This is a genomic window from Enterobacter sp. MGH 24, from assembly GCF_000493015.1.
GTDB lineage: Bacteria > Pseudomonadota > Gammaproteobacteria > Enterobacterales > Enterobacteriaceae > Enterobacter.
In genome coordinates this window covers 3,714,889-3,829,176 of the sequence record NZ_KI535657.1, presented here as the reverse complement: position 1 = coordinate 3,829,176, position 114,288 = coordinate 3,714,889, and the positions used below count along the sequence as shown (strand labels likewise).

Below are 114,288 nucleotides of genomic sequence, written 5' to 3'. Positions count from 1 at the left end.
GACAATAACGTTCAGAACTATATCCTCACCATGAACCATTTCGCCGGACCGTTCCAGCTGATGGTGAGCGGCCTGCGGGCGAAAGATAACGACGACCGTAAAGACACTAACGGCGATCTCATCAAAACCGATGCCGCTAATACCGGCGTTCATGCGCTGGTCGGCTTGCACAACGAGAGCTTCTACGGCCTGCGGGAAGGGACCGCTAAAACGGCGCTGCTGTACGGTCACGGGCTGGGGGCGGAAGTGAAAAGCATCGGCTCCGATGGCGCGCTGCTGTCTGAGGCGGATACCTGGCGCTTCGCAAGTTACGGTGTCACGCCAATCGGCGGCGGCTGGAGCGTTGCGCCCGCCGTACTGGCGCAGAGCAGTAAAGATCGCTACGTGAAGGGCGATAGCTATGAGTGGGTGACGCTCAACACCCGCCTGATTAAAGAGGTGACGCAGAACTTCGCTCTGGCCTTTGAGGGAAGCTATCAGTACATGGATTTAAATCCGGAAGGCTATAAGGACCGCAACGCCGTTAACGGCAGTTTCTACAAGCTGACCTTTGCGCCGACGTTAAAAGCGAGCAAAATCGGCGATTTCTTCAGCCGTCCGGAGCTGCGTCTGTTTGCCACCTGGATGGACTGGAGCAGCAAACTGGATCATTACGCCAGCGATGATGCCTTTGGCAGCAGCGGCTTCAACGCCGGCGGGGAATGGAACTTTGGGGTCCAGATGGAAACCTGGTTTTAACCCATCACGCTCCCGCCCGGCGGGAGCGTTTCGCACATCATAAAAAGAAGTCAGGCAGAGGTATCTATGGATTTTAATCAAATCGCCCGCGAGCTTATTCCGCTGCTCGGTGGCAAGGAAAATATCGCCAGCGCGGCGCACTGCGCAACGCGTCTTCGTCTGGTGCTGGTTGATGACGCGCTTGCCGATCAGCAGGCTATCGGCAAGGTCGACGGCGTAAAAGGCTGTTTCCGCAACGCCGGGCAGATGCAGGTGATTTTTGGCACGGGCGTGGTCAACAAGGTTTACGCCGCGTTTATTCAGGCGGCAGGGATTAGCGAGTCCAGTAAATCGGAAGCCGCGGATCTGGCGGCGCGCAAGCTGAACCCGTTCCAGCGTATTGCCCGTCTGCTCTCCAACATCTTTGTCCCGATCATTCCCGCGATTGTGGCATCCGGCCTGCTGATGGGCCTGCTCGGCATGGTGAAAACCTACGGCTGGGTCAATGCGGATAACGCCATCTACATCATGCTGGACATGTGCAGCTCCGCGGCGTTTATCATTTTGCCTATTCTGATTGGCTTTACCGCCGCGCGGGAATTTGGCGGCAACCCGTATCTCGGCGCGACGCTGGGTGGCATTCTGACGCACCCGGCGCTGACCAACGCCTGGGGCGTGGCCTCCGGCTTCCACACTATGAACTTCTTCGGCATTGAGATCGCGATGATTGGCTATCAGGGCACGGTATTCCCGGTGCTGCTGGCCGTCTGGTTTATGAGCATCGTGGAGAAAAACCTGCGCCGCGCGATCCCGGACGCGTTAGACCTGATCCTGACGCCGTTCCTCACCGTCGTGATCTCCGGCTTTATCGCGTTGCTGATTATCGGCCCGGCGGGGCGCGCGCTGGGCGACGGCATCTCCTTTATCCTGAGTACACTGATTGCCCACGCGGGCTGGCTGGCCGGGCTGCTGTTCGGCGGGCTTTACTCGGTGATTGTGATCACCGGTATTCACCACAGCTTCCACGCGATTGAAGCCGGGCTGCTGGGTAACCCGTCGATTGGCGTTAATTTCCTGCTGCCTATCTGGGCCATGGCGAACGTGGCGCAGGGCGGTGCCTGTCTGGCGGTGTGGTTCAAAACCAAAGATGCCAAAATCAAAGCCATTACCTTACCGTCGGCGTTTTCTGCGATGCTGGGCATCACCGAAGCGGCCATTTTTGGTATCAACCTGCGCTTCGTGAAGCCGTTTATCGCCGCGCTGATTGGCGGCGCGGTAGGCGGGGCCTGGGTGGTCTCAGTCCATGTCTACATGACCGCCGTGGGGTTGACCGCCATTCCGGGCATGGCCATCGTGCAGGCCAGCTCGCTGCTCAACTATATTATCGGTATGGTGATTGCCTTCGGCGTGGCGTTTACCGTCTCACTGCTGCTGAAATATAAAACGGACTCTGAATAATGACGTTACCTTCCCGCTGGCCTGCGATCCTGCAGGCCGTTATGCAAGGCCAGCCGCGGGCGCTGGCGGATAGCCACTACCCGCAGTGGCACCCCGCGCCGGTGACGGGGCTGATGAACGATCCCAACGGGTTTATCTGGTTTGCCGGCCGCTACCACCTGTTCTATCAGTGGAACCCGCTGGACTGCGGGCATCGGTTTAAATGCTGGGGGCACTGGAGCTCTGCGGATCTGGTGCACTGGCAGCACGAGCCGCTGGCGCTGATGCCCGACGAAGCGTATGACCGCAACGGCTGCTACTCCGGTAGCGCCGTGGATAACCAGGGCGTTCTGACCCTGTGCTACACCGGCAACGTCAAGTTTGATGACGGTAGCCGCACGGCCTGGCAGTGCCTGGCCGTGGAGCAGCCGGACGGAACCTTTACGAAGCTGGGGCCGGTGCTGGCGCTGCCGGAAGGCTACACCGGCCACGTGCGCGACCCGAAGGTGTGGCAGCACGACGGAGAGTGGTACATGGTGCTCGGCGCGCAGGATGTGCAAAAGCGCGGCAAGGTGCTGCTGTTTAAATCCGCCGATCTGCACGCCTGGACATCCTGCGGGGAGATCGCCGGTCACGGGGTCAACGGCCTGACGGACGCGGGTTATATGTGGGAGTGTCCGGACCTGTTCGCGCTCGACGGAACGCACGTCCTGATCTGCTGCCCGCAGGGGCTGGCGCGCGAGCCGCATCGCTATCTCAATACCTATCCGGCGACCTGGATGAGCGGGGCGTTTGACTATGCCAGCGCCGCATTCGATCACGGCGATCTGCACGAGCTGGACGCGGGCTTTGAGTTTTACGCGCCGCAAACGACGCTGGCGGAAGACGGTCGACGCATTCTGATCGGCTGGATGGGCGTACCGGACGGGGAAGAGATGCTTCAGCCAACCCGGGCGCACGGCTGGATGCACCAGATGACCTGCCCGCGCGAATTACGCTATCGCGACGGCAGGCTCTGGCAGACCCCGGCGCGCGAGCTGGCGGCGCTGCGTGAAGATGAGCAGCGCTGGCAGGGGCGCGCCAGCGAGGCGCCGGACCTGGACGCGACGCGCCTGGAGTTTGAGCTGAGCGCATCGCAGGTGAATGTCGATTTTGGCGGCGCGCTGCGACTCACGCTCGATGAGCAGGGCATACGCCTGGAACGCGCGAGCCTGAAAACCGGTGAAACGTTGACCCGCTACTGGCAGGGCGACGTCACTCATTTGCGCGTTCTGTGCGACCGCTCCAGCGTTGAAATTTTCATCAATCACGGTGAAGGGGTGATGAGCAGCCGCTATTTTCCTGACCATCCAGCCCGGGTGCGATTCGAAGGTGCGTCCGATATCACATTACGCTACTGGTCGCTGCGCGCCTGCATGATAGAATGAGGGTTTTGGCAGCCGGATCTAAGTCGTTGTGAGAAAAACAAAACGCGTCACCATTAAAGACATCGCGGAGCTGGCGGGCGTGTCAAAAGCCACCGCCAGCCTGGTCCTCAACGGGCGCAGCAAAGAGCTTCGCGTGGCGGAGGAGACGCGCGAGCGCGTGCTGGCGATTGCAAAAGAGCACCACTATCAGCCCAGCATTCACGCCCGGTCGCTGCGCGATAACCGCAGCCACACCGTTGGTCTGGTGGTTCCGGAGATCACCAACTACGGTTTTGCCGTCTTTTCTCACGAGCTGGAAACGCTGTGCCGCGAGGCGGGCGTTCAGCTGCTGATCTCCTGTAGCGATGAAAACCCGGGGCAGGAGACGGTGGTGGTGAACAACATGGTGGCGCGCCAGGTGGACGGGCTGATTGTGGCCTCCAGCATGCTTAACGATGCGGACTACCACAAGCTGAGCGAACAGCTGCCCGTTGTCCTGTTTGACCGCCACATCAACGACAGCTCGCTGCCGCTGGTGATCACCGATTCGATTACCCCAACGGCGGAACTGGTGGCCGACATTGCGCGCCAGCATCCCGATGAGTTCTACTTCCTCGGCGGACAGCCCCGTCTATCCCCGACGCGCGACCGTCTGGAAGGATTTAAGCAAGGGCTGCGTGATGCCGGCGTGGAGCTGCGCCCCGAGTGGATAATTCACGGCAACTATCACCCGAGCTCCGGGTACGAGATGTTTGCTGAACTCTGCGCCCGCCTGGGGCGTCCGCCGAAAGCGCTGTTCGCCGCCGCCTGCGGGCTGCTGGAAGGGGTACTGCGCTATATGGGCCAACATAACCTGCTGCAAAGTGATATCAGGTTAGCCAGCTTTGACGATCACTATCTCTACGATTCGCTGACGATTCCCGTGGATACCATTCGCCAGGATAACCGTCAGCTGGCGTGGCACTGCTTTGATTTGATTAGCAAATTGATTGAGGGCGAGACTCCCGAGCCGCTGCAACGGAAACTGGATGCTACCCTGCAGCGACGCTATAAGTCAGCGAAATAGCCCAACTTGATACTTCAATAACTTTAATTAATTTAAGTTTTGGAAGCGCCGATAACCATAAGGAATAATTTTCCTTGAGGTATTGGTTTATGTCGTTGAAAAAGTCGTCTCTGATCGTCCTGTTCTCACTGCTTTTCTTCTTTGTTGTCAGCACTGTGACCAGCGTTGGCCTCATCATTAAAAGTAATAATTCCCTGGATAACGTCAACAAAGAGATCCAGGTTGTGCTGTCCATTATTGACCCGATCAACCATAGCCGTACGCTGCGCGTCAGGGTGATGGAGTATGTGAAGATGGTGGAAGCGGGCAACGCGGCGGACGGGGCTGCAAAGCTCACCGCCGTGAAAGAGGCCTTGACCAAAGCGGACCACGCCTTTGCGGCCTTCATGGCTTCGCCGCGTCTGACGGATGAAGCGCCGCTGGTAAGTGCCTATCAGGATGCCTGGCAAAACTACCGCAACCAGGGGCTGGCGCCGCTGATCGATGCCGCCGAGGCGCACGATGTCACCAAATTCAACGCGCTGATCCCGGAAGTCTCCCGTCTCGACCGCCAGTACGAGATCGTTCTCGACCAGGTCCTTTCCGTCCACCAGAAATACGCCAAAACCCTGAACGAGGATGCAAGCAGCAATTTCGTCTCTGGCCTGGCGATCATTGCCGCTATCGCCAGCCTGTTTGTGGTGGTGATTATCGCCGTCAGCCTGCTGATTAAGCGCTTTGTGTTTGCGCCGGTCAACCTGGCGCGCGAGCACTGTAGCCAGATTGCGGCAGGCAAGCTGGATATTCCGGTGCCGGTTAAGGGGAGTGCACATAACGAAATCGACCATCTGATGAGCTCGATGGAGCAGATGCGTCAGGCGCTGCTGGCGACCATCGCCCAGGTGCGCGATGCGAGCCATACCGTGACGCACGCGGCCCAGGAGATTGCCTCCGGAAATATCGACCTGGCGTCACGTACCGAGCAGCAGGCTTCCGCCTTGACCCAGACGGCGGCGAGCATGGAAGAGCTGAGCGCGACGGTGGCGAACAATACCGACAACGTTTACCAGGCCGGAAAACTGGTGCAGGACGCGGTGAAAAATGCCCACACCGGTGAAGCGGTAACCCGCGAAGTCATCGACACGATGAATACCATCGCGGCGAACTCGAAGCGCATCGAGGACATTACCAGCGTCATCAACAGCATCGCTTTCCAGACTAACATTCTGGCGCTGAACGCGGCGGTTGAAGCGGCGCGCGCCGGTACGCAAGGACGCGGCTTTGCGGTCGTAGCCAGCGAAGTGCGGACCCTGGCGCAGAAAAGCGCGGTGGCGGCGAAAGACATCGAGAGCCTGATTGCCCAGTCGGTTTCCAGCGTGAAAAACGGTGCGGAGCTGGTGAGCCGCTCGGGCGAAGTGATTGACTCAATTATTTCGTCGGTGAATAAAGTGAATACGCTGATGGAGCAGATCTCCGTCGCCTCCGAAGAGCAGAGCCGCGGGATTAGCCAGGTCGGCCAGGCGGTGACCGAGATGGATGGCGTGACCCAGCAGAACGCCGCGCTGGTACAGCAGTCCGCTGCGGCAGCGGCCTCGCTGGAAGAGCAGGCGCAGCAGCTTTCGCGGAGTATTTCGAGTTTTAGTTTGCCGGTGCAGGCGTAAGCCTTTGACATGTGCCGGGTGGCGCTGACGCTTACCCGGCCTACGAAACCTGTAGGCCCGCGCAAGCGTTAGCGCCGCCGGGCAATAACCGCGAATGTGCGGCCCGAGTAATTATTTCATTCATCCCAGCAATATTTCCCTTCCTCATCCGTCTACCTCATCACACGCCATAATCAGTTACTGTAAACGAGGTAAACACCATGAGAGATTTTGAACTGCACGGCAGAGGTCACGGACGCGGATTTGGTCGCCACCGTATGGGCAAAGGTTTAGTCATCGGCGCGGTGATTTTCATCGTGCTCGGCCTGCTGGTGATGACCCTGTGGAACGCCTTGCTCCCGGCGATCCTCGGCGTGAAGGCCATCGGATTCTGGCAGGCGTTGGGCATTCTGGTGCTGAGCCGCATTCTGTTTGGCGGGTTAGGTTTCCGTCCGGGAATGTTTGGCGCGCACCGCCGGATGCACGAGCGCTGGATGAACATGACGCCCGAGCAGCGCGAGGCGTTTATTCAGCAGCGCCGCGAAGGGTTTGGTCGCCACGGCCGCGGCCACTGCGGCTGGCACGGTCATCGTGACGATAAGCGCGACGACGCCACGCCAAAAGCGCCGGAAGCAGAGTGAGCGAAATGAAAGCCGGGGAGGCGGGCGGAACCATGCTGATGTCGGCGCTCAATGCCTGCCGCGCCCGGCTGAAAGCCTTCATTCGCGGGCGGACGTCCGTTCGCGATGATGCCGACGACATTTTGCAGGAAGTGACCTATCAGCTGATGAAAGTGGAACAGCCGGTCGAAAACGTCGCCGCCTGGCTGTTCCGCGCGGCGCGTAACGAGATGACCGACCGGGCGCGTAAAAAGCGCGAGGTCTCACTCTCCGGCTATTTTACGGGCGAAGACGAAGAGGGTTTCCCGGAGGACGAGCTGGCCGAAACCCTGTTCGGCGTACCGCACACGCCGGAAGAGGAGTACCTCAAAACGCTGCTGTGGGAAGAGCTGGGGCAGGCGCTGTCTGAACTGCCAGCGCCGCAGAGGGAGGTGTTTGAAAAGACCGAACTCCACGGCTACAGCATTAAAATGCTGGCAGAGGAGACCGGTGCCAGCGAGCAGGCGCTGCTATCCCGCAAGCACAAGGCGGTGCTGTTTCTGCGCACGCGGCTGCGGGACGTCTACGACGCGCTGACGGGCGAATAGCGGCGACAGACAAAACCTTACACTTCCGGCACTTGTAGATTCATCACTATCGTTTATGATCGGGGCGTCTTGTTACTCTGGAACGTTATGCGCAACCGTCAGCTCCTCGGAAAATGGCTTTTGATCGTTACCTGTCTCGCGATGGCGCTTTGCCTCGTGCAGCGTGCGGTGATGCTCAACCATTTTTTACAGGGACTGGATCCGCAGATTTCTCTGAGTGCAGATGCCCCGGCTCAAAGCAGTAGCACCGAACAGCCCGGCCCGTCGCCATGTCAGCTGGGCGCACACTCGCTGCTTTGCGCGCAGCCGCTGTTCTTCGACGGCGCGCTACCGGCCATTATTATCTTCTTCGCGCTGCTGCAGCTGTTTACGCAAGGGCGGGCATTGGCTCCCGTCGAACAGCCCGTTCAGGCACCGCCTCCCCGAATACACCTTAAAAACTGCGTTTTCCGTGAATGAAAATCATCGTCCTCACACGATAATTTTCACTGTTCACGGAGTAATACATGGTTAACCTCTTCAGGGGATTCGTCTTCCTGTGGCTGTCCTGCATCGGCATTGTCCATGCGGCAGACACCGGCTGGCTGGTCTCCCCACAAAACGATCACGCCCGCATCCGCTTTCAGGCGGAGAGGGAGCAAACGCACGTTAAAGGCCTGCTCACCGTTGAGCTGAAGCCCGGCTGGAAAACCTACTGGCGATCGCCGGGCGAGGGCGGCGTCGCGCCAAAAATCGTCTGGCCGGAAGGCGTAACGGACAGCTGGTCCTGGCCGGTCCCGTCGCGCTTCGATATCTCCGGCATGACCACGCAGGGCTATCACGATAAGGTCACTATCCCGATTACGCTCGACGGGGTGAAGGGCGACACGCTCGACGGAACGCTCACGCTCTCCACGTGCAGTAACGTCTGCCTGCTGACGGACTACCCGCTGCGTCTCGATTTTACCCAGCCGGTGGATGAGGGCTTCCGTCGCGAGTTCGAGCAGGCGATGCGCGCCGTGCCCGGTACGTCAGGCGTATCCGCGGATCTCTCCGCCTGGCTCTCTGGCGACAAGCTGGTGATTACCGGCACGACGGACGGGAAGTGGGATAATCCGGGGATCTACTTTGACCCGCTGGAGGGTGACATTCTTCCCGGCGAGCCGGTCATCAAACACGACGGCAATACCCTTCGGGTGACGGTACCCGTGACCGACGAATGGGGCGAAAAACCCGCCTCGCTGGAAGGCAAGAGGCTGTCGTTTGTGCTGACCAGCGGCGGTCACGCGCAGCAAACCACCATGACCGTTGGCGCGACGCCTGCTGCACCTTCTGCGCCAGAAGGGACGGGCAAAATGGTGCTCTTTGCGCTGCTGGGCGGGCTGATCCTCAACCTGATGCCCTGCGTGCTGCCGGTCATGGGCATGAAGCTTAACAGCATCCTGCAGGCGGGATCGGACAGGCGCGCGATCAGGCTGCGTTTTCTGGCCACCAGCGCCGGGATCCTCACCTCCTTTATGCTGCTGGCCGCGATGGTGACCGCGCTGAAGCTGGCCGGGGCGTCGCTGGGGTGGGGCATTCAGTTCCAGAACCCGTGGTTTATCGGCCTGATGGTCGCCGTCACCTTCCTGTTTGCGCTGAACCTGTTTGGCGCGTTTGAGATGCTGCTGCCTTCCGCCGCCACGGGACGGCTGGCGACGGCAGGGGGATCGGGAATTGGCGGCAGCTTCTGCGAGGGAATGTTCGCCACGCTGCTGGCCACGCCGTGCTCCGCGCCGTTCCTCGGTACCGCGGTCGCCTTTGCCCTTGGCGCACCGCTGCACGTCCTGTGGCTCATCTTTCTGATGCTCGGCGTGGGCATGAGCCTGCCGTGGCTGTTCGTCGCCCTGGTGCCGAAAACGGCCCTGCTGCTGCCGAAACCCGGCCGCTGGATGAACACGCTCAAAGTCGTTCTGGGCCTGATGATGCTCGCCTCCAGCTTCTGGCTGGCAACATTGTTGAGCGTACATCTGGGCGAGTCGGTCAGCCAGATTGTGATGCTGGTGCTGATCGCCGTCGCGCTGGCGCTGTTCGCGCTGAAGGGGCAAAAATCCTCACCGCTGTTCTGGCTCGTGGTCATCTTGCTGTCGGCGTTCGGCGGGTATCAGGCGCGCGGGCTGCTTAACGCGCCGCCTGACGCGCCGGTGCAAAATACCGCGCAGACCATCCCGTGGCAGCCGCTCAGCGAGGAGGCCATCCAGCAGGTGCTGGCGCAGGGGAAACGGGTGTTTGTGGATATCTCGGCGGACTGGTGCGTGACCTGCAAAGTTAACGAGCATCGGGTGCTGAATCAGCCGGACGTTATTGCCGCGCTGCGCCAGCCGGACGTGGTGGCCCTGCGCGGAGACTGGAGCCAGCCGTCCGCGTTTATCGCGGATTTTCTGGCGAAGCGAAACCGTTACGCCATTCCGTTTAACGCGGTGTATGGCCCCGGCCTGCCTGACGGCGACATCCTCTCGCCGCTGCTGGACAAGCGCACTCTGCTCACCACCCTGAACAACGCAAAAGGCTAACGAATTATGAAAAAATTCCTTATTACGCTTCTGCTCCTGCTGGCCCCGGTTCAGGTGTTCGCTGCCCAGCCGCTGACGCCGGACCAGGAGCAGCGTGCGCAGAAGATGATCGCTGATTTCCTGTTTAACGATCCGAACTCCCCGCGCATCGGCGCGAAAAACCCAAAGCTCACCCTGGTGGTGTTTACCGACTACAACTGTCCGTACTGTAAAAAATTCGATCCTTACCTGGAGAAGATTGTCGAAAAATACCCGGACGTCGCGGTGGTCTTTAAGTTTTTACCTTTTCGCTCGGAAAGTTCGCTAACCGCCGCGCGGGATGCGTTAACGCTCTGGCGTGCGCATCCTGAGCAGTTTATGAAGCTGAACCACACCCTGATGGCGAAAAAGGGTTACCACGATGACGCCAGCATTCAGGAGGCGCAGAAGCGGGCGGGCGTGAGCGTGACGACGCCGGACGAGGAGAGTTTTCTGACGATCAGGCGCAGCCTGATCGTCGCGGAAAAAATGGGGATCCAGGGCACGCCCGCCACGCTCATCGGCGAGGGATTGCTGCCCGGCTGGGTGCCGTTTGAACAGTTCGACGAAATGGTCAGTGACGCACTGAAAAACCGCTAACCTGAAGGGGGCGGAATGCCCCCGACAAACCGGAGAGGGAAATGAAAAAATTACTGTTACTTTCAGCGCTGGCGACGTCAGGGCTGGTACAGGCGGCTGAAGCCATACCGGACGTGGTGAAGCACTTCAGCGAGCAGCAGAACATTAAAATCATCAAGAAGCTGGATGCGCCGGGCGGTGCGCCAGCCTGGCTGGGGCAGTATCAGGACATGGGCGTGACGCTCTTTTTAACGCCGGACGGCAAGCACGTCATTTCAGGCTATCTGTACGATGACAAAGGAAAAAACCTTAGCGAAGGTTATTTCCAGAAAGAGATCTACGCCCCGATGGGACGCGAGATGTGGAAAAAGCTCAACGCGGCGCATCCCCTGAAGGAAGGGGCGGATAACGCCCCGCGTAAAGTCTTTGTGTTTGCCGATCCGTTCTGCCCGTACTGCAAGCAGTTCTGGGCCGAAGCCCAGCCGTGGGTGAAGGCGGGCAAGGTGCAGCTCAACACGCTGCTGGTGGCGTTTCTCAACCCCAACAGCGGACGTAACGCCTCGGCGATTCTGAATGCGAAGGATCCGGTTGCGGCCTGGCGCGAATACGAGCTGTCCGGTGGGAAAAAATTGCCCAAGCCAGAAGGGGACGCTTCCCGCGAAACGGTAGCGATCCTGCAGAAGCACCAGACGCTGATGGACAGCCTGGGCGCTAACGCCACGCCGGCCATTTACTATCTGAATGCGGAAAATGAGCTGCAGCAGGTGGTCGGTATGCCGGATGCGCAGCAGCTTGAGGCGATGTTCGGGCCGAAGCCGTAAAAAACAGGCAGAAACAGGACGTTTCTGCCTGATAGTCACTTAGCTTCCCCAGCGCCCTTTCAGGTAGTTCACCGCCTGCTGCGTCTGCGGCTGGTTCAGGTAATCTTCCCGGAACAGGATGGTACCGTTGACGTTGGGCAGCGAATCGTTGAGATCGAGCTGCTTTTTCAGCTCCGGCACGCCGCCCTGAACCGTCCAGTCCGGTTCGTTTCTCGACGGCTCGCCCACCTTGTAGAACGCAATGCCGATATACAGGCGAGTGTGGGTCGGCTTCACCACGTCGGCCCACCATTTGGTCAGCACGTCGTAGCGCGCGGCATCCCGCGAGAAGGGCCAGTAAATCTGCGGAGCGATGTAGTCCAGCAGGCCCTGCTGCACCCACTGACGCGTATCAGCGTAGGACTCATCGTAGGCCGCGGCCCCGCGAGTGTCGGAGCCTGCCGGGTCAAAGGAGCGATTACGCCACACCCCAGCCGGGCTGACGCCAAACTCAACGTCGGGCCTGGTCTGTTTAATCGCGCGTGAAACCTGGACGATCAGCTGCTGCGTGTTATGTCTTCGCCAGTCGGCCTTTGAGGCAAATCCCTGACCGTACTGCCGCCAGGTCTGCGAATCATTGAGCGCGGACCCAGGTGATTCGGCGTAAAAGTAATCATCGAACTGCACGCCGTCTACCGCGTAATTCGCCACCACTTCGGTCACCACTTTGGTGATCCAGTCGCGCACTTCCGGAATGCCCGGATCGAGAACAAAGCGGTCCCCCGAGATGCGCACCCACTCAGGGTGCTGGACATAGACGCTGGACGGGGTCTGATAGGAAGTCCGGTTCAGGGCGGCGATGGTTGACGGCTTAGTGTTGGTCGACACGCGGTACGGGTTGAACCAGGCATGGACCTTCATGCCGCGCTTGTGCGCTTCATCCAGCATAAACTGCAGCGGATCGTATCCCGGATACTCGCCGATGTTGCCCGTCAGCATATCCGACCACGGCAAAATTTTTGATGACCAGAGGGCCGTGCTGTCCGGCTTCACCTGGAAAAACACCGTGTTAATACCGAGGCGCTTAAGGTTGTCGAGCTTGCCGATCAGCGCCTGCTTCTGCATCGCGATGCGCTGGTCCGCGCTGCGGCCGTTCACCGAGGCTACCGGCGGCCAGTCGAGACGAGAGACGGTTGCCAGCCAGATCCCGCGCATCGGCTCGTTTGCCTGCTGCGTCGGCTTGCTCGCGGTGGGGAGAGGGGTAACCAGTGACTTTGGTGGTTTAGAGGAGCAGCTCACAAGTAAAAGCGCGCAGGCAGCCAGCGCACCGATCCGTTTTACGTGTCGCGTCATTTGCGTATTAGCTCTTGATAATCCGACTGTTGGCCCAGGGATTAAAGGCGGGCTCCGCCTGTTCTGTGCTTGCCTCATCGTGGAGGGAGTCCAGATACAGGGCTTCGACCTCCGCGCGCGCCCACGGGGTGCGGCGCAGAAATTTCAGGCTCGATTTAACGCTGGGATCTTTTCTGAAGCAGTTAATTTTGATTCTGTCACCCAACTCGCTCCAGCCATATTTCGCCACCAGGGCGTTGACCATCATCTCGAGCGTTACGCCGTGCAAAGGATCGTTGGAAATATGTGCAGTCATAGGCGTCCGAATGTCTCGATTTTTAGGGGATTGGGGTAAACGCTGAAAGGGTACAAGAAAGCAGGGGAAGCGGCAATGCAATCCAGACTGGATATGCAATGGGGATGAGTGCAAGCGGAGTAAACCCACCTTATTTAAGCGTTAAGAGTGTTAGAGGTAAAAGTATAATATCGTCAGACACCTGACGTTCTCTGCATTGATGAAATCGTTGGTCACTTAATATCTAACCGTTCGTGAGAAATACTATGAGCAGCAGCGGCAATAAATTTACTTACCTGGTAGTTTCACCTCCGCATGTCCGTCGCAGGAACGATGAAATAGAAAAAATTGAGTTAAAAAAGTATCTCAATCGGCACGACGGCATTAAAAAACAGATCAATCATCCTTCCTACAGTGATGTTTGCGTAGCTTATAAGCCTCCTAAAACCATGTTATTACCTGTAGACACACTCGTTGCCAGAACCAAATTTTATGCGATCCCAGGTGCGCTGGAGTGTGGCTATTCACAAAGTATCAACTGGACTGCAGAAGGGATGTTAAATGCAGAAATACATAGAAAGATTAGTATATACGTACTCGCCAGATTAAAGCTGGCCGGCGCCTGCATTGGTATTAGCCATAACCGATCGTTTAAGGTGAAGAATTTTTACCAGTGCATTGAAGCCTCAGAGAAAGCGACTATTTCCTTTATTATAGGCGGTTTCTTTTGCTACCAGTCTGCAACCAACTGGTTAAACTCCAGACATGAACAAATCAACCTATTTATTCATGCCGGGCTCGCGGATAAAGCATCCTTAAGCCTTAAGCGAAAAAAAGGTAAGAAGACTACCCCCGATTATCTGATTGAGACAACCCAGGGGAAGTGGCACGTATTTGAGAGCAAAGGCGGCGAAAGTAGCAGTCGATGGCAGAGAATCGAAGAGGGCGTTGCGCAGTTAGAAAGCGTCACCAGAGTTGGCTGGAAAGGGCAAAAAAACCAGCCTATAAGCACCTTCGTCTGTACACACACGTCCATAGATTCAGGTAAAGAGATTGCGGTGAACGTTGTTGATCCTCTCCCTGGTCACTCGCGATCTATTATTCTCAATCGCGCTGTCTCTGTTCTTCTCACAAAAGCGTCATTAATCGATCTTTTTGACGTGCTGGCAGAAGATAAATCGAATGCCGTGTTTAGCATCCCGGGTATGCAGGGATGGAAATTTATCAACGCCCCACTGTATGATCACGTTCAGTTAGGTATCCCGGAAAAATACTCTGCCTTAAAAGGTGTATTAAGAATAGGGGTTGGGCAGTATCTAGCGCTTAAAGAAATAATGGATGACGCGCTTATGGAAGACGATGAAATGCCCACGCCGGAAGCCGTTGAAAAACGATTATCAGATCTATCTATGAAGCCCGACGATGTGCGCAACGCCATGACGCTCATAGCCCCCTTGCTGCATAAAAAACGCGCTTATGAAGATATACTGCATCTATTCTCTGAAAAACTTAAACTGCCTGAGCTGGCGGATAAATTTTGTCAGGAAGATGAACGGTTAGAAAAAGCATTATCCGAATCAGTAAGAAAGCATCGATCTCCATGGGGCGGCCTGGTGCGTGAAGCGCCAGCACCCGGTCATGATGACCCTTGGGAGAAAAAACAAAGACAGAATAAAATGAAGCCCTGACCTGAACAGCAGTAATGGGACAGAGAGGCCGCGCTGATGCGCGGCCTTAAGCTATCAAGCGGTTATTTTGTCTGGGTAAACAGCTCCGGCGCCCACGGACGCGGATCCACCTCCATAAACGGCGCGCGTTCGAAGCGATCCTTCAGCGCCCACGGCACCGTGCAGTCGAAGATGGTCTTGCAGGAGATACCGTTTGCGCGAATTGAGGTGCTGTAATCCGGCGACTGGGACGGATCCAGCTGGTGGCCGCGGATCCCCGGAATATTGGTGATGCTGACATCGCCCTGCATGCGGGTGGTCATCGCCCACAGGATGTCGTCGCTGTCGAAAATATCCACGTCTTCGTCGACCAGAATAATGTTTTTCAGCTCCGAATAGGTGGCTAACGCGATAAGCGCCGCCTGGCCCTGGCGTCCTTCGTCTGACGGCTGGCGTTTTTTCACCTGCAAAATACCGAGGAACTTGCCGCCGCCCGCGGTATGCGCATAGACGTTTTGCAGGAATCCCGGAATGGCCTCCTCAACGGCATTGCGGATGCTGGCCTCCGTCGGCAAACCGGCCAGAGTGGTATGTTCTTCCCCCGGTCCCACCAGCGTTTGCAGGATCGCGTGGTTTCGCATGGTCACGGCTTTCACTTTGATCACCGGCAGAGAGGGGTTCGCCTCGCCGCAGTAGCCCGGGAACTCCGGCATCGCGTGGCCGGTGTTGGTATGCTGATCTTCTCTCACGCGCACGCCAGGGAGCAGTTCGCCCTCGATGATGATTTCCGCCCGCGCGATCGCTTTCTCTTTTACCGCCACGCCCTGCACCAGTTGGACAGGCTGCTGGCGCAGCGCCCCGGCGACGCCCAGCTCGTTGTAGCCAAACGGCGTGGTGGGGGCCTCAAAGCACGCACCGATATAGATGGCCGGGTCGAGACCCATGTTGATCGTCACCGGCAGCGGTTTTCCGGCCTCTTCCGCCTTTTTGCGGAAGACTTCGATATGCCGACCGGCGGCAAGGAACATGGAAAGCTCGTCGCGCTCCTGGACGCAGAGGCGGTGAATGGTGACATCGGTCAGCGAGCTGTCTTCCGGATCGCTTGCCAGCACCAGCCCCAGACAGAAGAACGGGCCCGCATCAATTGGCGTATTGGTCGGTGCCGGAAGCAGCTTGCGCAGGTCGAAGTCAGGGTCGTCTGCGTAGAAAACCTGTTCCTGGCAGGGCGCCTGCGAGGCCGGAACGACAACCGGCGCAACCGGCTTTTTCACCGCCTGGCCGACGTGTTTTGCCAGCTCAGAGGGCTCGCAGCCCAGAAGCAGCGCCGCGCGCTCGCGGCTGGCGTGCATGCCCACCAGGATGCGGGAGCCTGGATAGCCCTTCACGCTGTTAAACATCATGGCCGGGCCCGTGCGGGTAGGACGTTTTACCGTGCCGCCCGCACCGATATGGCGGTAGACGCCCGCCAGCTCCGCGTTGGGATCGACCGGATAATCGGTTTCAAGATACTGCCCTTCGTGGCGCTGCAGCAAGGCGATGGCGCTGCGGAGATCGTTAATTGGGTTTTCCATATTTTCCTCCCTCGGTTGAATACCTCCATTCTTATGGCAATGACCAATAGCATCAATTGCATCATTACTGCTAAATTGATAAGTAAATTCATATCAAAAGGAGGCGTTCCGTGCAGTTTCGTCAGATGCGCAACTTCATCGTCGTGGCCGAAGAGCTTCACATGCACCGGGCCGCTGAGCGCCTTAACATGGCGCAGCCCGCGCTGAGCCAGCAGATAAAGGCGCTGGAAGAACGTCTGGGCGTCACGCTCTTTAGCCGGGCGAACCGCCGCTTAACCCTGACGCCCGCGGGCGACGCGTTTCTGGCGAAAGCCAGGCTCGCCATCTCCCTGACCGAGCAGGCGGTGCTGGACGCCAGGCAAACGGCAAGGGGCGAGCAGGGGGTGTTAAACCTCGGGTGCGTGTCGAGCGCGATGTTCGACGGCAGGCTGCCCGCCGCGCTGCGACAGATGCATACGCGCTGGCCGGCCATCACCATGTCGCTGATGACGGGAAATGTGCAGACGCTCTACGCCGCCGTGCAGAGTAACCAGCTGGATGTTGCCATTATTCGCGCACCGCTGCCGTCGCTGCCTGACGATCTGCAAAGCCGCCCGTTCACCTCAGAGAAAACGGTGCTGGCGCTGTATCGTCAGCATTCGCTTGCGGGATCTTCCGCGCTGACGCTTTCGTCAGTGAAAGACGAAAAATGGATCTCCCTGCGCGACCCGGAGGGAATGGGGCTGGAACAGTATTTTTATGACGCCTGCAGCGGGGCGGGCTTTCAGCCGGACGTGGTGCAAAACGCGACGGATGTGCCCACGGTGATAAGCCTGGTCTCGGCGGGGTTTGGGCTGGCGCTGCTGCCCGCGTCGGCAAAGGCGGTGAGCGTCGAGAATGTGGTTTACGTGGACATCCTCGACCGGCTCCGGGAAAGCGAGCTGACGCTGGTTTGTCACCGGATTATTCGCTCAGAAGTGCTTAAAAAATTCCTGATTACCCTCGATCACACCTGACGTCCGGCGGCCTGCAGCAGCTGCTCGCGCAGCCAGACGTTCGCCGGATCCTGGCTGTTTTTCGGGTGCCAGTACATGTTGATGGTAATCGGCTGGAGCGGCAGCGGCGGCGCAAAGAGATCCAGCGTGCTGGCAAACTGCTTCAGCATCCGTTCCGGCAGAGTGCACACCAGATCGGTTCCGGCAACAAGCGCAGGTGCCACGGCGTAGCTCTGCGTGGACATCGCGACGTGCCGCTGATAGCCCAGCCCGGCCAGGGTTTGATCGACAAAGCCAGTAAACGGATCCCCCGCCGATGACACCACCAGATGAGAAAGGGCGCAGTAGCTCTCCAGGTCTAACGCTCCGGTCCCGCGCGGATGGCCTTTGCGCTGGGCGGTGGCAAACGCGTCGTCGAGCAGTTTGCGCCTCACCCAGCCGTCATGGGCGCCCGCGCTTACGCCGATGTAGATATCCACATCACCGTTTTCCAGCTGCTGCGGCAGTTCGGCCATCTGTGGCAGGGCGAAGCGCAGACGGATACCGGGAGCATCGGTGCCTGTCCGGTTAAGCAGCCCGCTGCCCAGCATCAGCGCCGGGTTTTCATGCAGGGCGATAACAAAGGTCCGGCTGCTGGTGGGGGCAAACATCGCGCTGATGCCGCGCAGCACGCTCTCTACCTGCGGCTTAAGCGCTTCCGCTCGCGGCGTGGGCAGCACCCCACGTCCATGTGGGGAAGGAATAAACAGCGGTTCGCCAAACAGCGTTCGCAGACGCGCGAGACGGGCGGACAGCGCGGGCTGGCTGATGCCCAGCCGCGCGGCCGCATGGGTGATATTCCTGTCCTGAAGCAGGGCGTCCAGGGTCAGGATCAGGTCGATGTCCATGTCAGAGACGGGCGTCATTTTATTTCGCGCTGCCGGCGTCCCGGTTGGTATAGGTGACAGGGACCCAGGCATAGCCGCCGTTTTCGCCTTTGGTGACATACCCGATACCCGGGAACGGCAGATGGGGCGCGGCGACAAGATCTTTATTTTTCACAAAGTCGGCAAACGCGTGTTCGCGCACGCTTGCCGCTTTGTTCTGATCTTCATCGTAGGTAATGGTCACGTCAGGCTGCGGGAACTGGACCGCCGCGGCATGAATGATGTCGCCGACAAAGGTGATCTTCTCGCCTTTGCTTGTCAGCGTGTAGAAGGCTGAGCCGGGCGTATGGCCGGGATGAACCGTGCCGGTCAGCCCCGGGAGAATCTCCGATGTGCCGCTAAACGGTACTACTTTACCGGCGTCAAGATAGGGTTTTAAGGTCTTCTGCGCGACGTCAAAGTAGTTCTTGCCGTAGCCGGTTTTCTTCTGATTTTCGTCGTTAAAGAAAAAGTCGACGTCCGGTTTGCCAACGAAAACGCGGGCGTTGCTGAACACCACTTTTCCATCCTTCACCAGGCCGCCCGCATGATCGGAGTGGGCGTGGGTCAGCAGGACTTCAGTAATATCCTCGGGTTTAACCCCCTGCGTGGCGAGGCTCTCAATCAGACGTCCGCCGTTGCCGGGGCCAAAGAGCTGGCCTGAACCCGTATCCACCAGAATTTTATGTCCGGGCATCGCAATCAGGAACGCGTTGATGGACACCTCGGCGGGGTTGGTCTGGAAATTTTTCGCGAGCAGCGCATCAATTTTTTGCGGTGTTGTTCGGCGCAGCAGCTTGTGCAGATCCTGCGCGACGGTCCCGTCCGTAAACGAGGTGACCAGAACATCGCCGACCTGAACGCTGTATCCGCCCGCCGGTTGTTTAACAACGTGCTGAGGCGTCTCCGCCGAGGCCTGGAGCGCAGGATAGAACAGCAGTGAACTTGAAATCAGCGTGGACAGAGCAAGTTTTTTCACGGTAAGCATACGAGTCTCCTTTGAAAGCGCTCATCTTACTTCTTCGTAAAATTATAAGAACCTGCCCAGAAATGATAGGACCTATAAACGGGATGGATAGTCAACCGAAGGGCCGGCAAGACGGGCAATGCCTTTTCCGGCCCGTAAGACCTTATTTTTTCAGCGGTGCGTTCCAGCTATCCAAGGTGGCTTTGGACCAGGCGCCATAAGCAGCATTTGGCAGCACAATCCAGTCGTTTCCGAAGTGTTCCGCGCTGGCTTCAACCAGTTCACGCTGCTGTTCGCTCGGCTTTTTGTTTTTAAACTGCACGGCGAAATCCGGCAGGCTGTCGCCGAACAGCATCACGATCTGCTGCTTTTTGAGGATGCTCTGGCGACGCTCTTCCTTGCTGACCGTGTCCAGAAGCACGCTTTCATCGGACACCTGCGGAAGTCCCAGGGCTGTTAACGTCCTGAGCGTATCGGCTTTATTTTCCTGCATGCGGTCCGAAACATAATAGATACGGACCTTGCTTTGATTCACATGGTCAAGAAACGCCTTCGCGCCCGGAATTAAGCCGGGTTTTCCCTGTTTTTCCCAGTCGCTCCAGGTGTCCCATTTTGTAAAGTCGTGACACTGCTCGGTGTCACGCACCAGCAGAGGGGTGTTATCCAGCACCGTTTCATCCAGGTCCATGACCACGGCGTAATTTTCAGGCGTTTTCAGACCTTTTAACTTTTCATTGAAACGTTCGGTGGCAAACCGATAGGTTTGCAGCTGAAGAGCCATGATCTCTGCCGATTTCTGCTGATAGCGCAGCGCCATTTCGTACGCTTTGGGTTCACACAGGTCGCGCCCGGCGGCCGTCGCCGCTGCCGTTGCACTCAAAACAGGTAATGCCAGCAGTAATGCCTTCGCCATAAAATTCACGCTTCTTTCCTCAACGCCTTGTTTAAAATCCGCAAAGCGTAGTGAAGTTCAATGACAGAAATATGAAGGCCGCGCCGTTAGACCAGCATGTAATACCAGAACAGGGCGACCTCGTCTTTTTCCGGTAAGGCGTTGTAGAGAAAACGATCGTATCCGCCGAGGGTAAACCCGTAGTTGCGGTAAAACAGACAGGCAGAGACGTTCACATTTTGTGTTTCAAGCCGTAATCCCGGTGCGTTTACGCTGCGGGCCCAGACGTGCGCGGCGGCCATCAGTTTTTGCGCGGCGCCGGTTCTGCGTTTCGTGCGCTCCACGGCGATGTAATCCACCGAGATAAACTTATTCCAGCCGATTGACGCGGTAATAAAACCCGCTATTTCACCGTCATCCGTTTCGGCGATAAGAAATATGGCGTCCGGATTAACGCAGTGGTTTTCAAGGGTTTGGATGTCGAGTTCGTAGGTTTTAATCCAGGGCTCGGCGACGGCTTCGATATGCAAATCGCAGTGGATAAAGGGCTCTCGCGCAATGTGGCTAATGGTGAAAGAAAAGTCACAGCATTCAAGACGTACGAGGTCAGTATTTAATCCTTTTCGAATCTGCATAATTTTCCCGGTAGTGAGTTATCTCATAAAGAATAGACGAAGCGGTTAAATCCGCTGGCCTAACACACTTTTAATCCTGAACTAAGCTTGTACTTCGTTCCGCATAAAACGTGGGTCATTCGAGGACAATGAATGGAATTCAGGACATTTCAAAAGCAGTGGGGTGCTGAGTTTATTTCCGATGACGTGGTACGTTTTCGCGTCTGGGCAGAAGGACAGAAAGAACTTACGCTACGTCTGGCCGCCGCCGACGTGCCGATGGCGGCAGCTGGCGACGGCTGGTTTCAGGCAGACGTACCCGGCGTCACGCACGGCGCAGAGTATCAGTTTGTTCTTCAGGACGGCATGACGGTGCCCGATCCCGCCTCGCGCGCGCAGAAGGGGGACGTTAACGGCCCCTCCGTGGTGATCGATCCCCGGCGCTATCAGCCGGTCAACCGGGACTGGAGCGGGCGTCCGTGGGAAGAGACGGTTATTTACGAACTGCACGTTGGCACCTTTACCCCGGAGGGCACCTTCCGGGCGGCCATCGATAAGCTGCCGTATCTGGCAGAGCTCGGTATTACCCAGCTTGAAGTGATGCCCGTCTCCCAGTTTGGCGGAACCCGCGGCTGGGGCTACGACGGCGTGCTGCTGTATGCCCCGCACGCCGCATACGGCACGCCGGAGGATTTCCACGCGTTTATCGACGCGGCTCACGGGCTGGGTCTTTCTGTGGTGCTGGATATCGTACTTAATCACTTCGGCCCGGAGGGGAACTATCTGCCGCTGCTGTCGCCCGCGTTTTTCGATGCGGATCGAATGACGCCGTGGGGCAACGGCATCGCCTACGAGCGCGAGCCGGTGAGACAGTACATGACCGACGCGCCGCTCTACTGGCTGACGGAGTACCGTCTGGACGGTCTGCGCTTTGATGCCATCGACCAGATTAAAGACGGCTCGGATACGCATATTCTCGAGGAGATTGCCGCAAAAATTCGCGAGGCCATTCCGCACCGTCACGTTCACCTGACCACGGAAGACAGCCGCAACGTGATTTTCCTGCATCCGCACGATGAGCAGGGCAACACGCCGCTGTTCACCGCCGAGTGGAATGATGACTTCCACAATGCCGCCCACGTGTTTGCTACCGGCGAGACTCACGCGTACTACCAGGATTTTGCCTTTGAGCCGGAGAAAAAGTTTGCCCGGGCGCTGGCAGAAGGGTTTGTCTACCAGGGCGAAATTTCGCTGCAAACCGGTGAATCCCGCGGGGTGGAGTGCCAGACGCAGCCGCCGCAGTTCTTCGTCGATTTTATTCAGAACCACGATCAGACCGGGAATCGCGCCCAGGGCGAGCGGCTTATCACCCTGGCCGGTGCCGACAAGACGCGGGTGCTGCTAGCCGCGCTGCTGCTTTCCCCCCACATCCCGCTGCTGTTTATGGGCGAGGAGTTCGGGGAAACGCATCCGTTCCTGTTCTTCACCGATTTTCACGGCGATCTGGCAAAGGCGGTGCGGGAAGGGCGCGCAAAAGAGTTTACCGGCCATGCGGGACACGATGAAACCGTCCCGGACCCGAATGACGTGAACACCTTTGTTCGCTCAAAGCTCGACTGGAATAAGATTGCCACCGACGAAGGTAAAACGTGGCTGCGCTTCACGCGCCATCTGCTGACGCTGCGCCATCGTCATATTGTTCCGCTTCTGCGTCATGGCGGCACCGTTCAGGGCAAGGTGATCAAGACCGCGCCCGGCATGGTGGCGGTGAGCTGGCGCTTCCCGTCGGGGACGCTCTCTGTGGCGCTCAATATTGGTAATAAGCCCGTCGCGCTGCCCGATCTCGCGGGTGAGACGCGCTTTGCCTGGCCGGAAGTCACTGACGTTTTACCGCCGAACGCTATTGTCGTTCGCTTTGCTGATGGAGAAGCATCGTTATGATCCCTTCCGCCACGTACCGTATTCAGTTCCGTAATGGTATGACCTTTGACCGCGTTGCGGCGCTGGTGCCGTATCTGAAAGATCTCGGTATCAGCCACCTCTACGCGTCGCCCGTGTTTACCGCCACCGCGGGTTCCACCCACGGCTATGACGTGACCAACCCGAATGAAATTGACCCCGCAATCGGCGGACGAGACGGCTTCGACCGCATGGTCGCAGCGCTTAAGCAGGCCGGCATGGGGCTGATTCTGGACATTGTCCCGAACCATATGTCGACCTCGCTGGAAAATCCCTGGTGGCGGGACGTGATTGAATACGGCCAGCAGAGCCGCTATTTCCGCTACTTCGATATCGACGCGTCGCGCCCGCTCACGCTGCCGTTTCTCGGCGACACCTTTGAGGCGGAGCTGGAGCAGGGAGCCATCACCTTAAAACGTGACCCTGTCACGAAAAAGGCCGCGCTGGTTTACTATGACGCCGAGTATCCGCTCAACCCGGGTACGTACAGCGAGGATAAGAGCATCGCGGAACTGCATGACGCCCAAAGCTGGCGGCTGATGTTCTGGCGGGAAGCGCCGAAGCAGCTCTCGTGGCGGCGCTTCTTTGAGATTACCGGGCTGGTCGGCGTTCGGGTTGAAGACGAGCCGGTATTCGACGATACGCACCGGCTGATCCTTGAACTGGTCCACGCGGGCGTGGTGGACGGCCTGCGCATTGACCATGTCGACGGCCTGGCGGATCCGCTGGGCTATCTGCAGCGCCTGCGGCAGGCCACCGGGCCCGACTGCTACATTACGGTCGAAAAGATCCTCGCCAAAGGGGAACAGCTCCCCGCGGACTGGCCGATCTCCGGCACCACCGGCTACGAGTTTATCGCCTCGCTGGCGGAAGTGCTGGTCGACGACGATAACCTGTCGCGCCTGGAGACCATCCACGAGGAGACGCTGGGAATCACGGTCGATCGGCACGCTGAACTGCGCGATGCCAAGGGCCTGATGACCGATCGTAATTTTGAGGGTGAATTTACCACGTTGCTTAACCTTGCTGACGATCTGGCCCGCCGCAATGAGGTTGCGCTGCCGCGCGAGGAGATCCGCCACGCGCTGCGCGAGCTGCTTATCGCCTTTCCGGTCTACCGCACCTACGGCACCCGGGCGGGATTAACCTCGCCGGACGTGGCGCTGCTCAACCGCGTGGTCGCCAGCGTGGAGACGTCTGAAGCGGCGCTGAGCCTGATTGTGCGCATTCTTACCGGCGACCTGCCGGAAGATTGCCGCGAGTCCGCCGCGCTTTTCAGAACCCGCTTCCAGCAGCTCACCGGGCCGCTGATGGCGAAATCCGTTGAAGACACGCTGTTCTTTCGCCACAACCTCGAGCTGGCGCTCAATGAAGTCGGTGCCGACCCGACCCCGCGCGCGTTTTCCTTATCCCGCTTCCACCAGGAGATGCGCATTCGTCTGGCCCGTCAGCCCGACGCGCTGCTGGGCACCTCCACGCACGACACCAAGCGCGGGGAAGATGCCCGGGCACGTCTTTACACCCTGACGGAAGCGCCGGAACAATGGGGCAATAACCTGGCCCGCTGGCGGCAGATGAACCAGACCCAGGTGCGTTTTCTCAATGACGGTACCGCGCCGAACGCCGCTGATACCTGGATGATCTATCAGGCGCTGGCGGGCGTCTGGCCCGCCACGTTGTCACCAGACGACGCCGACGGGCTGAAATCACTCGAAGAACGTTTCCTTGGCTTTCTTGAGAAAGCGCTGCGCGAGGCGAAACAGCGCACCGACTGGATCGACAGCAACGAGAGCTATGAGAGCGTGGTGCTGAGCTACACGCGGCACCTGCTTTCCCCGGACAACACCCTGTTCCTGCATGATTTCAGCGAGGCGATGCGGCCCTTTATCCGGGCCGGGCTGATGAACAGCCTCAGCCAGACGGCTATCAAGCTGACGGCCCCCGGCGTGCCGGACATCTATCAGGGCAGCGAGGCGCTTAACTTTAGCCTGGTCGACCCGGATAACCGCCGGGAGCCGGACTTTCCGGCCCTGGAGCATAACCTCAGCGCGGCGGATGCCACGGTGTTTGACGACCCGGCATGCTGGCGAGACGGGCGCGTTAAGCAGTTCGTCACCGCCACGCTGCTGCGGCTTCGGCCGCACTACGATGCGCTTTTCCGCTACGGCGACTGGCTGCCGCTTAAGGTCTCCGGCGAGCGCGAGGAGAACCTGATTGTCTATGCGCGCGTTAAGGACGACGAGGCGCTGATTGTTGCCGTGCCGCGCCTGGTTTTTGGTGTCAACGGCAACGAAGAGCTGTGGATCAATACCACGGTAGCGATACCCGACGAACTGGTCGGGAAGCGCTATCGGGACCTGTTCAGCGGTGAAAGCCGCATTCTGCAAGAGACGCTGGATTTAACGTCAGAAAAGGGATGTGTACTGGTTCTGCTTACCTGCGAATAATCGTGGAGAACGAAAATGGCAAAGGATACTACGTTTGAAATTCGGGCCGGTCATGGCCTGCAGTTGGGTGCTAATTATGACGGGAAAGGGGTTAACTTCGCGCTGTTCTCCGCTCACGCCGAGCGGGTAGAGCTCTGTCTTTTTGACCCGTCCGGGAAAAACGAAATCGCCCGGCTGGAGCTGCCGGAATATACCCATGAGGTCTGGCACGGCTATGTGCCGGACCTGAAGCCCGGCGCGCTGTACGGCTATCGCGTCTATGGGCCCTACGATCCGGAAAACGGTCACCGCTTCAACCCGCACAAGCTGCTTATCGATCCCTACGCCCGCGAACTGGTGGGCGATATCGACTGGAACGACGCGCATTTCGGCTATGTGCTGGGACATGACGAACTGGACCTCAGTTTTGATACGCGCGACAGCGCGCCGTTTACGCCAAAATGCAAGGTCATCGATCCGGACGCCTTTGACTGGCAGGACAACAGCCGGCCAAACGTGCCCTGGCCGCATACCGTCGTCTATGAGAGCCACGTGAAGGGCTTTACCCAGATGAACCCGGCCATACCACCCGAGCTGCGCGGCACGTTTGAAGGCATGGGGCATAAAGCCTCGGTCGACTACATCAAGAGTCTTGGCATCACCTCGGTGGAGCTGCTGCCGGTTCACTGGTTCCCGGACGACCAGCATCTGCTCGATCGTGGCCTGAAGAACTTCTGGGGCTATAACACCCTCGGCTTTTTTGCTCCGGCGTCGCGCTATTACGGCCCGGCGGGGATCCAGGGCTTTCGCGACATGGTGCGCGCGTATCATGACGCGGGCATCGAGGTGATTCTGGACGTGGTGTACAACCACACGGCGGAAGGAAATGAGCTTGGCCCCACGCTCTCGTTCAAGGGGATTGATAACTACAGCTATTACCGCACCCTGCCGGACCAGCACCGGTACTACATCAACGACACCGGGACGGGAAATACGGTCAACACCTCGCACCCGCGCGTGCTGCAGATGGTGATGGATTCGCTGCGCTACTGGGCGGAGTCGATGCACATCGACGGTTTTCGTTTCGATCTGGGGACGATCCTGGGCCGCGAGCCGGAAGGGTTTGACCCGCGCGGCGGTTTCTTCGACGCCATATCGCAGGATCCGGTGTTATCGAGACTGAAGCTGATTGGTGAACCCTGGGATATCGGTCCCGGCGGGTATCAGGTTGGCGGTTTCCCGCCGGGCTGGGGGGAGTGGAACGACAAATACCGCGATACCGTACGCGAGTACTGGAAGGGCGATAACGTCTCCAGTGATTTTGCCGCACGCCTGCTGGGATCCGGGGATCTTTACGACCTGCGCGGACGTCGTCCGTGGGCCAGCGTCAACTTCATCACCGCTCACGACGGCTTTACGCTGAATGACCTGGTGTCGTACAACGAAAAGCATAACGCCGACAACGGCGAGGACAATAACGACGGGCATAACGATAATCGCTCGTACAACTATGGCGAGGAAGGGCCTACGGAGAACCCGGATATTATTGCTACCCGCGAACGGCAGAAGCGTAATTTCCTGACCACGCTGCTGTTTTCACACGGCACGCCGATGCTGCTGGCGGGGGACGAGTTTGGCCGCACGCAGAAGGGCAACAACAACGGCTACTGCCAGGACAGTGAGATTTCGTGGATCGACTGGAAGGGGCTATCCGAAAACGACGCCGCGCTGCGCGAGTTTACCCGACGGCTTATTGCCCTGCGCGCATCGCAGCCGCTGCTGCGCCGTGAAAGCTGGCGCGACGGGCTCGAGATCCGCTGGTTTAATGCCGGAGGCGGTCCGCAGCAGGACGAGCAGTGGGATGAGGGCTCGACGCTCGGGGTCTCCATCAGCAGGCCGGATCTCAGGCAGGAGGACGGCATCTGGCACGACGTGCTGATGCTGTTTAATCCGTTTGAAGGCACCGTGCCGTTCCAGATCCCGCAGTTTGGCGAAGGGGGATGGGTGCTGGAGCTGTCTACGGCAGAGGACGCTGCCGCCGGGACAGCGTTCACCGACACCGTAGAGTACGAACTGGCCGGACGCAGTATTACCCTCTTCAGACGTCCTTAGCCCTAGAGTGATGCCGCCGCGCGGGCGGCGGTATCATACAGGGAGGAGATCGTGCGTAGCAGCTGCGCAGTTTCGCCAATCGACTTCCCGGCAATGCCGCTCTCCGCGTGGATAGCGATCAGACACGCCTCCCGCACGTCCCGGTACTTCATGCACAACGCTTTCCCTTCCTCGGTGGTGGAGAAAAAGAGCTCTTTGCCCGCTTTCTCACTCGTCACGTAGCCCGCTTTGACCAGCTTTTTCAGGGCGTAGGTCACCACGTGGGTATCTTCCACGTTGAGAACGAAACAGATATCGGCCAGCTTTTTCTTGCGGTCGCGGTGGTTCACGTGATGCAGCAGCGAGACGTCAAAGGCGCCCATATCCGGTTCGCCGGCTGCGGCCATGCAGCGCACCATCCACTTGTTGAACGCGTTGCTGGTCATGATCAGCGCGTACTCCAGCTCTGACAGCTCCGCGCAGCGCTCGGACACCAGATGGCGGGAAGAGACGATCCGGCCGTCGTTGATATCGTCGCGATCGGGTGAAGCACTCTTTTTCGAGGTCATAACGTTCCTTAGCCAGAAATGTAAACTCATCGATAAAATAAGAACATTTTATTGATAATTTGTTTACATGTTTTTGAGGTTCAGATATAGCTTTTTAGCGCAGGTTTTCCGAAACCTGACGAAAAACACAACATCGCTCGCCGCAAATTAAAAAAATAGCCGTCGGCGCGCAACGCTCACTTTGGATAGGGTAAACGTTATGGACGGTACTACGCTGTTGCCGCTGATCGGGATACCGATCGTGGTTATTGGTTTTGCACTGCGCTTCAACCCGCTGCTGGTGGTCGTGGTGGCGGGGCTGGCGACGGGTCTGCTGGTCGGCATGGACTTCGGGATGCTGCTGGAGACTTTCGGCGAGAAGTTCGTGAATAGCCGCTCGCTGGCGACCTTCATTCTGATCCTGCCCGTGATTGGCCTGCTGGAATATTACGGGCTTAAGGAGCGCGCCCAGGCCTGGGTGGCGAAGATCGCCAGTGCCACCTCGGCGCGTATTCTGATGCTCTATTTTGTCGCCCGTGAGGGCACCGCCGCGCTGGGGCTGATGTCGCTGGGCGGTCATGCCCAGACGGTGCGCCCGCTGCTGGCGCCGATGGCCGAAGGGGCGGCGCTGAACGAATACGGCGAGCTGCCGCAGCACATCCGCGACAAAATCAAAGCCCATGCCGCCGCGTGCGACAACATCGCGGTCTTCTTTGGTGAAGATATTTTTATTGCCTTTGGGGCGGTGCTGCTGATCGACGCGTTCCTGAAGGAGAACGGTATTCCGGGCATCGAACCGCTGCATATCGGCCTGTGGGCCATCCCAACCGCCATTGCGGCATTAATTATTCATATGACGCGCCTGCTGCGCCTGGATGCAAGTATCCGTCGCGACGTGATGGCCTGGCGTGCAGAGCAGGGTACGCAGGAGGCCGCGCAATGATGACGCTCATCACCATTAACCGCGTGTACTACCTGATCGGCTTCGTCGTGATGCTGCTGGTTGTGATGACCCTGCGGGATCGCGCCAATCCGAAGCGTTTTACCACGGCGCTGTTCTGGTTCTTGTTTGGCGGGATCTTCCTGTTCGGCGACCTGATGGTGCAGGAGCTGGGGAAATCGCTGGCGTACCGGATCATTGGCGGGGGCGTTATCGCTATCGCGCTGCTGGCGGGCTTTGGCCTAGTCGGGAAAGGGCACTATAAAATGTCCACCGAGGAGGAGCGCGTCGCGTCGTCAAACCGCCTTAAAAACTGGCTGTTCCTGCCCGCGCTGATGATCCCGGTGGTGACGGTGATCGGCACCCTGTTCCTGAAAGGGGTTTCGGTTGGCGGTGTTTATCTTCTCGACCAGAAGCAACTCACCCTGGCGGCGCTGTGCGTGGCCTGCGTCGCGGCGATCTTCACCGGCTGGTGGCTGACCAAAGGTACCCCGCTGCATGCCATTCGTCAGTCTCGTCGTCTTGTCGATACCATCGGCTGGGCGGTGATCCTGCCGCAGATGCTGGCCATGCTCGGCGGCGTGTTCGTGGCGGCCAATACCGGTGATTCAGTGCAGAAGGTGGTGAGCCTGTTCGTTAACCCGGATAACCGCTTCATGCTGGTGGTGATTTACTGCGTGGGGATGGCGCTGTTTACCATGATCATGGGGAATGCCTTTGCGGCCTTCCCGGTGTTGAGCGCCGGTATCGCCTTGCCGTTTCTGATCAACGTGCATCACGGGAACCCGGCACCGCTGCTGGCGATTGGCATGTACGCGGGCTATTGCGGCACGCTGATGACGCCGATGGCCGCAAACTTCAATATCGTTCCCGCCGCGCTGCTGGAGCTGAAGGACAAATATCAGGTGATCAAGATCCAGATCCCGACCGCGTTAACCCTGCTGGTGGTGAACGTGTTCCTCATGTATTTCCTCGTGTTTCGCTAAGGAGCTGTTATGGAATTAACGCAACATCAGGCTGACGCGTTTGCCCGCATGCCTTTGACCTATTTGCGCCAGGAATACCCGAACCACATCATGCATCTGCTGAATGATGATGGCGACGTGCTGCCGCCTCGCGAACTGCACCCGATTTTCTACGGCTGTTTCGACTGGCACTCGGCGGTGCACGGCTACTGGCTGCTGCTGCGCTGCGTGCGCCTTTATCCCGAACTACCGTGTCGCGAGGCGATCGTCGCGCTTTTTGACGAGCACCTGACCGAAGAGAACGTGGCGAAAGAGCTGGCCTATTTCACCGCGCCGTTCCGCGCCTCGTTTGAGCGCCCGTATGGCTACGGCTGGCTGCTGGCGCTGGCCCAGGAGCTGAAGCAGTCGTCGCTGCTGCAGGCCGCAGTCTGGTACCAGACGCTTGAGCCGTTAACCAGGGACATTCGTAACCGGCTGGTGGATTACCTCGGCAAGCTTACCTATCCGATCCGCGTCGGGACGCACTACAACACGGCGTTTGCCCTCGCGCTGGGGCTGGACTACGCCCGAGCCGTAGAAGATAGTGCGCTTGAGCAGGCGATTGTGACGGCGGCTGAGCGGTTTTATCTCACCGACACGCGCTATCCGGCGCATTACGAACCCGGCGGTGATGAGTACATTTCCGGGGCGCTGACGGAAGCGCTGCTGATGAGCAAGGTGTTGGAGGGCTTCCCGGCCTGGTTTGACGCGTTTCTCCCGGAGGTAGGTTCCGTTGCGGCGCTGATGAACCCGGCGGAAGTGAGCGACCGTACCGACCCGAAAATCGCCCATCTCGACGGGTTAAACCTCAGCCGCGCCTGGTGCATGAAGCATATTGCCCGCGCGCTTCCCGCAGACCATCCGGCGCAGCAGGCGCTGCGCGAGGCGGTGGCGAAACACCTGACGGCGAGCGTCGAGCATGTGGTTGGCAGCCATTACAGCGGCGGGCACTGGCTGGCGAGCTTTGCGCTGCTGGCGCTGGAGTAAACGAACGAGTCGCCTTTTTTGCCGGGTGGCGCTGCGCTTACCCGGCCTTGTATTATCCCCCGTACAGAAAGAACCGGCCAGTTCTTTCTGTCAGGCAGTCCACATGCCGTACCCGGCCTCAGGCCACGAGCCCGTATTGTAGATCCCTGCAGTGGACTGCCCCTTCTCCACAAGTGACAAACCGGACAGTATCATGGACCGGTTTTTCCGGTAATCCGCATTCACAAGGTTGGTTTCACTATGGAACAGGAACTTCACTTTATTGGTATCGATGTCTCCAAAGCTAAGCTGGATATCGATGTGTTGCGACCTGATGGCCGTCACCGCAGCAAAAAGTTTGCCAACACCCCTAAAGGCCACGAGGAGCTGCTCAGCTGGCTCCGCAGCCATAATGTGGCTCCGGCACATATCTGCATGGAGGCGACCAGCACCTATATGGAAGACGCCGCGGCGTCCCTCAGTGATGCCGGTTTCACCGTATCCATCATCAACCCTGCTCTGGGTAAAGCCTTTGCGCAGAGCGAAGGCCTGCGCAGTAAAACCGATGCCGTCGATGCCCGTATGCTGGCAGAGTTCTGCCGGCAGAAACGTCCGGCAGCCTGGGAGGCTCCCCATCCGCTGGAGCGCGCGTTGCGGGCGCTGGTACTGCGTCATCAGTCCCTGACGGACATGCACACGCAGGAGTTGAACCGCCGGGAGACGGCGCGGGAAGTGCAGATGCCGAGCATCGACGCGCACCTCCTGTGGCTGGAAGCGGAGTTGAAGCGGCTGGAGAAACAGATAAAGGACCTGACGGATGACGACCCGGACCTGAAGCACCGGCGAAAACTGCTGGACAGCATACCGGGTATCGGTGAAAAGACGTCCGCCGTACTGCTGGCGTATGTGGGGCTGAAGGACAGGTTCGGTCAGGCGCGGCAGTTCGCGGCGTTCGCAGGGCTGACACCGCGGCAGCATGAATCCGGAAGCAGCGTAACCAGGGCAAGCAGGATGAGTAAGGCAGGCCATGTCTCGCTTCGCAGGGCGCTGTATATGCCCGCGATGGTTGCGCTGTACAAAACGGAGTGGGGAAAAGCGTTCAGGACACGTCTGGAAAAGAACGGCAAGGGAGCGAAGCTGATAATCGGAGCGATGATGCGTAAGCTGGCGCAGGTGGCGTATGGCGTCCTGAAATCAGGACGCCCGTTCGATGCCACGTTGCACCAGGAAAATGCTTGCGTCGCATAACAGTATCTACATTGTGCATTTCTTTGATTTTTAATGCGATTAATACCTTAATCGGATATTTTTCCGTCATTTGTCTCGAAACAGATGTCTTTTTTATTATCGCAAAAGTGTACGATAAGCGACCCAATACCCGCTTAAAGTAAATGGTTAATATGGCTGTTATACCTTTGTTACCAAAAGAAGGAATCGCGCTTGTATTGGCAAACATGAGGATTGCAAGAGCGCATGGTATGAGTAGAAATATGGCTATTCCTACAACCTATCTTTGGTTTTATCAAAAAGTAAGAAATAAGGGGCCATGGGATTACAAGCAGGGACACCCTGAGTTAGCGAATTTTGGTAACTTCAATTATGGTTCGGCTGGCTATGCCGCCGGGATACCATCAGAAACGTTATTGATGGGGGCAGGATGGGCGCAGGAAAGAGCTAAAACCGCCAAAAAGAAATGGGGTCACTGGTATCAAAAACCGCCATATGGGGATGATCCTCACGATCAGTTTTGGATAAGGCAAGGTATTGAATATGCAAAGAAACACGGTTATTAAACGGCTTCATTGTTTACTCACAACGATTCTATTGCTCGTTGTTTGTGGGTTTCTGACATATCAATACTATTTTAATGCACCTCCTCACGATAGCTTTGTCAGCAAACAGCAGCTATCTGATACCGTCACACTGTACATAACAAAGTATGATGATGGAGGAGCTACGGTGTCGGAGGTTTACCGCTTCTATTTAGATAAAAACAACAGCGGGAACATTATGAAGGCCCTTAAAGATCGATCGCCATTTCTTGAAGCCAATACAAGCCATATTACAGCTTCAGCTTATGGGAACACGGTAAATGTAAAAATCACGGGTAAGGTTTATTCATTCACTAATTCTGATCTGTTCTATACAGATGGTATTGCGATCGTGCCGGTGATTAATCTTATAGCCAATGGAATAAGAGAGTAATAAATATAAGGAGTTTTAGAAATGGCTGTACCAGTGCACCTCTTTTTGAAAGACGATGGCGGAGCAATGATCCGTGGCGGTTCTGATGTTGCAGACCGTGAAGGAAGTATAGAGCTAAGAGACCTGATCCATAACCTGAGCATTCCAACAGATGAGGCAACAGGTAAACTTACAGGTACAAGGCAGCACTCAGCTTTCAGTTTAACAAAAGCAATTGATTCATCCTCACCCTATCTATATAAAGCGGTGGCTACAGGTCAGACGCTTCAAAGTGCGGAATTAAAGTTCTATCACATCAATGATGCGGGTCAGGAAGTGGAATACTTCAATATCCTTATGGAGGGTGTGAAAGTCATTTCTATCACTCCAATTATGCATGACACAAGAGATTGTCCCGGTACCGGTCACATGGAAAATGTCTCTTTGCGATATGCAAAAATCACATGGAAAATTCTGGACGGAAATATTCAGTACACTGATGCGTGGAACGAACGTCCCACAGCGTAGTCGTTAAAAACAAGCAGCGCCGACAGGCGCTGCAACAGTTTATGCTGATGCCCGAACCGCAGGGCGCAGCCTGCTCACGCTAAACAACACCGATCCCGTCGAGGCGATGACGGCTATCCACAGCGCCAGATGCACGGCCCGGTCATGGTCTGATCCGGTCGTCGCAAGCAGCACGCCCACCGCGGCGGCGCCGAGACACTGCCCAAACGTCCTGACGATAGACAACACGCCGGAGGCGTAGCTGGCATATTCCCGCGCCACGTTAGAGAGCATTTCCCGGTTATTGGGGCTCTGGAAGCAGCCAAACCCAATCCCGCACACCAGACTGCGCAGGCAGATATTCCATGCGGAAGGGCTTTCCGGCAACGTCGCCAGCAGGACCAGTCCACCGACAAAAATCATCAGCCCGATTGTCGAGATCAGCGGCGCGGAAATCGTATCGGCCCAGCGCCCGGCGTGCGGCGCGATCAGCACGATGCCAATCGGCCACGGGGTGAACAGCAGCGCGGAGACCACCGGGCTGTAGCCATATACGCTCTGAAACAGGAACGGCAGCGCAACAAAGGTGATGCCCTGGCTCACAAACGAGGCCAGCGAGGTCAGGGCAGCGAGGGTGAAGCGTCCGTTTTTGAACATGACGGGCGGCAGGATGGGACTTTGCGCGCGCCGAATTCGCCAGATAAAGGCGAGGGCGCTGACCAGCGTGAGCAGCCCCCAGCCTGTGGCCGCCTGGTTAATGTGTTGCGTCACGCTCTGAAGACTGTCAGCCAGCATGATCGCTGAGCCTAACAGCACGGCGGAGAGCACGGCACCCGGCGCGTCAAAGGTTGAGCGGTTAACGGCCGATTCCCGCGGCAAGGCCCGCCACGCCAGCAGCAGGGCGATGCTGCCCGGAAGAATGTTAATGGCGAACAGCCACTGCCAGCTCAGCGCGTCCAGTAGGGTTCCGCCCAGCACGGGGGCAATCGCCGTGCTGGAGGCGATAAGCAGGGCGTGCAGCCCCAGAATGCGGCCAAGCAGTCGACCCGGAAAAATGGATCGCAGGATGGCCGGGGCGATACTCAGGGTCGCCGCGCCGCCGATGCCTTGCAAAATACGCATGCCGATCAGCATTTCTGGCGTGGTCGCCAGCGCGCAGCCGAGCGAGGTGAGCGTAAAGGTGGCAAGCCCGGCCAGAAAGACCGGGCGATAGCCCACGCGCGCCGCCAGCGCCGCGAAGAGGGCTAACGTCATTGCCGCTGCCAGCAGATAACCGTTGGCGAACCAGACCGCGACGTTGGCGGGAACCTGCATCGCCCTTGCCATGGAGGGCAGCGCGATGTTGATCATGGTGCCGTCAAAGACGCCCATCAGCGTGGTGTTCATGACGGCGGCCATCACCCTGGCGCGTTCGTGCCCGGGCAAACCTTCATCGCCGGGCTGGTTTGAAAATAGCGTCATCGTCGTTACTCCGGATAAGAATAGTAATGACGAAACTATAATCATGCGGTATACAGTGCGGAAGACGCATCAGCTGCACTTAAACGTTGCATATAACGCCTTATCTGAGGAGCCATCGTGTCCGATCCTGATTTTAACCTTCTGGTTGCACTCGACGTTCTGCTCGCAGAAGCCAGCGTGGCGGGCGCGGCGCGACGTTTGAACCTCAGCACCTCCGCCATGAGCCGCACCCTGAGCAGGCTGCGGGAGGTGACCGGCGATCCTATTCTGGTGCGGGCCGGTCGTCATATGGTGCTGACGCCCTGGGCCGAAGCCACGCGGGACCGCGCCAGAACTGCCGTGCATGAGGCGAGGGCGGTGCTACAGCCCTCCACCGACGCGCTGAAGGTGGAAAATCTCGAGCGGCTGTTCACCATCAGAGCCAACGACGGTTTTGTGGTGGCGTTTGGGCCACTGCTGATTGCGGCGGTGGCGAGCGTTGCGCCCGAGGTATGCATTCGCTTCTCGCCGAAACCTGAAAAAACGTCGCGCTATTTGCGTGAGGGGCTGGTCGACCTGGAGATCGGCGTGCAGAGCAATATGGGGCCTGAAATACGGCTGCAACGGCTCTTTCAGGATCGGTTTGTTGGCGCGGTGCGCAAGGGGCATCCGCTCTCATTACAGCCTGACGTCAGCCTTGCCGATTATGTCGCGTGGGGCCACGTGGTGGCCTCACCGGACGGATCGTTACACGGTTTTGTCGATGACGCGCTGGCGGAACGGGGGATGAAGCGCAAGATCGCCAGCGTGGTGCCCGGATTTCCGACGGCACTTTCCGTGGCGCTGGCGTCCGATCTGATTGCCATGGTGCCGGCGCTGTACCTGCTCAATCAGCCGATGAACGAGCGCGTACACGTCTTTGAACTGCCGTTTAAAACCCGGACCATTACGGTGTCGCAGATGTGGCATCCGCGCATGGAACGGGACCCGGGGCATCGATGGCTCAGGGAAAAGGTACTGGACGTGTGTCGGCCCGTGCGCTGACGCTCAGGTCGCTTTTCCCGGCACGGTGAGGATAAAGCGTGTCGACACCGCATCCGATTCCACGCGGACTTTTCCGTGGTGCGCGGTGACGATGGACTTCACGATGGCAAGCCCGATCCCGCTGCCTTCGCCTTTACGCTGCCTTGACGGATCGACGCGATAGAAACGGTCAAACAGCTTCGACAGATGTTCCTGAGGGATCGGCGTGCCGGGGTTTTCTGTCACCAGTTCAACGTCGTTATCCCGTTTTTTGAGGGAGACCGTCACCGTTTTGCCCGCTGGCGTATAGCGCAGGGCGTTGGATAAAAGATTATTGATGGCCCTTCTGAACATCTGCGGATCGCCTTCTATCAGGCAGGGCATCCCGTTGAATTTCAGCGTGATATTCCGCTCTTCCGCCCAGGCTTCGAAGAAATCGAAGACTTTCATGACCTCCGCACTCAAATCAAACATCACCCGGTCAGGGATCAGCTGGTTATTATCCGCCTGCGCCAGGAAAAGCATATCGCTGACCATCCGGGTCATCCGGTTGTACTCTTCAAGACTGGAGTAAAGAACATCTTCCAGCTCTTTCTGCGAGCGGTTCTGGCTCAGCGCGATTTCCGTTTGCGTCACCAGGTTGGTGATGGGGGTTCTGATTTCATGCGCGATATCGGCCGAAAAATTCGCCTGACGGGTAAAGACATCTTCAATCTTTTCGATCATATGGTTGAAGGAGATGACCAGCTGTTCCAGCTCAACGGGCACGCGCGACGGCTCCAGTCGTGCATCCAGATTTTCGGAGGTGATATTTTTAATGGCGTTGCTGACGTTACGCAGAGGCAAATGTCCCTGACGCACCGCGATGCGAATGACAAGAATAATCAGCAGGCTGATCGCCGCGGCAATCGCCAGGAGATTCTTTTTCAGCGCCTCAAGGTAGTGAAGATGAAAATTAATCGAGAGCCCGATCAACATGATGTAGCCCTGGGTTTTGCCCTGCAGCGTCGCCGTGCCGGAAGAGGCGATAATCCGGTAGGTTTCCATGTTCATGTCGGACCCTGCGTGCATGTTTGTAGCAGGGCCGTCAACCGTCCAGAGAAACACATCCTGCGCGCGGCGGTGTTCGCTAAAGTCCGCCGTATTCATTGCAGGGCGCAGTGCCGCCCCTTGCGCCGAGCTGAACAAGATATTTCCCTGCGGATCCAGGAGAAGGACGGCCACGTTGCGGTAGCTGGCAATTGACTCTTTGATCTTGCTGATTTTCTTTTGGTCGGGATCGGCCGGAGCTTGCAGTATGCGGTGCATTGCGGTGCTGATTTGCTGCAGATCGCTGATATCCTGCTCGGCAAAGTGTTTTTCAACGGAATGCAGCATAAACCAGGTAAAGGCGAAAAAAGCCAGAATTGTGGAGAGACTGATAAAAAAGGTCAGCCGCAGAGCAAGCGAAAAAGGGCGCCTGGGAAGCTTAACGTGCATCCGGCACCTCCAGCATATAGCCCACGCCGCGCACCGTCTGGATCAGCTTCGGTTCAAAATCGTTGTCAATTTTCGCACGAAGCCGCTTTACGGCCACGTCAATTGCGTTCGTGTCGCTGTCAAAGTTCATGTCCCACACCTGGGAGGCAATCAGGGAGCGGGGAAGCACCTCTCCCTGATGACGCATGAAAAACTCCAGCAGGCTGAACTCTTTGCTGGTTAACAGGATACGGCTTCCGGCCCGGCTTACCTTTCTCGACACGAGGTCAACCGTCAGGTCAGCCACCTGAAGCTGGCTTTGCGCAATCACCGTATTTCCGCGTCTTAACAGCGTCCTTACCCTGGCGAGCAGCTCAGCAAAGGCGAAAGGCTTAATCAGGTAATCATCCGCGCCCAGCTCAAGCCCTTTAACACGGTGCTCAATCGTGCCGAGCGCCGTCAGTAGCAGGATGGGCATCCCTTTACCGGCAGAGCGGAGCATGCGGACAATGTCCCAGCCGTTCACATCGGGCAGCATGATATCCAGAATCAGCAGGTCATATTCCGCAGTCATGGCGAGATGGTAGCCGTTCAGGCCATTATCCGCGTGGTCCACAACGAACCCCGCCTCAGTCAGCCCCTTACTCAGGTACTCACCGGTTTTAATTTCGTCTTCGACGATCAGTATTTTCATCGTGCTCCCCAGAATGGCTGCTGATGACATTCTAGTGAGCCTGCGACCTTTAACAATGACTTACGCCATAAATGACAACATTGTCATTATCCTGTCACCGGTCAAACAGGATGCGTTCCGTAGAGTAGCCCTAAAACTCCTCTGGACTTCATTTGAACCGTTATGTTCCCGTTAAAACGACTTAGCATCAGTACGGTATTTATTCTGGCAGGTTGCGTCTCGCTGGCCCCTGAATACCAGCGCCCGGCGGCACCGGTGCCCCAGCAGTTTTCACTTTCGCGCAACGGCCTGACGCCCGCGGTGGCGGGGTATCAGGACACCGGCTGGCGACACTTTTTTGTCGATCCTCAGGTTGCCGGGCTGATAACAGAAGCTCTGGAGAACAACCGCGATATAAAAATGGCCGCCCTGAAGGTTGAAGAAGCCCGGGCACAGTTCAACGTGACGGATGCGGATCGTTACCCTCAGCTAAATGCCTCCTCGGGTATCACCTACAGCGGCGGGCTGAAAAGTGACAAACCCACCGCGCAGCAGTACGACGCGGGTTTTGCGCTTAGCTATGACCTCGACTTTTTCGGCAAGCTGAAGAACATGAGCGATGCCGACCGACAAAATTTTTTCGCCAGCGAAGAGGCCCGTCGCGCGGTGCATATCCTGCTCGTCTCTAACGTGTCGCAGAGCTATTTCAACCAGCAGCTGGCGTATAAACAGCTGCGCATTGCGCGGGATACGCTGACAAATTACCAGCAGTCTTATGCGTTCGTTGAGCAGCAGCTGGTGACGGGCAGTACGAACGTCCTGGCGCTGGAACAGGCGCGGGGACAGATCGAAAGTACGCGAGCAGATATTGCTAAAAGAGAGGGGGATCTGGCGCAGGCCAATAATGCCCTGCAGCTGGTCCTCGGCACGTATCGCGCACTGCCGGGTGACGGCGGCATGAATGCCAGCGACGTTGCGCCGGTAACGCTGCCGCCCCGTCTTTCATCGGCAATACTGCTCCAGCGTCCGGATATTATGGAGGCCGAGTATCAGCTTAAAGCGGCCGATGCGAATATCGGTGCGGCGCGCGCTGCCTTTTTCCCGTCCATATCACTCACCAGCGGGCTCTCAACCAGCAGCACGGAGTTGTCCAGCCTGTTCACGTCAGGGAGCGGGATGTGGAATTTTATTCCTAAAATCGACATTCCCATTTTTAATGCGGGCAGAAATAAGGCCAACCTGAAGCTGGCCGAAATTCGCCAGCAGCAGTCGGTTGTGAATTACGAACAAAAAATTCAGTCCGCCTTCAAACAGGTTGCCGACGCGCTCGCGCTGCGGGACAGCCTCAGCCAGCAGCTGGCCGCACAGCATCGGTATCTTGATTCGCTACGCATCACCCTGCAGCGCGCCAGAGGGTTATATTCCAGCGGTGCAGTTAGCTATATCGAAGTATTAGACGCGGAACGTTCGTTGTTTTCTACGCAGCAAAACATTCTCGACCTTATTTATGCCCGTCAGGTTAATGAAATTAATCTCTTCACCGCGCTCGGCGGCGGTTGGGTCGAATAACCTTATTTAATTAAACAGGAAAATAAACATGCGCAATTCACTTAAGGCCCTTGTATTCGGTACGTTCTCCATTGTGTTTTCTGCTGGCCTCCAGGCCGAGGTCCATCAGCACGAGGGGATGAGTTCTGCCAGCGAAGGGACCTCAGAGCAGCTCATCACCGGGACCGGTATCGTGAAGGACATTGATCTCACAAATAAAAAAGTCACGATCTCTCATGAAGCCATCCCGTCGATTGGCTGGCCCGCGATGACCATGCGTTTCACCTTTATTCAGGCTGACGAGAGTATCACGGCCTTAAAAGTCGGCAGTCACGTTGATTTTTCGTTTGTTCAGCAGGGCAATATCTCTTTACTGAAGAGCATTAAATAGCGAGACACGGCATGGCCTCATTAAAAATAAAATATGCTGCCATGATAGTCAGCAGCCTAATTGCGGGAGGGCTGATATCGGTGACGGCATGGCAGGCGATTCATTCATCTGAAAAAACGGAAAATAGCGCCCCGGAAAGAAAGGTGCTTTTCTGGTATGACCCGATGAAGCCAGACGTTAAATTCGATAAGCCCGGTAAATCGCCGTTTATGGATATGGATCTGGTAGCGAAATATGCGGATGAAAACGACGATAAACGCAGTGCCGGTATCCGTATTGACCCGACGCAGGTCCAGAACCTGGGATTAAAAACGCAAAAGGTGACGCGCGGAACGCTGAATTATGCCCAGACGATCCCGGCAAACGTCAGCTATAACGACTATCAGTTTGTCATTGTGCAGGCGCGCGCGGAAGGCTTCGTAGAGAAAGTGTACCCGCTGACAATCGGCGATAAGGTGAAGAAAGGCACGCCGCTGGTTGATATCACGATCCCGGACTGGGTCGAAGCGCAGAGCGAATTCCTGCTACTCTCCGGCACCGGCGGTACGCCCACGCAGATAAAAGGGGTCCTGGAGCGGCTGCGCCTGGCCGGTATGCCGGATGAGGATATCCAGCGGCTGCGTGCGACCCGCACTATCCAGACCCGGTTTACCATCAGGGCGCCAATCGACGGGGTGATCACCGCCTTTGACCTGCGTACCGGCATGAATATTTCCAAAGATAAGGTGGTGGCGCAAATTCAGGGGATGGATCCGGTTTGGATCGGCGCGGCAGTGCCTGAGTCCATTGCTTATCTGCTTAAAGACACCTCGCAGTTTGCCGTTTCGATACCGGCTTATCCGGATAAATCCTTCCCGGTTGAAAAATGGAGTCTTCTGCCGAGCGTGGATCAAACCACCCGCACGCTGCAGGTGCGCCTGCAGGTCGCTAACAGGGATGAGCTGCTTAAACCGGGCATGAATGCCTACCTGAAGCTGAATACCCAAAGTCAGGAAATGCTGCTGATCCCCTCCCAGGCCGTTATTGATACCGGCAAAGAACAGCGCGTCATTACCGTTGATGCGGAAGGGAATTTTTTGCCGAAAAGGATCCACGTTCTGCATGAATCTCAGCAGCAGTCCGGCATTGGTAGCGGACTGGAAGAAGGGGAGTCGGTAGTGGTCAGCGGTCTGTTCCTGATTGACTCGGAGGCCAATATTACCGGCGCGCTGGAGCGCATGCGCCACGCTGAAGCTGCTGACGACGCGCATTCTGGCCATTAAGGAGACGATGATGATTGAATGGATTATCCGGCGGTCGGTCGCCAACCGTTTCCTGGTCATGATGGGGGCGCTGTTTCTCAGCGTCTGGGGTACATGGACCATTATCAACACCCCGGTCGATGCCTTGCCCGATCTCTCTGACGTTCAGGTGATTATCAAAACCAGCTATCCCGGCCAGGCTCCGCAGATTGTTGAAAACCAGGTCACCTATCCACTCACCACCACCATGCTGTCGGTTCCCGGCGCAAAGAGCGTGCGCGGTTTTTCGCAGTTTGGTGATTCGTACGTGTATGTCATTTTTGAAGACGGCACCGATTTATACTGGGCCCGTTCGCGCGTGCTGGAGTATCTGAATCAGGTTCAGGGCAAGCTGCCTGCCGGCGTGAGCTCAGAAATCGGTCCTGATGCCACGGGCGTGGGCTGGATATTTGAGTATGCGCTGGTGGATCGCAGCGGAAAACACGATCTCGCCGAGCTGCGCTCATTGCAGGACTGGTTCCTTAAATTTGAGCTGAAAACGATCCCGAACGTGGCCGAAGTGGCCTCCGTCGGCGGCGTGGTAAAGCAGTACCAGATCCAGGTCAATCCGTTAAAACTGGCTCAGTACGGCATTAGCCTGCCCGAGGTAAAGCAGGCCCTTCAGTCGTCTAACCAGGAGGCAGGAGGATCGTCAGTTGAAATGGCGGAAGCAGAGTATATGGTCCGGGCCAGCGGTTATCTTCAGACGATGGACGATTTCAATAACATCGTCCTGAAAACCGGCGAGAACGGGATACCGATTTACCTGCGCGATGTTGCCCGCGTACAAACGGGACCGGAAATGCGGCGCGGTATTGCCGAGCTAAACGGGCAGGGGGAAGTTGCCGGTGGCGTGGTGATCCTGCGTTCGGGCAAAAATGCGCGTGAAGTCATTACGGCGGTGAAAGAGAAACTGGAGACGCTGAAGGCCAGCCTGCCGGAAGGCGTTGAGATAGTGACTACCTACGATCGCAGCCAGCTCATCGATCGGGCAATCGACAACCTGAGTTCCAAGCTGCTCGAAGAGTTTATCGTGGTGGCCATCGTCTGCGCCCTGTTCCTGTGGCACGTTCGCTCTGCGCTGGTGGCGATTGTCTCTCTGCCGCTTGGCCTGTGTATTGCCTTTATCGTCATGCATTTCCAGGGGCTGAACGCCAATATCATGTCGCTGGGAGGCATTGCCATAGCCGTCGGCGCGATGGTGGATGCCGCCATCGTCATGATTGAAAACGCGCACAAACGGCTGGAAAAGTGGGATCGCCAGCATCCGGGAGAGCAGATTGATAACGCCACGCGCTGGAAAGCGATCACCAACGCCTCTGTCGAGGTGGGCCCCGCGCTGTTTATCAGCCTGTTAATTATTACTTTATCGTTTATCCCCATCTTTACCCTTGAGGGTCAGGAAGGGCGACTGTTTGGTCCGCTGGCCTTCACGAAAACGTACGCCATGGCGGGCGCGGCCGCGCTGGCTATCATCGTTATCCCCATCCTGATGGGATTCTGGATCCGGGGTAAAATCCCTGCCGAGACCAGTAACCCGTTGAACAGGTTGCTGATTAAAGCCTACCACCCGCTTCTGATTAGGGTGCTCCACTGGCCTAAAACAACCCTGCTGGCTGCGGCCTTATCCATCTTCACGGTGATCTGGCCCCTGAGCCAGGTGGGCGGCGAGTTCCTGCCGAAGATCAACGAAGGCGATCTGCTGTATATGCCGTCAACATTGCCGGGCGTTTCTCCGGCAGAAGCGGCCGCACTGTTACAGACCACGGACAAACTCATCAAAACTGTCCCTGAAGTGGCCTCTGTTTTTGGTAAAACGGGCAAGGCCGAAACGGCTACGGATTCCGCGCCGCTCGAAATGGTGGAAACCACCATTCAGCTCAAACCGGAGGATCAGTGGCGGCCCGGCATGACGATTGACAAGATTATTGACGAGCTCGACAAGACCGTTCGTTTGCCCGGCCTGGCTAACCTATGGGTTCCGCCCATTCGTAACCGCATTGATATGCTCTCAACCGGGATCAAAAGCCCGATTGGTATCAAGGTGTCCGGTACCGTTTTGTCTGATATCGACGCCACGGCGCAAAGCATCGAGGCGGTTGCCAAAACGGTGCCAGGCGTGGTGTCGGCCCTGGCTGAACGTCTGGAGGGCGGGCGCTACATTGATGTCGACATCAACCGGGAGAAGGCCTCCCGCTACGGGATGACGGTGGGCGATGTGCAGCTCTTTGTCTCCTCGGCCATCGGCGGGGCGACGGTGGGAGAAACGGTGGAAGGCGTCGCCCGGTACCCGATCAATATTCGCTATCCTCATGACTACCGGAACAGCCCGAACGCGCTAAAGCAGATGCCGATCCTGACGCCGATGAAACAGCAGATCACGCTGGGCGATGTTGCGGATATTAAGGTGGTTTCCGGCCCCACGATGCTGAAGACGGAGAATGCCCGACCTGCGAGCTGGATTTATATTGACGCTCGCGGCAGGGATATGGTGTCGGTGGTGAACGATATGAAGACTGCCATCAGTCAGAACGTAAAGCTGAGACCGGGCACCAGCGTCTCATTCTCCGGGCAGTTTGAGCTGCTTGAGCACGCTAACAAGAAGCTGAAGCTGATGGTGCCGATGACGGTGATGATCATCTTCATTCTGCTGTATCTGGCGTTCCGACGCGTGGATGAAGCATTGCTGATCCTGATGAGTCTGCCGTTCGCCCTGGTCGGGGGAATATGGTTCCTGTACTGGCAGGGCTTCCATATGTCTGTGGCAACCGGCACCGGTTTTATCGCCCTGGCCGGGGTAGCGGCAGAATTTGGCGTGGTGATGCTGATGTATTTGCGTCATGCCATTGAAGCGCAACCTGCGTTATCCCATCGGGAAACGTTCACCGAACAGGGGCTTGATGACGCGCTTTATCATGGTGCCGTGCTGCGCGTGCGGCCAAAGGCGATGACCGTCGCGGTGATTATTGCCGGTCTGCTGCCCATTCTGTGGGGGACCGGTGCCGGGTCAGAAGTTATGAGCCGGATAGCGGCGCCCATGATTGGCGGGATGATCACGGCTCCGCTGCTATCGCTGTTTATTATTCCTGCGGCGTATAAGTTAATTTGGTTGCGCAGGCATAAAAAGCCATAAAAAAAACCCGCCAGCAATGGCGGGTTTTTTACGGGATAAACGCTTAGCGCGCTGTTTTAGCACGCGTCTGGCTGAGAAGTTTGCGCCAGGCACGATTATGCAGAGTAAACAGCAGCATCTTATAGAAGGCGGTGGAAAGGATACAGCTGCCGCTAAGCAGTAGCATGACGATACTCACTAGCGCCGCGGTCAGACTGACGCCCGGAGAAGCGCTACCGCTCAGCGCGACCAGCAGATAGGCTGCCGTTAATACCAGGCTTATCACCGCCAGCGTAAGGTGTAACCGCACGGCCCGCATGCTGCCTTTGCCAATCATAAACATCGTCACGCCGTTAAGGCCAGCGAACAGAAGGGCGATCAGGACAACCCAGACGAATACGTGTCCCGCTGGCTGGTCGAGTCCGGCGAGTACGCCATACCCCAGCCACAGCTGAGGAATAGCGAAACTGACAATCACCCCGAGAGTGCTGATTGCCGCTGGAATACCCATGGTGTGTAGGCCTACAGGTTTGCCCATTTCTTCAGCCAACTGAGTCTTTAGCTGTTGCAGCTGTGTTGGGGAGGCATTGCTTATGCTGGTAGCCACCTCGTTACAGTGTTGCAGGCGGCGGGAAAAAACTTTAACCATTTGAATACTCAGCGTTTAGTTAGGCGAAAATGACTGCAACAGACCGACTACATAGCGCCCGGACTGGACGGTGTTTTGAGGATTGCGGATCGTCCCCGTGAGTGAACTACCCACAAAGGCCGATGCGTTGTTCACAGCACTCATCAGCTCACGTTGCAGTGATTTTTGTAATGATTCGCTGGGGAAACGTTTCGGGTAGACGCCTGCGCGGATCGCTGCCTTCACGCCGGCGCTGGAGATACCTGGATTCTGCACTTTAATGATCTCTTCCGTGATGCGCTTACGCTCAGCACGGCTCAGGCTTTGGAACCAGGCGGTAACTTTACTTGAGGATGCCGCTTTCATCAGCTTGTACGTTTCTAAAGTACCTCGCAGCGCGGTTCCTGCCGCAGCCAGCGAAATGACATCCAGAACCGTCGTGGTAGCTACATACCAGTCCTGGCTGTCGAGCCAGGCAACATCGGAACCATGATCGTTATGGATAGCCAGCAGACGGCCCGCGCCAATCATGCATTGTGCGCCCGTTGCCAGAGTACCGGACAGGCTAATCGCAGCAATCACACCAGACCCGCCAGCGGTAAAAGGCACTGCCGCACCGGCACCAAACGCCATAACAAGCGTAACAATCATCGCGCCACAGGCAAAACCGGTTGAGGTAATTTCCGTAGCAAGTGAGGGAGTCGTTAGCGTCGCCACCACAGCTTTTTCTGCACTGATTTCCTTAGCATCCGGAATTTTACTGATTACCACATGGCTGACGGTGCTCTGATTCACATCTGCAATGCGGCGTGAAGGGCGTACCAGCCAGCGCTGTTTGCCATCATCAAAAATGATGCCGACATTGTAAAAATTACGCGTGCAGTCGAGTTGGGCGGCCAGCTTTTTAAAATCGATATCAGCACCGGTTTGTAGTCCCAGGCTGCGCGAAAGGTCATAAGAGGGAAGGGTGCTGTCAGGCGACTGCTGACCTGGTAAGTTCATCGGGGAAGCTCCTTCATTCCGTGAGGACAATTAATTAGCAGGGTAATTTATTGAAGAAATTTATGATTCGGACACTAAGACTTAGATAATAGCAGCGTTAACTCGGTGAGCAAATGATATTGCTTGACTAAAATGTAAACGATACCAGGGGGTATTAAACCTTACCCGCAGACTCTCTTAATTCAGTAATATCCCTTTTAGGCGATTGACCGAACATCCGCGTATATTCCCGGCTGAAATGGGACAGGCTTTCGTAACCGACAGCATAGGCTGCTGTGGTGACATCGTAATGTTCATTCAGCATCAGTCGCCTGGCTTCATTGAGGCGCAGCCATTTCTGATACCGTAGCGGGCTCATTCCCGCAAGCTGCCTGAAGTGTTGGTGGAAAGAGGGCGTGCTCATTTGCACGCGGCTTGCCAACTCCTCGACACGTAAAGGTGACGCGATATGGGTCTTTAACCAGTCAATAGCTTTACCGATTCGGTAGCCATGGCCGTCTACTGCGGCAATCTGCCTGATATGATCGGACCGATCGCTCATCAAAAGCCTGTAATGTATCTCTCTTTGAATCAGCGGCCCGAGAACAGGAATGGCTTGAGGCTCGTCAAGCAAAGAGAGCAGGCGGCAGAAAGGCTCCAGCAAAACATCAGTAACTGTACCGATCCCTACACCCGTTCCCGCCTCTCGTTTTTTGACGGGCGGCAGGCTTCCCTGTGCAATTAATTCCATCAGCACGCGCTGGTCAAGTTTATAGGCTACGCCGACACAGGGCCGGATTGCCGACGCCTGTATTACTTCAGAACTGGCCGGCAGGTCGAGAGACGTGATCAGGAATTTTTCCGCATTATATTCATAAGGTTCACCACCAACCCACATAATCTTCGCGCCGTCGGCCACCAGAACGATACTGGGAGGGACCAGGCAGCTCACCGGCGAAGCGGGTTCGTTCCGCCGGAATAATTCCAGTCCTTCTACGGCTGTAGGGAAATCACCGGTACAGGGCGTGCGCTGAGCAATCTCCCGGGAAAGCTTACCGAGTAGTTTCTCAACCGACTTGTCTGAAATCATTCTGTAATGCCTCACATTTTACGACGTAATCAACGTAGCAGTTATGAAAACTGAAATATACGCTTTGGCATCAGGTTTAGAGGATCGGGCAAATAATGCAGAGTATTTTAATAACACCTTTCGTTAAAGACTCCCAAAATAACAACCCTGAATTCACTGAATGAAAGGTTTTAATAGCATGACGACAAAATCTTCAACGCGATTCTTAAATGGCGCACTCCTTGCCGGAGCGATGGCTCTGATTTCAACAGAAGCTGCGTTCGCCCAGCCTCCAACAGGCACATCAGACTCTTCAGCGCGTCTGGTTCAGACGTGGGATAAAACCTTCCCAAGGAGCGACAAAGTGGATCATCAAAAAGTGACTTTTAAAAACCGTTACGGCATTACGCTGGCCGCTGATGTGTATCTTCCTAAAGATCGCGGAAATAAGAAGCTTGCTGCACTTGTTATTTCCGGGCCTTTTGGCGCGGTAAAAGAGCAGGCCTCTGGTCTCTATGCGCAAACCTTAGCCGAGCGCGGATTCGTTACGCTGGCATTTGATCCGTCTTATACCGGTGAAAGTAGTGGTGAACCCCGCAATATTGCTTCACCTGATATTAATACCGAAGACTTTATGGCAGCAGTCGATTTTATTGGGCTGCAACCTTATGTGGATCGTGAACGTATCGGTGTCATCGGTATCTGCGGCATGGGGGGGATTGCCCTGAATGCTGTTGCCGTGGATAAACGCGTAAAAGCGGTGGTTGCCAGCACTATGTACGATATGAGCCGCGTGATGTCGAAAGGTTACAATGACAGCGTAACACCGGAGCAACGCGAGCAGGCCCTGGAGAAGATGAGCCTTCAGCGCTGGGAAGATGCTGCAAACGGGAAACCGGCCTACCAACCAGCCTATAATAAGCTGAAGGGCGGTGAAGAACAGTTCCTCGTGGACTATGCGGACTACTACATGACCAAGCGCGGATATCATCCACGAGCCGTCAACTCTGGCAATTCATGGTCCGTGACAACGCCGATGTCCTTCATGAATTTCCCGCTGATGACTTACATTAAGGAAATTTCTCCGCGTCCAATCCTGTTCATACATGGCGAAAAAGCGCATTCGCTTTACTTCTCCAGAACGGCTTATGAAGCTGCAAATCAGCCAAAAGAGTTGCTGATTGTTAAAGATGCCACGCATGTCGATTTATATGATCGTATGGATAAGATCCCGTTCGATAACATCACGGTATTCTTCAATAAATATCTGAATAAAAGATAACTTCCTCAGTAACCGATGCAGTGACCCAAAGGTCACTGCATTGATTTGAGAGGGAAGGCAACTATGAGGGTTTTGACTGAACGGTTGATGGCTTCTTCTCTGATGTCCATATCATATTTAACATAATATACATTATGCGCACCAATATGAAGTAAGGCGAAATCTAAGGTTTTTTGGACACACTGGGCCTGCATGCTGAAAGCCTTTGAAAACGTCTTCGCTGACCACCTCACCGTTTTGTCCTGTTGATATAACTCTCCAGATCCTCAGCCAGAAAATCAAATACCGTTTTGCAGGCCTGGCTGTTGCGTAAATCCTCATGCATCACCAGCCAGGTGTCGAGATGAAATGCAAAGTAATCAGGCATTATCCTTTGTAACGGCGGAGAAAAATCGAGTTCAGGCGACGTTTCGCTCTGTCTTTTTCAGACAAATGAAAAACCGGCGCCTCTGCATCTGGCGTTTGTGGCCAACACGCGCCAGCAGGTCGATGCGTTTTACCATGCCGCCCTGCGCGCCGGCGGACACGATAACGGCGCGCCGGGGCTGCGGCCATACGGTGAAAATTACTATGCCGCTTTTGTCATCTCGCCTGATGGTCATAACATCGAGGCGGTGTGCCATGCGCCGGAAAGTCCGTAGTTCAGCCCTTCTGTCAGAAGCAATTAAAGGGCTCCGTTTGGGAAACGGAACATATTGTACGTTAAGACCAAATTTTGACCATGCTAATGCTGTGGGTACTCAGCCCAAACGCTTTATGGCTACCCTGGCTTGCACACACGTCTCAGGATTTTGTTCTGACAAATTCGTCGTTTTTTACCGGACGACACGTCGCGAGCAGGAAATAACTTAATCACTTTAACGGGCTGTTTTCCACACAGCGGAACTCCGAACCCCATTCATTATCTGGCTTTTTACTGTTACGGATAATTGTATAACTGTGGGCATCTAGGTTACCTGGGCGATTGACTTTTTTTTGTCCAGTCTCAGGTCCCTGTGGATCTTTTTCTGGTGAATGAAGGTAATAATCTGCGCTGTACCAGTCTTTAACCCAGTCAGAACCATTACCCATCATGTCATATAGCCCCAGTGGATTTGGAGGGTAGCTTCCAACTGGTTGCTTATGTAATGCGTAGTTAATGTTTTTATCCTCATAGAGATAGTTTTTATTATCAGCATTACCGAAAATTAAAAACTGTCCCCGGCTGCGCGCTGCATACTCCCACTGTGCTTCCGTCGGTAGATCCATATTGCGGTTGCTGGTTTTACCCAGCCACTGGCAGTAGGAACGGGCGTCTTGCCAGCTGACACTGGCCGGGTAATTATCGGCAAACTGGATTTTATCAGACTGAAAGTCTGGGTCTTTATCATTCATCGTTTGTTGATAGTACTCAGTCTTCCCCCTGCCTTGTATTGACAGCCAGCGATTAAACTCCCCCCAAGTGACACGGTATTTTCCGATACGGAAGTCGGATAGTTTGACCAGGTGAAGGGGGGTATCTTTATGGTCGTTGTAAGGAAGCTTTTCCGGATTTCCCGGCATTAACGGGCCAAAATCCCCCATCTGAAAATTGCCGCCTTTCACCGTCACCAGATCATTCAGCGAGGTACGAACCAGCGCGTCCTGGTCGGGTTTCATTTTTTGCTCATCGCGGCAGCCGATGATGGCGACCAGTACCAGTGCTGTCAGGATTAAGCGTGAAAAAGTCTGTCCGGTCATGATTATCGTCCGTGCTGGGTGGTGATGTAGGTGGTGCAACTGTGCAGGAATGACGGCGACACAGGCGTAAGTGGGAGCATGAATTCGTTCGGGTGACCCGGTGAAATGGCAGGCGCATCCGGCAAATGGGTGTAAATGGCATGCAGGTTTTCTGCATAGTGGCTGGGGGTGATGATGACCTTTTGCGCCCCCGGAATGAAGCTGGCATCGTACCCGTACTCGCGCGGTTGCTCACCCTCAGCAAGAAACTCGATAACGCGGGCCTCATTGACTTTCCAGTCGCCTTTTTCGCCTATTTTTCTGTACAGATGCTGCATGATATTTTCGTACTCACGCTTTGACTGCACCCAGCGCAGGACGGCGAGAATCGCGCGCTTACGGCTGGCATAGGTGGTACCAGCCTCACAGGATTCCCCCTGGTGGCTGGCCGGGCTGGCAACTTCATCCCAGAAACTGGTTTCAATCAGGGCTGCAATAGCTGCACCTTTACTTTCTGGTGGAGCATATTTCAGGTAGTCGGCATCGGTGAGAATTTTTTCCATCAGCGCCACGCGGGCTTCTTTGTCTCGCCACCCTGCTTTCAGTGAATCAATTATTTCATCACCGGCATCGATCGCCCTGTTCAGGTTGTACATACCGGCGAGTAACGGGATAGCACAGAAATAGCCGTAATTCTTTTCGGTCATAATATCCATCAGGCGGGTGTAATCCGCGTTGCGCAGCATATAAGTGAGACAGGGCATAAACTCGCCCATGATAGCCTTACCGTTCACCTCCAGAGTGACTGAACCTTTTGCGCCAAGGCCGGAACACAGTCCCCCTTTAACCCGTATGCGGACCTTACCATCCTCCCAGCGAAACTCCACGCAGCCACTGACACCCCAACCAGCCTGAAAGGTGACTCCCGTTGCCACTGTAGCCAGGGAGGTGAATTTTTCGCTACCTTTACCTCCCTGGTCCGGGTTGAGCCAGACCATTTTGCCGGCGAGATTGGTCCCGGCTTCTGCGCCCGCAAACAGACTCAGTTCTGCACCGGGTTTTACGTCTTCGGCGGCTTTTGAAATATCAACATTGCGCCACTGCCCGGGCGTGCCAGTTGGTGTTGCTTTGATGGGAAGGCCTTTCACCACGTCCCCGGAGAAGCTGACGCCGGACTCGATACCCAGACTGGCTCCGATACTGCCGGATAGTGCCAGCTCAAAGTCAAAGCGCAGAACGCCTAGAAGCCCCAGACCTCCTCCAGGGATACGTGTAGGATCCAGCGGGTAGCAGATATGGATTCCGGCATGATCAGGCCAGTAGACTTTTGCGGTGCTTCTGGCTTCGGCCAGTGCCAGGCTGGCGTAGGCGCTCAGTTTACCGCTGGCCTTGGTGGTCGGTTTTATCTTGCCGGTCCGGATGTCATATTCAAATGGATTCAGGGTGCCTTTGAGGCCAGCACCGTAAGTCCAGCGCATTAGCTGGGCCTGTCCGTCAAAGACGATGTTGCCGCTTTCCGATTCGGCATGCTTTTTCAGGCTGTCATTCAGTTCTCTGGCCCAGTTAGTCAGGACGTCCACATGGTCATCAATCAGCTTTTGTTCCCAGACGGTCATTGACGGTTTTACTTTTGCCAGCTGTGATTTCAGCTTCTCTGTATCGATTTCCTGTCGCGTACGGGTGACGCCATCTTCGCCGGTATGACTGACGGTTTTAATAAAACTCTTTGTCTCCGGCTGTTTTTCGCCGTCGTTCAGGCGATAGCGCCGCCAGTGGCTGCGAATTTTATCGGAACGGACATAGGTGTAGCGGCCGCCACGATACCCGCCTCCCCGGATTTCGATCATCTCCATAATGCCAATGGCGCTTTTTTTGGCGTTATCGTCCAGCAGTATCGCTTTTGGAAGCTGACTGGCCGGCGTCAGATCCTGAAGCTCGTTTCGCAATGCTCCGATGGCACTGTCGAGCTGTTGATATTCCTGTTTTAGCTGTGATTCGAGGCGGTTCCTCTGAGCGATCTGATGCCAGTCCAGACTGGTCATTTGCTTTGTCAGGTCGTCAATGCGCAGTTGGGCATCGATACGAGTTGCCAGCAGTTTTTCCAGTCGGCCATGCTCTCGTTCAATGGTATCGTTATCGCAGGCATCAACGGCAATCAGCGTTTCACTGTCAGGATGAAAATAGAGTGCAGGTCCAAAGGTACAGTAGGCCGTGACGCCCGTGGAGCGAAGTTTCAGGCGGGTGGACGTTGTATTGTTGGCTGGCGTGCTCTGACTTGTCATCTATATTAATCCCTCAATATATAAGCGGTTATACTCACCGGCATCATACAACAATCACAACTTAACCCAAATCACTCGTTTCTGATTGCCGGTACAGTGCCTGAATGCGACATATCTGGGAGGGGCTGTACCCTGTCGCATCTGCTGTTTCACGGATGCTCAGCTTCTTGACCTGCCGGTAGTAAAGGACTTTCTGATGTCGTTCCTGATCGGTCTGTTTGCCCCGATATTTCCCCAGTGTATGGGCCCGTTCAATTCCCTGTGGCAGAGTCCTGTCCGGGAACTACGCGAACGTCGCTGGAAAACATGCAAGCATGGTATATCTGGCGGAACTGGTTAATGCTCAGAAGTCGCGTCCGCTAGCATATTTCCCGTTTCCCAAACGGAGCCCTTAAATGATCTGTCATGCATCTTTTTGCACGATGATGCACGAAAGTGTTTCATAATACGGCCATAATCCCGTATGGTATCGTAACAAACGTGCAATTTCATGCAACAACACTGACAGAGGTACCTATGACACAACAGCTAATTTTAATTGCTGGACCCTATCGCAGCGGAACCGAGGGCGTTCAGGCACGTATTGATGAGAATCTGGCGCGTCTCGAAAGCGCAGCATTAGCCGTTTACCAGCGGGGTCACGTCCCGGTCATTGGTGAATGGCTGGCTTTACCGTTGGCAAAGGCCGCAGGTTCGAAAGCGGTTGGTGATGAAATCAGTGAAGCGATGCTGTACCCCGTTGCTCACCGGCTCATCGCTAAATGTGATGCGATTTATCGTATTCCCGGTGCGTCTAAAGGCGCCGATATGGACATTGAGGTCGCCCACAAATATGGACTGAGGGTTTATACCGCGCTTGAGAGTATTCCTGAGGCTTAAGGCAGATCGCCAGCCAGCCTGTGGTCACAGGCTGGCTATCAGATAGCCTCACTCTGAGGTCAACACGATGGATACCCCCTTTTCCGATATCGCGCGGATCCACGCCTTATCGGTATTGTCTTCCACGACGATGGTGTTCACCGATGACACATCGCCAATCACAAACGAAGACGCTGTGTTGATCTTTTCCGGAGAAGCCAGGACCACCGTCTCCGCGGCTCTGCCGGAAAATGCACGTTTGATGCACGCCTCTTCGAAATCTCCGGTGGTTAGCCCCGCGTCGGGGTGAATACCGGTCACGCCCATAAAGAACAGATCTGCATGAATATTTTCGATACCTTCGATGGCCGCAGCGCCGACCGCAACGATAGAGTGCTTATATAAGCGACCGCCGATCAGAATCACCTCAATAGACGGATGATCGACTAGCCCCAGGGCAATGCTCGGGCTGTGCGTAACCACTGTGATGCGCAAGTCCGCCGGTAAAAACGTAATCAGCGCCGAGGTCGTCGTGCCACCGTCGACAATCACCACCTGGCCCGATGAAATCAGCTGTGCGCCTTTGCGGGCAACCCGTTTTTTCGCATCCATTTTCACGGATTGCCGTTCAGCAAAGGGAGCAATCGCGGATGATGCCGGAAGCGCGCCGCCGTGAACGCGCTGCAAGCGCCCTTCTGCCGCCAGCTCGCGTAAATCACGCCTGATGGTGTCTTCAGAGACGTCAAAGAACATGCTGAGCGCTTTTGACTGGACCTGACCTTCGGCGCCGAGCTTTTCGAGGATCAATTGTTTTCGCTGACTGGTGAGCATCATGAATTCCTGATGTTGCACACTTTATCTTGAAAGTGCACGAAAATGCTGTTTATGATAATTACTCTACGTAAGGAGGAACAAACGTGCAATCAAAACGTGCAGATGTACGCATCATTAACAGTGAAACGCTCTCAGATAACTGGTACGTCCTTAAAAAATACACCTTCGACCTGCAGCGACGTGATGGCGAGTGGCAACGACAGCATCGGGAAGTCTACGACCGTGGGAACGGCGCGACGATTCTTCTCTACAACCGTGATAAAAAGACGGTGATCCTGACGCGCCAGTTCCGCTTCCCCGTCTTTATCAACGGCCATGAGGGCGATTTAATCGAAGCCGCTGCGGGATTGTTGGACAATATGGATCCCGAAAGCCGCATAAAAGCAGAGGCGGAAGAAGAGACCGGATTCCACGTTTCACGCGTGCAGAAAATCTTTGAAGCCTATATGAGCCCGGGCTCCGTCACGGAAAAGCTCTATTTTTATCTTGCCGAGTACCAGCCGAAAGACAGAACCGGCGCAGGCGGCGGAATCAAGGCGGAAGGAGAAGATATCGACGTGCTGGAAATGACGCTTGAAGAGGCATTATGCGGCATTGAAACGGGCAAGATTGTCGACGGGAAGACCATCATGATGCTTTATCATGTTGCGCTGAAAGGCATTCTCTAGCCTGCCACTCCTGGAACACCTGCCGCCGTGCAGGTGTCTGGCTGTGCTATTCTTGCAGAAGCCTGCAAAACGGAGAACCGAAGATGGCCGACTGGAACCCTTCTCTTTACCTGCAATACGGCGCGGAAAGAACGCGTCCTGCCGCTGAACTGCTCGCCAGAATTCCGCTGGATGAGGTCTCCACCATCGCTGATTTAGGCTGTGGGCCAGGAAACAGCACCGCGTTGTTAAAGCATCGCTGGCCATCGGCACGCATCACCGGGGTGGATAACTCACCTGCAATGCTCGAGGAAGCACGCAGCGCGTTACCCGACTGCCATTTTGTTGAGGCTGATATTCGCCAGTACAAGCCTGGCCAGCCGCTGAGCCTGATTTACGCTAACGCATCGCTACAGTGGGTCCCGGACCATTACGATCTCCTGCCGCACCTTGTTTCCCTGCTCACGCTTAACGGCGTATTAGCGATCCAGATGCCTGACAACTGGCTTGAACCCACTCACGTGGCGATGCGTGAAGTAGCGCTGGAGCAGGACTACCCCGATCGCGGCCGCGAACCTCTGCCGGGCGTGCATGCCTATTACGACATCTTGTCGGAGGCCGGCTGTGACGTGGATATCTGGCGGACAACCTATTTCCATAAAATGAGTTCCCACCAGGCCATTATTGACTGGGTAAGCGCCACCGGTTTGCGCCCGTGGCTCCAGGAACTGAATGAGAGCGAGCAGAAACGTTTTCTGAAACGCTACCATGAACTGCTGGAAGAGCAGTATCCGCTCCAGGAAAACGGGCAAATACTGCTGGCTTTCCCGCGGCTGTTTATGGTGGCTCAGCGTCAGCCCTGAACGGGGCTATGAACGGGCCTCTTTGAGCAGCTGCTGGATAACCTTTTCCTGCTGCTCATAATCGCCTTCACCAAAGGCGGTATAGCGCAGCTGGCCTTTGGCATCGAAATAGTAATGCGCTGGCCAGTACTGGTTCCCGAAGGCGTTCCAGATTTGATAGTTATTATCCGTCACCACCCGGTACGGCAGCTGCCATTTATTTACCGCATTTTTCACCGAGGCGAGCGGCTTTTCCCAGGGATATTCCGGCGTGTGAACCCCTATCACAACCAGACCCTGCGACTGATACTTTGTGGCCCAGTCGCGCACATGGGGAAGCGTATGCTGGCAGTTGATGCAATCCCACGTCCAGAAATCAATCAACACCACCTTCCCTCGCAATGATTCAGACGTGACAGGGTCACCGTTAATCCACCCTGTCCCGCCGCTTAACGAAGGCAGCTGGCTGCTGGGCTCTGCCATCACGACCGGCTGGAGCTTCACCTGCGCGGCTGTGGGTTTCGCCAGCGTCAGGAGCGTTGTCTCCAGACGGTCCGCAACGCCGTTTGCCCCTTTCAGAAGCGAAGTCAGCCCTGTCGCGTTAAATACGACCGCCGCCAGCATCGTCACGCCTGCCCCCTGCCGCAGTTTTTCCATCAGCGCCGATTTTGCTCTTAGCGGCGCCATCAGCGTGCGGCCTCCTGAAACGAGCAGGCTCAACATCAGCGCGCATCCGCTGCCATAGGCCGCCAGCAGCGCGCCCGTCGCAATGGCCGAGTGGCCGGCGATATTAATGCTGAAAATGGCGCCCAGTATGGGCCCGGCGCAGGGGGACCAGAGCAGCCCGACCGCCAGCCCGGCCAGAAAAGCCGATGCCATACCGCGCGTTTTCCCGCTTCGGGCGTTGAGGGCGTTTCCCGCGCTGACGGCAGGACCCGCAATACGCTGGGCGAACGACGGAAAAATTAAGGCCAGCGCGGCCGCGGCCAGAATAACGAGGGCGATCCAGCGCCCGACGATGGTTGCCTCTGCTATCCACTCGCTGGCGACGGTGACGATCATCGCGACCAGGGTGAACATCACAATCATCCCCGCGAGCATAGCCAGAATATGGCGTCGCTGTCCCTGAAAACCGGCGAACAGGAGCGGGATAACCGGGAGCGTACATGGGCTGAGCAGGCTTATCATCCCGCCCAGAAAAGCGATTAACAGAAACATAGACACCTCACAATACAAGTCCTGCGACGCTGCAGTGAGGCTATTTCATCGTGCGGATGTGTTCAGGATATGTGTAAAAACGCGGGTTTTGTCTGGCTTTGTATCGCCCTGGCCGGGAGATACAAAGCCGTACAATTATTACCTAACGGCGCGGTAGCGTAATGGAGACATCCAGCCCGCCTTCGGTCCGGTTCGTCAGGTTGAGCTTGCCTTCCATCTGAGCGGTAAGCTGCGCGGCAATCGCCAGCCCGAGCCCTGTGCCGCCGGTATCGCGGTTGCGCGATGTTTCAACCCGATAAAACGGCTGTAATACCGCCTCAAGCTCGGCTTCGGGGATCCCCGGACCGTCGTCCACAACGTGAATAACCACCTCGCTGTCAGACAAATCGTCTATGGCAATCGCGGCACGCTCGCCGAACTTGAGGGCGTTATCCAGCAGGTTGGTCATCACCCGACGAAGCGCCTGCGGGCGCGTGACAATCGGTAAACGGGCTTCGCCTGCCTGAAACTGCACGTTTTTACCGATGTCCTGATAATCGCAGGCGATGCTGTTGACCCATGCGTTCAGCTCCAGCTTCAGCGGGGTCTCTTCCAGGGGTTCTGATGACCGGGCATACGCAATACCCTCCCGCACCAGACGCGACATGTTATCAAGGTCGTTTAAGAGCTTGTCCCGCAGTTCAGGCTGATCCGCCATTTCAACACGAAGCTTCATGCGGGTAATAGGGGTCTGGAGATCGTGAGAAATAGAGGCCAGGATCTGCGCGCGCTCCCTGAGATAAGACTGAATGCGCGCCTGCATGGCGTTGAAGGCATGGGCTGCGCGCTGCACCTCCAGCGGCCCTTTCTCCGTCATTGGCGTGCTGGCTGCAGGATCCAACGAGTCCACCGCGCGGGTAAATTGTGAAAAAGGCCGTACCACCTGCCGTACGGCGATCCAGGAGCAGGCCGCCAGGAGCAGCAGCTGCAGGATGAGCACAACGGGCAGCCAGCTGGCGACCGGCGGCATGCGCGGGATGAGGTCAATGGTCAGCGGCGAGCCATCGCGTAACGTAAGATGCGCCTGGATGTGCGAAATGGTGCCGGGAACGGCGGTGAAGCTGAGCGGATACTCTGCCGCAAGCGTCGCTTTTAAGGTACGGATGGCATCCTGCGAGCGCTTATCCGTTGGCGCTGCGCCGGGCTCCCCTGTGCCCAGAATATAGCGATAGTTACCCCGTTCGAGGCGCGGAAGCCAGGCCGCCCGCTCGCTGGCTGGTAACCGGTCTAAAATGGCGACGCTGGTTGCGACGTCATTTTCCAGATTACCGAGCATCACCGTGCGGGCGCTGTGCATTCGCTCAATCATGACCAGCGTCAGGCTCAGGGCGTTAGCCAGCAGCAGGCCTGGTAGCACGACGATCAGCAAACGGGCCAGCAGCGAGCGTGGCCATAGACTCATTCGTTAACCTCTTTGATGGTTACGGGCATGGTAAAGACGTAGCCTTCGCTGCGCACGGTTTTGATATAGGCGGGGGTACGGGCATCTTCGTTCAGGCGCTGACGGACCCGGCTAACCAGCAGGTCGATAGAACGCTCAAACAGCTCGGCGTCGCGCCCCTGCGTCAGGTTGAGCAGCTGATCGCGGGTCAGCACCCGCTGAGGATGGTCAAGGAAAACGCGCAGCAGGCGATACTCCGCCCCGCTGAGCGCCACGATCACCCCTTCCGGATCGATTAAGTGGCGGGCGACGGTATCGAGCTGCCATTCACCGAACATCACCAGCCGCCCTGCTTCCGTCACCTGCAGATTGGGCGGCATCGTGCGAAAACGCCGTAAAATCGCTTTGATACGCGCCAGCAGTTCGCGGGCGACAAACGGCTTCACCACGTAGTCATCCGCGCCCATCTCCAGGCCCAGGATCCTGTCCGTCTCCTCATTGCGGGCCGTCAGCATCAGGATGGGCAGATCTTTATATTTACCGACGCGTAGCTCTCGACACAGCGTAAGGCCGTCGTCGCCGGGCATCATGACGTCCAGCACCACCAGGTCGATATGCTGTTTATCCAGCACGACGCGCATCTCTTTGCCGTTGGCCGCGCCCGTGGCGCGATAGCCAGACTTAACGAGATAATCGACAATCAGTTCACGAATATCCCTGTCGTCATCGACGACAAGGATATGATCAATATGCTCCACCGAAATCTCCAGACCGAAGGGTAACGTACTGAAAATAGCACATTTCAGAGCTTGTCAGCGTCGACGACGGCCTTGACGAAATCCTGCGGATCTTCCTGAGGCGGGTTATGCCCCACGGTTGCCCCAAAGGTGCGATGCTCATATTTACCGGTAAATTTACCTGCATAGGCCTGCGGAGCCGGATGCGGCGCACCGTTGTTTCCGCCTTCAATGGTGATCGTTGGAACGGTGATGTTCGGCAGCGCGGCCAGTTTTTGCTCATAGCTGTCGTATTTGCGCTCGCCTTTTTCCAGCCCTAAACGCCAGCGGTAGTTGCTGAGCGTCACGGCGACGTGATCCGGGTTATCGAGCGATTTGGCGCTGGCGTTAAAGACAGCATCGCTAAATTTCCAGTCAGGCGAGGCCTGAGACCAGATTAAACGGGCGAAGTCATGCGTATTTTTGGCATAGCCCTCAGCACCGCGCGCGGTGGCGAAATAGAACTGATACCACCACTGCTGCTCCGCTTTTGGCGGCAGCGGCTGTTTGCCAATCTGCTGGCTGCTGATCAGATACCCGCTCACCGACACCAGTGATTTAACGCGCTCTGGCCATAGCGCCGCAACGATATCCGCCGTACGGGCACCCCAGTCATATCCTGCAAATACCGCCTGCTTAATATTCAGGGCGTCCATCAGGTTCACAATGTCTTTCGCCATGGCTGAAGGCTGACCGTTGCGCGGCGTTTTGGCTGACAGGAAGCGCGTGGTGCCGTAGCCGCGCAGAGAAGGCACAATCACCCGATAGCCTTTTGCCGCCAGTGCGGGCGCGACCTCGGCATAGCTGTGAATATCGTACGGCCAGCCGTGCAGTAAAATAACCGGCTGGCCATTTTTCGGGCCGATGTCGACATAACCGATATTCAGATCGCCGGCGTTGATTTGCTGCGGATGATCAAAGGCTGCCGCGACATTTGTGCCGGTGACTTCGGCCTGACAGGCCATCACGGTGCCAAGAGAAACGGTCAGTGCGAGGGTTGAGTACGCGAGTTTGCTAAACATGTTGGTATCTCCGGTTGAGTACAATTCACGGGGATATAACAACACTGCAATGTATAGCGGATATGTGCGAAAGCGGGTTTATTGCAAGCCTGTGTATGTATCCGGGAGGCTGATACAGTGTGATACAAACACAGGCGTTGTCGTCTTAAAGAGAGAGGCGATAGCGGACGTAATCGTCAGCTTCGCCATATTTGTCATAGAGTTTACGCGCCGGGTTGTTCTCCCGGGTGACCCAATACAGTTTCGACCACCCTTCGCGCTTGCCTTCCTCAATCAGAGCATCAATAAGCGCCTTACCGGCGCCCGCCCCGCGTTCGTCGGCATCAACAAACAGATCTTCAAGGTAGCAGATGGGGGCCGTTGACCAGGTGCCTTCATGCAGAATGCACATCGCGAAACCAATGACCTTTTGATCCTTCTCAGCCACGCGGCAGAACATCGGTGAATGCGCTGAGAGCGCCCTTTCCCATGTCGATGCAGTGACGGATTCCTCGAGGTAGCAATCATAAAAATGGGTATAACCATCCCACAGCGGTCTCCATTGGGAATAATCGTCTTCACGTAGAGGTCTTACCGTGACAGCCATGTGTTCCTCACATTACAAGTCGATCGACATTTCAAAACAGCGTAAATCAGCCCGCGCCATACGCGAGTGATGATAGGTTTCGTTCAGCGTCACAAACCCCAGCTTCTGATAAAACGACTGGGCGTTAGGCGTTGCATCCAGCCTCAGGCGGGTTATCCCCCGACAGCGGGCCTCATTTTTGAGCGCCTCGATAATCCGGGTCGCCATGCCTTTGCCGAATGCCGCGGGCAAGGTGAATATCGCCTCCAGGCAATGGGTATCCAGATCCAGATAGCCGGTTGCCGCAATCTCGCCCTTTTCATCTTCCACCACGTAAAAAGGGTATTCAATGACCATTTGCCGATAGCGTTCGGGCATGAGATCGGGCGTCCAGCGCGCAATGACGTCGGCATCGTAGCTGGTTTTACAGCCGTGACGAATCGCCTGATTGCGAATATTCCAGAGTATTTCGGCTTCCTGTGGATTCGCCCGTCTTAATACCATGGTTACCTCTGTAAATGTTAGTAGTATGGAAAAGAGAGCTAGCTGGGATAGAGTGCTGTAAAGATGAAAATACCAGAACGCAAACAAAAGCATAACGCTTAAATATGGAGATCCGCAGATGACGATACCTACGCTCACGACAGAACGCCTGCTGCTAAAACCGCTGGTTGCCGAAGATGCGGTCCAGATACAAAAGCTTTATCCGCGCTGGGAGATTGTCCGCTATATGGTCTCTTCCGTGCCCTGGCCCTACCCGGATAACGGCGCGGAAAACTATGTCAACAACGTGGCGCTGCCGGATATGGCGAAAGGGATTGCCTGGTTCTGGAGCATTCGTCGCCGCGAGGTGCCGGACGCGCTGATGGGCATTATCTGTCTGTACGATGTGGAAGATAACAACCGAGGATTCTGGTTGGCCCCGGAGTTTCAGGGCCAGGGATATATGCGCGAGGCCAGCATTGCCGCGACGGATTACTGGTTCAATACCCTAAACAAACCCGTATTACGCGCCCCGAAAGCCGCCGCCAACAGCCGCTCCCGGCGTATTTCAGACAGTAGCGGCATGCGGCTTATCAGAACGGAACAAAAAGCGTACGTCAGCGGTATGCTGGATTCTGAGCTGTGGGAGATCACCCGCGACGAGTGGAACGCCCGTCAGGTCAGCTGATAATGCTTATCCGGCATCAGCCTTTCCGGAATGTTCTCTTCATCGTTCATCTGCAGCAGATCGCGTTCCATCATGTTGCAGATGGCGTCCAGCGGCAGATCGTTATTCTCAGTGCCGAACGGGTCTTCCAGCTCTTCCGCCAGGGTGTCCAGCGAGATAAAGGTGTATGAGATCAGCGCCGAGACAAAGGGCGTCATGTAGTGCAGATCCACAACCAGCGCGAACGGCAGCATGATGCAGAACAGATACACCGTGCGGTGCAAAATCAGCGTATAGGCAAACGGCACCGGCGTTGTCGCAATGCGCTCGCACCCGGAAAGGACGATGGACATATCGTTCAGACGGTTGTTCAGGCTGTGGAACAGGATGTCCGAGAGTTGCCCGTTACGCCGCCGCACGGCCAGCCACTCCCCCATGATCAGTAAAATACGGTTTGCCGGCGAGTTGGCGCTCATCACCTGACGTAAATCATCCGGAGCAAGATAGCGAGAGAGTTGCCCGGCGTTCAGATCCCGGCGCAGGGTCATGCGCAGGCAGTTGGCAAAAGCAATCTGCAGGCGGACAAACTCGCCCAGGTGCTTATCGTCGGGCAAGGTATTTTTTACCTCGCGGAACAGCGAGCGCGCCGCTATCATCAGCTGTCCCCAGAGCAGGCGAGCTTCAACGTAGCGTGAGTAACAGGCGTTGTTTCTGAAACCGAGAAAGATAGCGATCGCCACGCCGAGAATGCTAAACGGCGCCACGGTAAATTTGATGCCCAGCGAGGTATACCACGGCAGCATCAGGATAACGGCGATAGAAAGCAGGAAGTTGAGCAGCAGTCGAGTGTAGATTTTAGGAAGTACCGAACCGTGCCAGACGAAAATCAGTTGTAGCCAGTGCTGTTTAGGACGAACAATCATAGTGAGTTTCAGGAAGGAAAAGAGCGAGGCTATTAAACGTGATCTCCCTCACCGTTGCAAGCATGTTAACGGAACATTGAATTTTCTCACCTGCTTAGCAATAACCGCACGGTGCTGCATGTGCTTTTAAAAAAAAAGGGCAAATAGTATGTTGTAACTAAATGGAGGTGTAATAAAACCCGGCCGGAGCCGGGTAACGTGATCAGCAAAGGGGTTTAACCGCTGCGCGCATTCCCTTCAGCAGTATGGCGTCAAGGTCCAGAGTGACCTGGTCGACAAGTCCGGAGACCTGCGTCAGATCCTGTTCCCAATGCTCGCTCACGCTCAGTACGGACTGCACCAGGTCACGGGTACTCAACTGCTGGTCGCGGTGCTGCGCCCAGAGCTGTTGATAACGTTCCAGCCAGAATGCATCATCCTGTACCGGGTAGTTTTCCCCGTTACGCTCCGCGCGATAAAACGCTATCAGTGCAGCCAGCGCGAACGTCAGACGCGCCGGCAATTGTCCGCCTGCCTTCTGCCCTGCCAGCAGCTGCGGCAGGATACGGGTGCGGTATTTGGTCATGCCGTTGAGCGCGATGGAAAGCAGCTGGTGTCGGATATAGGGATTACGAAAACGCCCTGTTACCGCACTGGCGAAAGATTCCAGCTCGTCACGCGGCAGATCGAGCACCGGAATAATCTCCTGATAAATCGCTTTTTCGACGAATGCGCAGATCTCAGCATCATTCATCGCCTCGCCCACCGTATCCAGCCCAGACTGGAATGCCACCGGCACCAGCGCCGTGTGCGCGCCGTTCAGGATGGCGACTTTGCGCTCTTTGTAGGGCCTGATGTCGTCGACAATCAGCACATTTAACGGGTACTTATCCAGACGGAGTTCCTGAGCAAGGGATGCCGGCCCCTGGATAACAAACAGATAGAAATGTTCAGCCGTGTCCAGGAACCCATCGTGATAGCCCAGCTCAGCTTCCAGCGTGGCCGCTTCATCGCGCGGGTAACCGGTCACGATACGGTCGACCAGCGTCGAGCAGAAGCTGTTGGCATCGTTTAGCCACTGGATAAAGGCGGCAGGCAGCGCCCACTCCCTGGCATAGCGCAGGACGAGTTCACGCAGCGCATCACCGTTGTAGTCAATCAGCTCGCACGGAATGATGATCCAGCCTTTATCCGGTGCACCGTTGAAGTGGCTGAAGCGCTCAAACAGCAGTCGCGTCAGCTTCGCCGGGTAGCTCACCGCAGGGGCATCGTCGAATCGGTCACCCGCGTGGTAGCTAATACCCGCTTCGGTGGTGTTCGAGAAAACAAAGCGCATATCCGGATTGTGGGCCAGTTTAAGAAACGCGTCATAGTCGTCGTAGACGCTGATTTCACCGTTAACCGAGCGGATAAGACGGCTCTCACTCACCGCTTCACCCAGCTCGTTCAGGCCGCGAATGACGGTGGTGTAGAGACCATCCTGAGTGCTCAGCGACGGCGGGAAGTCGCTCTCAATAGGACGGACGATAACCACGCCGGCGTTAAGATCGGTATGTTCATTTAACAGGTCAATTTGCCAGTCGACGAACGCACGCAGGAAGTTGCCTTCACCAAACTGAATGATGCGTTCTGGATATTGGGCACCGGGAAAATCACGACGATTGAGCGTGTTCACAAGGGGGTTCCTTTTATGATTAGTCATACAGCCTGATAAGATTGGTACGATAACTTATCAAAACTTAACGACCGGGAACCCTGTTTTGATCAATGGACGGCGTAGTTGTACAAAATAATCATAAGAACTTATAGAACACCGACGTGGCCGTCATGGCGCCGTCCGGCATCAGCGCATAGCGAGGGATCTCGCCAACCTTTTGCCATCCGGCGCGCTGGTAAAACGTCTCGGCCCCGCTGCCTGTGGAGGTATCGAGTACCATAACCGAAATGTCTCTGGCCCGGGCCTCCACTTCAAGCGCTTCCATCAATGCCATCGCGGCGCCTTTCCGGCGCGCTTTCTCGTGAACCAACAGCTTCGCCACATCCGCGCGGTGCGGCTGGTTTTCCGGCTGGTCTGTGATCAGCTGCACCGTTCCGATGACGCCGTCCTGCGGGTCGACGCAGGCCAGCACGAGGCGCTCGTTGCGCCCTACGCTTTCAGCAATACCGCGCCAGAAAGAACGGCCCTTCTCCAGGCTAAAGGGAAGCATAAAGCTGACGGATGCCCCGCCGTTCACACAGTTTTCGAGGATCCCAGCCAGCGCATCAAGGTGGGTGAGAATGTCGTCTCGGGTGAGATTTTTGATTTGCAGTGAGGTATTCATTGTTTTTCCTTACGTTGAATACCGTCACTGTGCATTTAACATCTTCTTAACGCAAACGGATCGAACATACGCTTTTGTTATGTCACCGGGAACGCTGGCGCTGCTGCTTCATGGCATACATCTTCTCATCGGCATCTTTTAACCACTGCTGCAGGTCGTTGCCGTTATGATCGAATTCACTTAGCCCCCATGAGAAGTGGAGTGACCAGGGGTGAAGCTTCCGGGCGTTATAGCTTTCTACCTGCTCGGCGAGATACTGCATGGCAATCCAGGCGCCCTGCTCGTCCGTATCCGCGAAGAGCACGGCGAATTCGTCCCCGCCAAAACGCACCAGCAGATCCGCTTCACGGAAAGAGGCACGCATCAGCTGCGCCATGGCTTTCAGCGCCTTATCCCCCTCTTCATGCCCGAAGCGATCGTTGATTTCCTTAAAGCGATCCAAATCCAGCCAGCCGAGCGTCAGCGGCTCGGCCCGACGCCGGGCAACGGAAAGCGTGAAGCGCACGAGTTGATTAAAGCCCCGACGGTTGAATAGCCCGGTTAATTCATCCGTGGTCGCCGCGCTGATTGCTGCAAATTCATCTTCGGCCAGCGCGCCAAGATCTCCCAGGACGGCGAGGTCGGCGGCAGAAAACTCCCGGGGAGCGTAATCAATCAGGCACAGCGAGCCAACGCTGGCGCCGTCGCGCAGGCGCAGCGGGAAGCCCGCGTAAAACCGCACGCGAGGTTCACCGGCCACCAGCGGGTTATCCGCAAAACGATCGTCCTGAAGCATATCCCCCACCACCAGCGGCGCTTCGGCGAGGATCGTATGCCCACAAAATGAGATGTTACGCGGAACGGTGCCGGGCGCCTGGCCGTCGGCCGACTTCACGATTAGCGAATGCTCATCAATGAGATTGACCATCGCCAGCGGCACCTGGAAGAAGCGTTTTGCCAGACGTGTTAGCCGGTCAAACGCCGGGGAACTGTCGATCTCAAGCAGGCCTGATTCACGCAGTGAGTTAAGACGTTCCGTTTCATTTTCAGGGGTTGCAGGTGCTTTCATAATGTCTCCTGACGTAAAGCGTTACTAAAAGCGTAGCTTAAACAGAGACATTGTCAGTGTTCTGACTGCCTGTTAAGCCGCTTACTATTCACGTCAATGCCTTATGACGATTAACGCAGCTATATTTCACTCCCGGAAGGCGCGGCAGCTTGCTCGTCAGCCACCCGGGCGCTGGTACGGTTTCGACCCGCTTTTTTTGAACGATAGAGATGATCGTCCGCTTCGGCCATGAGCTTGTTGAAGACCTCGGTCAACTGCCATGACTCCGCCTTTCCGCTTCCGAGGCCAATACTGACCGTCAGAAAGAGCGTCTGCTGACGCCAGGTAAACGGATGGCTGGCAACGGTGGAACGGATACGTTCAGCCAGTTCAAAACCGTGCTGCGCGTCGCCTGCATTGATCACCACAGCGAACTCTTCCCCGCCCATGCGCGCCACCATGCCATCTTCGCCGACGACCTGCTGAACCTGTCGGGCAAACGAGGCCAGCACGCGGTCTCCACACTCGTGGCCGTAGTTATCATTAATGCTTTTGAAGTAATCAATATCCAGCAGCATGACGGTCAGAAAACGCGTATGCCGGTACGTCTCTTCATGCTTTAAGGCCTCATAAAGCCCGGAACGCGAGTAGACGCGCGTCAAAAAGTCATAATCCGCCCTCAGTGAAACCTGGCGGATCAGGGAATTAATCGCCGCCATGCTGACGGAAACCATCACCGGACAGATAGCCATCGTGGCGATGCCCAGCCTGGCTGAAAACATCATTGGCGTCGTAAACGGCGTCGCCACGGCAATATTAATAATCGAGTTAGCGACCAAAATGATTTCAGTGGCGCCCGTGATAAACGTCAGCAGACAGGTCGCAGGCAATGAATAGCGAACCGCACACCAGATAAGCGCAGGCAGAGGAAACGAGAGGCTCCCCGCGCCGCCAATCACCACCGACGCGACCACCGAGACGATCAGCGCCATCACCGGCAGCAACTGCTCCAGACGTAACCTGAGTTCACGCCCGGGCATACGCAACGTGAGCATACATGGCACAACAAGCACGCCGGTTGAGAACTGCTCGCTAAACCAGTCGGCAAACAGCGGCCAGAAGGTGTGACTGTCAATCCCGACCGACCCCACCGCACCGAGCAAGGCACAAAGCAGCGCGGCAATCAGACAGTAGTTGAACAGGCGTAATGCGTTAAGCGGATCGGGTGTTCTCTTCATCAGCCGCTTGTCGCGCTGAACCAGCACGGCGACAACAACGATAAAGATCATGTTAGACAGGTTGATCGCCACTGAGGCCATACCCCAGTTGGTCGTCACCGCGTCGTACAACAACATCGCGACATAACATACCGCATAGTACTGCAGGCGATTCAGGTAAACATAGCGGGCGAAGATCCCTGCCATGACGCCATTCAGCGGCCAGAACAGCGACAGGGCCTCAACGAGCCGTAATTCCGCACCCACAAAATAGAATAAGGTGGTGAGGATGAAGATCGTCGACGCATTTCGCAGCGGCGTGTCGGGCTGGAACGGCCTGAAAGCGGTAAGAGCAGAACGCATTAAATATCATTCCATATGAAAGCTTATGGCAATTATTGCGGTCGTCAGCATGATCGGGACTAACTTGGGATGCATCTATAACACAAATACCACGGGAGCATAACTCGTCAAATTTAGGCGTTCATCTGCAGCACCAGCCAGTGGTGGATAACGCTGACGATATAATTTTGTTGCGGCGCCGTGAGCGTCACACCCTGCGGAATATTATGCCATTTTGCCAGACAGCCCCGACAACAGGTGGCGGTGGCATGCTGAGCGATAAACACCGGGTGACCGCGCATGGGCGTCTGTTTACCGTCGTTTGCGGGGTGTGCCGGGGCAAGGCGCTTTTCGACAAAATCCGCGGCATGCTGGTCAATAGTGTCGGGGCCTTTGTCCCAGCAGTACTGGCGTTCCTTATCGCCCAGGCGAAAGCGCGAGCGAAATGGCGATCGCGCCAGGCGGGAAAAGAGAGGATCCAGATCGGACATCAGTATACGGAACGTCCCAGACGCTGGGTCAGTTTCTCCAGAACCGCCACGCCGGCAAGCGAATTTCCCGTTTCATCCAGTTCCGGGCTCCAGACGGCTATCGCCATTTCGTGCGGCACAATCGCCACGACCCCGCCGCCGACGCCCGATTTAGCCGGAAGCCCAACGCGCCAGGCAAACTCGCCGGCGTTTTGATACATCCCGCTGGTGGCCATCAGCGCGTTAACCTGCCGGGCCTGAAGCGGAGAAACCACCTCCTGATCGAGGTGCGGCGCGTGCCCCTGGTGCGCAAGGAACAGGAACGTCTGAGCCAGCTCAACGCAGCTCATTTTCAGGGCGCAATAATGGAAGTAGTTTTGCAGCACGGTCGCCACGTCGTTGTGGAAATTACCGAAGGATTTCATTAGCCACGCGATAGCCGCGTTACGGGCGGAGTGTTCAAACTCCGAGCGTGCCACCACCGCATCATAGGCAATATCGTCAACGCCCGAAAGCTGGCGAACAATCTCAAGCATTCTCTGTCGCGGTGCGCTGAGGCGGCTTTGCAGCATATCGCAGACCACCAGCGCCCCGGCATTAATGAAGGGATTTCGCGGTTTACCCTGCTCAATCTCAAGCTGAAGCAGCGAGTTAAAAGGCTGGCCGGAAGGATCTTTACCGACACGCTCCCAGATCTCTTCTTCATCATACTGGCGCATCGCCGCAACCAGACTCAGCACTTTCGAGATGGACTGAATGGAAAAACGTTCCGTTGCATCGCCTGCCTGGTATCGCTGTCCGTCGATGGTACAGATAGCAATCCCCAGCTTATTCCCGCTCACCGAGGCAAGGGCCGGAATATAGTCGGCAACCTTCCCCTTTCCAATTAACGGACGAACCTGCGCCAGAATCTCGTCCAACATCTCATTATGGATGACCGCAGCCACACTTTGCTCCTTGCCCTCAGGCTAAAACGGGCTGCGAGTATAACAGAGGCTTATGTATTGCGTCAGGCGCTAAGACGAAAACGCGAAACGGCCTGCAATAAAAGATCGGATTGCTTTTGCAGCCGCTCAGAGGCGTCCGAGGCGTCAGAGACCAACAGGTCCGTCTGCCGGGAGACCTGATTCAGCGCCTGAAGCTGGCGCGTCATCTGGTGAATACTGTCTCCCTGGCTGAGCGTGGCGGTTGAGATCTCATTCAGCAAACTGCTTAAATTGCCCACCAGACCGGTGACCTGCTGCAAATTCTCTTCCATCAGGGTAACGGCACGCGAACCGTCTTCAATGCCCTGCAGCGAGCGGTTAATAAGCTCCTGAATGGTCTGCGTCGAGTGGCTGCTTTTTCTGGCCAACAGCCCGACTTCCCGGGCGACGACGGCAAAGCCGCGCCCCTGGTTTCCGGCATGAGCCGCCTCAATGGCCGCATTCAGCGCCAGGATGTTGGTCTGGAACGCCACGCTGTCGATCATCGCCACGATCCCGCGCATCTCAGAGGATCGGTCGACGATCGCCTGCATGGACGCATTCACGGTAGACATCATCTGGTCGCCGCCCACGGCGGCCTGACGCGCTTCATCGGCCCGCGAGCTGGCGAGCCTGGCATAGCCGGTATTCCCTTCCACATGGCTTTCCAGCGATGCAATATGCGCCGTCACATCCTCAAGCTCTTTCGCCTGGCGCGCTGACTGCTGATACAGCTTTTGGTTACCCTCCGCCAGGGAGCCAATATTCTCCACCATGGTGGCGGTGGCATGGCTGACCTGCGTCACCAGTTGCTGCAGACCGTGCTGCATCGTCGCAATACTGTCGCTAAGCTGCCCTATCTCCCGGTTGAAGCGCATGACGTCCGGCGGCGTGCCGGAGAGATCCCCTGCCGCCAGCCGGTTAATATGCGCAATCAACCGACGCAGCGGCGAAATCACCCATCTGGACATGCCGAACCAGACGGCAACCGCGATGGCGAGCAGCAGCCCCGGCGCAAACAGGAACAACGTTTGCAGACCGGAGAGCTGTGCCATTAGGCTCTGGCGCCCCTGCATGGCCTGCTTCTCGCTTGCCAGCTGATAGCGCGCATAGTTGTCGTTAAAATCAGACTGAAACGCCTGAGCCGGTACGGCAAAAAAAGCGTCGATGGTGTTGGTCTTGAGAAGCCCTTCAGCCTGCTCGTTGATCGCGCCGTAGAAAAGCTGATAGCTGTTCACCAGAGCATCGTCTTTCGGCGGATTGAGCGCCAGCCAGGCCTTCCACGCCTGCTGAGAAACCGTCAGCGCCTTTTGCGCATCGTCCATCAGGCTATGCCAGCTTCCGTCGGAGCCGGTCTCTTTATCCTGCATAAACCAGACGCCGGACCGGTTAAGCAGATCGCTTGCCGCCAGCAGGGAAACGCGGGCCAGATCCAGCTTGCTCTGCTGCTGCCAGGCCAGCAGGTTTTGCTGCTCGTTACGCTGGGCGTCGTTCAGGGAGGCGTTAAGCAGGAATGACGAGGAGAGCTGCAGCGCGGAGAAAAGGCCAATAATGCAAAAGATACCCGTCAGCAGACCAAAGTGACGAGGGGTGAGACGCTGCGCAATACGGCGAAAAATTTGCGTTAGGTTCATGATTTTCTTCATTAACAATGCGTTAGACGCGAGCGAGTCTACGAAATGAAAATGACAGAACCATTGCAGAGAAATGACAACGGCCCTCGTGATGAGGGCCGAAAAAATTACACGCGATCCTTCCACACCGTCTGCACGTTGCAGAACTCGTGCAGCCCAAAGTGGGAAAGCTCGCGGCCAAAGCCGCTTTTCTTCACGCCGCCGAAGGCCACGCGCGCGTCGCTGGCGCTAAAGCCGTTGATAAACACGCCGCCGCACTCCAGCTCGCGGGAGAATTTATCCGCAAGCGCCGCGTCAGCGGTGAAGACGGTGGCGGACAGGCCAAAGTCGCTGTCGTTGGCGAGCGTCAGGGCGTGCTCCGCGTCTTTCGCGACCGTTATGGCCGCGACCGGACCAAACAGTTCCTGGCGGAACGCCGTCATCGACGGGGTGACGTTCGACAGCACGGTTGGCGCGTAGTAATTCCCCTCTCCGCCGATCTTCTCTCCGCCCAGCAGCAGCGTTGCCCCTTCGGCCAGCGTGGCCTGAACCTGCTGATGCAGTTCATCGCGCAGGTCATAGCGCGCCATCGGGCCAATAAAGTTCTCTTCCCGATCCGGTGCACCCATATTCAGCGCAGAAACGGCCTCGACAAAACGTTGCGTAAAGGTCTCTGCGATACCCTCCTCGACGATAAAACGTTTCGCCGCCGCGCAAACCTGCCCGGTATTCTGGTAGCGCCCCGCTACCGCCGCCTTTACGGCAAGATCGAGGTCGGCATCGTTGAGAACGATAAACGGGTCGGAACCGCCCAGCTCAAGCACGCATTTTTTCAGCGCGGCTCCCGCCTGCGCGCCGATGGCCGCACCGGCACGAACGCTGCCGGTGACGGTCACGGCCGCAATACGGCGATCGTTAATCGCCTGGCTTACGCCGTCATTGGTGGCGTTCACCCAGCCGAATACGCCTTCAGGGAAACCGGCATCCGCAAATATCTGCCCAATAAGATCCGCAGAGCCGAGCACGTTTGGCGCATGCTTAAGCAGATAGCTGTTACCTGCCAGCAGGATCGGCACCGCGCCGCGCAGCACCTGCCAGAGCGGGAAGTTCCATGGCATCACCGCAAGAATCGGTCCCAGCGGACGGTATTCAATGACCGCGTTGTGGTTTTCCACCAGCGTAGGCTCCGCACGCAGCATCGCCGGGCCGTGCCCGGCATACCAGTCGCACAGACCGGCGGATTTTGCCACTTCCGCCCGCGCCTGCAGGATGGGTTTCCCCATTTCACGGGAGATTATCTGCGCCATCTCTTCCGCGCGGTTTCGCAGCGCGGCACCGAGATCCCGCAGCTTCTGCGCCCGATGGGACACGCTTTCGCGTCGCCACTGGCGATACCCCGCGTCAGAGTGAGCAATCGCGCGTTCAACCTCTTCCGGCGTCGCCCAGGGATACGCAGCGAGGGTTTCTCCCGTTGCCGGGTTAACAGAGAGGGCATGTGTAGCAGATGAATAAGTCATGTTTTTCTCCACGCATTTCGGTTGATTCATTGTGGCTCACTCTGCTATTTCTTAAAAATGAATAATACTAACCACCTTATTCACGAAACGAGAATGCTATGGACTTAACCCAGCTTGAAATGTTTAACGCCGTCGCGCTGACGGGCAGCATCACCCAGGCGGCGCAGAAGGTGCATCGCGTGCCGTCCAATCTGACCACCCGCATCCGCCAGCTGGAAGCCGATCTTGGCGTCGAGCTTTTTATTCGTGAGAACCAGCGTTTGCGCTTATCCCCCGCCGGGCATAACTTCCTGCGCTACAGCAGGCAGATCCTCGCTCTGGTGGATGAGGCGCGTATGGTCGTCGCGGGCGATGAGCCGCAGGGGTTATTTGCCCTCGGCGCGCTGGAAAGCACCGCTGCGGTGCGCATTCCTGAAACGCTGGCGCAGTTTAACCAGCGCTATCCGCGCATCCAGTTTGCCCTTTCTACCGGGCCATCCGGAACGATGATTGATGGCGTACTGGAGGGAACCCTCAGCGCCGCCTTTGTCGACGGGCCGCTGTCGCACCCGGAGCTGGAGGGCATGCCGGTCTACCGGGAAGAGATGATGCTGGTCACGCCTGCCGGGCATGCGGAGGTGACGCGCGCCACGCAGGTCAGCGGCAGCGACGTTTACGCCTTTCGCGCGAACTGCTCGTATCGCCGACACCTGGAAAGCTGGTTTCATGCGGACAGAGCTACGCCCGGCCGCATTCATGAGATGGAGTCCTACCACGGCATGCTCGCCTGCGTCATTGCGGGCGCGGGCATCGCGCTGATGCCGCGCTCGATGCTGGAGAGTATGCCGGGCCATCATCAGGTTGAAGCCTGGCCGCTGGCGGAAAACTGGCGCTGGCTCACGACCTGGCTGGTGTGGCGACGCGGGGCGATGACCCGCCAGCTGGAAGCCTTTATAGCGCTGCTAAACGAACGTCTTCAACCAGCGCCTTCTCCATAAACAGGCTGAGCGGGTCCTCAGCGTACGGGGCAAATGCCGGACGCAAATCGTACCCGCACTGCTCATACAGACGAACCGCGGCGCGCTGTTTGATGCCCGTCTCAAGCCTTACGGTATGACACTGGCGGCTCAGGGCTTCATCTTCCAGGGCGGCCAGCAGCGTCTCGCCGAGATGCTGCCCCCGATGGGCCGGGTCAATATAGACCCGCTTCATCTCCCCCGTTCCGTCGCCGTTGAGCACGATGGCCCCACAGCCCACGGCCTGGAGCTGCTGGTCGCGAATGACCATCAGGATCAGCGAGGTTTCCGGCAGCGCAGACAGGTCGAGCAGATGATTGCTTTCGGCGGGATAGAGTTCGCTCTGATAGCGGTCAAGCGCCGCGATCAGGTTGAGAATGTCCGGATGACGTGCAGATTCAGAGGTAATGGAATACATGGCAGGCTCCTTGCTTTTTATGTAAGACTAAATTTCAACATAGCGCAGGCCTGCCGGGGTGCTACATAGTATTAACTTATGTCATGACGCCAGCGTCAGCTGGACATCTAACGCCCTCAGCCCGGCCTGTGTCGTCTCATCGAGCCTGCTGTCGGTCACGATATCCGTCAGGGTATGAAGATGCGCCACGTTAAACAGTGACCAGGCGCCATACTTGGAGCTGTCCGCCAGCAGCACGCGGCGTTTAGCGTTGGCAATTAAATCGCGCTTAAGCGCGGCCTTCTCTTCCGTCGGCGAGGTTATGCCGCGAGTGATATCCCATCCGTTACAGCTGACAAAAGCCACGTCCGGCCAGACGTTTTGCAGCAGGCGACGGCCGTGTTCACCGATGCAGGACTGGCTCGAATCATCGATACGCCCGCCGATAATGGTTACTTCAATCTGTCGGAATTCCGAGAGAAACAGCGCAATGTGCAAATCGCTGGTGATCACGCGAAGCGGAAGATGCGTCAGCTGACGAGCGAGTTCAATCATCGTGGTGCCGGCATCCAGCACAATGGCGTCCCCTGCTTTAACAAAGCTCGCTGCCGCGCTGGCGATAGCGTGTTTTTCCGCGAGGCTACGCTGCATTTTTTCATGCGTCGTGGGCTGGGAAGGAATAAACCGGTTAAGGGTAACGCCGCCATGGGTACGGCTAATCACACCTTCCTGATCGAGCTTAATCAAATCCCTGCGGATCGTTGCCGGAGAGGCATCGGTAATTGCCACCAGCTGATCCACCGTCACCAGATTATGCCCCTTCAGGTAATCCATTATCTGCTCTAACCGGTTATATCCCTTCATATCATTCCCGTGTAATTTGCATAGCCAACTGGATAGACACCGTCATGCTCTCAGACTTCGCTTTACCGGTCCAGGCAATATCGAACGCGGTTCCGTGGTCAGCAGAGGTACGGATAAACGGTAACCCGGCGGTGATATTCACCCCGTCATAAAAGCCGAGCAATTTTAGCGGAATATGCCCCTGATCGTGATACATCGCAACGACCATGTCATACATTCCTTCGTGGCATTGCATAAACACCGTATCCGGTGGACACGGTCCAGTGACGTTTAACCCCTGCGCTTTCATTGCCTCAACGGCCGGGCCGACAATTTTGATCTCTTCGTCACCAAACAGGCCGTTCTCACCCGCATGCGGGTTTACACCGGCAACGGCAATGCGAGGATGCGCGAACCCGACGCGTTTCAGGAAGCTATCTGCAATACCAATCACGGTTTTTACCCGATCCTGATTGAGCGTATCAAGGAATTTGCGCAGCGCAATGTGGGTGGTGATGTGGATCACCTTCAGCTTATCCGTATACAGCACCATGGCGTAATCTTTGCTGTCGGTCAGATGCGCCAGCAGCTCGGTGTGGCCCGGATAGAGATGACCGGCAAGATGCAGAGCCTCTTTATTCAGAGGAGCCGTCGCGATAGCCTTCACCTTGCCCGCCATCGCCAGCTCGGTGGCTCGCTTCACGCAGCGATAGGCCAGATCCCCTGCTGCAGCCTGAACGACTCCCGGCTTTAACGCATCAGGATCGGCCAGCGGTTCGTCCAGCACGTTAATCACGCCAGGGGCAAATTTCGCGTCGCTCACCGCATCGATAAGACGTATATCCGCCCGCCCGGCGATCCCTTTATCCAGCACCCGCTGCAGCGTTCTGGCGCAGCCCACGACAACAACCGGCGCCCCTGAAAGCTCGCCTTCGGTGAGGGATTTGATAATGATTTCCGGGCCAATGCCAGCCGGGTCACCCATGGTTACAGCAATGATTTTAGTCACTCAGTCTCTCCTCGATAAAATACAGAACCTCAAGCAGCGTATCTTCCTTTCCGAAGCCCCCTGCTTTGGTCATTACCGGCTGCTGCCAGCCGCAACCCAGAAATTTTCCGACCGGCACGCACTGTGCGACGCATCCGGTAATTTCAAACCCCCGAGCATCCAGTGCCTTCGCAACGGCCATCGCCACATCGCCACCGGAGACGTACAGCGCGTCCGGCTCGTGCACCGCAAGCACCTGTCGGGTCAGTTCGCCTAAAAACGTACAGATTTTTTCGCCCAGGCCAGCCCGGGTGACGTGATGCTGCCGACAGAGTTGCTCGACCTGATGGCGAGCATCGTTGCCCGCGCAGGTATGAACAATGCAGTGATGCCCAGCCTGTAGCACCTGCGCGATCTGCGCGAGATACCCGGCCGTAACGCCGCGCAAAACGTCATTCACATCAATGAATACCGACGAGACGCCGGAAACACCTGTGGCCAGTGCGACCTGGCGTTGAGCGATCTCACTCATCGACCCCACCACGGCTAACAGCTGCTTGCGTCGCGCCGGGGCCAGATGACGGGCCAGCGCATCGCATAGCCCGGCAGAGCCCACCAGCAGCGGCATCTGTGCGCAGGTCATTGCTGCGGCGATAATGGCGTCCAGCTCCTCGTCGGTCTGCGCATCAACAAAGATCCACTCCGTTCCCTGCGCCAGTTCGGCTGCCAGCGTCTCCACGGTCACGTTTTTACCGCTCACGTCGCGAAAAAGGTCAGCAATCGCGGCAGAAGGAACGGGCGTTTTGGGATCGCTGGCAAATTCGGTTTCGTCCACCGGAATGCCGTTTACCAGACACCTGCCTTGCCGCGTGATCCGCCCTGCCGCGGGGTATGCCGGGGCAACAATCACCTGGCGTTTGCCGCTTAATGTCTTCAGGGCCTGTGACTCAGCCCCCGCGTTGCCGCGCAGCGTCGAATCCATTTTTTTGATGAGCCAGCGGGCATCCGCGACATCGGCCCCGAGTGCGGTCACCTTTTCGGCTGCCTCCCATGCCGACAGCGCCCGGGAATCGGTATTGACGATCAGCGCATCGGTCGCCTGGGTAAAAGGTGTATGAAACGCCACGCTGACTTTTTTGCCGCACAGCGCCAGGCTGACGCCGGCATCGTTAGCGCCGGTAAAGTCATCTGCGACGACCACGACCTCTCTGTACAGATTGTTCACTTTCATCCCCACTCCGGGTTCGCCTTTCCTGTTAATGATTATATTCAATCATGATTGATTATATGTGAGCAAGATCAAGTTAATCAGTTTGCGAATAAATTATAAATTCAGCCACACGATGACCATGAAGCGTCTTATTTGAGCGAAATCAATCATGGGCACAGAGACAGGAGAAAAGCGTGGTTACGATCAACAGCACCATTATTAGCGGCGCGAATGCCATCGCCGCCATCAGGCCGTTACTCACTGATAAAACGCAGCTGCTGCTGGTGACGGACGGCAACATTGCGCGTCTGGAGGCAGCAAAGCAGATCCGCGCGATCCTCGAAGAGGACAACCGCCGCGTCATGATTATTGACAGCGTACCGCCTGAACCCTCCCACCACGATGTCAGCCAGCTGCTCGCGGGGTTAAACGGGACGTTTGGGCTTGTCGTGGGGATCGGCGGCGGTAGCGTACTGGATGTGGCCAAACTGCTCTCAGTGCTGTGCCATCCGCTGTCACCGGGGCTGGATAACCTTCTGGCGGGTATAAAACCTGAGGCACGCATCCCCTCTCTTCTGATCCCGGCTACTGCCGGAACCGGCTCGGAAGCGACGCCGAATGCCATCCTGGCGATTCCGGAGCAAAACACGAAAGTGGGCATTATCTCCCCCGTACTGCTGCCCGATTACGTCGCCCTGCTGCCGGAGCTGACCACCAGCATGCCCGCGCATATTGCCTCATCAACCGGGATTGATGCGTTGTGTCATCTGATTGAGTGTTTCACCTCAACGGTCGCCAACCCGGTCAGCGATAACGCCGCGCTGACGGGACTGGCTAAGCTGCTGAACAACATTGAAACGGCCTGCGCCGAACCGGGAAATCTGCTGGCGAAGCTGGAGATGCTGTGGGCGTCTTACTACGGCGGGGTTGCCATTGCGCATGCAGGCACGCACCTGGTTCACGCCCTTTCCTATCCGCTTGGCGGTAAATATCACCTGCCGCACGGCGTCGCTAACGCCATTCTGCTGGCCCCCTGCATGCGAGCGGTTCGGCCCCACTGCCTGAAGAAATTTGCACAGGTATGGGATTTGGTGCCCGGTGCGGATACGGCGCTGTCAGACGAAGAAAAATCCCACGCGCTGGTGGACTACTTTGCCGCGCTGGTTCGAAGGCTCAACCTGCCGGACAACCTGGAGGCGCTGGGCGTACCGCGCGACGACGTCCCCTCCCTGAGCGATGCGGCCCTTAACGTTAAGCGGCTAATGAACAACGCCCCTTGTCAGGTCAACCACGACGAGGTGCAGGCGATTTACCGGACACTGTTTCCCAACATGAATAGCCAGGGAGTGAATCATGCATAACAACATCAGGGGCGTACTGACGGCCATCGTGACCCCCTTTGATACGGAAGGCGCACTGAACCTACCGGGCCTTAAACTACAGATCGATCGTCAACTTAATGCTGGTAACGGCATCTTCTGCGGCGGCACAAACGGCGAGTTCTTCGTGCTGAACGAAGAAGAAAAAATCGCCGTTACCCGTACCTGTGTGGAAACGGTTGCCGGGCGAGCCCCGGTAGTGGCGCACATTGGTGAAATCTCGACCCGTGAAACCATCCGCCTCGGAAAACAGATCGCCTCGCTGGGCGTCGACGCCGTTTCCGTCATTACCCCTTACTTCGTTCCGCTGAAGCAGGCTGAACTCGTCTCACATTACACCGCTATCGCCGACGCGCTAGCCGTCCCGGTATTTCTGTACAACATTCCGGCGCGTACCGGCAACACCATTGAGCCCGCTACCGCACGCGCGCTGGCTGAACATCCTAACATTATCGGAATTAAAGACAGTGCCGGAAGTTACGAGAGCCTGAGCGGATTCCTCAATGCGGTGAGCGACATTGGCGGATTCGACGTGCTGAACGGCCCGGATTCGCTTATCCATCAGGGCTTCGTCGACGGATGTTCGGCCTGTATTTCCGGACTGGCGAACGTGGCGCCGGAGGCCATCAACGCCATCTGGTCACGCTTTAACGCGGGTGATATTGACGGTTCTCGTCTGGCGCAGGAGCGCGTCACCCAGCTTCGTACCGAGCTTTACAACGTGGCGTTTTCGCCTGCCGCAGTCAAAAAAGCGCTGCAGATCATGGGGGAAGACGTCGGAGAAAGTCGCTATGCCGTGGCGTTTAGCGAGCAGCAGTGCCAACAGATACGCCGAATAGTGACGACGTCACTTAACTAAACGGCGTTTGTTTCGTCAATAAGAATACCGGGTGCCCGAGGTGCCCAGGATTCACTCGCCCTGAAGAGAGGCAAAGATGAATAATTTTACCGCTGAAGATACCCTGATCATTGTGGGCATAGTCATTGTCTACATCCTGTTCACGACCTGGCTAACCTTCCGGATCCGCAGTAAAAACTCCGGGGACTTTATGGAAGGCTCCCGCGCGATGCCGGCGTTTATTGTCGGGATCCTGCTGATGTCCGAGTATATCGGCGCCAAATCCACTATCGGCACCGCGCAGGCGGCGTTTGAAGACGGTTTTGCTGCGTCCTGGTCCGTCATCGGGGCCGCAATTGGCTTCCCGCTCTTTGGCCTGCTGCTGGTAAAACGCATCTATAGCACCGGAAAAATCACCATCTCTGGTGCGATTGCTGAAAAATACGGTAACAGCACCAAAAACATTATCTCCATCATCATGATCTATGCCCTGCTGCTGGTTAACGTGGGGAATTACGTTAGCGGCGCGGCGGCTATTTCCACGGTACTGAAAGTAAATCTCCCCGTTGCCGCCTTTATTACGGCCATCGTCAGTACCTTCTATTTCGCCTTTGGCGGCATGAAGGGTGTGGCCTGGGTGACGGTGCTGCACAGCGCGCTGAAATACTTCGGCATTCTGGCCATCATGGGCTTTGCGCTGTCTAAGACGGGCGGCTTCGCGCCAATGATTGAAAACATGCCGGACTTCTACTGGACCTGGGATGGCAATATCGGCGCGTCGACCATTTTCGCCTGGCTCATCGGCACCATTGGTTCCATCTTCTGTACCCAGTTTGTGATTCAGGCAATCTCCTCTACCAAAGACGTGAAATCGGCCAAACGCTCTACCTGGGTTGCGTTCTTCTTCTGCCTGCCGATTGCGCTGGCCATCGCGGTAATCGGCGTGGCGGCTAAATACCTGCACCCGGAGATTAACAGCCTGTATGCGATGCCGATTTTCCTGCAGGATATGAACCCGTGGCTGGCCGGTCTGGTCACCACCTCTCTGGTGGCATCTATTTTCGTCAGCGTCAGTACCGTTGCGCTGGCTATCGCCTCCCTGGTGGTAAAAGACTTTTACGTGCCGATGCGCAACCCGACGCCTGAGCAGGAATTTAAGGCCACCCGCTGGATCTCCCTGCTGATTGGTTTCCTGCCGCTGATTTTTGTTCTGCTGGTGCCTGAAGTCCTGAAGCTCTCCTTCTTTACCCGCGCTATTCGTCTGTCGATTTCAGTGGTGGCCGTTATCGCCTTCTACGCCCCGTTCTTCCGCAGCACCCGTGGTGCCAATGCGGGCCTGATTGGCGCCTGCGTCGTGACCTCCGTCTGGTATCTGCTGGGCGATCCTTTTGGCATCAACAATATGTACATCGCCCTACTGACCCCTGCCGTCATCATGGTGATTGACCGTCTCATTCCGGGAAAAGCGCAGGGTAAAGCGCCAACCCCCGTTGAAAATAATGGAGTCTGATATGTCTGTAACCGTAACCCGCGACGGGATAGTTCGCCCGCAACAGGATGCCCGCACGGAGGCCGCCATGCTGCCTTCCTCTTGCCCACAAAACCACGCGGCGAATCTGCTGCCGCTCCCGGATGGCTCGCTGATGTGCGTCTGGTTCGGTGGAACCCAGGAAGGTATCGCGGATATCTCCGTATGGAGTTCACGCCTGGCGCCTGGCAGCCAGCAGTGGAGTGATGCGGTAAAACTGTCGGACGATCCCACGCGTTCCGAACAAAACCCGGTTCTGTTCCTGGCCCCGGACAACGTGCTGTGGCTGCTGTGGACCGCACAGATTTCCGGTAATCAGGACACGGCTATTGTTCGCTATCGCCAGTCTCGCGATCTGGGGAAAACCTGGGGGGTCATCGCAACCCTGCTCGATAAACCGGGCACGTTTATTCGCCAGCCCATTGTCGTGCTGGACAACGGCAGCTGGCTGCTGCCGGTATTTTACTGCCGCACCCGGCCGGGAGAGAAATGGGTCGGAAACGACGATATCAGCGCGGTAAAAATCTCCGCAGATGGTGGCAAAACGTGGCGCGATGTCGAGGTGCCGGAAAGCCTGGGCTGTGTACATATGAATATTACCCCGCTTCACAACGGCACCCTGGTGGCGCTGTTCCGCAGCCGCTGGGCGGAGAATATTTATTACAGCCAGTCGACGGATAACGGCGAAAGCTGGTCCGTACCGGAGCCGACGGAGCTACCCAATAACAACTCCTCTATTCAGGTAACAACCCTTGCCAGCGGTGAACTCGCGCTGGTCTTTAACGCCATGAGCGCCGCTGGCGCGCGTGAACGTCGCGCATCGCTATACGATGAAATTGACGATGGTGACGGTCGTAAAGAGCCGGTGGTCACCAGCGGTCGGACAGCCTTCTGGGGCGCGCCGCGCGCGCCGATGACCGTCGCCATTTCGCCGGACGGCGGGAAAAGCTGGCCGTGGCAGCGTCATCTGGATGAAGGGGATGGTTACTGCATGACCAACAACTCCATGGAAAAACTCAATCGCGAATTCTCCTATCCCAGCATCAAGCAGGGAGCTGAGGGCAATCTTCATATCGCTTACACCTACTTCCGCCAGGCCATCAAATACGTGCGGGTGACGCCAGAATGGGTCAAGGGGGTAATATGATTATCGGGCATCTCAACGCCCTGCCGCTGGCAGGGCTACCGGCGGCGCTATACGCCCTGCTTTCCCGCCCGGACTGTACGCTGAAAGCCCTCTGCGAACGCGATGACGGACGCTGGCAGCCTGAGAATGCGCCGTGGTTTTGCCACATTGGGCCGGCGCAGACGCAGCCGCGCGCCGACCGGCATACGGAATACCATCATCAGTGGGCGGACATCCAGATTGTGTTGGCGGGTGAAGAGCATATTTATGCCGGAGCGCTTCCCGCAGGCAGGCCGGAAGATGAAGAGCGTAAACCGGATCTCTTTATTGCTCCATCAGCCGAACATAGCGTCAGGATCCGGCTTGCCGATGGTGACTTTGTGGTCTTTTATCCCGGAGAACCTCACCAGGCGCTATGCGCTGTAGAGGCCCCGATGATGGTCCGCAAAGCGGTGTTTAAGGTTCCCCGCGCGATGCTGGAGGTCTGAAATGCGTCACGCCGTCGTCACCGGGGCCAGCTCCGGAATTGGTGAGGCCATTGTTAAGCGATTGCTGGCGGAGGGCTGGCAGGTCACCGGGCTCAGCCGCCGAGCCGTGACGCTGGATACGCCTGGCTTCACCAGCCTTCGCGTTGATATCACCGATCCTGATGCGTTGTGCAACGCCCTGCACACCATCGCCACACCCCAGGCAGCGATCCATGCCGCCGGGATGATGGCCGCCGCGCCGTTGGGCCAGCTGGAAAGCCTCGTTAGCGCCTCACTGTGGCAGCTCCACGTCCGGGCCTGTGAGGCATTGTTTAACCATTTTGCGCCCTCTATGGCTGCCGGCGGACGCTTTGTGGCGATAGGCAGCAGAACCTCTCGTGGTGCAGCAGGACGATCGCAGTATGTTGCCACAAAAGCAGCGATGGTAGGAATGGTCAGGAGCTGGGCGGCGGAACTGGCCCCGCGCGGGATCACGGCTAACGTGGTCTCGCCTGGGGCCACCCAAACGCCGATGCTCAGCGCCCCAGGGCGGGAAACCTCGCCCCCGAAATGTCCGCCAATCGGACGTTTAATCGCGCCAGAAGAGGTGGCCGCACTGGTGAGTTTCTTGCTTAGAGAAGACGCCGCCGCCATCACCGGCCAGGAGATGGTGATATGCGGCGGTGCCTCCCTCAGCTAGCGCAGGAAGATACGCCCTTTCAGATACAGGGTCGCCTGGCCGCCAATCAGCACGCGGTCGCCCTTCAGCTCGCAGCGCAGATCCCCGCCGCGGTCTGCCCCCTGACGGGCATTGAGTGACGTTTTGCCCAGCTTTTCGCTCCAGTACGGGATCAGCATGCTGTGGGCGGATCCGGTGACCGGGTCTTCCGGCACCCCTTCGCCCGGACAGAAGAAGCGGCTGACGAAGTCATATTCTTCTCCCGGCGCGGTCACGCAGACCATTTTATCCAGCGGAAGCATGGCCCCAATATCCGGCGTTAACGCTTCAACCTGCTGCTGGCTCTCCAGCACCACCATGTAATCGCGTCCGACGCGCACCTCTTTTGCCGCCGTGATGCCGAGCGCGCTAAACAGCACCTCGGGAGGATTTTCCACAACCTCCGTCGACCACGCGGGGAAGTTCAGCGTCAGCCAGTCGCCGCTGCGTTTAACCGTCAGTTCACCCACGAAGCGGGTGGTGAAGGTGATTTCGGTATGCGGATAATCAAGGTATTCGAAAATGACGTGTGATGCGGCAAGCGTAGCGTGACCGCACAGGTTAATTTCATCCAGCGTGGTAAACCAGCGCAGCTCAAACCCACCGTCGGTGCGCACGAAAAAGGCGGTCTCAGACTGGTTATGCTGCTGCGCCATTTTGAGCAGCGTCTCGTCCGGCAGCCACTCTTCCAGAGGACATACCGCGGCGGCGTTGCCGCCAAAGGTTTTATCGCTGAAGGCATCCACCAGATAAAAATCAATTTCCTGCATTGTCTCTTCCTCTCTTGTTATGGCTATTTAGCGCAGAAAAACTGTGCCTTTCAGATAAAGCGTGGCCTGCCCGCCCATCAGCACGCGCGAACCTTTCAGCTCACAGCGTACATCACCACCCCGGGCTGAAACCTGACGGGCAAACAGCGTCGTTTTGCCCAGCTTTTCGCTCCAGTACGGGATCAGCATGGTGTGCGCGGAGCCGGTGACCGGGTCTTCCGGGACGGATACGCCAGGGGAGAAAAAGCGGCTGACAAAATCATATTCCCCCTCACCGCGCGCCGTCACGCTCACCTTATGCTCGCCCGGCGTCATCGCCGAGAAGCGCGGCGCAAGCGCTTCAACCTGCTGGCGATTTTCCAGAACGATGAGCCAGGCGCGCCCTTTACGGGCTTCAACGTAGCGGCTGATACCCAGCGCCGAAAGCATCTCCGGCGGAGGCGTCTCTTCATGGGTTGGACATGCCGGGAAGTCCAGGGTCATCCACTCTCCCTCCCGGCTGACCGTCAGGCGGCCAGACGCGGTTTCAAAGTGGATCCGCGAGTCCGGGTAATCCAGTTCGGTAAACAGCACGTGCGCGGCCGCAAGCGTAGCGTGGCCGCAGAGATTGACTTCGGTAAGCGTGGTAAACCAGCGTAGCTCAATGCCCCCTTTACTGCAGACGAAAAAAGCCGTTTCCGACTGATTATGCTGCTGCGCCATTTGCAGTAAGGTCTCATCGGGCAACCACGCTTTCAGCGGGCAAACGGCGGCCGGATTGCCGCCAAATGAGGTATCGCTGAACGCATCTACCAGATAAAAATCAATCTCCTGCATTGTCTTACCGCCTGTTTTTATTGTGTTGTTCTTTTATATTCAATGAAAACGGCGTTCACGGCTACCGCTTTCATAAGGTAAATATTGAGATCTGCGTCACATAATGGTTGAGTTTTCGCCGTTCAACGTTTTAAGATCGTCTCCTCTTCTTTTCAGCAACGAATCTCCGACATCCCTATGACAACGAACACAGTTTCCCGCAGGGTTGCGTGGCTACGCGTGGTCACGCTGGCCATTGCCGCGTTTATTTTTAACACCACAGAATTTGTGCCGGTTGGGCTGTTGTCTGACATCGCTGAAAGTTTCCAGATGGAAACGGCTCAGGTGGGCATTATGTTGACCATCTACGCCTGGGTAGTGGCGCTGATGTCCTTGCCGTTTATGCTGCTGACCAGCCAGATGGAGCGGCGCAGGCTGCTGATCGGTCTGTTTGTCTTGTTCATTGCGAGCCACGTGCTGTCGTTTATGGCGTGGAATTTTACGGTGCTGGTCATCAGCCGCATCGGCATTGCCTTTGCCCATGCGGTGTTCTGGTCGATCACCGCGTCTCTGGCTATTCGACTCGCTCCGGCAGGGAAACGCGCGCAGGCGCTGAGCCTGATTGCTACCGGTACCGCACTGGCGATGGTGCTGGGACTGCCGATTGGTCGCATCGTGGGGCAATACTTCGGCTGGCGTACGACGTTCTTCGCCATTGGTATGGGCGCGCTGGTAACGCTGGTGTGCCTGATTAAACTGCTGCCCGCGCTGCCGAGCGAACATTCCGGCTCCCTGAAAAGCCTGCCGCTGCTGATGCGTCGCCCGGCGCTGCTGAGTATCTACCTGCTGACCGCTATTGTGGTGACGGCCCATTACACGGCGTATAGCTACATTGAACCGTTTGTGCAGGTGGTGGCGGGCTTTAGCGCCAACTTTGCCACCGTCTTACTGTTGATCCTCGGCGGAGCAGGCATTATTGGCAGCGTGCTGTTCGGTAAGCTGGGTAACCGGCATGCTTCGACGCTGGTGAGCAGCGCTATTGGTCTGCTGCTGGCCTGCCTGCTGCTGCTGATGCCTGCCGCAGGCAGTGAAGGCCATCTGGCGATCCTCAGCCTGTTCTGGGGCGTGGCGATCATGATTATTGGTCTGGGCATGCAGGTGAAAGTCCTGGCCCTGGCACCGGATGCAACGGACGTCGCCATGTCGCTGTTCTCAGGGATTTTCAATCTGGGGATTGGCGCGGGCGCGCTGGTGGGAAATCAGGTAATACTGCACGTATCAATGTCGGCGATTGGCTATCTGGGCGCCATTCCGGCCCTGGTAGCGCTGGTCTGGTCGGTGCTCATCTTCCGTAAGTGGCCGGTGGCGCTGGAGGAACAGGGGCAGCACGGGTGAGCCTTCTTGCCGGGTGGCGGCTTCGCCTTACCCGGCCTACAAAACCCGTAGGCCCGTGCAAGCGAAGCGCCGCCGGGCAAGACATCAATGATAGGTCTTAATAATTTCCAGCACGCCGTTAATAATAAATTGCACGCCCATACAGACCAGTAAGAAGCCCATCAGACGGGAAATCGCCTCGATACCGCCCTTGCCTACCCAGCGCATAATGGCGCCAGAACTGCGCAGCGACGCCCACACAATAACCCCGATAATTGCAAAAATCAGCGGCGGCGCAACCGTCAGCACCCAGTCCGGGAAGGTTGCGCTGTCGCGCACCGTCGACGCGGAGCTGATGATCATCGCGATGGTACCCGGCCCCGCCGTGCTCGGCATGGCGATCGGTACAAAGGCGATATTCGCACTCGGTTCGGTTTCCAGCTCTTCCGATTTGCTGGTCGCTTCCGGTGACTCATGCGCTTTTTGCGCCGGGAACAGCATGCGGAAACCGATAAAGGCCACAATCAGCCCCCCGGCGATACGCAGGCCGGGGATGGAAATCCCGAAGGTATTCATCACCACCTGTCCGGCATAGTAGGCCACCATCATGATGGCAAACACATACACCGAGGCCATCATCGACTGATGGTTGCGCTCGGCGCTGTTCATATTCCCTGCCAGCCCGAGGAACAGCGCCACCGTCGTTAACGGGTTAGCCAACGGCAGCAAGACCACCAGCCCAAGGCTGATTGCTTTAATTAAATCCAACATAGTGCGTTGTTGTCCTTATCCATATTTAACTCAGCAATTATAGGGGGAAAGTATGACATTCAGCTATGGGTGCAGCGCGACGATTCTTCTCCCTCTGAAATCATAACTCGCAGTTATCTATCTGATTTGAAAGACCTCAAAAAAAGTTCATGAAACGTTTTAGCAATTCGTGGCATCGGCTGACTCATTCAGTTGACTTATACTTGCCTGAGCAATAATATCTGCCGTGACTAACTACTTGCCAGGGCAACCATTGTGAAAAGCACCAGTGATATCTTTAACGACGTTGTTCCGCTGGGTCGTCTTATTCATATGGTAAATCAGAAAAAAGATCGCCTGCTCAACGACTATCTGTCACCGCTGGATATCACCGCAACACAGTTCAAAGTGCTGTGTTCCATTCGCTGCGAAGTGTGTATTACACCGGTTGAGCTTAAAAAGGTGCTCTCTGTCGATCTGGGTGCGTTAACCCGCATGCTCGATCGTCTCGTCTGCAAAGGATGGATAGAACGAAGCCCTAACCCAAATGACAAACGCGGCGTACTGGTAAAGCTGACCAGTGATGGCGCGGCCATGTGCGAGCAATGTCATCAATTAGTAGGACAAACACTGCATCAGGAACTAACAAAAAACTTAACGGCAGATGAAGTGGCAACCCTTGAGCTCTTGCTGAAGAAAATACTGCCGTAAACAGAAAAAGAGGTATGACGATGTCCAGACGCAATACTGACGCTATCACCATTCATAGCATTTTGGACTGGATCGAGGACAACCTGGAATCGCCGCTCTCCCTTGAAAAAGTGTCAGAGCGTTCAGGTTACTCCAAATGGCACCTGCAACGGATGTTCAAAAAAGAGACCGGTCATTCATTAGGTCAATACATTCGCAGCCGCAAGCTGACGGAAATTGCCCAAAAACTGAAAGAAAGCAATGAGCCGATCCTTTATCTGGCGGAGCGTTATGGATTTGAATCGCAACAAACCCTGACGCGTACGTTCAAGAACTATTTTGACGTGCCGCCTCATAAGTACCGAATCACCAGCGTGCCGGGCGAATCCCGATACCTGTATCCGTTAAAACACTGTAGTTAATCATCGCCTGTAACAGACGTAACCGAGGAAATCATGAAAGTTATCGCCTCCGCCGCCCTCGCCTTGCTGGTGCTGTTCTCCAGCCAGACCTTCGCGGAGCAAACCCCTCGTGCAACGCAGCAAAATAATCCTGATACGATGATTTTGCCGTCAGCACATGACCAGTCGCCTTATGATTTCAACCATATGGGTGCTGGTAGCGACAAATCCGACGAATTAGGCGTGCCTTATTATAATCAGCACGGCCTCTGATTCGTTTTTGCCCCGCAGACGCGGGGCTTTTTTTATGCCTTTCTTACCCGCGTCGCCCGACGCACGCGCAGGCCAAAGACATTAATATACAGCCCGGCCATGATCAGCACGGCGCCAAACAGCTGCAGCGCGCTCAGCGTTTCATCCAGTAAGAGTGCCGCACTGGCAAGCCCCACCACCGGCACCAGCAGGGATAATGGCGCGACGCGCCAGGTTTCATAGCGACCCAGCAGCGATCCCCAGATCCCGTAGCCCACAATGGTGGCGACAAAGGCCAGATAGACCAGAGAGAGAATTGTAGTCAGGTCGATCTCGACCAGACTATTGAGCATGACGGCCGGGCCATCCAGAATCCACGCCGCGACCATAAACGGTATGACGGGGATCAGGGCGCTCCACACCACCAGGGACATCACCGCCGGGCGCGCCTCGTGCTGCATAATCAGCTTGTTAAAGATATTCCCGCAGGCCCAGCTCAGCCCCGCCGCCAGCGTCAGCATAAAGCCCAGCAGCGCCACGTGCTGGCCATTCAGGCTGGCCTCAATGAGCACCAGCACGCCGAACACCGCGAGCGTAATGCCCGCCAGCTGTTTGCCCTGCAGGCGCTCGCCAAACACAAACGCGCCGAGAATAATGGTAAAGAACGCCTGCGCCTGTAAGACCAGCGAGGCAAGACCGGCCGGCATACCGAACTTAATCGCGCAGAAGAGAAACGCGAACTGGCCAAAGCTAATGGTCAGACCGTAGCCCAGCAGCAGCTTTAACGGGATCTTTGGACGGGCGACAAAGAAGATGGCCGGGAACGCAACCAGCATAAAACGCAGACCGGCCAGCATCAGCGGAGGCATGTTGTGCAGCCCCAGCTTGATGACCACAAAATTGAGTCCCCATACTACGACCACCAGCAACGCCAGCAGCCCGTCTTTACGCGTCATACCCTGCCCCTGAATTATTAATTATTTGTTAACACTGCAAGGTAACAGAAAAAAGCACGCCGCGAGAAGATCATTAATTCTGGCAGTCAGGCGAAGCACTTACGGATAAATTAGGCGCTATACAAGCCCCTTATGTCGTGATAATCCTTTTAGGACACAACATAAAAAGCATAAGCAATTGTCGGGCAGGAATATGAAACCATCTCTCAGGCGCTCAACCGCAGCGCTGCTGGCATCGTCATTGTTATTAACCATTGGTCGAGGGGCAACGCTGCCGTTTATGACCATTTATCTCACGCGCGTCTATAGCATGAGCGTCGAGAATATTGGTTATGCCCTGACGATTGCGCTGACTATCGGCGTGGTGTTCAGCCTGGGCTTTGGCATTCTTGCCGATAAGTTTGATAAAAAACGCTACATGCTGATCGCGATCGTGGCCTTTATCGCCGGGTTTGTCGCGATCCCGCTGGTGGATAACGTCACGCTGGTGGTGCTGTTCTTTGCGCTGATCAACTGCGCCTATTCCGTCTTTTCGACGGTGCTGAAGGCCTGGTTCTCCGACGTGCTCACCGCAAGCCAGAAAGCGCGCGTCTTCTCGCTGAACTACAGCTTCCTGAACATTGGTTGGACGATCGGGCCGCCGATTGGCACCCTGCTGGTGATGTACAGCCTGCAGCTGCCGTTCTGGCTGGCAGCCTTCTGCGCCGCGCTGCCGCTCGGATTCATCCATTTCTTCGTGCAGAAAAGCGTGGCGCTGGATACCGCCGAGGAGAAAATGCCCTGGCAGCCGTCGGTATTGCTGAAAGACCGCGCGCTGTTCTGGTACACGCTGTCAGGCCTGCTCGCGTCATACGTCGGCGGATCGTTCGCGACCTGCATTTCGCAGTACGTTCTCGCCGCGCATGCAGACAGTAATTTCGCCGAAAAGGTGGTCGCCGTAGTTTTACCCGTCAACGCCGCCGTCGTGGTGACGCTGCAATATGCGCTGGGTCGTAAGATCTCTCCCAGCAATATTCGCCCGCTGATGACCCTCGCCACCCTGTTTTTTATCGTGGGGCTGGGGGGCTTTATGCTCTCCGGAGAAAACCTGGTTTACTGGGGCATCGCTGCCGCTATCTTTACCCTGGGCGAAATTATCTATGCGCCGGGTGAATACATGCTGATCGACAACATCGCCCCGCCGGGGATGAAGGCGAGCTATTTCTCAGCCCAGGCGCTGGGCTGGCTCGGCGCGGCGGCAAACCCGATGATCACCGGTATTATCCTGACCAACCTGCCGCACTGGTCGTTGTTTGTCATCATGATGGTCGCCATCGTCATTGCGTGGCTGATGATTTTGCGCGGCATGAGCGTGAAGAATGAAGATACCGTGTCGGGTGGCGCTGCGCTTACCCGACCTACAAAACCCTAATCGTAGGCCGGGTAAGGCGTAGCCGCCACCCGGCAAAAGCAAAGGCCTAGTGGTGCAACATCTCCTCCACCACCTGCTCTTTATACATCTCATTCGGATAATAGGTCGGCCAGTTATCCATCTCTTTCAGCAGCGCCTCGTGGGAGGTGTTGCCCATGAAAATATGGAAGTGCGAAGAGGCCTTCGGCGCGATGGTGTGGTCGCTGAACTGCACAAACTTCGGTGCCTTGCTGCTGGCGTCCTTACACTCAAACAGGTAGCGAACGCCTTTTTTACCCGACGCGTAGGTCAGAATTTTGTAGCCGCTGTAATCATAATGACAGCGGCTGACCGCTTCGCCCTTATGAAATTCCATCACGTTATTTTCGATGCCGATGGCATCCACGTCCGTCGCATATCCCTTGCGGTAGTATGCTTTCACCTCGGCAAAGGTTTTGCTTTTGTCTTTCTGCGCTTTCTGTTTAAACACCGGATCCAGCGAACCGTCCAGCAGGAACGGATAAACCGACTGCCAGGTCCCGTCCCAGTCAGACAGCGCTCTGTCCTTCACGTCCTTATCCTCAAACACGCCGCTCGCCGCTTTCTGTTCCGCTTCGGTCATCTGATGACCGTGCGAGTGAGCAAAAAGCTGGCCGCTGACCAGCAGCGCCCCCAGAGTCATGGCAAATTTCCCAATATGTGCAGCCAACATAACACCCTCATTCCGTTTTGTAAGAATGCGAATGTTATATTATAACATTTCAAATCGCAACCAGCCCGCGAACGCCCTCCTGCTCCATGTTTTCACCCCGCCCGCGCTGAATGATGGTGCCGCGCGACATCAGCAGGTAGCTGTCGGCCAGCTCGGCGGCAAAGTCGTAAAACTGCTCAACCAGCAGGATCGCCATATCCCCCCGGCCCGCCAGGGTGCGGATCACCTGGCCAATCTCTTTAATCACCGACGGCTGTATGCCTTCGGTCGGCTCATCCAGAATCAGCAGCTGCGGGCGGCTCGCCAGCGCGCGACCAATCGCCAGCTGCTGTTGCTGCCCGCCGGAGAGGTCGCCGCCGCGACGGTGCTTCATCTCTTTAAGCACCGGAAACAGCTGCCAGATCTCGTCCGGCACCTGCTTCGCCTCGCGGGCGGAAAATCGCGCCATCCCCAGCATAAGGTTCTCCTCCACGGTCAGGCGCGGGAAAATCTCGCGACCCTGCGGAACATACGCCACGCCAGACTGCACCCGCTGGTGCGGCTTGCTGTGGGTGATCGTTTTACCCTGCCAGACAATCTCCCCGGTTTTCGCCGGGATCAGCCCCATCAGACACTTCAGCAGCGTGGTTTTCCCGACGCCGTTGCGCCCCAGCAGGCAGGTGACTTCTCCGGTGACGGCCTCAAAGCTCACGCCGCGCAGGATATGGCTGCCGCCGTAATACTGATTCAGTTCGTTAACCTGTAACATCGTCGCTCCTTAGCGCCCCAGATAGACCTCAATCACCTGCTCGTTAGCCTGCACCTCGCGAAGCGAACCTTCCGCCAGCACGCGGCCCTGGTGCAGCACCGTGACGCGATCGGCGATGGTTTCAACAAAGCCCATATCGTGCTCCACTACCATCAGAGAGTGCTTACCCGCCAGCGTTTTGAACAGCTCGGCGGTGTATTCCGTTTCCGCGTCGGTCATCCCGGCGGCCGGTTCATCCAGCAGCAGCAGGTGCGGGTCCTGCACCAGCAGCATGCCGATTTCCAGAAACTGCTTTTGCCCGTGCGAAAGCAGCCCGGCACGGCGGTCGCGCTCGCTGCTAAGACGCAGCAATCCCAGCATCTCATCAATACGGTCGCGCTGCTCACCGTTGAGCGTTGCCCGCAGGCTCGCCCAGACGGATTTATCGGTTTTCATGGCGATCTCCAGGTTTTCCCACACCGTCAGCGCTTCAAAAACGGTGGGCTTCTGGAATTTACGCCCGATTCCCTGCCGGGCGATGGCCGCAGGCTCCAGGCCGGTCAGGTCGATGGACTGATCGTAAATCGCCCTGCCGCTCTTTGGCCGCGTTTTGCCGGTGATGACGTCCATCAGCGTGGTTTTACCGGCTCCGTTAGGGCCAATCACGCAGCGCAGTTCGCCCACGCCGATATTCAGCGTGAGATCGGTCAGGGCCTGAAAACCATCAAAACTGACGTTAATGGCCTCAAGCTGAAGCACCGGGTCGGTCTGTTCACGGTAACGGTCGCCGGGCAACTGGCGGGTAAATAACCCTTCGGCTGGCTGCATTATTTATCTCCTTTTCGAAACAGACCGTAGACGCCGCGCGGTAAAAACAGCGTGACGGCGATGAAAATCAGCCCCAGAAACAGCTGCCAGTATTCCGGCATCGCGACGGTGAAGAAGCTCTTCGCCCCGTTCACCAGCGCTGCGCCAATCACCGGCCCGACCAGCGTGCCGCGCCCGCCCAGCGCCACCCAGATGGCCGCTTCTATCGAGTTTGTGGGTGACATTTCACCGGGGTTAATAATGCCCACCTGCGGGACGTACAGCGCCCCTGCCAGGCCGCACAGCACGGCAGAAAGCGTCCATACCAGCAGCTTGAACCCGCGCGGATCGTAGCCGCAAAACGTCAGGCGGTTTTCGGCGTCGCGAACGGCGGTCAGGATGCGGCCAAACTTGCTCTTCGCCAGCGCAAATCCGGTGCCTAACGCCAGAATCAGCAACAGCACGGTCGCCAGAAACAGCGCGATACGGGTGGTTGTTTCCGTCACCGAAAACCCGAGCAGCGTGGTGAAGCCGGTAAAGCCGTTATTGCCGCCAAAACCGGTTTCGTTGCGAAAGAACAGCAGCATTCCGGCATAGGTCAGCGCCTGGGTCATAATCGAGAAGTAGACCCCTTTAATCTTTGAGCGGAAGGCAAACCAGCCAAACACCAGCGCCAGCAGGCCCGGCACCATCACAATCAGCACCAGCGCCCAGGCAAAATGCTGGGTGCCCCACCAGAACCACGGCAGCTCGCTCCAGGAGAGGAACGACATAAACGCGGGCAGACCGTCACCCGAGGCCTGGCGCATCAGGTACATGCCCATCGCATAGCCGCCCAGGGCGAAGAAGATGCCGTGCCCGAGAGAGAGCATCCCGGCATAGCCCCACACCAGATCCAGCGCCACCGCCACGATGGCATAGCAGAGGATCTTGCCAATCAGCGTCAGCATCCAGGTCGACAGCGCCAGCGGATGCGTCGCGGGCAGTAAGGCGAAAAACGGTAATATCAGCAGACACACCACCAGCAGGCTGCCTGCAAGTTGCGTTGTGCGCGGCGCTTTGCGCGCCAGCGTTAAGGTCAGCGGCTGGCTCATCAGTCAATCACCCTCCCTTTCAGCGCAAACAGCCCCTGAGGGCGTTTCTGAATAAACAGCACGATCGCCACCAGAATCACGATCTTGCCCAGCACCGCACCCATCTGCGGTTCAAGAATTTTATTGAAGATGCCCAGGCCAAACGCCGCGGCCACGCTGCCTGCTAGCTGCCCTACGCCACCGAGAACGACCACGAGGAAGGAATCAATAATGTACCCCTGGCCCAGCTCCGGCCCGACGTTACCGAGCTGCGATAGCGCCACGCCGCCTAACCCCGCAATCCCTGAACCAAGCCCAAACGCCAGCATATCGACGCGACCTGTCGGTACCCCGCAGCAGGCGGCCATGCTGCGGTTCTGCGTTACCGCGCGCACGTTAAGCCCCAGACGGGTTTTATTCAGAATGAGCCAGGTAAAGAACAGCACCAGCAGCACGAAGCCCAGCACCACGATGCGGTTCCACGGCAGCGTCAGGTTGGCAAAAACCTGCACCCCGCCGGACAGCCATCCGGGGTTGGCGACCTCCAGGTTCTGGGCGCCAAACGTCATGCGCACCAGCTGGATAAGCATCAGGCTGATCCCCCACGTCGCCAGCAGCGTTTCCAGCGGACGACCGTACAAATGGCGAATCACGGTGCGCTCCAGCACCATCCCGATGCCCGCCGTCAGGCAGAACGCGACCGGCAGCGCGATAACGGGATAGAGCGCCAGCCACTGGGGCGCAAGCCCGGCCATCGCCTGCTGCACCATCCACGTGGCATACGCGCCCAGCATCAGCATCTCGCCGTGCGCCATATTAATGACGCCCAGCAGGCCATAGGTGATGGCAAGCCCCAGCGCCGCCAGCAGCAGCACCGACCCCAGCGACAGCCCCATAAACGCCTGGCCCAGCAGATCGCCCCACATGAGTCGATGCTGGATCTGGCTAAGACTCTCCTGCGCGGCAGCGCGCACCCCGGCATCCGGCTCTGACTGTACCGAGGTAAACGGAGTAAGTCTGGACTCCACGTCCGGATCGTCGGACTGCCCTAATAATTCGACAGCCCTGCGGCGCACCTCTGCCTGCGGACTGGCTAGCTGGAGATTCGCCACCGCCAGCAGCAGCGCCTGACGTGCCACCGCGTCCGATTCATCCTTTAGCCGCGTTTCCAGAAAAGCGAGCATCCCGGGCTGGGCATCCCGCTGGAGCTGACGTGCCGCTGACCGCCTTTCGGTGACACTGTCACTGACGAGCTGATGCGTAGCGATGGCCGTGGCGGCCAGCACGCGCAGCCGGTTGGTCAGACGAACGGCTTTGGTTGCCCCTTCGGCCGCCTGAGCGTCACCGAGCGAGACCATTTGACCATTGCGCTGCGCAAAAGCGTGCTTTTGGCTGTCGGTATACAGGTTTTCCTTTTGCAGTGCCTGGAGCAGCGGCAGCCTTACCGCGTCCGGGGCAGCGGCCCACTGCGTCAGCAATTCCGCCTGCTGGCTGCGGCTGGCGGCAACAAAACGATCGGCATCCGATGCCTGCGCCATCCCTGGCAGCAGTCCGGAAAGCCATACAAGAGCGATGAACATGCGCATGGCGTTCATGACGTTTCTCCCTGCAGTGATGGCTTAGTTGCTGGCGGTTTTCATCGGCTGGTCGGGCTTTTTATCGTTTCCGGCGATGAACGGGCTCCACGGCTGGGCGCGTACCGGCTGCTCCGTCTGCCACACCACGTTGAACTGACCGTTGCCTTCGATTTCACCGATCATGACCGGCTTATGCAGATGGTGGTTGGTGGCATCCATGGTGAGCGTAAAGCCTGACGGCGCCTTAAAGGACTGGCCGGCCATCGCCGCGCGCACTTTATCCACGTCGGTGGTGCCCGCTTTTTCCACCGCCTGCGCCCACATATGAATACCTACGTAAGTGGCCTCCATCGGGTCGTTGGTCACCACGGTATCGGCGTTCGGCAGCTTATGCGCTTTGGCATAGGCTTTGTAATCCGCCACGAAGGCCTGGTTGGTCGGGTTATCGACGGATTCGAAGTAGTTCCATGCGGCCAGGTTGCCGACCAGCGGTTTGGTGTCGATCCCGCGCAGCTCTTCTTCGCCCACGGAGAACGCCACCACCGGCACGTCGGTTGCCTTCAGCCCCTGGTTAGCCAGCTCTTTATAAAACGGCACGTTGGAATCGCCGTTGATGGTCGACACCACGGCGGTTTTGCCGCCTGCGGAGAATTTCTTGATATTGGCGACGATGGTCTGGTAGTCGCTATGGCCAAACGGGGTATAAACCTCTTCGATGTCCTTATCCTCCACCCCTTTCGAATGCAGGAAAGCGCGCAGGATCTTGTTAGTGGTGCGCGGGTAGACGTAATCGGTTCCCAGCAGGAAGAAGCGCTTCGCCGCGCCGCCGTCTTCGCTCATCAGGTATTCCACCGCCGGGATGGCCTGCTGGTTCGGCGCGGCGCCGGTATAGAAGACGTTCGGCGACATCTCTTCGCCTTCGTACTGCACCGGGTAGAACAGCAGACCGTTCAGTTCCTCAAACACCGGCAGCACGGATTTGCGCGAAACCGACGTCCAGCAGCCGAACACGACCGCCACTTTATCCTGACTTAACAGCTGGCGCGCTTTCTCGGCAAACAGCGGCCAGTTTGAGGCGGGATCCACCACCACCGGCTCCAGCTTCTTGCCCAGCACGCCGCCTTTGGCGTTGATCTCGTCGATGGTCATCAGCGCGACGTCCTTCAGCGGGGTTTCGGAGATCGCCATGGTGCCGGAAAGAGAATGCATGATCCCCACTTTGATGGTGTCGGCCGCCTGCACGCCAAAACTCATTCCCATCGCCACGACGGACGCGGATAACGCAAAGGCTTTTAATAAGGTACGACGCTGCATATTTTCACTCCTGAAAAAGAACGCTGTGCGAAAACGTCCGTTACGGCGTGGACGCGGAAAAAAAAGTGTCAGCGAAGCAGGAGCAAAAAGGATGCCAGAATGGAGGACGCGCTATTTCTGAAGGGGGAAAGCAGGATGTAAAGAGAACGTCTCAGAATGGCACAGCGCTGCACTTTTATAATGCAGCGCTGTGAAAGATGCTTTACCAGACTTCGCTGGCGATCTGCGTGACCAGACGGACTTTGTCCCACTGCTGGGATTCACTCAGGCTGTTGCCCTCTTCGGTAGAGGCAAAGCCGCACTGCGGGCTGAGGCAAATTTGCTCTTTTGCCACGTATTTCGCCGCCTCTTCCAGACGGGCTTTAATCCCCTCCGGGTTCTCCAGCTCGCCGTTTTTCGTGGTGATAAGACCCAGCACCACCTGCTGCTTGCCCGGGCGAATGAAGCGCAATGGCGCGAAATCCCCGCTGCGGTCGTTATCATATTCAAGGAAGAACGCGTCAACGTTGACGGTTCCGAACAGCACTTCCGCCACAGGCTCATAGCCGCCTTCGGAAATCCAGGTTGAACGGAAGTTCCCGCGGCAGACGTGCAGCCCGATGGTCAGATCGTCCGGCTTGCCTTCCAGCGCCTTGTTCAGGACGCGGGCATAGATGCGTGCCAGCTCATCGGCATCATCGCCGCGCTCGCGGATCTGGCGGCGCTGATCGTCCGAACAGAGATAGGCCCAGACGGTGTCGTCCAGCTGCAGATAACGGCAGCCCGCGTCGTAGAATGCGCGGATGGCGTCGCGCCAGGTGGTCGCCAGATCGTCAAAATACACGTTCAGGTCCGGATACACTGTGGCATCAATATCTTTACGGCCTCCGCGGAAATGCAGCACGCTCGGGCTGGGAATGGTCATTTTCGGCTGAGCATTGCCGCTGATGCTTTTCAGATAACGAAAATCTTCGAGCATCGGATGGTCGCCAAAGCCCAGCTTGCCGGTGACGCGCACGCCGTGGGCTTTGGTTTGCACCCCGTTGAACTGAATGCCCTGCTGTGAATCGTAACGCTCAACGCCCTGCAGACCGTCGAAGAAGTCGAAGTGCCACCAGGCACGACGAAACTCGCCGTCGGTCACGACATGCAGGCCGCACGCGCACTGCTGCTCAACGACGTGGCGGATGGCGTCATCCTCTACCGCGCGAAGCTGTCCGGCATCAATTTCGCCGCTGGCGAACTTCAGGCGAGCCTCTTTGATGGCATCCGGGCGTAAAAAACTGCCGACTACATCGGCGCGGTACGGGGCGTGGTGTCGTTGCATGAAAATCTCCTCAGTCTGCCGGCGATAATTGCCAGCAGTGATAATTCATTATTTGAAGTTTTAGACTTCTGGATGTCTAAATGTCCAAAAACAATGTCATACCTTACCGGCACCGGCAAACGAGAAAAATTCACGGGTGTTGAAAAAAATTCATCTTCACAGCGCAGCGGCGGTTTCGCTGCTGGCAAAGGCGAACTTTTCATCCTCCCAGCCGGTGATGCCCCCGAGCATGATTTTGACCGGCAGCCCGAGACGCGCCAGCTTCAGCGCGGCTCTGTCCGCGCCGTTGCAGTGCGGCCCTGCGCAGTAGACGACGAACAGCGTGCCTTCAGGCCATTGGGCCATACGCTCCGCAGTAATCTGGCTCCGCGGCAGGTGCAGAGCGCCGGGCACGTGACGACGGGCAAACTGCTCCGGGCTTCCCACCACGTGCAGCAGCACGAAGTCCTGCTCGTGGTTGACGATGGCGTGATGTACATCAGCACAGTCGGTTTCGACGCTCAGGCGACGCAGAAAATGGGTAACGGCTTCCTGCGGCTCGGCAGCCGGAAATTCAGTAACATAGCTCATGATCCTTCCTCATCTTTGGCGTTTGTGTTAACACTACTCTATCCACAAATTCAGCCCGTGAATGCGTTCGCTTATGCCAGAAAACAGCAAAAAGATGACAAACTTAAGACAAATTTCCCGCCCGAAAGTGGTTGTGCTGGCGTATGACGGTCTGTGTACCTTTGAATTTGGCGTAGCGGTGGAGATTTTCGGCCTGCCGCGCCCCGAGCTGGGCGACGAATGGTATCGTTTTGCGGTGGCGAGCGTTGACAGCGGTGAACTTCGCGCGACGGGCGGGATCCGCATCATCACCGACGGGGATATCACCCTGCTTGAGTCTGCCGACCTGATCGTTGTTCCGGGCTGGCGGGGACTGGACTCACCGGTTCCGGATGCGCTCTGCGGGGCATTGCGTCAGGCCAGTGCGCGCGGGTGCCAGCTGCTCTCCATCTGCTCGGGCGTGTTTGTCCTCGCCGCCTCGGGGCTGCTGAACGGACGCAAAGCCACGACGCACTGGCGCTATATTGACGCGCTAAAGGCCCGCTACCCTGACATCGACGTGGTTGAGGATGTGCTCTACCAGGACGAAGGCGATATTCTGACCTCCGCTGGCAGCGCGGCGGGGATCGATCTCTGCCTGCACGTTGTGCGTCGTGATTATGGCATGGAAACCGCCAACAGCGTGGCGCGTCGGCTGGTCATTCCTCCCCACAGGGATGGATCTCAGCCGCAGCAGCTGAGCCGCCCGGTGGCGCAGCTGCGGGAAAGCCAGCGTCTCGGCCAGCTGTTTGATTTTCTGCACACGCATCTTATCGAGGCGCACAGCGTCGACTCGCTGGCGCGTCGGGTCGGTATGAGCCAGCGCACCTTCCTTCGTCGCTTCGAGGCAGCAACGGGAACGACGCCCGCACGCTGGTTAATCAATGAGCGCCTGCTGAGAGCAAAAGATTACCTGGAAAGCAGCCGGTTAAGTATCGACAGTATTGCTGAACAGACCGGGTTTGGTCAGGCGTCGACACTGCGCCACCATTTTCGCCAGCAGTTCGCGCTTTCCCCGGCCCAGTACCGCAAACAATTTTCACGTCCTGGTACTGCACGCTGAGGCGTCAGTTTAAGGGTTACACTGGCACACGGAGCATCTGATGGTCACCACACACGTTTTTATCGCGGTTAGTCTTGATGGCTACATCGCCCGACAGAATGACGATATCGACTGGCTGCTGCAGCGCGACGATCCAATGGAAGATCATGGCTATGAGGCGTTCATCGCAGACAAAGACTGGATCGTAATGGGACGAGGGAGTTATGAGAAGGTACTGACCTTCGACGCATGGCCTTACGATCGGCCCGTGCTGGTGCTCTCGCGACAGCTGGCCAACACGCCCGTGCCGGAGGCGCTGAGGGGAAAAGTGCAGTTCTCATCCCGCACGCCACAGGAGCTGCTTGACCATCTCGCCGCACAGGACGTCCATCGCGTCTATCTCGATGGCGGACAGGTGATTCAGTCGTTCTTGCGCGAAGGGCTGGTAGCCGATATGGTGATCACGACCGTTCCTGTCCTGCTCGGTTCGGGAAAGCAGCTGTTCGGAACCTTGTCCCTGGATGTTGATTTGACCCTGGTATCAAGCCGCAGCTTCCCTTCGGGCCTGGTGCAGTCGCACTATCGGCTGACTCCATGAACCCATCGCGAGGCCTGCACGTAAAAAAAAACCGCCATAAATGGCGGTAAATGCTTGCATGGATAGATTTGTATTTTGGTCTCTACGTCCCGACACTCCATGGCCGAGCTGCGGATCTCATACAACCTAACACCTGCTGTCTTAACGAACGCTAAACAACCTTATTAACCGGCATGGGTATTGATCTCTAAATAACGCATAAGGCCCTGCTCTGCGCTTTGTCTGGCGTCGTCATTAATGGCTTCAAGATAAAAAGAGCGTGCGACCCCATAAGGTGCTTTTTCTGAGGGATACACCGCAAACTGGAATGTTTTTCCTCTTGCTTGATGGGTGCAATCTAATTCCCAGCGCACGTCGTTCACTTTTTTGCTGGTGCAGTCAACGCCACCATAATCGCTGGTTAAATAGGAACCGACGCGAATCTCTGCAGACCGGATATATTCTGGTTCGTCATTAATTACATAACGAACCCCTACAACGCCTCCAACAGCAACCGCCAGAAGCGTAAGCACTATTATTTTTTTCATTTATAAATGACCTATTCCTTAGCCCAAGGTAGCGATTATATAAGATTTATCCTTAATATAAATATCCATTGTGGGCAAGAAATGGGGGTTTACAAAGTTCTCATTGATTTTTAGGAAATATCTTAATCGATATTCTAAATCCACACTTTTTGACATTTTCTTTGCGTGAATTTTATCTTTTGAATAATAACACTATAAAATAATCGTCATGATTATCCCGCATTATTTTATAGCGGTGAATCCATGATTAAAAAAGGGTTATCTCTCGTTATGCTTATCTGTGCGCTATTTTCAGGCCAGCTGATGGCCGGGCACAAAGGGCATGAATATTTATGGGTAAAGAATGTGGGGCATCAGCTTCGTCATGAAGCCGACAGCGATGAGTTGCGAAGCGCTGCGGAAGAGTCGGCGGAGGGTTTGCGCGAACACCACCTGTGGCAGAAATCGCGCAAACCGGACACTCACGTTCGGTAATTAGCTGCCCTTGCGTTTTGGCAGGGTTTTCATCAGGTCGTCAGGACTCACGGACGCCACGATACTGCCGGGCTGCGGCATTTTGAAGATGTGGTTTTTCATCTTGCCAATCACATGCATTTCGCAAGGACGGCAGTCGAACTTGAGGGTCAGAACTTCGTCACCGTTGACCAGCTGCATGGGCGTAGCCTTCCAGCTCTTAATGTTCCCTTTCGCCTGCTTAGGGCACAGGTTAAACGCAAAGCGGAGGCAGTGCTTGGTGATCATCACCGGCACATCACCCTTCTCTTCATGCGCTTCATAGGCTGCGTCGATCAGCTGCACGCCGTGGCGATGATAAAATTCACGGGCTTTATGGTTGTAGACATTGGCGAGGAAGGATAAATGGGTGTCCGGGTAGACTGGCGCAGGGACGGCTTCCGCTTTACGGCTACCGCGCGGATACTGTGCCAGGCGTGCGGCGTCCAGCATCTCTGCCGTTTCACGGCGGAACGCGTTAAGCAGGCTGTTCGGCACGAACAGCGCGTCCGGTAGATTCACGTCGATAGCGCGCGCGTAGTAAATCGTCTGGCCCAGCTTCGCCACGCCATCCTTCAGGCTGTTGAGCGCTTTTTCCGCGTTGTTTGCCACCTCGAAAAGACCATCGAGCGTATGCGTCACGCTGATGCCGTCTTCACAGGTCATGGTCAGAATCAGCTGTTCTTCCCAGCCGCCCAGCTCAATATCCACGGCGATACGGCGTTCGCTGGAGGTTTTCAGCAGCGCCTGCTGCCAGTTATGATCGAGGTTACGGTTGAGCGCCGCGTTCGGCCGCGCCTTGTAGAGATCGGCGGGCATTTCATTCGGCCATACGCGGTAGCGGTTCTCGCCGGTTTTCTCCACCGTATTGGCACGGAAGCCGACGACTTCACGCTTAATCATCACGTTAAGGCCATCGCCGTTCGCCAGTGGTTCTGTCACTTCAACATCAAGGTGATCTTTCGCCACTTTTAGCACTTCACCGACCGGTAAACCGATAAACTTCGGTGAATCAAACGCGCCGATATCCCCTTTACGGGCATTCACAAAATAGTCCGTACTGCCGCGGTGAAACGTCTTGTCCGTCGACGGAATAAAGAAATGCTCGGTGCGACCGGCCGACGCGCGCGCCAGGTCGCCGCGATCTTCGATGATGGCGTCCAGCATCTGGCGATAGTGCGCGGTGATGTTCTTCACGTAGCTCATATCTTTGTAGCGCCCTTCAATCTTGAAGGAACGTACGCCCGCGTCGATCAGCGCGCCCAGGTTGGCCGTCTGATCGTTATCCTTCATAGAGAGCAGGTGTTTTTCGAACGCCACGACGCGGCCCTGATCGTCTTTCAGGGTATACGGCAGACGGCAGGCCTGAGAACAGTCGCCGCGGTTGGCGCTGCGGCCCGTCTGCGCGTGGGAAATATTACACTGACCGGAATAGGCCACGCACAGCGCGCCGTGGATAAAGAATTCAATCGTCGCGTCGGTCGCCTGGTGAATATCGCGGATCTGATTCAGGTTCAGCTCGCGCGCCAGAACGATCTGCGAAAAGCCGACGTCGGAGAGAAACTTCGCCTTCTCGACCGTACGGATATCACACTGGGTACTGGCATGGAGCTCAATAGGTGGAATATCCAGCTCAAGCACGCCCATATCCTGAACGATCAGGGCATCAACGCCGGTCTGGTACAGATCGGTAATCAGACGTTGCGCAGGCTCCAGCTCATCATCATGAAGAATGGTGTTCAGGGTCACGAACACTTTCGCCCCGAAACGGTGGGCGAACGGCACCAGTTCAGCAATATCGCTCAGGCTGTTGCTGGCGTTATGGCGGGCACCGAAGCCTGGGCCACCAATGTAGACGGCGTCAGCGCCGTGAAGGATCGCTTCACGGGCAATGGCGGCGTCGCGGGCCGGGCTTAAAAGTTCAAGATGATGGGATTGCAGGCGCATACTTCGTCGTTATCCGTTATGGTCAAAATGGCGGCTATTGTAGTCAGAAGTATGCGTCAGCGAAACAGTTTTGCGTAGCGTCAGCGGGGATAATGAATCAGGGAGTGAAAATGCACCGTTCGGTCGCCGCTATTGCGGTAGGCGTGCGGTTTATCACCGGCAAAACGGACGCCTGAATCGGCAGAAATCGTCTGCCATTTGCCGTCAAGCTTCATCTCCAGCTCGCCGCTGACCACCACCACATGTTCGATCACCCCGGCCTCATGCGGCGTGGATTCACTCAGCGCGCCCGGTGCCAGGGTAATGGAGAAATAATCAAACCGAAGCGTCTCGTCCCACGGAAAGAGCGGTTTAACCACCATCGCCTGCTGCTGCGGATCAAACACCGCCTGCCGGTCCGCCTCCGGCGTGATGAAGGCGGAAAACGGAACGTTCAGACCGGTGGCAATTTTCCACAGCGTCGACACCGTCGGGCTGGATTCATTGCGCTCGATTTGCCCCAGCATGGCTTTTGACACACCGGTTTCGTCTGCGAGCTTCGACAAACTCCAGCCGCGCGCCTGGCGCAGGGTTTTCAGCGTGGTTGCAAGATGTAGTGTGATGTCCATGTTCCCTCCTGATGACGATCAGCATACCACTTGTACGCTATAGCGCACAGTGTTACCTTATGCCGGACGTTATAACGCACAACGGAGTTTCCATGCGCCCTTCCTCTCACCTTGTTCCAGTCGCACTGGCTGGATTTGTCGCCGTGCTGGTCGGTTACGCCAGCTCGGCCGCCATCATCTGGCAGGCCGCCGCGGCGGCAGGCGCCAGCGCACAGCAGATTGCGGGCTGGATGACCGCGCTGGGGATTGGGATGGGCGTCAGCACGCTGGCGCTTTCCTGGTGGTACAAAGCGCCGGTGCTGACAGCCTGGTCGACGCCCGGCGCGGCGCTGCTTGCCACCAGCCTGCACGGGGTGACGCTGGCCGAGACGATTGGCGTGTTCATCTTTGCTAACGCGCTCATTTTGCTCTGCGGCATTACAGGCTTATTCGCCAGACTGATGAAGCTGATCCCCCATTCCCTGGCCGCCGCCATGCTGGCTGGGGTGCTGCTGCAGTTTGGCCTGCACGCGTTTGCGCACCTGGAGGGGCACTTTCTGCTGTGCGCCAGCATGATTGCGGCATGGCTGATAGCAAAAGCGCTGGCCCCGCGTTATGCCATCGTGGTCACGCTGCTGGTTGGCGGTATCGTGGCATGGGCGGGAGGTGACGTTGTCACTAACAAGCTCGCGTTCTCCCTTGTGATGCCTGAGTTTATTGCCCCCACGTTCACCTTCACCAGCCTGGTAAGTATTGGCGTACCCTTCTTCCTGGTCACCATGGCATCGCAAAACGCGCCGGGTTTCGCCACGATGAAGGCATCCGGTTACCCGCTGGCGGTCTCACCGCTCATCATCGTTACCGGTGCGCTGGCGCTGCTGCTTTCCCCTTTTGGCGTGTTTTCTATCTGTATCGCGGCCATTACTGCCGCCATTTGTCAAAGTCCGGATGCACACCCGGACGCCGATAAACGCTGGCTGGCGGCCATCGCAGCCGGAGGGTTTTATCTGCTGGCGGGGATTTTCGGCGGCTCGATTACGGGACTGATGGCCGCTCTGCCGCTCAGCTGGATCCAGACGCTGGCCGGTCTGGCGCTGCTGGGCACCATCAGCGGAAGTTTATATCAGGCATTAAGCCACGAAGCGGAGCGCGACGCGGCCATCGTCACGTTCCTGATGACCGCAAGCGGCGTCACGATCCTGGGCATCGGTTCGGCATTCTGGGGGCTGGTGCTGGGGGGCGTATGCTATGCCCTGTTTTCACGCGCTCGCCGCACGTAGCTGCGAAGGCGTCATGCCCGTCGCGCTGCGAAAGCGGTTACTAAAGTGGCTGGCGGAGTTAAACCCGCAGGCAAGCGCGATGTCCGTCAGCGGCGTCGAGGTGTGCTGCACCAGGGCCTTCGCTTTTTCCATTCGCCTTTGCATCACGTACTGATGCGGCGCCAGCCCCGTCGACTGGCGGAACATGCGGGCAAAATGGTATTCGCTGAGGGCGGCCTGCGCCGCCAGTTCAGCCAGCGTCAGGGGCTGGCCCAGGTTCTCTTCGATAAAGGCCAGCACGTTGCGCAGCACGAACGGCGATAGCCCGCCGGCGACGACCGGCAGCTTCCACTGGACGTTAGAGTAGTTTTGCAGCAGATGGGTCAGGAGCAGCGTAGAGGCCGTGCTCAGGGTGAGCTGGTTGGCATTCTGCTGCCAGTCGCAGCCGAGTAAAAACTGGCGATACAGCGCGGTGATCTTCGGATCGCTGCCGAAAATGCGCTCGTCCAGCGTCAGCGAAAGCGGCCGCTTATCCCAGATTTTTTCCCCCACGTCACGCAGGTGTTCATCGGTGCAGTAGAGATGCACAAACGACAGGTCATCACGGATATCCCACGTCGATTCGCTCTCTTTTGGCATCAGACAGAAACGGTCCGGTCCCCCGCCGTTCTTCCAGCCGCCCGGCGTTTTTTGGTAGCTTTCGTAGCCGTCCGCCACGTACAGGCTGAGGGTATGATGGTTACTTTTTACCGTTATCGTATCGTGCTTGTTGTACCACGCAGCCAGCTGAATGCCCGAATTCAGCGAGACGGTTTCCCGCAGGACCGCATTCTGTTGGCAAAGCGTTTCAAAGGTATCGTAAGCGTGAGACATAACCGTTAGCGCATGATTGATGGGAATATCAGTCTAAGAAGAGTTGTCTCCCGTTGCCAGTCCCCGTGGAAGAAAAAAGCGCAAGATTTTGCAAGTCACCCGCAAGCCGGTGAAAGCCCGTTGCGAATCTCAGCGCCATACTGCGGGCTTCCGTGGTTTGAGAAGAGAATAAGTATGAACGCATTATTATACGGACTGGTGGTGGTCATCTGGGGAACCACCTGGATTGCGATTTTCCTGCAGCAGGGCACCGTAGCCGCGCCCGTCTCTATTTTCTGGCGTTTCGCCGTCGCCAGCCTCACGATGATGGTGGTGTTAATCGCCCTGCGCCGTCTGCGCAAGCTGGCGCTGCGGGATCACCTTTATTGCATGCTCCAGGGATGCTGCGTTTTCTGCTTTAACTTCTGGTGTTTTTACACCGCCGCTTCACACATCAACACCGGGCTGGAATCGGTGATCTTCTCCATGGCCGTGCTCTATAACGCCATTAACAGCTTTATTTTCTTCGGGCAGCGCCCGCCGGCGCGTTTCTGGACGGCGGCGGCACTGGGGCTCGTCGGGATCGTCAACCTCTTCTGGGACGATCTTCTGGCCAGCGGCTGGAGCGCGTCGCTCCTGACCGGGATTGGTCTTTCCGCGCTCGGCACCTACGGCTTCTCGCTGGGCAATATGATCAGCATGCGCCATCAGCGCAGAGGCCTGGAAACCATGACCACCAACGCCTGGGCGATGCTCTACGGCACGCTGGTGATGGGCTGCATTGCCCTGTTCAGAGGCGACAGCTTCGCGCCGGAGTGGACCTTCAGCTACGTTGGCGCACTGCTCTATCTGGCGCTGTTTGGTTCAGTCATTGCCTTTGGCGCCTACTTCACGCTGGTGGGCCGCATTGGTCCGGGCAAAGCGGCCTACAGTACGCTGCTCTTCCCGCTGGTGGCCTTGTCCATCTCCACGGTGTATGAAGGCTACGTCTGGCATATCAACGGTATCGTGGGATTAGTGCTGATTCTGGGGGGAAATATGGTGATGTTTACCAAACCGGAAACCTGGTTCAGGCGCTTACGAACGGCGTAAATAAAACGGCCTGCATTACGCAGGCCGTTTTATTTTATTTAGCGGTTTTTTTCACATCAAACATGGTGGCATCTGTCGCCATATCATCAACAACCTGCTTCAGCGTCGCAAAGGTCATTGGCGTACTTTCGTTGTTCAGATCTTTACCTTCGCCTTTACGCACCACCTTCATGACCGGTTTGTTAGTGGCTGCATCGATCAGCTCGCCTTCAAAGAAGAGATGCGTATCCATGGTGCGATGCCCGGTTGCCATCTGCGTACCCGCTACCACCAGCGCGACCGGCACCACTTCATAGAACTGCAGACCCTCTTTCTGCGAACTCACCCCAGTAATGGCACCGCGGAAAATCAGGCTGTGTTTACCCGGCGTGGTCACAATTGGCTTACGCGTACCAATAGCCGTTTTCATTTTGTTATTGGTGTAATTCAACAGCTCATCAAGCGTTTTTTGCCCAATTTGAGTGGTTGGTTTTGGGGTTGGATAATAAGTAATCGGCGTCCAGAGAATACTGTCGTAATTCGCTTCGTTATAGGAAGGGTCAACCCAACGCAGCGTGGGTTTTCCCGTCGCAGATGTTGTCTGTTGTAAGCCTGAATAGTCTTTTAAAAAGCCGGAGTATTGTTCGGGAGCGGCGACTTTTGAAGAACAGCCCGCCAGCGCCAACAGACCAGTAAGCACTGCAACTTTAAAAAAAGTTTGAGTACGCATGATAGTTTTCCATGTTATCTGCAAGTATGCATTTGAAGTTATAGCAAAAGACGAGTGGGTTTGTTGTGACAAAAAATGATGCGGGGAGCACAAATTGCGAAAAGACTGCCCGGAGGCGTGCCGGGCAGTGAAAAATTACTGATTTATATCCAGTTGCCAGAACAGATGTTTGCCAAACGGGTCGATTTCGTAGCCCGTCACCTCCTTGCGCACCGGTTCGAAAATGGTTGAATGCGCAATCATCACCGCGGGCATCTGGTCATGCATCATCTGCTGAGCCTGTTTATACAGCGCCACGCGTTTATCGCGATCGGTCGTTGATTTTGCTTCCGCAATAATTTTGTCAAAGGGCTTATAGCACCATTTCGCCGAATTTGACCCGCCGTTTGCCGAGGTGCAGGTAAACAGCGGACCAAAGAAGTTGTCAGGATCGCCCGTTGCGGTTGTCCAGCCCATCAGCGCGGCCTGATGCTCGCCGCCCTTCACGCGCTTCAGGTATTCGCCCCATTCGTAGGTGACGATGTTGGTCTGTACGCCGATTTTCGCCCAGTCGGCCTGAATCATCTCCGCCATTCGTTTCGCATTCGGATTGTACGGACGCTGCACCGGCATCGCCCACAGGTCGACGCTCACGCCGTTGGCAAAACCGGCCTCTTTCAGCAGCGCCTTTGCCTTTTCGGGATCGTAATCGTAATCCTTAAGCTCGCCGTCAGCGCTCCAGACGCCCGGCGGCAGCAGGTTCTTCGCCGCAGTGCCGGTGCCATGGAACACGGCGTCAATGATGGCCGGTTTATTGATGGCCATCGCCAGCGCCTGACGGACTTTTACGTTATCCAGCGGCGGCTTTTGGGTATTGAAAGCCAGAAAACCGGTATTCAGTCCGGCTTTGCTCATCAGGTTGATGTCTTTGTTCGCCTTCATGCGCGGCAGGTCCGCCGGGTTCGGGAACGGCATCACCTGACATTCGTTCTTCTCGATTTTGGCAAAACGCACGGAGGCATCCGGTGTGATGCTAAACACCAGCCGATCCAGCTTCGATTTCCCCTGCCAGTAGTCGGCGAACGCCGTAAACAGGATCCGCGAGTCCTTCTGATATTGTGCCAGCTTAAACGGTCCGGTGCCGATGGGCTCCATATCCACCTTCTCCGGGGTGCCGGCTTTGAGCATCGCGTCGGCATACTCCGCGGAAAGGATCGAGGCAAAATACCATGCCAGATCGGCGACAAACGGCGCCTCCGGGTGCGCCAGGGTAAAGCGCACGGTGTGGTCATCCACTTTATCAATGCTCGTTATCAGGCTGCCAAACTCCAGACTTTCGAAGTTGGAGTAGCTGCCGTTAGAGACGTTGTGGTAGGGATGATTCACGTCTTTCTGCCGCATAAACGAGAAAATCACGTCGTCGGCGTTAAAGTCGCGGGTCGGCGTGAAGGATTTATTGCTCTGGAATTTGACGCCCTTACGCAGATGGAAGGTATAAACCTTGCCGTCGTCGCTGACCTCCCAGCGCTCCGCCAGGCTCGGCACCAGCTCCGTGGTGCCGGGTTTGAAATCGACCAGCCGGTTATAGACCGGCACGGCGCTGGCGTCCACGCTGGTTCCCGAGGTGTATAGCTGAGGATTAAAATTTTCCGGCGATCCTTCGGAGCAATACACCAGCGTTTTCGCGGCAACGGTGGAACTGACCGTGAGTGCAGCGAGTGCCAGCGCGAGAGTTGTGAGTTTGCTTTTCATCATTTATTCCTGTCTTTTTAATTCGACGGCTAATTAATTCTTTTGCCATTTCATAAATAACATTAAAGTGATGTGGCAAACACCCGAAAAATAAATAAGGAACAAATCACTATGGGCTCGCCGCTTTCCAGACAATTAACGCACCGTTTTTTCCGCTATCTCGCTATTACCAGCCAGAGCGATCCCAAAGTCAAAACCCTGCCCTCAACGCCGGGCCAGCACGACATGGCGCGGGAGCTGGCGCAGGAGCTGTCACAGCTGGGGTTAGACGACATCGTGATTGACGAATTCGCCACGGTAACGGCGGTAAAAAAAGGCAACGTGCCCGGTGCGCCGCGCATCGGCTTTATTACCCATATTGATACCGTGGACGTGGGATTATCACCGGATATTCATCCACAAATATTAACCTTTACCGGTGAAGATCTCTGTCTGAATAAAGATAAAGACATCTGGCTGCGGGTTAAGGAGCACCCTGAAATTCTGGCTTACCCGAATGAGGAGATTATTTTCAGCGACGGAACCAGCGTATTAGGCGCCGATAATAAATCGGCGGTCACGGTCGTCATGACGGTGCTGGAAAACCTGACGGCGGAACATCAGCATGGGGATATCGTCGTGGCATTTGTGCCTGATGAAGAGATCGGCCTGAACGGCGCCAAGGCGCTGGACCTTAAGCGCTTCGACGTCGACTTTGCCTGGACCATTGACTGCTGCGAGCTGGGCGAAATTGTCTACGAGAACTTTAATGCGGCAGCCGCTGAAATCCGCTTTACCGGCGTAACCGCGCACCCGATGTCCGCCAAAGGCGTGCTGGTGAATCCCCTGCTGATGGCGACTGACTACATCAACCATTTTGACCGCCAGCAAACGCCAGAGTGCACCGAGGGGCGTGAAGGCTATATCTGGTTTAACGGCATTCAGGCCGGGCAGAACGAGGCCGTTCTTAAAGCCAATATCCGGGACTTTGACAAGGACAGCTTTGCCGCCCGCAAGCAGCAAATTGCCGACGTTGCCGCGCTGATTGCCGCCCAGCATCCAACGGCCAGGGTGGACTATCGCATTGAAGATACCTACAGCAATATCAGCAATGCGATTGGCGAAGACCGACGCGCTATCGACCTGATGTTTGAGGCGATGGAATCGCTCGGCATCACGCCGAAGCCGACGCCCATGCGCGGCGGTACCGACGGTGCGGCGCTCTCGGCAAAAGGGCTTCTCACGCCGAACTTCTTCACCGGCGCGCATAACTTCCACTCGAAGTTTGAATTCCTGCCGCTGTCGTCGTTCGAGGCGTCTTACAAGACTGCGCTGCAGATCTGCCTGCTGGCCGCACGTTAAGCGGGCTTGCGCGCCAGCATCGTGGCAAAGCGCAGCTTGATGCGGTTACCGTTTTCGTCGGTGCGGTGCAGTTCGCCAACGTCTTCGTTGTATTTGAGTAACTCCCAGCCTTCATAGTAGTTGCTCAGCTCGCCGGTTTTAAACGCAAACGGGAAACCCACGGTGCATGGATAATCCGCCGTATCCATGGCGGCAACAATCAGGTTGTAGCCGCCCGGCTTTGTGCAGCGCTGCATATTGGCGATAAGTCCCGGGATGGTTTTTGACTCCAGGAACATCAGCACCACGGTGGAGAGAATGAAATCGTACTCGCCGTCAAAGCTCAGGCCGTTGAGATCTTTAACCGCCGTATGGAGGTTGTCGATCCCTTCTTCCGCCTTGATGCGCTCGATATTATCGATGCTCATCGGGTTTTTGTCCCACGCGGTCACCTCGTAACCGTTAGCCGCCAGAAAGAGGCTGTTACGGCCATTGCCGCAGCCCAAATCCAGCGTTTTACCCGGTTTTATCTTTTCCGCACTGAACAGCACCTCTGAATGGGTACGGGTTAAGCCATATTTCTCTGTGAAGTAATTCTCGTCGACGGTCATTATTTTTTCCTGAGCCTGCATACGTTTAAAGTGCATTTTGGATGCCATTTTAAGGCGTTTACCGCCTGGTTGCCAGCCGTTCGAAAACCGAAAAATTTGCTACGTTTAGTTAAGACGCTTATCAGAGACATAAAGATGAACAAATATCGCCTTAGCGACGAGACACGCCTTTGGCAATGGAAAAACGGCGAGACAACCCACTCTGTGACGCTGCGGCAAATTATCGCGACAGTGGATTTTAACGACGTGACGGCCGGAACCAAAGGCGGCTGGGTTGACGATGAGCGCGCCCTCGCGCAGGACGGCGACTGCTGGATCTACGATGAAAACAGCGTGGTGTTCGCCGGTGCCATCGTGTCCGGCAACGCGCGTCTTACCCTGCCGTGCATCATCAGCCATGATGCCCGTATCGGCGGCAGCTGCTGGCTTGACGGTGCAGAGGTCAGCCACGGCGCGCGCATAAGTGACAACGTCACCATTCAGCAGTCCTGCGTGCGCGGCGAGTGCCATATTTACGGCGAGGCCCGCGTACTGCATCACAGCGTGGTGATTGCTGCCAAAGGGCTGACGCCGGACCATGAACAGATCCTGCAAATCTACGATAAGGCGACCGTCAGCCAGTCGCGCATTGTGCACCAGGCGCAAATCTACGGCGAGGCGATGGTCAACTTTGCCTTTGTTGAGCACCGCGCCGAGGTATTCGACAACGCCATCCTCGAAGGTAATGACCTGAATAACGTCTGGGTGTGCGACTGCGCGAAGGTCTATGGCAACGCCCGCGTGATTGCCGGTTTTGACGAGGATGCGATTCCGACTGTGCGCTATAGCTCTCAGATTGCGGAAAATGCGGTGGTGGAAGGAAACTGCGTCATCAAGCACCACGTCCTGATTGGCGGTCAGGCCTGGCTGCGCGGCGGGCCGATCATGCTGGATGATAAAGTGGTGATTCAGGGACGTGCGCGGATAAGCGGCGATGTGCTTATTGAGCACCGGGTTGAAATCACCGACGATGCGGTCATTGAAGCCTTTGCCGGGGAGAGCATTCACCTGCGCGGCGAAAAGGTGATTAACGGCGACCAGCGCATCACCCGCACCCCGCTGCTGGGGGCGTTATAGCGTCGCGATCTTCCCGTAGATATTCACATCGTCAAAGCGGCCATTCAGGTATTCCGCTTCCCGGAGGCACCCTTCCAGCGTAAAACCGTTGCGCACGGCAACGTTGTTGCTCTGCAGATTTGCCACCCGACACTTGATCACAAAACGGCGGACCTCACCGCGTTCGGCGTAGTAGCGCATAAACGCCTGCAGCGACCGGGAGAGAATGCCCTGCCCCTGATGATCTTCATCCAGCCAGTAGCCGATGTAGCCGGCTTTGTTGGTCGGTTCAATGGTGTTGAACGACAGGACGCCAACCAGCGCATCATCCTTGAAGATCAGAAACATTTTGGCGTAGCCGCGCTGGTGCAGCATCTGGTTACTCTGCACGTTGCGGCGGGTATCCTCTTCGCTGCCCACGTGCTGCGCCCAGTCAAAGGCGGTTTGCAGAAAGGCTCTGTTTTTGACGACGAGATTGTGCAGGTCGGCGGTGTAGCGCTCTTCGACGGAACGTAGTTCGATGTGTTGTGAAACGGGGATGATTTCAGATGTCATGGTGCCTCGTCATCGCCCGGTGGCGCTGCGCTTACCGGGCCTACAGTACTGAAACGTAGGCCGGGTAAGGCGAAGCCGCCACCCGGCACAATCCCACAAAAGTTAACGCATTACTCGGTCGTCAACATACTGACGTTTATCCGGCGCTGGCGGGAAATACTGGTACAGCCAGGTTTCGCTGATGGCGTCGCCCTGGCAGCGCAGGAACAGGCGCATATCCACCGGCTCCGTAGAATCCGAGGTTGGATACCAGTCAAACAGGATGCGATAGCCTTCAAACGGCTCAACGTAGAGGATCTCAACCTGCTTCGCTTCACCGCTGGAGAGCGTAATCACCGGCTCGATGCCTTTTGGCGCAGCGGCCTTCAGGTCGCCGCCGACGAAGTCGATAGCAAAGCGACGGGCCCACACTTTCGGGTAATTTTCCCCCGGCGCCCAGCCTTCCGGGAACCCGCCCATGCCGGTACGGGTAGCGAAAACGTTGGCCAGCGGAGAGCGCACCGGCGGCATGGCGCTCCAGTACAGACGATATTTGAAGTCCAGCTCGTCGCCCGCCTTGACGGCTTTTTCCGGCTGCCAGAAGCAGACCACGTTATCCAGCGTTTCGCCGGTGGTCGGGATCTCCATCAGGCCAACCGCGCCTTTACCCCAGTCGTTACGCGGTTCAACCCACAGGCTCGGGCGTTTGTTATACCAGCCCATCACGTCCTGATAGTGCGAGAAATCGCGATCGAGCTGCAGCAGACCGAACCCTTTCGGGTTTTTGTCCATATAGGCATTAAATTGCAGCTTCTGCGGGTTGTTCAGCGGACGGCAGATCCACTCCCCGTTGCCGCGCCATATCGCCAGGCGGTCGGAGTCATGAATTTGCGGGTGAATGGTGTCGCACATGCGGCGTTCATTATTGCCGCAGCTGAACATGCTGGTCATCGGCGCGATGCCGAGCTGCTTGATGTCCTTACGCGCGTAGAGATGGTTTTCCACCTCCATAATCACCTGGCTCTTCTCGCAGTGGATCACGAATTTATAGGCGCCGGTGATGCTCGGGCTGTCCAGCAGCGTATACACGGTAAACGTGGTATCACCCGGTTTGACGGTTTCAAACCAGAAGGAGGTAAAGTCCGGGAACTCTTCCGGGGTGTCGGTAAAGGTATCTACCGCCAGGCCGCGGGCGGAAAGGCCGTACTGGTAGGTGTCATCCACCGCGCGGAAATAGCTCGCGCCCAGGAAAGAGACGATATCGCGACGCGCCAGTTCAGGGGCCTTAAAGGCGCGGAAGCCCGCAAAGCCGAGGTCGCTTTGCCCTTCCAGCTGTTTGGTATCCACACCCGTTTCGCCGTAGCTGAACAGCTCCGGACGGAAGTGGATCTCGCGCGCCATAGAGGTCGACTGGTCCAGCGAGAACATCCGCACGCGGCGGCGGAACCCCATCCCCATATGGAAGAACTGCACGTCCAGCTGACGCCCTTCAATGTTGTTCCACAGTGACTGTTTTTCATCGTAGCGGATGGCGTTGTACGCCTGAGGCGTCATGGTTGCCAGCGTGTCCGGCAGCGGACGCGGCGCGCCACCCCACGGCGTTTTCGCCAGGTCATGCGCCATGGATTGCAGTACGGAGAAGTCAAAACGACGGCTCTGGCCGTCAGCAATGTCAGAGTCGGCAGCGTATGCCGCTTTGGAAAACAGGGAAGCAAGGCCAGAGGTGCCGCTCAGGGCTGCCACTGCCAGCGAGCCTTTTAGAAAACGTCTGCGATTCATGCCTGGAAAAACGTCCTTATGGTCGTGTGAATGTGTTTCGCGCTCGGCGAAATGACGGCAAGAAAGAACGCACAGCCTAAACAAAAATGGTTAAGAATCCAATTGTTGGCCGGTGATTATCTGAACAAAGTGAGAAATATTTTCTGTCGACCAGAACGGCCCGAAAGTGGTGTAAAGAAAGCCTGGGAAATGTGTGTAAAAATGCCCCGGTGCGACATCACTCACCGGGGCTAATGAGGCGGTTATTTTACGCTGACATCGATACCCGGGAAGTACTTATCAGCGAGTTTAGCGATCGTGCCGTCGGCACGTACTTTATCAATCGCGGCATCAAGCTGCTTTTTGGTGG

At 56.7% G+C, this 114,288-nt stretch carries 110 protein-coding genes and 3 pseudogenes (2 of these 113 cut by a window edge); 53 read left to right on the top strand and 60 right to left on the bottom strand.

The window, feature by feature from the left end; genetic code table 11:
- The 11 genes from L370_RS04000 to dsbG form a co-directional block, all read left to right on the top strand.
- Nucleotides 1–738, top strand: partial view of a carbohydrate porin gene (locus L370_RS04000; protein WP_023335777.1) — the 3' portion only. It extends 780 nt beyond the left edge of the window; the window shows 738 of its 1,518 coding nt (coding positions 781–1,518); its start codon lies off the left edge, out of view; the stop codon is at nt 736–738.
- Nucleotides 739–804: 66 nt separating this feature from the next.
- Nucleotides 805–2,175, top strand: coding sequence for a sucrose-specific PTS transporter subunit IIBC (locus L370_RS04005; RefSeq protein WP_023335776.1), 1,371 nt, complete (start codon nt 805–807; stop codon nt 2,173–2,175).
- Complete coding sequence (locus L370_RS04010) at nt 2,175–3,581, top strand: sucrose-6-phosphate hydrolase (protein WP_023335775.1); 1,407 nt, start codon at nt 2,175–2,177, stop codon at nt 3,579–3,581. The genes L370_RS04005 and L370_RS04010 overlap by 1 nt, the downstream gene beginning before the upstream one ends.
- Nucleotides 3,582–3,609: 28 nt before the next feature.
- On the top strand, nt 3,610–4,626 hold the full coding sequence (locus tag L370_RS04015; RefSeq protein ID WP_023335774.1) for a LacI family DNA-binding transcriptional regulator: 1,017 nt from the start codon (nt 3,610–3,612) through the stop codon (nt 4,624–4,626).
- Between the two features lie 89 nt (nt 4,627–4,715).
- Nucleotides 4,716–6,266 carry a methyl-accepting chemotaxis protein gene (locus L370_RS04020; RefSeq protein ID WP_023335773.1) on the top strand — a complete coding sequence of 517 codons (1,551 nt, stop codon included), beginning with the start codon at nt 4,716–4,718 and terminating at the stop codon, nt 6,264–6,266.
- Between the two features lie 200 nt (nt 6,267–6,466).
- Nucleotides 6,467–6,886: a hypothetical protein gene (locus L370_RS04025; protein WP_023335772.1), complete on the top strand. Its 420-nt coding sequence runs from the start codon at nt 6,467–6,469 to the stop codon at nt 6,884–6,886.
- A 5-nt stretch (nt 6,887–6,891) separates the two neighbouring features.
- Nucleotides 6,892–7,452, top strand: coding sequence for an RNA polymerase sigma factor (locus L370_RS04030; RefSeq protein WP_023335771.1), 561 nt, complete (start codon nt 6,892–6,894; stop codon nt 7,450–7,452).
- A gap of 87 nt (nt 7,453–7,539) precedes the next feature.
- Nucleotides 7,540–7,911 (top strand): hypothetical protein, encoded by a 372-nt coding sequence (locus L370_RS04035; protein ID WP_023335770.1) that lies wholly within the window; start codon nt 7,540–7,542, stop codon nt 7,909–7,911.
- Between the two features lie 47 nt (nt 7,912–7,958).
- Nucleotides 7,959–9,983: a protein-disulfide reductase DsbD family protein gene (locus L370_RS04040; RefSeq protein ID WP_023335769.1), complete on the top strand. Its 2,025-nt coding sequence runs from the start codon at nt 7,959–7,961 to the stop codon at nt 9,981–9,983.
- 6 nt (nt 9,984–9,989) lie between these two features.
- Nucleotides 9,990–10,601, top strand: a complete 612-nt coding sequence (locus tag L370_RS04045; protein WP_023335768.1) for a DsbA family protein — start codon at nt 9,990–9,992, stop codon at nt 10,599–10,601.
- A gap of 41 nt (nt 10,602–10,642) precedes the next feature.
- Nucleotides 10,643–11,401, top strand: coding sequence for a thiol:disulfide interchange protein DsbG (gene dsbG / locus L370_RS04050; protein WP_023335767.1), 759 nt, complete (start codon nt 10,643–10,645; stop codon nt 11,399–11,401).
- A gap of 39 nt (nt 11,402–11,440) precedes the next feature.
- Here the strand turns inward: dsbG and L370_RS04055 are convergent, their stop codons facing one another.
- Nucleotides 11,441–12,733, bottom strand: a complete 1,293-nt coding sequence (locus tag L370_RS04055; protein WP_023335766.1) for a glycoside hydrolase family 10-like protein — start codon at nt 12,731–12,733, stop codon at nt 11,441–11,443.
- A gap of 7 nt (nt 12,734–12,740) precedes the next feature.
- Nucleotides 12,741–13,028 (bottom strand): VF530 family protein, encoded by a 288-nt coding sequence (locus L370_RS04060; RefSeq protein WP_023335765.1) that lies wholly within the window; start codon nt 13,026–13,028, stop codon nt 12,741–12,743.
- A 245-nt stretch (nt 13,029–13,273) separates the two neighbouring features.
- Between L370_RS04060 and L370_RS04065 the strand changes: the two genes are divergently transcribed.
- Nucleotides 13,274–14,695 carry a hypothetical protein gene (locus tag L370_RS04065; protein ID WP_023335764.1) on the top strand — a complete coding sequence of 474 codons (1,422 nt, stop codon included), beginning with the start codon at nt 13,274–13,276 and terminating at the stop codon, nt 14,693–14,695.
- 62 nt (nt 14,696–14,757) lie between these two features.
- On the opposite strand, the gene L370_RS04070 is transcribed toward L370_RS04065, so the two are convergent.
- The gene (locus L370_RS04070) at nt 14,758–16,245 is read right to left on the bottom strand and encodes a UbiD family decarboxylase (RefSeq protein WP_023335763.1); all 1,488 of its coding nucleotides are present in this window, start codon (nt 16,243–16,245) and stop codon (nt 14,758–14,760) included.
- Between the two features lie 110 nt (nt 16,246–16,355).
- On the opposite strand from L370_RS04070, the gene L370_RS04075 reads away from it, so the two are divergent.
- Entirely contained in the window at nt 16,356–17,240 is an 885-nt protein-coding gene (locus tag L370_RS04075; protein ID WP_023335762.1) for a LysR substrate-binding domain-containing protein, read from the top strand.
- Here L370_RS04075 and L370_RS04080 read toward each other — a convergent pair.
- From L370_RS04080 to L370_RS04095, 4 genes are all read right to left on the bottom strand, one after another.
- A complete protein-coding gene (locus tag L370_RS04080; RefSeq protein ID WP_032666610.1) occupies nt 17,231–18,124 on the bottom strand; it encodes a LysR family transcriptional regulator in 894 nt (297 codons plus the stop codon). The genes L370_RS04075 and L370_RS04080 overlap by 10 nt on opposite strands.
- A 1-nt stretch (nt 18,125) precedes the next feature.
- Nucleotides 18,126–19,112, bottom strand: a complete 987-nt coding sequence (locus L370_RS04085) for an MBL fold metallo-hydrolase (RefSeq protein WP_023335760.1) — start codon at nt 19,110–19,112, stop codon at nt 18,126–18,128.
- Between the two features lie 142 nt (nt 19,113–19,254).
- Nucleotides 19,255–20,013, bottom strand: a complete 759-nt coding sequence (locus tag L370_RS04090) for a 5'-nucleotidase, lipoprotein e(P4) family (RefSeq protein WP_023335759.1) — start codon at nt 20,011–20,013, stop codon at nt 19,255–19,257.
- 77 nt (nt 20,014–20,090) lie between these two features.
- Nucleotides 20,091–20,618, bottom strand: coding sequence for a GNAT family N-acetyltransferase (locus L370_RS04095; protein WP_023335758.1), 528 nt, complete (start codon nt 20,616–20,618; stop codon nt 20,091–20,093).
- Nucleotides 20,619–20,750: 132 nt separating this feature from the next.
- On the opposite strand from L370_RS04095, the gene treZ reads away from it, so the two are divergent.
- From treZ to glgX, 3 genes are read left to right on the top strand one after another with little or no spacing between them, the layout of a single operon-like run.
- Nucleotides 20,751–22,538: a malto-oligosyltrehalose trehalohydrolase gene (gene treZ, locus L370_RS04100; protein WP_023335757.1), complete on the top strand. Its 1,788-nt coding sequence runs from the start codon at nt 20,751–20,753 to the stop codon at nt 22,536–22,538.
- Nucleotides 22,535–25,003, top strand: a complete 2,469-nt coding sequence (gene treY / locus L370_RS04105; RefSeq protein ID WP_023335756.1) for a malto-oligosyltrehalose synthase — start codon at nt 22,535–22,537, stop codon at nt 25,001–25,003. Before treZ ends, treY begins: the two co-directional genes overlap by 4 nt.
- A 15-nt stretch (nt 25,004–25,018) precedes the next feature.
- Nucleotides 25,019–27,094: a glycogen debranching protein GlgX gene (gene glgX / locus L370_RS04110; RefSeq protein WP_023335755.1), complete on the top strand. Its 2,076-nt coding sequence runs from the start codon at nt 25,019–25,021 to the stop codon at nt 27,092–27,094.
- 2 nt (nt 27,095–27,096) lie between these two features.
- On the opposite strand, the gene L370_RS04115 is transcribed toward glgX, so the two are convergent.
- Nucleotides 27,097–27,642, bottom strand: a complete 546-nt coding sequence (locus L370_RS04115; RefSeq protein WP_023335754.1) for a winged helix DNA-binding protein — start codon at nt 27,640–27,642, stop codon at nt 27,097–27,099.
- A 199-nt stretch (nt 27,643–27,841) separates the two neighbouring features.
- Between L370_RS04115 and L370_RS04120 the strand changes: the two genes are divergently transcribed.
- From L370_RS04120 to L370_RS04140, 7 genes are all read left to right on the top strand, one after another.
- On the top strand, nt 27,842–28,564 hold the full coding sequence (locus L370_RS04120) for a DUF969 domain-containing protein (protein WP_021240145.1): 723 nt from the start codon (nt 27,842–27,844) through the stop codon (nt 28,562–28,564).
- Entirely contained in the window at nt 28,561–29,547 is a 987-nt protein-coding gene (locus tag L370_RS04125; protein WP_023335753.1) for a DUF979 domain-containing protein, read from the top strand. The genes L370_RS04120 and L370_RS04125 overlap by 4 nt, the downstream gene beginning before the upstream one ends.
- Nucleotides 29,548–29,556: 9 nt before the next feature.
- The gene (locus L370_RS04130) at nt 29,557–30,552 is read left to right on the top strand and encodes a DUF2891 domain-containing protein (RefSeq protein WP_023335752.1); all 996 of its coding nucleotides are present in this window, start codon (nt 29,557–29,559) and stop codon (nt 30,550–30,552) included.
- Nucleotides 30,553–30,792: 240 nt separating this feature from the next.
- A complete protein-coding gene (locus tag L370_RS04135) occupies nt 30,793–31,779 on the top strand; it encodes an IS110 family transposase (RefSeq protein ID WP_023334272.1) in 987 nt (328 codons plus the stop codon).
- A 152-nt stretch (nt 31,780–31,931) separates the two neighbouring features.
- A complete protein-coding gene (locus L370_RS22990) occupies nt 31,932–32,324 on the top strand; it encodes a polymorphic toxin type 44 domain-containing protein (RefSeq protein ID WP_071787462.1) in 393 nt (130 codons plus the stop codon).
- Complete coding sequence (locus L370_RS0122135) at nt 32,302–32,736, top strand: hypothetical protein (protein WP_032666609.1); 435 nt, start codon at nt 32,302–32,304, stop codon at nt 32,734–32,736. The genes L370_RS22990 and L370_RS0122135 overlap by 23 nt, the downstream gene beginning before the upstream one ends.
- A 21-nt stretch (nt 32,737–32,757) precedes the next feature.
- On the top strand, nt 32,758–33,243 hold the full coding sequence (locus L370_RS04140) for an Hcp family type VI secretion system effector (RefSeq protein ID WP_023335750.1): 486 nt from the start codon (nt 32,758–32,760) through the stop codon (nt 33,241–33,243).
- 39 nt (nt 33,244–33,282) lie between these two features.
- Here L370_RS04140 and L370_RS04145 read toward each other — a convergent pair whose 3' ends face one another.
- A complete protein-coding gene (locus L370_RS04145) occupies nt 33,283–34,683 on the bottom strand; it encodes an MFS transporter (RefSeq protein ID WP_023335749.1) in 1,401 nt (466 codons plus the stop codon).
- 117 nt (nt 34,684–34,800) lie between these two features.
- Between L370_RS04145 and L370_RS04150 the strand changes: the two genes are divergently transcribed.
- Complete coding sequence (locus L370_RS04150) at nt 34,801–35,706, top strand: LysR family transcriptional regulator (protein WP_023335748.1); 906 nt, start codon at nt 34,801–34,803, stop codon at nt 35,704–35,706.
- Between the two features lie 3 nt (nt 35,707–35,709).
- On the opposite strand, the gene L370_RS04155 is transcribed toward L370_RS04150, so the two are convergent.
- Nucleotides 35,710–37,164, bottom strand: a complete 1,455-nt coding sequence (locus L370_RS04155; RefSeq protein ID WP_023335747.1) for a Cu(+)/Ag(+) sensor histidine kinase — start codon at nt 37,162–37,164, stop codon at nt 35,710–35,712.
- Nucleotides 37,154–37,837 (bottom strand): copper/silver response regulator transcription factor, encoded by a 684-nt coding sequence (locus L370_RS04160; RefSeq protein ID WP_032643057.1) that lies wholly within the window; start codon nt 37,835–37,837, stop codon nt 37,154–37,156. Before L370_RS04160 ends, L370_RS04155 begins: the two co-directional genes overlap by 11 nt.
- Nucleotides 37,838–37,999: 162 nt before the next feature.
- Between L370_RS04160 and L370_RS04165 the strand changes: the two genes are divergently transcribed.
- The 4 genes from L370_RS04165 to silA are packed head-to-tail and all read left to right on the top strand — an operon-like array spanning nt 38,000 to nt 44,168.
- On the top strand, nt 38,000–39,385 hold the full coding sequence (locus L370_RS04165) for an efflux transporter outer membrane subunit (RefSeq protein ID WP_023335745.1): 1,386 nt from the start codon (nt 38,000–38,002) through the stop codon (nt 39,383–39,385).
- A gap of 28 nt (nt 39,386–39,413) precedes the next feature.
- On the top strand, nt 39,414–39,755 hold the full coding sequence (gene cusF, locus L370_RS04170) for a cation efflux system protein CusF (RefSeq protein WP_023335744.1): 342 nt from the start codon (nt 39,414–39,416) through the stop codon (nt 39,753–39,755).
- A gap of 11 nt (nt 39,756–39,766) precedes the next feature.
- Nucleotides 39,767–41,017, top strand: a complete 1,251-nt coding sequence (locus L370_RS04175) for an efflux RND transporter periplasmic adaptor subunit (protein WP_023335743.1) — start codon at nt 39,767–39,769, stop codon at nt 41,015–41,017.
- A 10-nt stretch (nt 41,018–41,027) separates the two neighbouring features.
- The gene (silA, locus tag L370_RS04180; RefSeq protein WP_023335742.1) at nt 41,028–44,168 is read left to right on the top strand and encodes a Cu(+)/Ag(+) efflux RND transporter permease subunit SilA; all 3,141 of its coding nucleotides are present in this window, start codon (nt 41,028–41,030) and stop codon (nt 44,166–44,168) included.
- A gap of 43 nt (nt 44,169–44,211) precedes the next feature.
- On the opposite strand, the gene L370_RS04185 is transcribed toward silA, so the two are convergent.
- The 3 genes from L370_RS04185 to L370_RS04195 all read right to left on the bottom strand — a co-directional run bounded on the left by L370_RS04185 (nt 44,212) and on the right by L370_RS04195 (nt 46,846).
- Complete coding sequence (locus L370_RS04185) at nt 44,212–44,796, bottom strand: hypothetical protein (protein ID WP_023335741.1); 585 nt, start codon at nt 44,794–44,796, stop codon at nt 44,212–44,214.
- Nucleotides 44,797–44,811: 15 nt separating this feature from the next.
- The gene (locus L370_RS04190; protein WP_023335740.1) at nt 44,812–45,777 is read right to left on the bottom strand and encodes a hypothetical protein; all 966 of its coding nucleotides are present in this window, start codon (nt 45,775–45,777) and stop codon (nt 44,812–44,814) included.
- Between the two features lie 154 nt (nt 45,778–45,931).
- Nucleotides 45,932–46,846, bottom strand: coding sequence for an AraC family transcriptional regulator (locus L370_RS04195; RefSeq protein WP_023335739.1), 915 nt, complete (start codon nt 46,844–46,846; stop codon nt 45,932–45,934).
- Nucleotides 46,847–47,006: 160 nt separating this feature from the next.
- On the opposite strand from L370_RS04195, the gene L370_RS04200 reads away from it, so the two are divergent.
- Entirely contained in the window at nt 47,007–48,107 is a 1,101-nt protein-coding gene (locus L370_RS04200; protein ID WP_032666608.1) for an alpha/beta hydrolase, read from the top strand.
- Between the two features lie 229 nt (nt 48,108–48,336).
- Here the strand turns inward: L370_RS04200 and L370_RS23490 are convergent.
- Nucleotides 48,337–48,495: pseudogene (locus L370_RS23490) on the bottom strand (LysR family transcriptional regulator); the annotation flags it as partial.
- Between L370_RS23490 and L370_RS0122130 the strand changes: the two are divergent.
- A pseudogene (locus tag L370_RS0122130) lies at nt 48,488–48,748 on the top strand (VOC family protein); the annotation flags it as partial. The pseudogenes L370_RS23490 and L370_RS0122130 overlap by 8 nt on opposite strands.
- Nucleotides 48,749–48,959: 211 nt before the next feature.
- Here the strand turns inward: L370_RS0122130 and L370_RS04210 are convergent.
- From L370_RS04210 to L370_RS22985, 3 genes and pseudogenes are all read right to left on the bottom strand, one after another.
- Nucleotides 48,960–49,826, bottom strand: coding sequence for a formylglycine-generating enzyme family protein (locus L370_RS04210; protein WP_023335735.1), 867 nt, complete (start codon nt 49,824–49,826; stop codon nt 48,960–48,962).
- Between the two features lie 2 nt (nt 49,827–49,828).
- Nucleotides 49,829–52,087: a hypothetical protein gene (locus L370_RS04215; protein ID WP_023335734.1), complete on the bottom strand. Its 2,259-nt coding sequence runs from the start codon at nt 52,085–52,087 to the stop codon at nt 49,829–49,831.
- 61 nt (nt 52,088–52,148) lie between these two features.
- A pseudogene (locus L370_RS22985) lies at nt 52,149–52,349 on the bottom strand (helix-turn-helix domain-containing protein); the annotation flags it as partial.
- A gap of 254 nt (nt 52,350–52,603) precedes the next feature.
- On the opposite strand from L370_RS22985, the gene L370_RS04220 reads away from it, so the two are divergent.
- A complete protein-coding gene (locus L370_RS04220; protein WP_023335733.1) occupies nt 52,604–52,966 on the top strand; it encodes a TIR domain-containing protein in 363 nt (120 codons plus the stop codon).
- Nucleotides 52,967–53,014: 48 nt separating this feature from the next.
- Here L370_RS04220 and L370_RS04225 read toward each other — a convergent pair whose 3' ends face one another.
- Complete coding sequence (locus L370_RS04225; RefSeq protein ID WP_023335732.1) at nt 53,015–53,776, bottom strand: DeoR/GlpR family DNA-binding transcription regulator; 762 nt, start codon at nt 53,774–53,776, stop codon at nt 53,015–53,017.
- An 86-nt stretch (nt 53,777–53,862) separates the two neighbouring features.
- Here L370_RS04225 and L370_RS04230 point away from each other — a divergent pair, with 86 nt between their 5' ends.
- Nucleotides 53,863–54,447 carry an NUDIX hydrolase gene (locus L370_RS04230; RefSeq protein WP_023335731.1) on the top strand — a complete coding sequence of 195 codons (585 nt, stop codon included), beginning with the start codon at nt 53,863–53,865 and terminating at the stop codon, nt 54,445–54,447.
- Between the two features lie 83 nt (nt 54,448–54,530).
- Nucleotides 54,531–55,289 (top strand): trans-aconitate 2-methyltransferase, encoded by a 759-nt coding sequence (gene tam / locus L370_RS04235; protein ID WP_023335730.1) that lies wholly within the window; start codon nt 54,531–54,533, stop codon nt 55,287–55,289.
- 6 nt (nt 55,290–55,295) lie between these two features.
- Here the strand turns inward: tam and L370_RS04240 are convergent, their stop codons facing one another.
- From L370_RS04240 to L370_RS04265, 6 genes are all read right to left on the bottom strand, one after another.
- Nucleotides 55,296–56,486: a cytochrome c biogenesis protein/redoxin gene (locus L370_RS04240; RefSeq protein ID WP_023335729.1), complete on the bottom strand. Its 1,191-nt coding sequence runs from the start codon at nt 56,484–56,486 to the stop codon at nt 55,296–55,298.
- 142 nt (nt 56,487–56,628) lie between these two features.
- Nucleotides 56,629–57,927, bottom strand: a complete 1,299-nt coding sequence (locus L370_RS04245; RefSeq protein WP_023335728.1) for an ATP-binding protein — start codon at nt 57,925–57,927, stop codon at nt 56,629–56,631.
- A complete protein-coding gene (locus L370_RS04250) occupies nt 57,924–58,664 on the bottom strand; it encodes a response regulator (RefSeq protein ID WP_023335727.1) in 741 nt (246 codons plus the stop codon). The genes L370_RS04245 and L370_RS04250 overlap by 4 nt, the downstream gene beginning before the upstream one ends.
- A 44-nt stretch (nt 58,665–58,708) precedes the next feature.
- Nucleotides 58,709–59,704: an alpha/beta fold hydrolase gene (locus L370_RS04255; protein WP_023335726.1), complete on the bottom strand. Its 996-nt coding sequence runs from the start codon at nt 59,702–59,704 to the stop codon at nt 58,709–58,711.
- A 145-nt stretch (nt 59,705–59,849) separates the two neighbouring features.
- Nucleotides 59,850–60,290 (bottom strand): GNAT family N-acetyltransferase, encoded by a 441-nt coding sequence (locus L370_RS04260; protein ID WP_023335725.1) that lies wholly within the window; start codon nt 60,288–60,290, stop codon nt 59,850–59,852.
- Between the two features lie 12 nt (nt 60,291–60,302).
- Nucleotides 60,303–60,773 (bottom strand): GNAT family N-acetyltransferase, encoded by a 471-nt coding sequence (locus L370_RS04265; protein WP_023335724.1) that lies wholly within the window; start codon nt 60,771–60,773, stop codon nt 60,303–60,305.
- A 118-nt stretch (nt 60,774–60,891) separates the two neighbouring features.
- On the opposite strand from L370_RS04265, the gene L370_RS04270 reads away from it, so the two are divergent.
- A complete protein-coding gene (locus tag L370_RS04270; RefSeq protein WP_023335723.1) occupies nt 60,892–61,440 on the top strand; it encodes a GNAT family N-acetyltransferase in 549 nt (182 codons plus the stop codon).
- Here L370_RS04270 and L370_RS04275 read toward each other — a convergent pair.
- The 9 genes from L370_RS04275 to sad form a co-directional block, all read right to left on the bottom strand.
- A complete protein-coding gene (locus L370_RS04275; protein ID WP_023335722.1) occupies nt 61,428–62,342 on the bottom strand; it encodes a bestrophin family protein in 915 nt (304 codons plus the stop codon). The genes L370_RS04270 and L370_RS04275 overlap by 13 nt on opposite strands.
- A 202-nt stretch (nt 62,343–62,544) precedes the next feature.
- A complete protein-coding gene (locus tag L370_RS04280) occupies nt 62,545–63,996 on the bottom strand; it encodes a tagaturonate reductase (protein WP_023335721.1) in 1,452 nt (483 codons plus the stop codon).
- Nucleotides 63,997–64,114: 118 nt separating this feature from the next.
- Nucleotides 64,115–64,642, bottom strand: a complete 528-nt coding sequence (locus L370_RS04285; RefSeq protein WP_023335720.1) for a GNAT family N-acetyltransferase — start codon at nt 64,640–64,642, stop codon at nt 64,115–64,117.
- An 82-nt stretch (nt 64,643–64,724) separates the two neighbouring features.
- Nucleotides 64,725–65,690, bottom strand: a complete 966-nt coding sequence (locus tag L370_RS04290; RefSeq protein WP_023335719.1) for a sensor domain-containing diguanylate cyclase — start codon at nt 65,688–65,690, stop codon at nt 64,725–64,727.
- Nucleotides 65,691–65,809: 119 nt separating this feature from the next.
- Entirely contained in the window at nt 65,810–67,249 is a 1,440-nt protein-coding gene (locus L370_RS04295) for a sensor domain-containing diguanylate cyclase (RefSeq protein ID WP_023335718.1), read from the bottom strand.
- Nucleotides 67,250–67,362: 113 nt separating this feature from the next.
- Nucleotides 67,363–67,719, bottom strand: a complete 357-nt coding sequence (locus tag L370_RS04300; protein WP_023335717.1) for a DUF4186 domain-containing protein — start codon at nt 67,717–67,719, stop codon at nt 67,363–67,365.
- A complete protein-coding gene (gene glsB, locus L370_RS04305) occupies nt 67,719–68,645 on the bottom strand; it encodes a glutaminase B (protein ID WP_023335716.1) in 927 nt (308 codons plus the stop codon). Before glsB ends, L370_RS04300 begins: the two co-directional genes overlap by 1 nt.
- A gap of 62 nt (nt 68,646–68,707) precedes the next feature.
- Nucleotides 68,708–70,297 (bottom strand): methyl-accepting chemotaxis protein, encoded by a 1,590-nt coding sequence (locus tag L370_RS04310; RefSeq protein WP_032666724.1) that lies wholly within the window; start codon nt 70,295–70,297, stop codon nt 68,708–68,710.
- 107 nt (nt 70,298–70,404) lie between these two features.
- A complete protein-coding gene (sad, locus tag L370_RS04315) occupies nt 70,405–71,793 on the bottom strand; it encodes a succinate-semialdehyde dehydrogenase (protein WP_032666606.1) in 1,389 nt (462 codons plus the stop codon).
- Nucleotides 71,794–71,891: 98 nt separating this feature from the next.
- Here sad and L370_RS04320 point away from each other — a divergent pair, with 98 nt between their 5' ends.
- A complete protein-coding gene (locus tag L370_RS04320; protein WP_023335713.1) occupies nt 71,892–72,770 on the top strand; it encodes a putrescine utilization regulator PtrR in 879 nt (292 codons plus the stop codon).
- Here the strand turns inward: L370_RS04320 and L370_RS04325 are convergent.
- From L370_RS04325 to L370_RS04340, 4 genes are all read right to left on the bottom strand, one after another.
- The gene (locus L370_RS04325; protein WP_023335712.1) at nt 72,724–73,206 is read right to left on the bottom strand and encodes a GNAT family N-acetyltransferase; all 483 of its coding nucleotides are present in this window, start codon (nt 73,204–73,206) and stop codon (nt 72,724–72,726) included. The genes L370_RS04320 and L370_RS04325 overlap by 47 nt on opposite strands.
- Nucleotides 73,207–73,287: 81 nt before the next feature.
- Nucleotides 73,288–74,049: a DeoR/GlpR family DNA-binding transcription regulator gene (locus L370_RS04330; RefSeq protein ID WP_023335711.1), complete on the bottom strand. Its 762-nt coding sequence runs from the start codon at nt 74,047–74,049 to the stop codon at nt 73,288–73,290.
- 1 nt (nt 74,050) lies between these two features.
- On the bottom strand, nt 74,051–75,037 hold the full coding sequence (locus L370_RS04335; protein ID WP_023335710.1) for a D-threonate 4-phosphate dehydrogenase: 987 nt from the start codon (nt 75,035–75,037) through the stop codon (nt 74,051–74,053).
- The gene (locus L370_RS04340; RefSeq protein ID WP_023335709.1) at nt 75,030–76,247 is read right to left on the bottom strand and encodes a D-threonate kinase; all 1,218 of its coding nucleotides are present in this window, start codon (nt 76,245–76,247) and stop codon (nt 75,030–75,032) included. Before L370_RS04340 ends, L370_RS04335 begins: the two co-directional genes overlap by 8 nt.
- A gap of 173 nt (nt 76,248–76,420) precedes the next feature.
- Here L370_RS04340 and L370_RS04345 point away from each other — a divergent pair, with 173 nt between their 5' ends.
- From L370_RS04345 to L370_RS04370, 6 genes are all read left to right on the top strand, one after another.
- Nucleotides 76,421–77,587, top strand: coding sequence for an iron-containing alcohol dehydrogenase (locus tag L370_RS04345; RefSeq protein WP_023335708.1), 1,167 nt, complete (start codon nt 76,421–76,423; stop codon nt 77,585–77,587).
- Nucleotides 77,580–78,464, top strand: coding sequence for a dihydrodipicolinate synthase family protein (locus L370_RS04350; RefSeq protein ID WP_023335707.1), 885 nt, complete (start codon nt 77,580–77,582; stop codon nt 78,462–78,464). The genes L370_RS04345 and L370_RS04350 overlap by 8 nt, the downstream gene beginning before the upstream one ends.
- A 76-nt stretch (nt 78,465–78,540) precedes the next feature.
- A complete protein-coding gene (locus L370_RS04355) occupies nt 78,541–79,953 on the top strand; it encodes a sodium:solute symporter family protein (protein ID WP_023335706.1) in 1,413 nt (470 codons plus the stop codon).
- Between the two features lies 1 nt (nt 79,954).
- Complete coding sequence (locus L370_RS04360) at nt 79,955–81,118, top strand: sialidase family protein (RefSeq protein ID WP_023335705.1); 1,164 nt, start codon at nt 79,955–79,957, stop codon at nt 81,116–81,118.
- Nucleotides 81,115–81,585 carry a NanQ anomerase/TabA/YiaL family protein gene (locus L370_RS04365; RefSeq protein WP_023335704.1) on the top strand — a complete coding sequence of 157 codons (471 nt, stop codon included), beginning with the start codon at nt 81,115–81,117 and terminating at the stop codon, nt 81,583–81,585. Before L370_RS04360 ends, L370_RS04365 begins: the two co-directional genes overlap by 4 nt.
- Before the next feature lies 1 nt (nt 81,586).
- Nucleotides 81,587–82,264 carry an SDR family NAD(P)-dependent oxidoreductase gene (locus tag L370_RS04370; RefSeq protein WP_023335703.1) on the top strand — a complete coding sequence of 226 codons (678 nt, stop codon included), beginning with the start codon at nt 81,587–81,589 and terminating at the stop codon, nt 82,262–82,264.
- On the opposite strand, the gene L370_RS04375 is transcribed toward L370_RS04370, so the two are convergent.
- Together L370_RS04375 and L370_RS04380 are read right to left on the bottom strand one after the other, a co-directional pair.
- Nucleotides 82,261–83,052 (bottom strand): PhzF family phenazine biosynthesis protein, encoded by a 792-nt coding sequence (locus L370_RS04375; protein ID WP_023335702.1) that lies wholly within the window; start codon nt 83,050–83,052, stop codon nt 82,261–82,263. The two genes, L370_RS04370 and L370_RS04375, sit on opposite strands and share 4 nt — an antisense overlap.
- Before the next feature lie 27 nt (nt 83,053–83,079).
- A complete protein-coding gene (locus tag L370_RS04380; RefSeq protein ID WP_023335701.1) occupies nt 83,080–83,868 on the bottom strand; it encodes a PhzF family phenazine biosynthesis protein in 789 nt (262 codons plus the stop codon).
- A gap of 177 nt (nt 83,869–84,045) precedes the next feature.
- Between L370_RS04380 and L370_RS04385 the strand changes: the two genes are divergently transcribed.
- Entirely contained in the window at nt 84,046–85,242 is a 1,197-nt protein-coding gene (locus L370_RS04385; protein ID WP_023335700.1) for a sugar transporter, read from the top strand.
- Between the two features lie 84 nt (nt 85,243–85,326).
- On the opposite strand, the gene L370_RS04390 is transcribed toward L370_RS04385, so the two are convergent.
- The gene (locus L370_RS04390; RefSeq protein WP_023335699.1) at nt 85,327–85,992 is read right to left on the bottom strand and encodes a MarC family NAAT transporter; all 666 of its coding nucleotides are present in this window, start codon (nt 85,990–85,992) and stop codon (nt 85,327–85,329) included.
- 255 nt (nt 85,993–86,247) lie between these two features.
- Between L370_RS04390 and marR the strand changes: the two genes are divergently transcribed.
- Genes marR through marB form a run of 3 tightly spaced genes read left to right on the top strand, consistent with a single transcriptional unit; the run spans nt 86,248 to nt 87,335 of the window.
- Nucleotides 86,248–86,682: a multiple antibiotic resistance transcriptional regulator MarR gene (gene marR, locus L370_RS04395; protein ID WP_008502236.1), complete on the top strand. Its 435-nt coding sequence runs from the start codon at nt 86,248–86,250 to the stop codon at nt 86,680–86,682.
- 20 nt (nt 86,683–86,702) lie between these two features.
- Nucleotides 86,703–87,083, top strand: a complete 381-nt coding sequence (gene marA, locus L370_RS04400) for an MDR efflux pump AcrAB transcriptional activator MarA (RefSeq protein ID WP_008502237.1) — start codon at nt 86,703–86,705, stop codon at nt 87,081–87,083.
- Between the two features lie 33 nt (nt 87,084–87,116).
- The gene (marB, locus tag L370_RS04405; protein ID WP_023335698.1) at nt 87,117–87,335 is read left to right on the top strand and encodes a multiple antibiotic resistance protein MarB; all 219 of its coding nucleotides are present in this window, start codon (nt 87,117–87,119) and stop codon (nt 87,333–87,335) included.
- Between the two features lie 32 nt (nt 87,336–87,367).
- Here the strand turns inward: marB and eamA are convergent, their stop codons facing one another.
- On the bottom strand, nt 87,368–88,270 hold the full coding sequence (eamA, locus tag L370_RS04410; RefSeq protein WP_023335697.1) for an O-acetylserine/cysteine exporter: 903 nt from the start codon (nt 88,268–88,270) through the stop codon (nt 87,368–87,370).
- Between the two features lie 193 nt (nt 88,271–88,463).
- Here eamA and ydeE point away from each other — a divergent pair, with 193 nt between their 5' ends.
- Nucleotides 88,464–89,681, top strand: coding sequence for an efflux MFS transporter YdeE (gene ydeE / locus L370_RS04415; protein WP_023335696.1), 1,218 nt, complete (start codon nt 88,464–88,466; stop codon nt 89,679–89,681).
- A gap of 46 nt (nt 89,682–89,727) precedes the next feature.
- Here ydeE and zinT read toward each other — a convergent pair whose 3' ends face one another.
- The 8 genes from zinT to L370_RS04455 all read right to left on the bottom strand — a co-directional run bounded on the left by zinT (nt 89,728) and on the right by L370_RS04455 (nt 97,746).
- Nucleotides 89,728–90,369: a metal-binding protein ZinT gene (gene zinT, locus L370_RS04420; RefSeq protein WP_032666723.1), complete on the bottom strand. Its 642-nt coding sequence runs from the start codon at nt 90,367–90,369 to the stop codon at nt 89,728–89,730.
- A gap of 52 nt (nt 90,370–90,421) precedes the next feature.
- The gene (gene urtE / locus L370_RS04425; RefSeq protein ID WP_023335694.1) at nt 90,422–91,120 is read right to left on the bottom strand and encodes an urea ABC transporter ATP-binding subunit UrtE; all 699 of its coding nucleotides are present in this window, start codon (nt 91,118–91,120) and stop codon (nt 90,422–90,424) included.
- A gap of 9 nt (nt 91,121–91,129) precedes the next feature.
- Entirely contained in the window at nt 91,130–91,927 is a 798-nt protein-coding gene (urtD, locus tag L370_RS04430; protein WP_023335693.1) for an urea ABC transporter ATP-binding protein UrtD, read from the bottom strand.
- Nucleotides 91,927–93,000, bottom strand: a complete 1,074-nt coding sequence (gene urtC, locus L370_RS04435; RefSeq protein ID WP_023335692.1) for an urea ABC transporter permease subunit UrtC — start codon at nt 92,998–93,000, stop codon at nt 91,927–91,929. Before urtC ends, urtD begins: the two co-directional genes overlap by 1 nt.
- Nucleotides 93,000–94,574: an urea ABC transporter permease subunit UrtB gene (gene urtB, locus L370_RS04440; protein ID WP_023335691.1), complete on the bottom strand. Its 1,575-nt coding sequence runs from the start codon at nt 94,572–94,574 to the stop codon at nt 93,000–93,002. Before urtB ends, urtC begins: the two co-directional genes overlap by 1 nt.
- Before the next feature lie 24 nt (nt 94,575–94,598).
- On the bottom strand, nt 94,599–95,870 hold the full coding sequence (gene urtA, locus L370_RS04445) for an urea ABC transporter substrate-binding protein (protein WP_014883816.1): 1,272 nt from the start codon (nt 95,868–95,870) through the stop codon (nt 94,599–94,601).
- A gap of 202 nt (nt 95,871–96,072) precedes the next feature.
- Nucleotides 96,073–97,176, bottom strand: coding sequence for a cobalamin-independent methionine synthase II family protein (locus L370_RS04450; protein ID WP_023335690.1), 1,104 nt, complete (start codon nt 97,174–97,176; stop codon nt 96,073–96,075).
- 156 nt (nt 97,177–97,332) lie between these two features.
- Nucleotides 97,333–97,746, bottom strand: a complete 414-nt coding sequence (locus tag L370_RS04455) for a rhodanese-like domain-containing protein (RefSeq protein WP_023335689.1) — start codon at nt 97,744–97,746, stop codon at nt 97,333–97,335.
- Nucleotides 97,747–97,819: 73 nt separating this feature from the next.
- Here L370_RS04455 and ftrA point away from each other — a divergent pair, with 73 nt between their 5' ends.
- Both ftrA and L370_RS04465 read left to right on the top strand, forming a co-directional pair.
- Entirely contained in the window at nt 97,820–98,827 is a 1,008-nt protein-coding gene (gene ftrA, locus L370_RS04460; protein ID WP_032642986.1) for a transcriptional regulator FtrA, read from the top strand.
- Between the two features lie 40 nt (nt 98,828–98,867).
- The gene (locus L370_RS04465; protein WP_023335687.1) at nt 98,868–99,404 is read left to right on the top strand and encodes a dihydrofolate reductase family protein; all 537 of its coding nucleotides are present in this window, start codon (nt 98,868–98,870) and stop codon (nt 99,402–99,404) included.
- 164 nt (nt 99,405–99,568) lie between these two features.
- Here the strand turns inward: L370_RS04465 and L370_RS04470 are convergent, their stop codons facing one another.
- The gene (locus L370_RS04470) at nt 99,569–99,931 is read right to left on the bottom strand and encodes a hypothetical protein (RefSeq protein WP_023335686.1); all 363 of its coding nucleotides are present in this window, start codon (nt 99,929–99,931) and stop codon (nt 99,569–99,571) included.
- Between the two features lie 243 nt (nt 99,932–100,174).
- Between L370_RS04470 and L370_RS0122125 the strand changes: the two genes are divergently transcribed.
- On the top strand, nt 100,175–100,405 hold the full coding sequence (locus L370_RS0122125) for a DUF2554 family protein (RefSeq protein WP_032666605.1): 231 nt from the start codon (nt 100,175–100,177) through the stop codon (nt 100,403–100,405).
- On the opposite strand, the gene L370_RS04475 is transcribed toward L370_RS0122125, so the two are convergent.
- Together L370_RS04475 and L370_RS04480 are read right to left on the bottom strand one after the other, a co-directional pair.
- Nucleotides 100,406–102,370, bottom strand: a complete 1,965-nt coding sequence (locus L370_RS04475; protein WP_023335684.1) for a peptidase U32 family protein — start codon at nt 102,368–102,370, stop codon at nt 100,406–100,408.
- A gap of 80 nt (nt 102,371–102,450) precedes the next feature.
- On the bottom strand, nt 102,451–102,978 hold the full coding sequence (locus tag L370_RS04480) for a helix-turn-helix domain-containing protein (RefSeq protein ID WP_023335683.1): 528 nt from the start codon (nt 102,976–102,978) through the stop codon (nt 102,451–102,453).
- Nucleotides 102,979–103,070: 92 nt separating this feature from the next.
- Here L370_RS04480 and L370_RS04485 point away from each other — a divergent pair, with 92 nt between their 5' ends.
- Nucleotides 103,071–104,237, top strand: coding sequence for a benzoate/H(+) symporter BenE family transporter (locus L370_RS04485; protein ID WP_023335682.1), 1,167 nt, complete (start codon nt 103,071–103,073; stop codon nt 104,235–104,237).
- On the opposite strand, the gene L370_RS04490 is transcribed toward L370_RS04485, so the two are convergent.
- Nucleotides 104,217–105,089, bottom strand: coding sequence for a helix-turn-helix transcriptional regulator (locus tag L370_RS04490; protein ID WP_023335681.1), 873 nt, complete (start codon nt 105,087–105,089; stop codon nt 104,217–104,219). The genes L370_RS04485 and L370_RS04490 overlap by 21 nt on opposite strands.
- Nucleotides 105,090–105,263: 174 nt before the next feature.
- Here L370_RS04490 and L370_RS04495 point away from each other — a divergent pair, with 174 nt between their 5' ends.
- Complete coding sequence (locus L370_RS04495) at nt 105,264–106,160, top strand: DMT family transporter (protein ID WP_023335680.1); 897 nt, start codon at nt 105,264–105,266, stop codon at nt 106,158–106,160.
- Between the two features lie 34 nt (nt 106,161–106,194).
- Here L370_RS04495 and L370_RS04500 read toward each other — a convergent pair whose 3' ends face one another.
- Together L370_RS04500 and L370_RS04505 are read right to left on the bottom strand one after the other, a co-directional pair.
- A complete protein-coding gene (locus L370_RS04500) occupies nt 106,195–106,869 on the bottom strand; it encodes a DUF3313 domain-containing protein (protein WP_023335679.1) in 675 nt (224 codons plus the stop codon).
- A gap of 135 nt (nt 106,870–107,004) precedes the next feature.
- Nucleotides 107,005–108,600: an ABC transporter substrate-binding protein gene (locus tag L370_RS04505; RefSeq protein WP_023335678.1), complete on the bottom strand. Its 1,596-nt coding sequence runs from the start codon at nt 108,598–108,600 to the stop codon at nt 107,005–107,007.
- A 111-nt stretch (nt 108,601–108,711) separates the two neighbouring features.
- On the opposite strand from L370_RS04505, the gene pepT reads away from it, so the two are divergent.
- Complete coding sequence (pepT, locus tag L370_RS04510; RefSeq protein WP_023335677.1) at nt 108,712–109,941, top strand: peptidase T; 1,230 nt, start codon at nt 108,712–108,714, stop codon at nt 109,939–109,941.
- Here the strand turns inward: pepT and tehB are convergent.
- A complete protein-coding gene (tehB, locus tag L370_RS04515) occupies nt 109,938–110,567 on the bottom strand; it encodes a tellurite resistance methyltransferase TehB (RefSeq protein WP_255344018.1) in 630 nt (209 codons plus the stop codon). The genes pepT and tehB overlap by 4 nt on opposite strands.
- A 99-nt stretch (nt 110,568–110,666) precedes the next feature.
- On the opposite strand from tehB, the gene ydcK reads away from it, so the two are divergent.
- The gene (ydcK, locus tag L370_RS04520) at nt 110,667–111,647 is read left to right on the top strand and encodes a YdcK family protein (protein ID WP_023335675.1); all 981 of its coding nucleotides are present in this window, start codon (nt 110,667–110,669) and stop codon (nt 111,645–111,647) included.
- On the opposite strand, the gene rimL is transcribed toward ydcK, so the two are convergent.
- The 3 genes from rimL to L370_RS04535 form a co-directional block, all read right to left on the bottom strand.
- Entirely contained in the window at nt 111,642–112,181 is a 540-nt protein-coding gene (gene rimL, locus L370_RS04525; RefSeq protein ID WP_023335674.1) for a 50S ribosomal protein L7/L12-serine acetyltransferase, read from the bottom strand. The two genes, ydcK and rimL, sit on opposite strands and share 6 nt — an antisense overlap.
- Before the next feature lie 102 nt (nt 112,182–112,283).
- Nucleotides 112,284–113,939: a glucan biosynthesis protein D gene (locus tag L370_RS04530; protein ID WP_023335673.1), complete on the bottom strand. Its 1,656-nt coding sequence runs from the start codon at nt 113,937–113,939 to the stop codon at nt 112,284–112,286.
- 242 nt (nt 113,940–114,181) lie between these two features.
- A protein-coding gene (locus L370_RS04535) for a transporter substrate-binding domain-containing protein (RefSeq protein ID WP_021242531.1) crosses the window boundary here: on the bottom strand, nt 114,182–114,288 show its end. The gene runs 667 nt beyond the window's last position; the window shows 107 of its 774 coding nt (coding positions 668–774); its start codon lies off the right edge, out of view; its stop codon occupies nt 114,182–114,184.

What these genes read in the sequence shown, in the direction of transcription:
- L370_RS04005 (WP_023335776.1), top strand. Translation starts at nt 805, where the DNA reads ATGGATTTTAATCAAATCGCCCGCGAGCTTATTCCGCTGCTCGGTGGC.
- L370_RS04010 (WP_023335775.1), top strand. Translation starts at nt 2,175, where the DNA reads ATGACGTTACCTTCCCGCTGGCCTGCGATCCTGCAGGCCGTTATGCAA.
- L370_RS04020 (WP_023335773.1), top strand. Translation starts at nt 4,716, where the DNA reads ATGTCGTTGAAAAAGTCGTCTCTGATCGTCCTGTTCTCACTGCTTTTC.
- L370_RS04025 (WP_023335772.1), top strand. Translation starts at nt 6,467, where the DNA reads ATGAGAGATTTTGAACTGCACGGCAGAGGTCACGGACGCGGATTTGGT.
- L370_RS04030 (WP_023335771.1), top strand. Translation starts at nt 6,892, where the DNA reads ATGAAAGCCGGGGAGGCGGGCGGAACCATGCTGATGTCGGCGCTCAAT.
- L370_RS04035 (WP_023335770.1), top strand. Translation starts at nt 7,540, where the DNA reads ATGCGCAACCGTCAGCTCCTCGGAAAATGGCTTTTGATCGTTACCTGT.
- L370_RS04040 (WP_023335769.1), top strand. Translation starts at nt 7,959, where the DNA reads ATGGTTAACCTCTTCAGGGGATTCGTCTTCCTGTGGCTGTCCTGCATC.
- L370_RS04045 (WP_023335768.1), top strand. Translation starts at nt 9,990, where the DNA reads ATGAAAAAATTCCTTATTACGCTTCTGCTCCTGCTGGCCCCGGTTCAG.
- dsbG (WP_023335767.1), top strand. Translation starts at nt 10,643, where the DNA reads ATGAAAAAATTACTGTTACTTTCAGCGCTGGCGACGTCAGGGCTGGTA.
- L370_RS04055 (WP_023335766.1), bottom strand. Translation starts at nt 12,733, where the DNA reads ATGACGCGACACGTAAAACGGATCGGTGCGCTGGCTGCCTGCGCGCTT.
- L370_RS04060 (WP_023335765.1), bottom strand. Translation starts at nt 13,028, where the DNA reads ATGACTGCACATATTTCCAACGATCCTTTGCACGGCGTAACGCTCGAG.
- L370_RS04065 (WP_023335764.1), top strand. Translation starts at nt 13,274, where the DNA reads ATGAGCAGCAGCGGCAATAAATTTACTTACCTGGTAGTTTCACCTCCG.
- L370_RS04070 (WP_023335763.1), bottom strand. Translation starts at nt 16,245, where the DNA reads ATGGAAAACCCAATTAACGATCTCCGCAGCGCCATCGCCTTGCTGCAG.
- L370_RS04080 (WP_032666610.1), bottom strand. Translation starts at nt 18,124, where the DNA reads ATGACGCCCGTCTCTGACATGGACATCGACCTGATCCTGACCCTGGAC.
- L370_RS04085 (WP_023335760.1), bottom strand. Translation starts at nt 19,112, where the DNA reads ATGCTTACCGTGAAAAAACTTGCTCTGTCCACGCTGATTTCAAGTTCA.
- L370_RS04095 (WP_023335758.1), bottom strand. Translation starts at nt 20,618, where the DNA reads ATGCAGATTCGAAAAGGATTAAATACTGACCTCGTACGTCTTGAATGC.
- treZ (WP_023335757.1), top strand. Translation starts at nt 20,751, where the DNA reads ATGGAATTCAGGACATTTCAAAAGCAGTGGGGTGCTGAGTTTATTTCC.
- treY (WP_023335756.1), top strand. Translation starts at nt 22,535, where the DNA reads ATGATCCCTTCCGCCACGTACCGTATTCAGTTCCGTAATGGTATGACC.
- glgX (WP_023335755.1), top strand. Translation starts at nt 25,019, where the DNA reads ATGGCAAAGGATACTACGTTTGAAATTCGGGCCGGTCATGGCCTGCAG.
- L370_RS04115 (WP_023335754.1), bottom strand. Translation starts at nt 27,642, where the DNA reads ATGACCTCGAAAAAGAGTGCTTCACCCGATCGCGACGATATCAACGAC.
- L370_RS04120 (WP_021240145.1), top strand. Translation starts at nt 27,842, where the DNA reads ATGGACGGTACTACGCTGTTGCCGCTGATCGGGATACCGATCGTGGTT.
- L370_RS04125 (WP_023335753.1), top strand. Translation starts at nt 28,561, where the DNA reads ATGATGACGCTCATCACCATTAACCGCGTGTACTACCTGATCGGCTTC.
- L370_RS04130 (WP_023335752.1), top strand. Translation starts at nt 29,557, where the DNA reads ATGGAATTAACGCAACATCAGGCTGACGCGTTTGCCCGCATGCCTTTG.
- L370_RS04135 (WP_023334272.1), top strand. Translation starts at nt 30,793, where the DNA reads ATGGAACAGGAACTTCACTTTATTGGTATCGATGTCTCCAAAGCTAAG.
- L370_RS22990 (WP_071787462.1), top strand. Translation starts at nt 31,932, where the DNA reads ATGGCTGTTATACCTTTGTTACCAAAAGAAGGAATCGCGCTTGTATTG.
- L370_RS0122135 (WP_032666609.1), top strand. Translation starts at nt 32,302, where the DNA reads ATGCAAAGAAACACGGTTATTAAACGGCTTCATTGTTTACTCACAACG.
- L370_RS04140 (WP_023335750.1), top strand. Translation starts at nt 32,758, where the DNA reads ATGGCTGTACCAGTGCACCTCTTTTTGAAAGACGATGGCGGAGCAATG.
- L370_RS04145 (WP_023335749.1), bottom strand. Translation starts at nt 34,683, where the DNA reads ATGACGCTATTTTCAAACCAGCCCGGCGATGAAGGTTTGCCCGGGCAC.
- L370_RS04155 (WP_023335747.1), bottom strand. Translation starts at nt 37,164, where the DNA reads ATGCACGTTAAGCTTCCCAGGCGCCCTTTTTCGCTTGCTCTGCGGCTG.
- L370_RS04160 (WP_032643057.1), bottom strand. Translation starts at nt 37,837, where the DNA reads ATGAAAATACTGATCGTCGAAGACGAAATTAAAACCGGTGAGTACCTG.
- L370_RS04165 (WP_023335745.1), top strand. Translation starts at nt 38,000, where the DNA reads ATGTTCCCGTTAAAACGACTTAGCATCAGTACGGTATTTATTCTGGCA.
- cusF (WP_023335744.1), top strand. Translation starts at nt 39,414, where the DNA reads ATGCGCAATTCACTTAAGGCCCTTGTATTCGGTACGTTCTCCATTGTG.
- L370_RS04175 (WP_023335743.1), top strand. Translation starts at nt 39,767, where the DNA reads ATGGCCTCATTAAAAATAAAATATGCTGCCATGATAGTCAGCAGCCTA.
- silA (WP_023335742.1), top strand. Translation starts at nt 41,028, where the DNA reads ATGATTGAATGGATTATCCGGCGGTCGGTCGCCAACCGTTTCCTGGTC.
- L370_RS04185 (WP_023335741.1), bottom strand. Translation starts at nt 44,796, where the DNA reads ATGGTTAAAGTTTTTTCCCGCCGCCTGCAACACTGTAACGAGGTGGCT.
- L370_RS04190 (WP_023335740.1), bottom strand. Translation starts at nt 45,777, where the DNA reads ATGAACTTACCAGGTCAGCAGTCGCCTGACAGCACCCTTCCCTCTTAT.
- L370_RS04195 (WP_023335739.1), bottom strand. Translation starts at nt 46,846, where the DNA reads ATGATTTCAGACAAGTCGGTTGAGAAACTACTCGGTAAGCTTTCCCGG.
- L370_RS04200 (WP_032666608.1), top strand. Translation starts at nt 47,007, where the DNA reads ATGAAAGGTTTTAATAGCATGACGACAAAATCTTCAACGCGATTCTTA.
- L370_RS04210 (WP_023335735.1), bottom strand. Translation starts at nt 49,826, where the DNA reads ATGACCGGACAGACTTTTTCACGCTTAATCCTGACAGCACTGGTACTG.
- L370_RS04215 (WP_023335734.1), bottom strand. Translation starts at nt 52,087, where the DNA reads ATGACAAGTCAGAGCACGCCAGCCAACAATACAACGTCCACCCGCCTG.
- L370_RS04220 (WP_023335733.1), top strand. Translation starts at nt 52,604, where the DNA reads ATGACACAACAGCTAATTTTAATTGCTGGACCCTATCGCAGCGGAACC.
- L370_RS04225 (WP_023335732.1), bottom strand. Translation starts at nt 53,776, where the DNA reads ATGCTCACCAGTCAGCGAAAACAATTGATCCTCGAAAAGCTCGGCGCC.
- tam (WP_023335730.1), top strand. Translation starts at nt 54,531, where the DNA reads ATGGCCGACTGGAACCCTTCTCTTTACCTGCAATACGGCGCGGAAAGA.
- L370_RS04240 (WP_023335729.1), bottom strand. Translation starts at nt 56,486, where the DNA reads ATGTTTCTGTTAATCGCTTTTCTGGGCGGGATGATAAGCCTGCTCAGC.
- L370_RS04245 (WP_023335728.1), bottom strand. Translation starts at nt 57,927, where the DNA reads ATGAGTCTATGGCCACGCTCGCTGCTGGCCCGTTTGCTGATCGTCGTG.
- L370_RS04255 (WP_023335726.1), bottom strand. Translation starts at nt 59,704, where the DNA reads ATGTTTAGCAAACTCGCGTACTCAACCCTCGCACTGACCGTTTCTCTT.
- L370_RS04260 (WP_023335725.1), bottom strand. Translation starts at nt 60,290, where the DNA reads ATGGCTGTCACGGTAAGACCTCTACGTGAAGACGATTATTCCCAATGG.
- L370_RS04265 (WP_023335724.1), bottom strand. Translation starts at nt 60,773, where the DNA reads ATGGTATTAAGACGGGCGAATCCACAGGAAGCCGAAATACTCTGGAAT.
- L370_RS04270 (WP_023335723.1), top strand. Translation starts at nt 60,892, where the DNA reads ATGACGATACCTACGCTCACGACAGAACGCCTGCTGCTAAAACCGCTG.
- L370_RS04275 (WP_023335722.1), bottom strand. Translation starts at nt 62,342, where the DNA reads ATGATTGTTCGTCCTAAACAGCACTGGCTACAACTGATTTTCGTCTGG.
- L370_RS04285 (WP_023335720.1), bottom strand. Translation starts at nt 64,642, where the DNA reads ATGAATACCTCACTGCAAATCAAAAATCTCACCCGAGACGACATTCTC.
- L370_RS04290 (WP_023335719.1), bottom strand. Translation starts at nt 65,690, where the DNA reads ATGAAAGCACCTGCAACCCCTGAAAATGAAACGGAACGTCTTAACTCA.
- L370_RS04295 (WP_023335718.1), bottom strand. Translation starts at nt 67,249, where the DNA reads ATGCGTTCTGCTCTTACCGCTTTCAGGCCGTTCCAGCCCGACACGCCG.
- L370_RS04300 (WP_023335717.1), bottom strand. Translation starts at nt 67,719, where the DNA reads ATGTCCGATCTGGATCCTCTCTTTTCCCGCCTGGCGCGATCGCCATTT.
- L370_RS04310 (WP_032666724.1), bottom strand. Translation starts at nt 70,297, where the DNA reads ATGAACCTAACGCAAATTTTTCGCCGTATTGCGCAGCGTCTCACCCCT.
- sad (WP_032666606.1), bottom strand. Translation starts at nt 71,793, where the DNA reads ATGACTTATTCATCTGCTACACATGCCCTCTCTGTTAACCCGGCAACG.
- L370_RS04320 (WP_023335713.1), top strand. Translation starts at nt 71,892, where the DNA reads ATGGACTTAACCCAGCTTGAAATGTTTAACGCCGTCGCGCTGACGGGC.
- L370_RS04325 (WP_023335712.1), bottom strand. Translation starts at nt 73,206, where the DNA reads ATGTATTCCATTACCTCTGAATCTGCACGTCATCCGGACATTCTCAAC.
- L370_RS04330 (WP_023335711.1), bottom strand. Translation starts at nt 74,049, where the DNA reads ATGAAGGGATATAACCGGTTAGAGCAGATAATGGATTACCTGAAGGGG.
- L370_RS04340 (WP_023335709.1), bottom strand. Translation starts at nt 76,247, where the DNA reads ATGAAAGTGAACAATCTGTACAGAGAGGTCGTGGTCGTCGCAGATGAC.
- L370_RS04350 (WP_023335707.1), top strand. Translation starts at nt 77,580, where the DNA reads ATGCATAACAACATCAGGGGCGTACTGACGGCCATCGTGACCCCCTTT.
- L370_RS04355 (WP_023335706.1), top strand. Translation starts at nt 78,541, where the DNA reads ATGAATAATTTTACCGCTGAAGATACCCTGATCATTGTGGGCATAGTC.
- L370_RS04360 (WP_023335705.1), top strand. Translation starts at nt 79,955, where the DNA reads ATGTCTGTAACCGTAACCCGCGACGGGATAGTTCGCCCGCAACAGGAT.
- L370_RS04365 (WP_023335704.1), top strand. Translation starts at nt 81,115, where the DNA reads ATGATTATCGGGCATCTCAACGCCCTGCCGCTGGCAGGGCTACCGGCG.
- L370_RS04370 (WP_023335703.1), top strand. Translation starts at nt 81,587, where the DNA reads ATGCGTCACGCCGTCGTCACCGGGGCCAGCTCCGGAATTGGTGAGGCC.
- L370_RS04375 (WP_023335702.1), bottom strand. Translation starts at nt 83,052, where the DNA reads ATGCAGGAAATTGATTTTTATCTGGTGGATGCCTTCAGCGATAAAACC.
- L370_RS04380 (WP_023335701.1), bottom strand. Translation starts at nt 83,868, where the DNA reads ATGCAGGAGATTGATTTTTATCTGGTAGATGCGTTCAGCGATACCTCA.
- L370_RS04385 (WP_023335700.1), top strand. Translation starts at nt 84,046, where the DNA reads ATGACAACGAACACAGTTTCCCGCAGGGTTGCGTGGCTACGCGTGGTC.
- L370_RS04390 (WP_023335699.1), bottom strand. Translation starts at nt 85,992, where the DNA reads ATGTTGGATTTAATTAAAGCAATCAGCCTTGGGCTGGTGGTCTTGCTG.
- marA (WP_008502237.1), top strand. Translation starts at nt 86,703, where the DNA reads ATGTCCAGACGCAATACTGACGCTATCACCATTCATAGCATTTTGGAC.
- marB (WP_023335698.1), top strand. Translation starts at nt 87,117, where the DNA reads ATGAAAGTTATCGCCTCCGCCGCCCTCGCCTTGCTGGTGCTGTTCTCC.
- eamA (WP_023335697.1), bottom strand. Translation starts at nt 88,270, where the DNA reads ATGACGCGTAAAGACGGGCTGCTGGCGTTGCTGGTGGTCGTAGTATGG.
- ydeE (WP_023335696.1), top strand. Translation starts at nt 88,464, where the DNA reads ATGAAACCATCTCTCAGGCGCTCAACCGCAGCGCTGCTGGCATCGTCA.
- urtE (WP_023335694.1), bottom strand. Translation starts at nt 91,120, where the DNA reads ATGTTACAGGTTAACGAACTGAATCAGTATTACGGCGGCAGCCATATC.
- urtD (WP_023335693.1), bottom strand. Translation starts at nt 91,927, where the DNA reads ATGCAGCCAGCCGAAGGGTTATTTACCCGCCAGTTGCCCGGCGACCGT.
- urtC (WP_023335692.1), bottom strand. Translation starts at nt 93,000, where the DNA reads ATGAGCCAGCCGCTGACCTTAACGCTGGCGCGCAAAGCGCCGCGCACA.
- urtB (WP_023335691.1), bottom strand. Translation starts at nt 94,574, where the DNA reads ATGAACGCCATGCGCATGTTCATCGCTCTTGTATGGCTTTCCGGACTG.
- urtA (WP_014883816.1), bottom strand. Translation starts at nt 95,870, where the DNA reads ATGCAGCGTCGTACCTTATTAAAAGCCTTTGCGTTATCCGCGTCCGTC.
- L370_RS04450 (WP_023335690.1), bottom strand. Translation starts at nt 97,176, where the DNA reads ATGCAACGACACCACGCCCCGTACCGCGCCGATGTAGTCGGCAGTTTT.
- L370_RS04455 (WP_023335689.1), bottom strand. Translation starts at nt 97,746, where the DNA reads ATGAGCTATGTTACTGAATTTCCGGCTGCCGAGCCGCAGGAAGCCGTT.
- ftrA (WP_032642986.1), top strand. Translation starts at nt 97,820, where the DNA reads ATGCCAGAAAACAGCAAAAAGATGACAAACTTAAGACAAATTTCCCGC.
- L370_RS04465 (WP_023335687.1), top strand. Translation starts at nt 98,868, where the DNA reads ATGGTCACCACACACGTTTTTATCGCGGTTAGTCTTGATGGCTACATC.
- L370_RS04470 (WP_023335686.1), bottom strand. Translation starts at nt 99,931, where the DNA reads ATGAAAAAAATAATAGTGCTTACGCTTCTGGCGGTTGCTGTTGGAGGC.
- L370_RS0122125 (WP_032666605.1), top strand. Translation starts at nt 100,175, where the DNA reads ATGATTAAAAAAGGGTTATCTCTCGTTATGCTTATCTGTGCGCTATTT.
- L370_RS04475 (WP_023335684.1), bottom strand. Translation starts at nt 102,370, where the DNA reads ATGCGCCTGCAATCCCATCATCTTGAACTTTTAAGCCCGGCCCGCGAC.
- L370_RS04480 (WP_023335683.1), bottom strand. Translation starts at nt 102,978, where the DNA reads ATGGACATCACACTACATCTTGCAACCACGCTGAAAACCCTGCGCCAG.
- L370_RS04485 (WP_023335682.1), top strand. Translation starts at nt 103,071, where the DNA reads ATGCGCCCTTCCTCTCACCTTGTTCCAGTCGCACTGGCTGGATTTGTC.
- L370_RS04490 (WP_023335681.1), bottom strand. Translation starts at nt 105,089, where the DNA reads ATGTCTCACGCTTACGATACCTTTGAAACGCTTTGCCAACAGAATGCG.
- L370_RS04495 (WP_023335680.1), top strand. Translation starts at nt 105,264, where the DNA reads ATGAACGCATTATTATACGGACTGGTGGTGGTCATCTGGGGAACCACC.
- L370_RS04500 (WP_023335679.1), bottom strand. Translation starts at nt 106,869, where the DNA reads ATGCGTACTCAAACTTTTTTTAAAGTTGCAGTGCTTACTGGTCTGTTG.
- L370_RS04505 (WP_023335678.1), bottom strand. Translation starts at nt 108,600, where the DNA reads ATGAAAAGCAAACTCACAACTCTCGCGCTGGCACTCGCTGCACTCACG.
- pepT (WP_023335677.1), top strand. Translation starts at nt 108,712, where the DNA reads ATGGGCTCGCCGCTTTCCAGACAATTAACGCACCGTTTTTTCCGCTAT.
- tehB (WP_255344018.1), bottom strand. Translation starts at nt 110,567, where the DNA reads ATGCACTTTAAACGTATGCAGGCTCAGGAAAAAATAATGACCGTCGAC.
- ydcK (WP_023335675.1), top strand. Translation starts at nt 110,667, where the DNA reads ATGAACAAATATCGCCTTAGCGACGAGACACGCCTTTGGCAATGGAAA.
- rimL (WP_023335674.1), bottom strand. Translation starts at nt 112,181, where the DNA reads ATGACATCTGAAATCATCCCCGTTTCACAACACATCGAACTACGTTCC.
- L370_RS04530 (WP_023335673.1), bottom strand. Translation starts at nt 113,939, where the DNA reads ATGAATCGCAGACGTTTTCTAAAAGGCTCGCTGGCAGTGGCAGCCCTG.